This is a genomic window from Pseudomonas mosselii, from assembly GCF_003205295.1.
GTDB lineage: Bacteria > Pseudomonadota > Gammaproteobacteria > Pseudomonadales > Pseudomonadaceae > Aquipseudomonas > Aquipseudomonas mosselii_B.
In genome coordinates, this window is the sequence record NZ_QJRP01000013.1 from 56,472 (window position 1) to 139,477 (window position 83,006).

74 protein-coding genes, 4 tRNA genes and 1 pseudogene (1 of these 79 only partly in view) are annotated in these 83,006 nt (G+C 65.1%); 35 read left to right on the top strand and 44 right to left on the bottom strand.

What is annotated here, in order from left to right; genetic code table 11:
- From DMX06_RS14345 to DMX06_RS14365, 5 genes are all read right to left on the bottom strand, one after another.
- Positions 1-337, bottom strand: partial view of an HPP family protein gene (locus DMX06_RS14345; RefSeq protein ID WP_110738096.1) — the beginning only. 821 nt of this gene lie to the left of the window's left edge; the window shows 337 of its 1,158 coding nt (coding positions 1-337); it begins with the start codon at positions 335-337; the stop codon falls past the left edge of the window.
- Positions 338-756: 419 nt separating this feature from the next.
- A complete protein-coding gene (locus tag DMX06_RS14350; protein WP_110738097.1) occupies positions 757-2,076 on the bottom strand; it encodes a sensor histidine kinase in 1,320 nt (439 codons plus the stop codon).
- On the bottom strand, positions 2,073-2,741 hold the full coding sequence (locus DMX06_RS14355; RefSeq protein ID WP_110738098.1) for a response regulator transcription factor: 669 nt from the start codon (positions 2,739-2,741) through the stop codon (positions 2,073-2,075). Before DMX06_RS14355 ends, DMX06_RS14350 begins: the two co-directional genes overlap by 4 nt.
- A complete protein-coding gene (locus DMX06_RS14360; protein ID WP_050705080.1) occupies positions 2,742-3,056 on the bottom strand; it encodes a PepSY domain-containing protein in 315 nt (104 codons plus the stop codon).
- Positions 3,056-3,364: a PepSY domain-containing protein gene (locus DMX06_RS14365; RefSeq protein ID WP_110738099.1), complete on the bottom strand. Its 309-nt coding sequence runs from the start codon at positions 3,362-3,364 to the stop codon at positions 3,056-3,058. Before DMX06_RS14365 ends, DMX06_RS14360 begins: the two co-directional genes overlap by 1 nt.
- Positions 3,365-3,698: 334 nt before the next feature.
- On the opposite strand from DMX06_RS14365, the gene DMX06_RS14375 reads away from it, so the two are divergent.
- Both DMX06_RS14375 and queD read left to right on the top strand, forming a co-directional pair.
- Positions 3,699-4,778 carry a patatin-like phospholipase family protein gene (locus DMX06_RS14375; protein WP_110738101.1) on the top strand — a complete coding sequence of 360 codons (1,080 nt, stop codon included), beginning with the start codon at positions 3,699-3,701 and terminating at the stop codon, positions 4,776-4,778.
- A 53-nt stretch (positions 4,779-4,831) separates the two neighbouring features.
- On the top strand, positions 4,832-5,188 hold the full coding sequence (gene queD / locus DMX06_RS14380; RefSeq protein ID WP_011533154.1) for a 6-carboxytetrahydropterin synthase QueD: 357 nt from the start codon (positions 4,832-4,834) through the stop codon (positions 5,186-5,188).
- Positions 5,189-5,310: 122 nt separating this feature from the next.
- Here queD and DMX06_RS14385 read toward each other — a convergent pair whose 3' ends face one another.
- On the bottom strand, positions 5,311-5,790 hold the full coding sequence (locus tag DMX06_RS14385) for a DUF1289 domain-containing protein (RefSeq protein ID WP_110738102.1): 480 nt from the start codon (positions 5,788-5,790) through the stop codon (positions 5,311-5,313).
- 408 nt (positions 5,791-6,198) lie between these two features.
- Between DMX06_RS14385 and acnB the strand changes: the two genes are divergently transcribed.
- The gene (gene acnB, locus DMX06_RS14390; protein ID WP_110738103.1) at positions 6,199-8,808 is read left to right on the top strand and encodes a bifunctional aconitate hydratase 2/2-methylisocitrate dehydratase; all 2,610 of its coding nucleotides are present in this window, start codon (positions 6,199-6,201) and stop codon (positions 8,806-8,808) included.
- Positions 8,809-8,951: 143 nt separating this feature from the next.
- Here the strand turns inward: acnB and prpD are convergent, their stop codons facing one another.
- From prpD to DMX06_RS14425, 6 genes are all read right to left on the bottom strand, one after another.
- Complete coding sequence (gene prpD, locus DMX06_RS14395; RefSeq protein WP_110738104.1) at positions 8,952-10,436, bottom strand: 2-methylcitrate dehydratase; 1,485 nt, start codon at positions 10,434-10,436, stop codon at positions 8,952-8,954.
- A gap of 117 nt (positions 10,437-10,553) precedes the next feature.
- Positions 10,554-11,744: a 2-methylaconitate cis-trans isomerase PrpF gene (prpF, locus tag DMX06_RS14400; protein ID WP_110738105.1), complete on the bottom strand. Its 1,191-nt coding sequence runs from the start codon at positions 11,742-11,744 to the stop codon at positions 10,554-10,556.
- A 154-nt stretch (positions 11,745-11,898) separates the two neighbouring features.
- Positions 11,899-14,487 (bottom strand): Fe/S-dependent 2-methylisocitrate dehydratase AcnD, encoded by a 2,589-nt coding sequence (gene acnD, locus DMX06_RS14405; protein ID WP_110738106.1) that lies wholly within the window; start codon positions 14,485-14,487, stop codon positions 11,899-11,901.
- Positions 14,488-14,652: 165 nt separating this feature from the next.
- Positions 14,653-15,780 carry a bifunctional 2-methylcitrate synthase/citrate synthase gene (gene prpC, locus DMX06_RS14410; protein WP_028692605.1) on the bottom strand — a complete coding sequence of 376 codons (1,128 nt, stop codon included), beginning with the start codon at positions 15,778-15,780 and terminating at the stop codon, positions 14,653-14,655.
- Between the two features lie 161 nt (positions 15,781-15,941).
- On the bottom strand, positions 15,942-16,832 hold the full coding sequence (gene prpB / locus DMX06_RS14420; RefSeq protein WP_011533147.1) for a methylisocitrate lyase: 891 nt from the start codon (positions 16,830-16,832) through the stop codon (positions 15,942-15,944).
- On the bottom strand, positions 16,829-17,545 hold the full coding sequence (locus tag DMX06_RS14425; protein ID WP_028692607.1) for a GntR family transcriptional regulator: 717 nt from the start codon (positions 17,543-17,545) through the stop codon (positions 16,829-16,831). The genes prpB and DMX06_RS14425 overlap by 4 nt, the downstream gene beginning before the upstream one ends.
- Positions 17,546-17,830: 285 nt before the next feature.
- Here DMX06_RS14425 and rloA point away from each other — a divergent pair, with 285 nt between their 5' ends.
- The 5 genes from rloA to DMX06_RS14450 all read left to right on the top strand — a co-directional run bounded on the left by rloA (position 17,831) and on the right by DMX06_RS14450 (position 23,338).
- Entirely contained in the window at positions 17,831-18,367 is a 537-nt protein-coding gene (gene rloA / locus DMX06_RS14430; RefSeq protein WP_110738108.1) for a retropepsin-like aspartic peptidase RloA, read from the top strand.
- Between the two features lie 5 nt (positions 18,368-18,372).
- Complete coding sequence (gene rloB / locus DMX06_RS14435) at positions 18,373-19,908, top strand: osmotic stress tolerance membrane protein RloB (RefSeq protein WP_110738109.1); 1,536 nt, start codon at positions 18,373-18,375, stop codon at positions 19,906-19,908.
- The gene (locus tag DMX06_RS14440; RefSeq protein WP_110738110.1) at positions 19,908-20,888 is read left to right on the top strand and encodes an alpha-L-glutamate ligase-like protein; all 981 of its coding nucleotides are present in this window, start codon (positions 19,908-19,910) and stop codon (positions 20,886-20,888) included. Before rloB ends, DMX06_RS14440 begins: the two co-directional genes overlap by 1 nt.
- Positions 20,889-21,148: 260 nt before the next feature.
- Positions 21,149-22,492, top strand: coding sequence for an aminodeoxychorismate synthase component I (gene pabB / locus DMX06_RS14445; protein WP_110738111.1), 1,344 nt, complete (start codon positions 21,149-21,151; stop codon positions 22,490-22,492).
- A gap of 111 nt (positions 22,493-22,603) precedes the next feature.
- Positions 22,604-23,338, top strand: a complete 735-nt coding sequence (locus DMX06_RS14450; RefSeq protein ID WP_110738112.1) for a phosphoadenylyl-sulfate reductase — start codon at positions 22,604-22,606, stop codon at positions 23,336-23,338.
- 222 nt (positions 23,339-23,560) lie between these two features.
- Here DMX06_RS14450 and cysB read toward each other — a convergent pair whose 3' ends face one another.
- The 3 genes from cysB to DMX06_RS14465 form a co-directional block, all read right to left on the bottom strand.
- Positions 23,561-24,535 carry an HTH-type transcriptional regulator CysB gene (gene cysB, locus DMX06_RS14455; protein WP_011533140.1) on the bottom strand — a complete coding sequence of 325 codons (975 nt, stop codon included), beginning with the start codon at positions 24,533-24,535 and terminating at the stop codon, positions 23,561-23,563.
- A 127-nt stretch (positions 24,536-24,662) separates the two neighbouring features.
- The gene (locus DMX06_RS14460) at positions 24,663-25,160 is read right to left on the bottom strand and encodes a universal stress protein (protein WP_110738113.1); all 498 of its coding nucleotides are present in this window, start codon (positions 25,158-25,160) and stop codon (positions 24,663-24,665) included.
- A gap of 95 nt (positions 25,161-25,255) precedes the next feature.
- Positions 25,256-26,218: a putative 2-dehydropantoate 2-reductase gene (locus DMX06_RS14465; protein ID WP_110738114.1), complete on the bottom strand. Its 963-nt coding sequence runs from the start codon at positions 26,216-26,218 to the stop codon at positions 25,256-25,258.
- Between the two features lie 260 nt (positions 26,219-26,478).
- On the opposite strand from DMX06_RS14465, the gene DMX06_RS14470 reads away from it, so the two are divergent.
- The gene (locus tag DMX06_RS14470; protein WP_028692615.1) at positions 26,479-27,555 is read left to right on the top strand and encodes a 3-deoxy-7-phosphoheptulonate synthase; all 1,077 of its coding nucleotides are present in this window, start codon (positions 26,479-26,481) and stop codon (positions 27,553-27,555) included.
- Between the two features lie 54 nt (positions 27,556-27,609).
- Here DMX06_RS14470 and DMX06_RS14475 read toward each other — a convergent pair whose 3' ends face one another.
- Positions 27,610-27,891, bottom strand: a complete 282-nt coding sequence (locus tag DMX06_RS14475) for a GNAT family N-acetyltransferase (RefSeq protein ID WP_110738115.1) — start codon at positions 27,889-27,891, stop codon at positions 27,610-27,612.
- Positions 27,892-28,527: 636 nt separating this feature from the next.
- Here DMX06_RS14475 and oprI point away from each other — a divergent pair.
- Positions 28,528-28,779, top strand: coding sequence for an outer membrane lipoprotei OprI (gene oprI, locus DMX06_RS14480; protein WP_003259780.1), 252 nt, complete (start codon positions 28,528-28,530; stop codon positions 28,777-28,779).
- Between the two features lie 230 nt (positions 28,780-29,009).
- Here the strand turns inward: oprI and DMX06_RS14485 are convergent, their stop codons facing one another.
- The 3 genes from DMX06_RS14485 to DMX06_RS14495 all read right to left on the bottom strand — a co-directional run bounded on the left by DMX06_RS14485 (position 29,010) and on the right by DMX06_RS14495 (position 31,024).
- Positions 29,010-29,984 (bottom strand): L,D-transpeptidase family protein, encoded by a 975-nt coding sequence (locus DMX06_RS14485; RefSeq protein WP_110738116.1) that lies wholly within the window; start codon positions 29,982-29,984, stop codon positions 29,010-29,012.
- A gap of 94 nt (positions 29,985-30,078) precedes the next feature.
- A complete protein-coding gene (locus DMX06_RS14490; RefSeq protein WP_028692618.1) occupies positions 30,079-30,360 on the bottom strand; it encodes a hypothetical protein in 282 nt (93 codons plus the stop codon).
- A gap of 58 nt (positions 30,361-30,418) precedes the next feature.
- Complete coding sequence (locus DMX06_RS14495; protein ID WP_181427831.1) at positions 30,419-31,024, bottom strand: arylesterase; 606 nt, start codon at positions 31,022-31,024, stop codon at positions 30,419-30,421.
- 10 nt (positions 31,025-31,034) lie between these two features.
- Here DMX06_RS14495 and DMX06_RS14500 point away from each other — a divergent pair, with 10 nt between their 5' ends.
- Together DMX06_RS14500 and DMX06_RS14505 are read left to right on the top strand one after the other, a co-directional pair.
- Complete coding sequence (locus DMX06_RS14500; RefSeq protein ID WP_110738118.1) at positions 31,035-31,718, top strand: ABC transporter ATP-binding protein; 684 nt, start codon at positions 31,035-31,037, stop codon at positions 31,716-31,718.
- On the top strand, positions 31,718-34,225 hold the full coding sequence (locus tag DMX06_RS14505; RefSeq protein ID WP_110738119.1) for an ABC transporter permease: 2,508 nt from the start codon (positions 31,718-31,720) through the stop codon (positions 34,223-34,225). Before DMX06_RS14500 ends, DMX06_RS14505 begins: the two co-directional genes overlap by 1 nt.
- Before the next feature lie 9 nt (positions 34,226-34,234).
- Here DMX06_RS14505 and DMX06_RS14510 read toward each other — a convergent pair whose 3' ends face one another.
- A complete protein-coding gene (locus tag DMX06_RS14510) occupies positions 34,235-35,437 on the bottom strand; it encodes an MFS transporter (RefSeq protein ID WP_181427832.1) in 1,203 nt (400 codons plus the stop codon).
- 222 nt (positions 35,438-35,659) lie between these two features.
- Between DMX06_RS14510 and pdxR the strand changes: the two genes are divergently transcribed.
- Complete coding sequence (gene pdxR / locus DMX06_RS14520; protein ID WP_181427833.1) at positions 35,660-37,120, top strand: MocR-like pyridoxine biosynthesis transcription factor PdxR; 1,461 nt, start codon at positions 35,660-35,662, stop codon at positions 37,118-37,120.
- On the opposite strand, the gene greB is transcribed toward pdxR, so the two are convergent.
- The 4 genes from greB to DMX06_RS14540 all read right to left on the bottom strand — a co-directional run bounded on the left by greB (position 37,096) and on the right by DMX06_RS14540 (position 40,178).
- Positions 37,096-37,581 (bottom strand): transcription elongation factor GreB, encoded by a 486-nt coding sequence (gene greB / locus DMX06_RS14525; protein WP_110738122.1) that lies wholly within the window; start codon positions 37,579-37,581, stop codon positions 37,096-37,098. The two genes, pdxR and greB, sit on opposite strands and share 25 nt — an antisense overlap.
- An 89-nt stretch (positions 37,582-37,670) precedes the next feature.
- Complete coding sequence (locus DMX06_RS14530; RefSeq protein ID WP_050705060.1) at positions 37,671-37,979, bottom strand: hypothetical protein; 309 nt, start codon at positions 37,977-37,979, stop codon at positions 37,671-37,673.
- 246 nt (positions 37,980-38,225) lie between these two features.
- Complete coding sequence (locus DMX06_RS14535; RefSeq protein ID WP_110738123.1) at positions 38,226-38,660, bottom strand: DoxX family protein; 435 nt, start codon at positions 38,658-38,660, stop codon at positions 38,226-38,228.
- A gap of 111 nt (positions 38,661-38,771) precedes the next feature.
- Positions 38,772-40,178 carry a transglycosylase SLT domain-containing protein gene (locus tag DMX06_RS14540; RefSeq protein WP_110738124.1) on the bottom strand — a complete coding sequence of 469 codons (1,407 nt, stop codon included), beginning with the start codon at positions 40,176-40,178 and terminating at the stop codon, positions 38,772-38,774.
- A 159-nt stretch (positions 40,179-40,337) separates the two neighbouring features.
- Between DMX06_RS14540 and DMX06_RS14545 the strand changes: the two genes are divergently transcribed.
- The 3 genes from DMX06_RS14545 to DMX06_RS14555 all read left to right on the top strand — a co-directional run bounded on the left by DMX06_RS14545 (position 40,338) and on the right by DMX06_RS14555 (position 43,169).
- A complete protein-coding gene (locus DMX06_RS14545; RefSeq protein WP_110738125.1) occupies positions 40,338-41,144 on the top strand; it encodes a TatD family hydrolase in 807 nt (268 codons plus the stop codon).
- Between the two features lie 86 nt (positions 41,145-41,230).
- Positions 41,231-42,709 carry a methyl-accepting chemotaxis protein gene (locus tag DMX06_RS14550; RefSeq protein ID WP_110738126.1) on the top strand — a complete coding sequence of 493 codons (1,479 nt, stop codon included), beginning with the start codon at positions 41,231-41,233 and terminating at the stop codon, positions 42,707-42,709.
- A 91-nt stretch (positions 42,710-42,800) separates the two neighbouring features.
- Positions 42,801-43,169 carry an Mpo1-like protein gene (locus tag DMX06_RS14555; protein ID WP_110738127.1) on the top strand — a complete coding sequence of 123 codons (369 nt, stop codon included), beginning with the start codon at positions 42,801-42,803 and terminating at the stop codon, positions 43,167-43,169.
- A gap of 148 nt (positions 43,170-43,317) precedes the next feature.
- On the opposite strand, the gene DMX06_RS14560 is transcribed toward DMX06_RS14555, so the two are convergent.
- The 3 genes from DMX06_RS14560 to DMX06_RS14570 form a co-directional block, all read right to left on the bottom strand.
- On the bottom strand, positions 43,318-44,115 hold the full coding sequence (locus DMX06_RS14560) for an acyl-CoA thioesterase (protein WP_110738128.1): 798 nt from the start codon (positions 44,113-44,115) through the stop codon (positions 43,318-43,320).
- 83 nt (positions 44,116-44,198) lie between these two features.
- Positions 44,199-44,966, bottom strand: a complete 768-nt coding sequence (locus DMX06_RS14565; protein WP_110738129.1) for a CHAD domain-containing protein — start codon at positions 44,964-44,966, stop codon at positions 44,199-44,201.
- Between the two features lie 14 nt (positions 44,967-44,980).
- The gene (locus DMX06_RS14570) at positions 44,981-45,259 is read right to left on the bottom strand and encodes a hypothetical protein (RefSeq protein ID WP_028692631.1); all 279 of its coding nucleotides are present in this window, start codon (positions 45,257-45,259) and stop codon (positions 44,981-44,983) included.
- A gap of 158 nt (positions 45,260-45,417) precedes the next feature.
- On the opposite strand from DMX06_RS14570, the gene DMX06_RS14575 reads away from it, so the two are divergent.
- The gene (locus tag DMX06_RS14575; protein WP_110738130.1) at positions 45,418-46,458 is read left to right on the top strand and encodes a patatin-like phospholipase family protein; all 1,041 of its coding nucleotides are present in this window, start codon (positions 45,418-45,420) and stop codon (positions 46,456-46,458) included.
- Between the two features lie 221 nt (positions 46,459-46,679).
- Here DMX06_RS14575 and DMX06_RS14580 read toward each other — a convergent pair whose 3' ends face one another.
- The 11 genes from DMX06_RS14580 to DMX06_RS14630 form a co-directional block, all read right to left on the bottom strand.
- Entirely contained in the window at positions 46,680-48,539 is a 1,860-nt protein-coding gene (locus tag DMX06_RS14580) for a SurA N-terminal domain-containing protein (protein WP_110738131.1), read from the bottom strand.
- 180 nt (positions 48,540-48,719) lie between these two features.
- Positions 48,720-48,992, bottom strand: coding sequence for an HU family DNA-binding protein (locus DMX06_RS14585; RefSeq protein WP_003259401.1), 273 nt, complete (start codon positions 48,990-48,992; stop codon positions 48,720-48,722).
- 153 nt (positions 48,993-49,145) lie between these two features.
- A complete protein-coding gene (gene lon / locus DMX06_RS14590) occupies positions 49,146-51,542 on the bottom strand; it encodes an endopeptidase La (RefSeq protein WP_050705050.1) in 2,397 nt (798 codons plus the stop codon).
- Positions 51,543-51,697: 155 nt separating this feature from the next.
- Positions 51,698-52,981, bottom strand: coding sequence for an ATP-dependent Clp protease ATP-binding subunit ClpX (gene clpX / locus DMX06_RS14595; protein WP_028692635.1), 1,284 nt, complete (start codon positions 52,979-52,981; stop codon positions 51,698-51,700).
- Between the two features lie 108 nt (positions 52,982-53,089).
- Positions 53,090-53,731, bottom strand: coding sequence for an ATP-dependent Clp endopeptidase proteolytic subunit ClpP (gene clpP, locus DMX06_RS14600; protein ID WP_110738132.1), 642 nt, complete (start codon positions 53,729-53,731; stop codon positions 53,090-53,092).
- Between the two features lie 91 nt (positions 53,732-53,822).
- Positions 53,823-55,136 (bottom strand): trigger factor, encoded by a 1,314-nt coding sequence (gene tig, locus DMX06_RS14605; protein ID WP_110738133.1) that lies wholly within the window; start codon positions 55,134-55,136, stop codon positions 53,823-53,825.
- A 248-nt stretch (positions 55,137-55,384) separates the two neighbouring features.
- A complete protein-coding gene (locus DMX06_RS14610; RefSeq protein ID WP_110738134.1) occupies positions 55,385-55,684 on the bottom strand; it encodes a DUF6388 family protein in 300 nt (99 codons plus the stop codon).
- Positions 55,685-55,834: 150 nt separating this feature from the next.
- Positions 55,835-55,910: transfer RNA gene (locus tag DMX06_RS14615), tRNA-His, on the bottom strand.
- Positions 55,911-55,946: 36 nt separating this feature from the next.
- Positions 55,947-56,031 (bottom strand) — tRNA-Leu (locus DMX06_RS14620).
- A gap of 56 nt (positions 56,032-56,087) precedes the next feature.
- Positions 56,088-56,163 (bottom strand) — tRNA-His (locus DMX06_RS14625).
- A gap of 35 nt (positions 56,164-56,198) precedes the next feature.
- Positions 56,199-56,275: transfer RNA gene (locus DMX06_RS14630), tRNA-Arg, on the bottom strand.
- Between the two features lie 255 nt (positions 56,276-56,530).
- On the opposite strand from DMX06_RS14630, the gene folD reads away from it, so the two are divergent.
- From folD to DMX06_RS14680, 9 genes are all read left to right on the top strand, one after another.
- Entirely contained in the window at positions 56,531-57,385 is an 855-nt protein-coding gene (gene folD / locus DMX06_RS14635) for a bifunctional methylenetetrahydrofolate dehydrogenase/methenyltetrahydrofolate cyclohydrolase FolD (protein WP_181427834.1), read from the top strand.
- A 200-nt stretch (positions 57,386-57,585) separates the two neighbouring features.
- The gene (gene ctlX / locus DMX06_RS14640) at positions 57,586-58,503 is read left to right on the top strand and encodes a citrulline utilization hydrolase CtlX (protein WP_110738136.1); all 918 of its coding nucleotides are present in this window, start codon (positions 57,586-57,588) and stop codon (positions 58,501-58,503) included.
- Between the two features lie 19 nt (positions 58,504-58,522).
- Positions 58,523-59,569: an ornithine cyclodeaminase gene (locus DMX06_RS14645; RefSeq protein ID WP_110738137.1), complete on the top strand. Its 1,047-nt coding sequence runs from the start codon at positions 58,523-58,525 to the stop codon at positions 59,567-59,569.
- A 412-nt stretch (positions 59,570-59,981) separates the two neighbouring features.
- Positions 59,982-60,764 (top strand): ABC transporter substrate-binding protein, encoded by a 783-nt coding sequence (locus tag DMX06_RS14655; protein WP_110738139.1) that lies wholly within the window; start codon positions 59,982-59,984, stop codon positions 60,762-60,764.
- Positions 60,765-60,861: 97 nt separating this feature from the next.
- Positions 60,862-61,569 (top strand): ABC transporter permease, encoded by a 708-nt coding sequence (locus DMX06_RS14660; RefSeq protein WP_110738140.1) that lies wholly within the window; start codon positions 60,862-60,864, stop codon positions 61,567-61,569.
- Complete coding sequence (locus tag DMX06_RS14665) at positions 61,566-62,279, top strand: ABC transporter permease (protein WP_110738141.1); 714 nt, start codon at positions 61,566-61,568, stop codon at positions 62,277-62,279. The genes DMX06_RS14660 and DMX06_RS14665 overlap by 4 nt, the downstream gene beginning before the upstream one ends.
- 4 nt (positions 62,280-62,283) lie before the next feature.
- Positions 62,284-63,102, top strand: coding sequence for an ABC transporter ATP-binding protein (locus DMX06_RS14670; RefSeq protein ID WP_258378861.1), 819 nt, complete (start codon positions 62,284-62,286; stop codon positions 63,100-63,102).
- 13 nt (positions 63,103-63,115) lie between these two features.
- A complete protein-coding gene (locus DMX06_RS14675) occupies positions 63,116-63,607 on the top strand; it encodes an Lrp/AsnC family transcriptional regulator (protein WP_110738142.1) in 492 nt (163 codons plus the stop codon).
- Between the two features lie 93 nt (positions 63,608-63,700).
- Positions 63,701-68,548: a dermonecrotic toxin domain-containing protein gene (locus DMX06_RS14680; RefSeq protein ID WP_110738143.1), complete on the top strand. Its 4,848-nt coding sequence runs from the start codon at positions 63,701-63,703 to the stop codon at positions 68,546-68,548.
- A gap of 6 nt (positions 68,549-68,554) precedes the next feature.
- Here DMX06_RS14680 and DMX06_RS14685 read toward each other — a convergent pair whose 3' ends face one another.
- The 3 genes and pseudogenes from DMX06_RS14685 to DMX06_RS26835 all read right to left on the bottom strand — a co-directional run.
- Positions 68,555-70,243 (bottom strand): putative bifunctional diguanylate cyclase/phosphodiesterase, encoded by a 1,689-nt coding sequence (locus DMX06_RS14685; RefSeq protein WP_110738144.1) that lies wholly within the window; start codon positions 70,241-70,243, stop codon positions 68,555-68,557.
- Between the two features lie 12 nt (positions 70,244-70,255).
- Complete coding sequence (locus DMX06_RS14690; protein ID WP_375538098.1) at positions 70,256-71,518, bottom strand: methyl-accepting chemotaxis protein; 1,263 nt, start codon at positions 71,516-71,518, stop codon at positions 70,256-70,258.
- Positions 71,492-71,821: pseudogene (locus DMX06_RS26835) on the bottom strand (PAS domain-containing protein); the annotation flags it as partial. The gene DMX06_RS14690 and the pseudogene DMX06_RS26835, both read right to left, overlap by 27 nt.
- 276 nt (positions 71,822-72,097) lie before the next feature.
- Between DMX06_RS26835 and DMX06_RS14695 the strand changes: the two are divergent.
- The 4 genes from DMX06_RS14695 (at position 72,098) to DMX06_RS14710 (ending at position 75,404) form a co-directional block, all read left to right on the top strand.
- A complete protein-coding gene (locus DMX06_RS14695) occupies positions 72,098-72,412 on the top strand; it encodes a helix-turn-helix domain-containing protein (protein ID WP_110738146.1) in 315 nt (104 codons plus the stop codon).
- Between the two features lie 209 nt (positions 72,413-72,621).
- Positions 72,622-73,932 carry a C4-dicarboxylate transporter DctA gene (locus DMX06_RS14700; RefSeq protein ID WP_110738147.1) on the top strand — a complete coding sequence of 437 codons (1,311 nt, stop codon included), beginning with the start codon at positions 72,622-72,624 and terminating at the stop codon, positions 73,930-73,932.
- Positions 73,933-74,002: 70 nt separating this feature from the next.
- A complete protein-coding gene (locus DMX06_RS14705; protein ID WP_110738148.1) occupies positions 74,003-74,704 on the top strand; it encodes a FadR/GntR family transcriptional regulator in 702 nt (233 codons plus the stop codon).
- Between the two features lie 19 nt (positions 74,705-74,723).
- Positions 74,724-75,404, top strand: coding sequence for a GntR family transcriptional regulator (locus DMX06_RS14710; RefSeq protein WP_110738149.1), 681 nt, complete (start codon positions 74,724-74,726; stop codon positions 75,402-75,404).
- A gap of 60 nt (positions 75,405-75,464) precedes the next feature.
- Here DMX06_RS14710 and DMX06_RS14715 read toward each other — a convergent pair whose 3' ends face one another.
- The gene (locus DMX06_RS14715) at positions 75,465-76,427 is read right to left on the bottom strand and encodes a GlxA family transcriptional regulator (RefSeq protein ID WP_110738150.1); all 963 of its coding nucleotides are present in this window, start codon (positions 76,425-76,427) and stop codon (positions 75,465-75,467) included.
- Between the two features lie 146 nt (positions 76,428-76,573).
- Between DMX06_RS14715 and DMX06_RS14720 the strand changes: the two genes are divergently transcribed.
- Positions 76,574-77,215: an HD domain-containing protein gene (locus DMX06_RS14720; RefSeq protein ID WP_110738151.1), complete on the top strand. Its 642-nt coding sequence runs from the start codon at positions 76,574-76,576 to the stop codon at positions 77,213-77,215.
- On the opposite strand, the gene DMX06_RS14725 is transcribed toward DMX06_RS14720, so the two are convergent.
- A complete protein-coding gene (locus DMX06_RS14725) occupies positions 77,187-77,768 on the bottom strand; it encodes an isochorismatase family protein (protein ID WP_110738152.1) in 582 nt (193 codons plus the stop codon). The two genes, DMX06_RS14720 and DMX06_RS14725, sit on opposite strands and share 29 nt — an antisense overlap.
- Before the next feature lie 99 nt (positions 77,769-77,867).
- Between DMX06_RS14725 and DMX06_RS14730 the strand changes: the two genes are divergently transcribed.
- Positions 77,868-78,311, top strand: a complete 444-nt coding sequence (locus DMX06_RS14730; protein ID WP_110738153.1) for a GNAT family N-acetyltransferase — start codon at positions 77,868-77,870, stop codon at positions 78,309-78,311.
- Positions 78,312-78,501: 190 nt separating this feature from the next.
- On the top strand, positions 78,502-79,506 hold the full coding sequence (locus tag DMX06_RS14735; protein WP_110738154.1) for a hypothetical protein: 1,005 nt from the start codon (positions 78,502-78,504) through the stop codon (positions 79,504-79,506).
- A 16-nt stretch (positions 79,507-79,522) separates the two neighbouring features.
- Here the strand turns inward: DMX06_RS14735 and DMX06_RS14740 are convergent, their stop codons facing one another.
- Positions 79,523-79,951 (bottom strand): PACE efflux transporter, encoded by a 429-nt coding sequence (locus DMX06_RS14740; protein WP_110738155.1) that lies wholly within the window; start codon positions 79,949-79,951, stop codon positions 79,523-79,525.
- Positions 79,952-80,051: 100 nt separating this feature from the next.
- Between DMX06_RS14740 and DMX06_RS14745 the strand changes: the two genes are divergently transcribed.
- A complete protein-coding gene (locus DMX06_RS14745) occupies positions 80,052-80,930 on the top strand; it encodes a LysR family transcriptional regulator (RefSeq protein WP_110738156.1) in 879 nt (292 codons plus the stop codon).
- A gap of 150 nt (positions 80,931-81,080) precedes the next feature.
- Positions 81,081-82,967 carry a methyl-accepting chemotaxis protein McpA gene (gene mcpA / locus DMX06_RS26985; protein ID WP_110738157.1) on the top strand — a complete coding sequence of 629 codons (1,887 nt, stop codon included), beginning with the start codon at positions 81,081-81,083 and terminating at the stop codon, positions 82,965-82,967.
- Positions 82,968-83,006: the final 39 nt, after the last annotated feature.

Below are 83,006 nucleotides of genomic sequence, written 5' to 3' on the forward strand. Positions count from 1 at the left end.
TGGCGATGCCCAACGCCGCCGCCGCGACCCACAAGCCATCGCCAAAGGCGTGGCGCATAGCCAGGCCTACGACAGCCGCCAGCGCATAGCTGCCCAGCACGGGCCAGGGTTGGGCCAACGGACCGGAGTGCACGGCGAACACCAGCACCGCCGAGGCTGCGAGCGGGCCCAGCAGATGCAGGGCGATCGATGGCCCATAGGCCAGGCTGCACAGGTAGCCGGCGAGAAACAGGCCGAGCAGCGCGCCAAGACCTGCACGCAACCATTCTCGGGGAGGGATGTTCAACGGCGCCGGGAGCAGGCGCTGCAAGCGGGATTCGGGACGCGAGGCAGGCATCGAGGTGACTTGATCGTGTTCTTCTGATTGTAAAAAGAAAGCCCAGCGCGACCGGCCTGGGCCCTGTGTTGCGCAATGCAATGGCGCAAGGGGGCTCCGTCCATGGAGAGATGGAAACCGCAGGGTTTCGTGGGGAGGGATTGTGCCGGGTGTGGGCTATGACGGGCCAATTCAAAAAACTGCGGCTGTACTGCAATTTTTTTGCACGGTTGATCCGCTCCTCCTCAGGGCATGCACCATCCCTGCGGGAGCGGCCTTGCCGAGGCGTCGGACCGGTCGGAAAGGGGCGCGTAGCGGCCTCAGGATCTCTACATCAAGCAAAATCGCCGGGGCTGCTGCGCAGCCCTTTCGCGACGCAAGGCCGCTCCCACAGGGAATCGCATATGCCGATGTAAAGGATGTCTGCGGCCGTACGCCGATCAACGTCCTTTGCGCGGCAGTTCGATACTGACCCGCAGCCCACCCTGCGGGCTTTCCAGCAGCGCGATCTGCCCGCCCCAGGCCTCGACGATGTCGCGTACGATGCCCAGCCCCAGGCCATGGCCATCGACCTGCTCATCCAGCCGCGAGCCACGTTCGAGCACCTGCAGGCGCTGCGCCTCGGGAATCCCCGGGCCATCATCGTCTACCCACAGCCGATAACCCTCGGCGGTCGGCGCGATGCCCAGGCGCACCTCGCTGTCGGCCCATTTGCAGGCGTTGTCCAGCAGGTTGCCGAGCAGTTCCAGCAGGTCTTCGCGGTCCCAGGGCAGCAAAAGCCCGGGCGCTACATCGCGTTCAAGCAGCAAGCCTTCGCCATGGATCATGCCCAGCGTCGCCAGCAGCCCCGGCAACTCGGCGTCGCAGTCGAACTGCGCGCCCGGCAGCGCGTCGCCGGCCAGGCGCGCGCGGTTGAGCTCGCGGGCCAGGCGCTGCTGGATCTGCTCCAGCTGCTCGCGCATCTGCGCACGCACCTCGGGCAGCGCCTGCAGGCGCTCGCTGGCGGCCAGGCTGAGCAGCACTGCCAGCGGCGTCTTCAAGGCATGACCGAGGTTGCCCAGCGCAGTGCGCGAACGGCGCAGACTGTCCTCGGTATGAACCAGCAGGTGGTTGATCTGATCCACCAAGGGCTGCAGCTCGCTGGGCACCTCGGCATCCAGCTGCGAACGCTGGCCCTGCTGCAGCTGGGCGATCTGCCGGCGCGCCCGTTCCAGCGGGCGCAGCGAGCGGGTCACGGTGATGCGCTGCAACACCAGCACCAGCAGCAGCGCCACCAGGCCCAGGCCCAGGCCGATCTGCTGCATGCGCCGGAAACCCTCGCGCACCGGCGAATAGTCCTGGGCCACGCTGATCGAGATGTCCTGCCCCAGGCGTCGGTAATCGCCGCGATAGGCCAGCAGTTGCTGGCCCTCGGGGCCCAGTTCGTGGCCATCATCCAGCCCGGGCTTGCCGGGCTTGGGCATGTCCAGGTCCCACAGCGAACGCGAGCGCCAGGTACCCTGGTCGAAATCGATGCGGAAGTAGTAGCCTGAGAAGGGCTGCTGGTAGGCCGCCGACAGCCGCCGCTCGTCCAACTGCAAGCCGGACGGACCACGCACCAGCGCCACCAGCAGGTTCTCGCTTTCCTTGCGCAAGCCGGCTTCCAGGTAGCGTTGCAGGCCGGCCTCGAACAGCCACAGGGTCAACTGCGCCAGGGCCAACCCCACCACCACCAGCACCGCCACCAGGCCCAGGCTCAGGCGCGCCTGGATCGACTTCACGCGGTGCTCCCGGCGTATACGTAGCCCTGGCCGCGACGGGTCTCGATCACGCTGCGGCCGAGCTTGCGCCGCAGGTGGTTGACGTGCACTTCCAGCACGTTGGAGTCGCGCTCGGTTTCGCCGTCATACAGGTGCTCGGCCAGATGGCTCTTGGACAGCACCTGCCCCGGGTGCAGCATGAAGTAGCGCAGCAGGCGGAACTCGGCGGCGGTGAGCTGGACATCGACACCCTCGCGGCTCACGCACTGGCGCGATTCGTCCAGGTGCAGGCCGGCTGCTTCCAGCTTCGGCTGGTTGGCCAGCCCCTTGGCCCGGCGCAGCAGGGCCTGGATGCGCAGTTGCAGTTCCTCGGGGTGGAAGGGTTTGCTCAGGTAGTCGTCGGCGCCGGCCTTGAGCCCTTCGATCCGCTCGGCCCAGGAACCTCGGGCAGTAAGAATCAGCACTGGGGTCGCCAGGCTCGCCGCGCGCCATTGCGTCAGAACCTCCAGGCCCGGCAGACCGGGCAGGCCGAGATCGAGGATGATCAGGTCGTAGGGTTCGCTCTGGCCCTGGTACACCGCGTCGCGGCCATCGGCCAGCCAGTCCACGGCGTAGCCCTGGCGTTGCAGGGCGGCGGTCAGTTCGTCGGCCAAGGGGACATTGTCCTCGACAAGCAGCAGGCGCATTCAGTCGTCTTCCTCGTCTTTGAGCAACTCGCCGGTGCGGGCGTCGAGCTTGATCTCGCGCACCACGCCGGCCGGGGTCAGCAGTTCGACCTCGTACTCGTAGCGCTCGTGCTTCTCTTCCAGCTCCGCTTCCAGCAGCCGCGCCCCGGGGTAACGCCCCAGGGCGGACTCGAGCAGTTGCTCCAGCGGCAGGATGATGCCCTTTTGCCGAAGCGCCAGGGCTTCATCCTGATCCAGGTCGCGCGCGGCGGCCAGCGAACACACGACCATCAGGGCCAAGGCCAGGTAGCGTGCCGTTCGCGGTAGTGCAGGCATCAGTTGTCTCGCTCGTCCTTCAGGACTTCACCGGTCTTGGCGTCCAGGTCCACGTCCCATTCGACGTTCTGGGCATCGCGCAGGTCGACCTTGTAGATGTAGCGGCCATACTCGTTCTCGAGTTCCGAGTCGGTCACGGTGGCGCCGGGGTGCTTGGCGACGGCGGCGGCCTTGAGCTCCTCCAGCGACTTGATGGTCTTGGCGTTCACCAGCTTGACCACTTCGTCGGGCTGCACGTCCTTGGCGAAGGCGGCGTTGGCACCGAAAGCGAGGGCAGCGGCGGTGAACAGGGCAGTCAACGTTTTCATGAGGTTCTCTCCAGCGAGATATGTAATTTGTCTACGGGGTTAAGATTAACCACCGGTCCTTAACTCAACCTGAAAACAGCTGGCCGCATGATAGCGCAGCTCATATGAGCCCGTACGCAGTCCCTTGTAGGAGCGGCCTTGCCGAGGCGTCGGACCGGTCGGAAAGGGCTGCGCAGCGGCCCCAGGATTTCAGCGTTGATGCAAAGATCGCTGGGGCTGCTTTGCAGCCCATTCGCGACACAAGGCCGCTCCTACAGGGGACGTGTATGTCCGGCACCTCGGCAAGGCCGGCAAAACCTCTATACTGCCCGCCTGCCCCACCCGAGACCCCGCCATGAGCGCCATCCACATCAAGTACCCCGCCCTGACCTTCAAGGCCGGCCAGCGTGCCCTGCGGCAGATCCGCGAACGCGGCCTGCGGGCCGAAGATGTCGGTGTGCTACCAGGCGCCGCCGGTGGCCCCAAACCGCTGGGGATCCAGGGCCTGGACCTGGCGTTGTTCGGTGAGTGGCTGCCCACCGCGCCGCGCCAGCGCGCGCTGATCGGCGCCTCGATCGGCGCCTGGCGCTTCGCCAGCGCCTGCCTTGACGACCCGGTCGCCGGCATCCGCCGCCTGGGCGAGCTGTACACCGAGCAGGATTTCGCCAAGGGCGTGACGCCGAAAGCGATCAGCCAGAGCTGCCAGCGCATGCTCGACGACCTGTTGCAGGGCCGCGACGGGCAGGTCCTCGCCAACCCGCACTACCGCCTGAACATCCTGGTGGTGAAAAGCCATGGCCAGCTCGCCCACGACCACCGCGGCCGCCTGGGCATGGGCCTGTCCTCGGTGATCGCCAGCAACCTGCTGGGGCGCGCGCGCCTGGGCCGACACTTCGAGCGGGTGATCCTGCATGACGGGCGCGCCGCGCCGCCACTGGAGCCACTGACCGACTTCCCGTCGCGCTGCCTGCCGCTGGACCTGGCCAACCTGCGCCACGCCCTGCTCGCCTCGGGCTCGATCCCCATGGTCATGGAAGGCGTGCGCGACATCCCCGGCGCCGGGACCGGCACCTACCGCGACGGCGGCCTGCTCGACTACCACCTGGACCTGCCCTACCAGGGCGACGACCTGGTGCTTTACCCGCACTTCACCGACAAGGTGGTGCCCGGCTGGTTCGACAAGGCCTTGCCCTGGCGCAAGGGCGACGCCACGCGCCTGCACAACGTGCTGCTGATGACCCCGTCGCCGCAGTACCTGGCCGCCCTGCCCTACGGCAAGCTGCCGGACCGCAACGATTTCAAGCGTTTCATGGGCGATGCGCCGGGTCGCAGGCGCTACTGGTACCAGGCCATCGCCGAAAGCCGGCGCCTGGGCGATGAATTGCTGGAGCTGATCGCCACCGGGCGGTTGCAGGATCGGTTGCAAGCCTTGTAGCGGGCATGCTGGTAGACTGCGCGCATCGTTGATTCACACAGAGTTATGCCAGCGTGGAAATTTTCAAAGAGTTCACATTCGAATCGGCCCACCGCCTGCCCAACGTCCCTGCCGGGCACAAGTGCGGCCGCCTGCATGGCCACTCGTTCAAGGTCGCCCTGCACCTGACCGGTCCGCTCGATCCGCACACCGGCTGGATCCGTGACTTCTCCGAGATCAAGGCGATCTTCAAGCCGATCTACGAGCAACTGGACCACAACTACCTGAACGACATTCCAGGCCTGGAAAACCCTACCAGCGAAGTGATCGCCAAGTGGATCTGGGAGCAGGTCAAGCCGCTGCTGCCGGAGTTGTCGAAGGTGCGGATCCATGAGACCTGCACCAGCGGGTGCGAGTACACCGGGGACTGATCTGCACCGGCCTCTTCGCGGGTGAACCCGCTCCCACAGGTACGCCACAGCTTTTGAAATCTGTGCCGATCCTGTGGGAGCGGGCTTGCCCGCGAAGAGGCCAGCACGATCACCCCAGGGCTTCAGCCCTGCCCGCGATCCAGGGCATCTCGCAAAAAGCTCGGCGCGATATAGCGCTGGTAATGCGCCTCCGACAGCAGGAAGAACTCCCGGTCGATGGCATCACGCAGTTGCGGCAGGTCCCAATCGCGGAACTCCGGCAACAGCGCCATCCCGTACGCCTCCAGATCGCGGATCATCCGCGCCCCGCGGGCGATCAACTGATACGCCCAGCAATACTCCGACTGCTGCGCCACGAAGCGGATCGAGCGCTGCTCCAGCTGCTGGCGCAGCAGCTCTTTGTCGAACACTTCCAGCTTGGCCATCATCACCTGCACCAGCAGTTGCTCCAGGCGCAGCCACACGGCGCGCTTCTGCTCGTCGTCATAGCCGTTCCAGTGGATCACTTCGTGGTGAAAGCGCTTGCAGCCACGGCACACCAGGTCGCCGTAGACCGTGGAGCACAGGCCGACGCAAGGGGTCTTGATGGATTGGTTGGACATGTAGAAACAACAGCTTGGCGGTGGAACACCGGTTCATGTTAGCCCTTTGTCTAACCAGGGTCACCCGTTAAAGTCATCTACGCCGCCTTACTTTCGGCTTATTTTTGCCGTAGAATCACTCCGCCTTTTCAAGGCAACAATGTCCGTTGGAAGCTGTTTTCAAAGCGTCACGAGCACAGTTCATCCGGTAGAACGGCGTTGGCCCTGTCCATGCAAGCGCGCATGGCCATGGCCAACCCCTCATCAGCCTTCCGTTCTACAGGCGTAAAACTTTGAAAGCAGCTTCTGTAAGGATTCTCTGCGACCCTGGCTTGCCGGCCCAAAAAGCCGTCTTGAGCGCATGGGTGCATGGAATGCTGGATGAGCGTCCCGGACTCCCTTTAGGGACCACTGATGAGGGTAATAACTGTGCTTGAAGCCTACCGCAAACACATCGAAGAGCGTGCCGCTCTGGGTATCGTGCCCCAGCCGCTGAACGCCGAACAAACTGCAGGCCTGGTCGAGCTGCTGAAAAACCCGCCGGCCGGCGAAGAAGCCTTCCTCGTAGACCTGATCACCAACCGCGTTCCGCCAGGAGTCGACGAAGCCGCCTACGTCAAGGCCGCTTTCCTCTCCGCTATCGCCAAGGGTGAAGCCAAGTCCCCGCTGATCGACCGCAAGCACGCCACCGAGCTGCTCGGCACCATGCAGGGCGGCTACAACATCGAGACGCTGGTCGCGCTGCTGGACGACGCCGAACTGGGCGCCGTCGCGGCCGAACAGCTCAAGCACACCCTGCTGATGTTCGATGCCTTCCACGATGTGGCCGAAAAAGCCAAGGCTGGCAACGCCCACGCCAAGGCCGTGCTGGAATCCTGGGCTGCCGGCGAGTGGTTCACCAGCCGTCCGGCGATCGCCGACAAGTACACCCTGACCGTGTTCAAGGTGCCTGGCGAAACCAACACCGACGACCTGTCCCCTGCTCCGGATGCCTGGTCGCGCCCTGACATCCCGCTGCACGCCCTGGCCATGCTGAAGATGGCCCGCGACGGCATCGAGCCTTCGCAGCCAGGTTCGGTCGGCCCGCTGGCCCAGATCGAAGCCGTTAAAGCCAAAGGCTTCCCGGTTGCCTACGTCGGTGACGTGGTCGGTACCGGTTCCTCGCGTAAATCCGCCACCAACTCGGTGCTGTGGTTCTTCGGCGACGACATCCCGTTTGTTCCGAACAAGCGCGCCGGTGGTTTCTGCTTCGGCACCAAGATCGCCCCGATCTTCTACAACACCATGGAAGACGCCGGCGCCCTGCCGATCGAATTCGACTGCACCAACCTGGCCATGGGCGACGTCATCGACGTCTACCCGTTCAAGGGCGAAGTGCGCCGTCACGGCAGCGACGAACTGGTCACCAGCTTCGAACTGAAGACCGAAGTACTGCTGGATGAAGTCCGCGCCGGTGGCCGTATCCCGCTGATCGTCGGCCGTGGCCTGACCGAGAAAGCCCGTGCCGAACTCGGCCTGGGTGCTTCGGACCTGTTCAAGAAACCCGAGCAGCCAGCCGCTTCGACCAAGGGCTTCACCCTGGCACAGAAGATGGTCGGTCGCGCCTGCGGCCTGCCGGAAGGCCAGGGCGTGCGTCCAGGCGCCTACTGCGAGCCGAAGATGACCACCGTCGGCTCCCAGGACACCACTGGCCCGATGACCCGCGACGAGCTGAAAGACCTGGCGTGCCTGGGCTTCTCCGCCGACCTGGTGATGCAGTCGTTCTGCCACACCGCGGCCTATCCGAAGCCGATCGACGTCACCACCCACCACACCCTGCCAGACTTCATCCGCACCCGTGGCGGCGTGTCGCTGCGTCCAGGCGACGGCATCATCCACAGCTGGCTGAACCGCATGCTGATGCCTGACACCGTCGGCACCGGTGGCGACTCGCACACCCGCTTCCCGATCGGCATCTCGTTCCCGGCCGGCTCCGGCCTTGTGGCCTTCGCCGCCGCCACCGGCGTCATGCCGCTGGACATGCCGGAGTCGATCCTGGTCCGCTTCAAGGGCAAGCTGCAGCCTGGCATCACCCTGCGTGACCTGGTCCATGCCATCCCTTACTACGCGATCCAGAAAGGCCTGCTGACCGTCGAGAAGAAAGGCAAGAAAAACGCCTTCTCCGGCCGCATCCTGGAGATCGAAGGCCTGAACGACCTGACCGTCGAGCAAGCCTTCGAGCTGTCCGACGCCTCGGCCGAACGTTCCGCCGCCGGCTGCACCATCAAGCTGCCGGAAAAGGCCATCGCCGAGTACCTGCAGTCCAACATCACCCTGCTGCGCTGGATGATCGGCGAAGGCTACGGCGATGCCCGCACCCTGGAGCGCCGCGCCCAGGCCATGGAAGCCTGGCTGGCCAAGCCTGAGCTGCTGTCGGCCGACGCCGATGCCGAATACGCCGAGATCATCGAGATCGACCTGGCCGACGTCAAGGAGCCTGTGCTCTGCGCGCCGAACGACCCGGACGATGCCCGCCTGCTGTCCTCGGTACAGGGCGAGAAGATCGACGAAGTGTTCATCGGTTCGTGCATGACCAACATCGGTCACTTCCGCGCCGCCGGCAAGCTGCTGGACAAGGTCAAGGGCGGTATCCCGACCCGTCTGTGGCTGGCCCCTCCAACCAAGATGGACGCCCACCAGCTGACCGAGGAAGGCTACTACGGCATCTACGGCAAGGCTGGCGCGCGCATGGAAATGCCAGGTTGCTCGCTGTGCATGGGTAACCAGGCACGTGTGCAGACCGGTTCGACCGTGGTATCCACCTCGACCCGTAACTTCCCGAACCGTCTGGGCGACGCCACCAACGTGTACCTGGCCTCGGCCGAGCTGGCTGCGGTCGCTTCGATCATCGGCAAGCTGCCGACCGTCGAGGAGTACATGCAGTACGCGAAAGACATCGACAGCATGGCTGCCGACGTCTACCGCTACCTGAGCTTCGACCAGATCGCTGAGTTCCGCGAAGCGGCGGCCAACGCCAAGATCCCGGTGGTTCAGGCGTAAGCTGAGCAGTACGTTGTAAGCGAAAGCCCCGGTAGCGATACCGGGGCTTTTTTGTTGGTTTTGTGGCCCTGTCGCGGGGCAAGCCCGCTCCCACGCCAGGATGAGCTCCCCCACGTGGGAGCGGGCTTGACCCGCGATTGTCGTCAGATCACGAACAGGTCAACGAACCTGTGCACCGGCATGGACTCCAGCGCCTGCTGATCCTTGCACACGTCCAGGATCGCCTCACAGCGCTGCCGCGCGAACCGCGTCGCCAGGTTTTCCCTGAACTTGGCCTCGAGCAACGGCATCCCCTCCTCCCGCCGGCGCCGATGCCCGATCGGGTACTCCACCACCACCTGCGGGGTGTGCGAACCGTCCTTGAAGAACACCTGCACGCCATTGGCGATAGAGCGCTTGTCGGCCTCCAGGTACTCGCGGCTGAAACGCGGCTCCTCGACGATCACCATCTTCTCGCGCAGTCGGTCGATGCTCGGGTGCGCGGCGTGGAAGGCATCCTCGTAGTGCTCGGCCACCAGGTCGCCGAAGATCAGCGGCACGGCGGTCATGTACTGCAGGCAGTGGTCGCGGTCCGCAGCGTTGGCCAGCGGCCCCTCCTTGGAAATGATACGAATCGCCGACTCATGGGTGGTGATGACGATCCGGTCGATCTCGTGCAGCCGGTTGCGCACCTGCGGGTGCAGGGTCACCGCGGCTTCGCAGGCGGTCTGGGCGTGGAACTCGGCAGGGAAGCTGATCTTGAACAGCACGTTCTCCATCACGTAGCTGCCCAGCGGCTGCGGCAGGCGCAGTTCACGCAGCGGCTCGGGCTTGAGCGCCAGGTCCTTGTTGGCATGGCTGAACGACACATCGTAGAAGCCCCACTGCCTGGCGGTCAGCGCACCGGGCACGCCCATCTCGCCACGCAGGGCGATATCGGCCAGGCGCACGCCGCGGCTGGAAGCATCCCCCGCCGCCCATGACTTGCGCGAGCCGGCATTGGGCGCGTGGCGGTAGGTGCGCAGGGCCTGGCCATCGACGAAGGCGTGGGACAGCGCCGACAGCAGTTGCTCGCGATTGGCGCCCATGAGCCTGGCGCAGACCGCCGTGGAGGCGACCTTGACCAGCAGCACATGGTCCAGGCCGACCCGGTTGAACGAGTTCTCCAGCGCCAGCACGCCCTGGATCTCGTGGGCCATGACCATGGCATCGAGCACCTCGCGCATGACCAGGGGCGCCTCGCCGTTGGCCACGCGCTTTTGCGACAGGTGATCGGTGACCGCCAGGATGCCGCCGAGGTTGTCCGAGGGGTGGCCCCACTCCGCCGCCAGCCAGGTGTCGTTGTAGTCCAGCCAGCGGACGATGCAGCCGATGTCCCAGGCGGCCTTGACCGGGTCGAGACGGTAGCTGGTGCCGGGCACGCGGGCGCCATGGGGAACGATGGTGCCCTCGACCAGCGGGCCGAGATGCTTGGTGCATTCGGGGAAGCGCAGGGCCAGCAGGCCGCAGCCCAGGGTGTCCATCAGGCAATGGCGGGCGGTGTTCAGGGCTTCGGGGGAATCGACGCGGTAGCCGAGCACGTAGTCGGCGAGGGTCTGCAGGACCTGGTCGTAGTCGGGGCGGGTGTTGAGGTCTACGTTTGCGCTCATTCGTGGCTCCTTGAAAAAGGGCTGCTTTGCAGCCCATCGCGGGGCAAGTCGCATCGGCGGTGCGCCGATGCGACTTGCCCCGCGATGGGCCAGATAAGCCGAGCGCTGATGGTGCGCTTAGAAGCTATCACCGGGCACGCGCACCCAGCCCTCCATCAGCACCCGAGCGCTTCGGCTCATGATTGCCTTGGTCACGGTCCAATGGCCGTCCACCTGACGCGCCTCGGCACCGACCCGCAGCGTTCCGGACGGATGGCCGAAACGCACGGCACTTCGTTCGCCGCCACCGGCGGCGAGGTTGACCAGCGTCCCCGGGATCGCCGCGGCGGTGCCGATGGCGACCGCCGCGGTGCCCATCATCGCGTGGTGCAGCTTGCCCATCGACAGCGCACGCACCAGCAGGTCGACGTCCTCGGCGGCGACAACCTTGCCACTGGAGGAGGTATAGCTTGTCGGCGACGCGACGAACGCCACCTTCGGCGTGTGCTGGCGTCCGGCGGCCTGGTTGACGTGCTCGATCAGCCCCATGCGCACCGCGCCATGGGCACGGATGCTCTCGAAACGCTGCAACGCGGCGATATCGCCATTGATGGCGTCCTGCAGCTCGGTACCGGTATAGCCGATATCGGCGGCATTGACGAAGATGGTCGGGATGCCGGCGTTGATCAGGGTCGCCTTGAAGGTGCCGACGCCCGGCACCTCGAGGTCGTCGACCAGGTTGCCGGTGGGGAACATCGCCCCGCCTTCGCCGTCCTCGTCAGCGGCCGGTTCGAGGAATTCCAGCTGCACCTCGGCGGCCGGGAAGGTCACGCCGTCGAGCTCGAAATCGCCGGTTTCCTGCACCTCGCCGTCGGTGATCGGCACATGGGCGATGATGGTCTTGCCGATGTTGGCCTGCCAGATCCGCACAGTGGCGATGCCATTGCGCGGAATGCGGCTGGCATCGACCAGCCCGCCACTGATGGCGAACGAGCCGACCGCGGCGGACAGGTTGCCGCAATTGCCGCTCCAGTCGACGAAGGCCTTGTCGATGGACACCTGGCCAAACAGGTAGTCGACATCATGGTCGGCCTTGATGCTTTTCGACAGGATCACCGTCTTGCTGGTGCTGGAGGTGGCGCCGCCCATGCCGTCGATCTGCTTGCCGTACGGGTCGGGGCTGCCGATCACCCGCAGCAGCAGGGCGTCACGGGCCGGGCCTGGGACCTGGGCCTGCTCGGGCAGGTCCTGGAGGCGGAAGAACACGCCTTTGCTGGTGCCGCCGCGAATATAGGTGGCGGGGATTTTTACTTGAGGTACATGGGCCATTGCAGTTTTTCCTGATCTTTTCGTTTCGGCGAAAATCCCTGGGGCTGCTTTGCAGCCCTTTCGCGACACAAGGCCGCTCCTACAGGAGGTCGCGGTCGCCTGTAGGAGCGGCCTTGTGTCGCGAAAGGGCCGCATAGCGGCCCCCGTTTCATGCTCAGGCCGTGCCTTCCAGGAAGTCCTGGGCAAAGCGCTGCAACACCCCACCCGCCTCGTAGATCGACACCTCTTCGGCGGTATCCAGGCGGCAGGTCACCGGCACCTCGACGCGCTCGCCGTTGCGCCGCGTCACCACCAGGGTCAGCGTCGCCCGTGGCGTGCGCTCGCCGAGCACATCGTAGGTCTCGCTGCCATCCAGGCCCAGGGTCTTGCGGTCGGTGCCCGGCTTGAACTCCAGCGGCAGCACGCCCATGCCCACCAGGTTGGTGCGGTGGATACGCTCGAAGCCTTCGGCGACGATGGCCTCGACACCGGCCAGGCGCACGCCCTTGGCTGCCCAGTCACGGGACGAGCCCTGGCCGTAGTCGGCACCGGCAACGATGATCAGCGGCTGCTTGCGCTCCATGTAGGTCTCGATGGCCTCCCACATGCGGGTCACCTTGCCTTCCGGCTCAAGGCGCGCCAGCGAACCCTGCTTCACGCTGCCGTCGTCCTTGCGCACCATTTCGTTGAACAGCTTGGGGTTGGCGAAAGTGGCGCGCTGGGCGGTCAGGTGGTCACCGCGGTGGGTGGCATAGGAGTTGAAGTCCTCCTCTGGCAGGCCCATCTTCGCCAGGTACTCACCCGCGGCGCTGTCGAGCATGATGGCATTGGACGGCGACAGGTGATCGGTGGTGATGTTGTCCGGCAGCACCGCCAGCGGGCGCATGCCACGCAGGGTGCGTTCGCCGGCCAGGGCGCCTTCCCAATACGGCGGACGGCGGATGTAGGTGCTCATCGGCCGCCAGTCGTACAGCGGCGCGACCTTCGGCCCCTTGTCTTCCTCGATGGTGAACATCGGGATGTACACCTGGCGGAACTGCTCGGGCTTGACCGAGGCGCGCACCACGGCGTCGATCTCTTCATCGCTCGGCCAGATGTCCTTCAGGCGAATCTCCTTGCCGTCGACCACGCCCAGCACATCCTTCTCGATATCGAAGCGAATGGTGCCGGCGATCGCGTAGGCCACTACCAGCGGTGGCGAAGCGAGGAAGGCCTGCTTGGCGTACGGGTGGATGCGCCCGTCGAAGTTGCGGTTGCCCGAAAGCACGGCGGTGGCGTACAGGTCGCGGTCGATGATCTCCTGCTGGATCACCGGGTCCAGCGCGCCGGACATGCCGTTGCAGGTGGTGCAGGCGAAGGCGACGATACCAAAGCCCAGTTGCTCCAGTTCCTGCTCCAGCCCTGCTTCCTTGAGGTACAGCTGCACGGCCTTGGAGCCCGGCGCCAGCGACGACTTGACCCACGGCTTGCGGACCAGGCCGAGCTTGTTGGCGTTACGCGCCAGCAGGCCGGCGGCGATCACGTTGCGCGGGTTGCTGGTGTTGGTGCAACTGGTGATGGCGGCGATGATCACCGCGCCATCGGGCATCTGCCCCGGCACTTCTTGCCACTGGCCGGCGATGCCCTTGGCCGCCAGGTCGCTGGTGGCCACGCGGGCGTGCGGGTTGGACGGGCCGGCCATGTTGCGCACCACGCTCGACAGGTCGAAGCTCAGGGTGCGCTCGTACTCGGCCTTGGCCAGGCTGTCGGCCCACAGGCCGGTGGCCTTGGCGTAGGTCTCCACCAGTTGCACCTGCTGGTCGTCGCGGCCAGTGAGCTTGAGGTAGTCGATGGTCTGCTGGTCGATGGCGAACATCGCCGCGGTGGCGCCGTATTCCGGGGCCATGTTGGAGATGGTGGCGCGGTCGCCCAGGGTCAGCGCGCTGGCGCCGGCACCGTGGAACTCCAGGTAGGCGCCGACCACTTTCTGCTTGCGCAGGAACTCGGTGAGCGCCAGCACCAGGTCGGTGGCGGTGATGTTCGGCGCCAGGCGACCGGTCAGCTCGACACCGACGATCTCCGGCAGGCGCATCCACGAGGCGCGGCCGAGCATCACGTTCTCCGCCTCCAGGCCGCCGACGCCGATGGCGATCACGCCCAGGGCATCCACGTGCGGGGTGTGGCTGTCGGTGCCGACGCAGGTGTCCGGGTAGGCCACGCCGCGATCGTTGTGGATCACCGGCGACATCTTCTCCAGGTTGATCTGGTGCATGATGCCGTTGCCCGGCTGGATCACGTCGACGTTCTTGAACGCCTGCTTGGTCCAGTTGATGAAGTGGAAACGGTCTTCGTTGCGGCGGTCCTCGATGGCGCGGTTCTTCTCGAACGCCTGCGGGTCGAAGCCGCCGCACTCCACGGCCAGCGAGTGGTCGACGATCAGCTGCACCGGCACCACCGGGTTGACCTGGGCCGGATCGCCGCCCTTGTCGGCGATGGCGTCGCGCAGGCCGGCCAGGTCGACCAGGGCGGTCTGGCCGAGGATGTCGTGGCAGACCACGCGGGCGGGGAACCAGGGGAAGTCGAGGTCGCGCTTGCGCTCGATCAGCTGTTCCAGCGAGGCGTTGAGGGTGGCCGGATCACAGCGGCGCACCAGGTTCTCGGCCAGCACGCGGGAGGTGTACGGCAGGCCGTCGTAGGCGCCGGGCTTGATCGCCTCGACCGCGGCACGGGCGTCGAAGTAGTCCAGGGCGGTGCCTGGCAGGTTCTTGCGGAATGCGGTGTTCATATCGTTATCGGGCTCGGTCACGGTAATCGTTATGCAGGTCTGGCCATTGGGGCCGCTGCGCGCCCCTTTCGCGACACAAGGCCGCTCCCACAAGTGCAACCCAGTTCCTGTGGGAGCGGCCTTGTGTCGCGAAAGGGCTGCGCAGCAGCCCCGGCAGTCGACAATTCAACGCTGCTCGATCGGCACGAACTGGCGCTGCTCGACGCCGACATACTCGGCGCTCGGGCGGATGATGCGGTTGTTGGCGCGCTGTTCGAACACGTGCGCGGCCCAGCCGGTCAGGCGCGAGCAGACGAAGATCGGGGTGAACAGCTTGGTCGGGATGCCCATGAAGTGGTACGCCGAGGCATGGTAGAAGTCGGCGTTGGGGAACAGGCGCTTCTGCTCCCACATGGTCTTGTCGATGGCCTCGGAAACCGGGTACAGGACCTTGTCACCCACTTCGTCGGCGAGTTGCTTGGCCCAGCCCTTGATCACCTCGTTGCGCGGATCGGACTCTTTATAGATGGCGTGGCCGAAGCCCATGATCTTGTCCTTGCGCTCGAGCATGCGCAGCAGCTCGGCAGTGGCTTCCTGCGGAGTCTGGAAGCGTTCGATCAGCTCCATCGCCGCTTCGTTGGCGCCGCCGTGCAGCGGGCCGCGCAGCGAGCCGATGGCCGCGGTCACGCAGGAGTACAGGTCGGACAGGGTCGAGGCGCAGACCCGGGCGGTGAAGGTCGAGGCGTTGAACTCGTGCTCGGCGTAGAGGATCAGCGAGACGTTCATCACCTTGACGTGCAGCGCGCTCGGCTTCTTGCCGTGCAGCAGGTGCAGGAAGTGGCCACCGAGGGTGTCCTCGTCGCTGGTGCAGTCGATGCGCACGCCGTGGTGGGTGAAGCGGTACCAGTAGCACATCACCGCCGGGAACAGCGCCAGCAGGCGGTCGGTCTTCTCGCGCTGGGCGTCGAAGGTCAGTTCCGGCTCCAGGGTGCCGAGCACCGAGCAGCCGGTGCGCATCACGTCCATCGGGTGGGCGTCACGCGGGATGCGCTCGAGCACTTCCTTCAGTGCTTGCGGCAGGTCGCGCAGGCCCTTGAGCTTGCGCTTGTAGTCGGCAAGCTCGGCCTTGCTCGGCAGCTCGCCGTACAGCAGCAGGTAGGCTACTTCCTCGAACTCGGCGCCGGCGGCCAGGTCGCGCACGTCATAGCCGCGGTAGGTCAGGCCGGCCCCGGCCTGGCCGACGGTCGACAGCGCGGTCTGGCCGGCCACCTGGCCACGCAGGCCCGCGCCACTGAGTACTTTTGCTTCGGCCATGGTGTTTCTCCTTTCTTGAATTTGTTATCGAAGTCTTTTCTGGCTAATCGGTTTGCCTGTGCCGGCCTCTTCGCGGGTAAACCCGCTCCCACAGGTTTGGCGCAATCTCTGAAACCTGTGGGAGCGGGTTTACCCGCGAAGAGGCCGGCACAGCTATTCATTTACCCTTTTTTCTGCGCGAACAACGCATCGAGGCTCTGCTCGAAGGCGTGGTAGCCGATGGCATCGTAGAGCTCCATGCGGGTCTGCATGGTGTCGATCACGTTCTTCTGGGTGCCGTCGCGGCGCAGCGCGGTGTAGACGTTCTCGGCCGCCTTGTTCATGGCGCGGAAGGCCGACAGCGGGTACAGCACCAGCGACACGTCGACCGAGGCCAATTCCTCGGTGGTATATAGCGGCGTGGCACCGAACTCGGTGATGTTGGCCAGGATCGGCGCCTTCACCCGGTCGGCGAAGGTCTTGTACATCGAAAGCTCGGTAATGGCTTCCGGGAAGATCATGTCGGCGCCGGCCTCGACACAGGCGGCAGCGCGGTCCAGGGCGGCGTTCAGGCCCTCGACGGCCAGGGCGTCGGTGCGCGCCATGATCACGAAGCTGTCATCGCTGCGGGCATCGACGGCGGCCTTGATGCGGTCGACCATCTCCTGCTGCGAGACGATCTCCTTGTTCGGCCGGTGGCCGCAACGCTTGGCGCCGACCTGGTCCTCGATGTGGATGGCCGCGGCGCCGAACTTGCTCATCGACTTGACGGTGCGGGCAACGTTGAAGGCCGAGGCGCCAAAGCCGGTGTCGACATCCACCAGCAGCGGCAGGTCGCAGACGTCGGTGATGCGCCGCACGTCGGTGAGCACGTCGTCCAGACCGCTGATGCCCAGGTCCGGCAGGCCCAGGGAGCCGGCGGCGACACCGCCGCCGGACAGGTAGATGGCCTTGAAGCCGGCGCGCTTGGCCAGCAGGGCGTGGTTGGCGTTGATGGTCCCGACCACCTGCAGCGGATGTTCGGCGGCGACCGCGTCACGGAAACGCTGGCCGGGCGTGCTCTTCACTGTCATGACTCACCTCGTGGGCTATTGTTGTCGGCACCTTGGTAGTGGCGCTCGATATTGCGTTTGGATGCGCCGATGTGGCGACGCATCAGGAGTTCTGCCAGTTCGCCGTCGCGGGCTTCGATGGCATCGAGAATGCGGTGGTGCTCGGCGAAGGCCTGGCGCGGACGGTTGGGCGTGCTGGAGAACTGGATGCGGTACATGCGCACCAGCTGGTACAGCTCGCCGCAGAGCATCTTGTACAGGGTCTGGTTGCCGCTGCCCTGGATGATCCGGTAGTGGAAGTCGTAGTCGCCTTCCTGCTGGTAGTAGCCCTGCCCGGCCTGGAACGCGGCGTCGCGCTCGTGGGTGTCGAGCACGTGGCGCAGCTCGTCGATGGCCGCCTGGCTCATGCGCTCGGCGGCCAGTCGGCAGGCCATGCCTTCAAGGGATTCGCGGATTTCATACAGTTCGATCAGCTCGGCATGACTGAGCGACACCACCCGGGCGCCTACATGGGGCACGCGCACCAGCAGGCGCTGGCCCTCCAGGCGGTGGATCGCCTCGCGCAGCGGGCCGCGGCTGATGCCGTAGGTGCGCGCCAGCTCCGGCTCGGAGATCTTGCTGCCAGGGGCGATCTCGCCCTTGACGATGGCGGCCTGGATGCGCCGGAAGACGTGCTCCGAAAGGGTCTCGGTCTCGTCCTGGGGCAGCGTGGTAGCCGGGGCTGTGTCCAGCATGATTGTCGACACCTTCAAAATCAGTGACGCCAAAACTAGCCAAGTAGAGCAATGGAGTCAAAGACAAAAAGAATATTGTCGACAATCGTCTAATAACGAACTTACCCCGTACTGATGCGGTCAGATCGCGGGCGCGCTGGCGTCAACACACCGGCGTGATAGAATGCCGCGCTCCTTCGGGAGCATGGATAGTGTGTCTGTCATCATTTCATGTTGTTGACAGATCAATGAGGACGCTTGGCCAGTCGCCTTGCCCTGAAACCTGCACAGCACCGCGCCAGGATTATGAGACTCAAACCCGCTTTATTGCTGCTCTGCCTGACCCTGCTGCCGGCGCTCGCGCCCGCGGCCGAGAAGACCGTGTACGGCCTGAACGAATACGCCCGCCTGGGCGACCTTGACCTGGAAGTGGCGGCCAAGCTCGACACCGGCGCCAAGACCGCCTCGCTCAGCGCCCGCGACATCAAGCGTTTCAAGCGCAACGGCGAGAGCTGGGTGCGCTTCTACCTGGCCATCGACGCCGCGCACAAGCACCCCATCGAACGCCCCCTGGCCCGTGTCAGCAAGATCAAGCGCCGCGCCGGGGACTATGATGCCGACTCGGGCAAGGCCTACACTGCCCGCCCGGTCATCGAACTCGACATCTGCATGGGCCAGACACGACGCACCATCGAGGTCAACCTCACCGACCGCAGCGCCTTCCAGTTCCCGTTGCTGATCGGTTCCGAGGCCCTCAAGCACTTCGGTGCGCTGGTCGACCCAAGCCTTAAATACGCGGCCGGCAAACCTGCCTGCGCCACCGAAGCTCCCAAAGCAGAGTAATTCCGATGCGCTCTCTTACCCTCCATCTGAAAGTCCTGATCACCGTCCTGGTGCTGCTGGGCATCGCGATCACGGCCTACCAGATCTTCGCCCTCGGCATCCCGGTGACCGAGGACGAGACCGACGACCTGTGGAACATCGACGCCAAGGTCGAGTTCGTCGCCAGCGCCAAGGATCCGGTCAAGGTGCAGATGTTCGTGCCCCCGCTGAACCGTGACTACGTGAGCCTCAACGAGAGCTTCATCTCCAACAACTACGGGGTCAGCGTCAACCGCGCCGACGGCAACCGCAAGGTGACCTGGTCGGCCCGTCGCGCCAGCGGCAACCAGACCCTCTACTACCGCCTGGTGCTGACCAAGCGCTACAGCAACGAAAAGACCAAGATCAAGGGCCCGACCTTCCGCGACAGCCTGGCCGTCGAGGGCCCGGAGAAGATCGCCGCCGAAGCGCTGATGGCACCGATCCGCCAGCACTCGGCCGACGTCGAGACCTTCGTCAGCGAGACCATCAAGCGTGTCAACAATGTCAACGACGACAACGCCAAGCTGCTACTGGCCGGCGACAACTCGCCGCTGAAGAAGGCCCAGGTCATCGACCTGCTGCTGTCCATCGCCCATGTGCCGCTGGAGAAGGTTCACACCATCCGCCTGGTGGCCGACACCCCGCAGAGCCCCGAACTGTGGCTGCGCAGCTTCAACGGCAACGACTGGCTGTACTTCAACCCGGAGACCGGCGAGCAGGGCCTGCCCAGCGACCGCCTGCTGTGGTGGACCGGTGACGACAACCTGATCACCGTCGATGGCGGCAAGAAGGCCACCGTCACCTTCAGCATGAACAACAGCGAGATGAACGCCATCCGCTTGGCCAAGCTGACCGACGAGAACACCGACGCCGACTTCCTCGAATACTCGCTGTACGGCCTGCCGCTGCAGACCCAGCAGACCTTCATGATCATGGTGATGATCCCGATCGGCGTGCTGGTGATCCTGGTGCTGCGCAACCTGATCGGCATCCAGACCCTGGGCACCTTCACCCCGGTGCTGATCGCCCTGGCCTTCCGCGAGACCCAGCTGGGCTTCGGCATCATCCTGTTCACGGTGATCACCGCCCTGGGCCTGTCGCTGCGCTCGTATCTGGAGCACCTGAAGCTGCAGATGCTGCCGCGCCTGTCGGTGGTACTGACCTTCGTCGTGGTGCTGATCGCCGCCATCAGCCTGTTCAGCCACAAGCTGGGCCTGGAGCGCGGGCTGTCGGTGGCACTGTTCCCGATGGTGATCCTGACCATGACCATCGAGCGCCTGTCGATCACCTGGGAAGAGCGTGGCGGCGGCCATGCCATGAAAGTGGCCATCGGCACCCTGTTCGCCGCCTCCATCGCGCACCTGCTGATGACCGTGCCGGAAGCGGTGTACTTCGTCTTCACCTTCCCGGCGGTGCTGCTGATCCTGGTGGGCTTCATGCTGGCGATGGGTCGCTACCGCGGCTACCGCCTGACCGAGCTCGTGCGCTTCAAGGCATTCCTGAAGAAGGCTGACGCCTGATGTTTGGCCTGATCAAGACGTGGAAAGCCCTGGAGGCCCGGGGCATCATGGGTATCAACCGGCGCAACGCGGACTACGTGTTGAAGTACAACAAGCGCCACCTGTACCCGATCGTCGACGACAAGATCATCACCAAGGAGCGCGCCCTGGCGGCCGGCATCCATGTGCCGGAGATGTACGGCATCATCGAGACCGAGAAGCAGATCGATAAACTCGACGAGATCATCGGCGGGCGCAGCGACTTCGTCATCAAGCCGGCGCAGGGTGCCGGCGGTGACGGCATCCTGGTGATCGCCGACCGCTTCGAGGACCGCTACCGCACGGTCTCGGGCAAGATCATCAGCCATGAGGAAATCGAGCACCAGATCTCCAGCATCCTCACCGGCCTGTACTCGCTGGGCGGGCACCGCGACCGCGCGCTGATCGAGTACCGGGTCACCCCGGACCAGATCTTCAAGAGCATCAGCTACGAAGGCGTGCCGGACATCCGCATCATCGTGCTGATGGGCTACCCGGTGATGGCCATGCTGCGCCTGCCGACCCGCCAGTCCGGCGGCAAGGCCAACCTGCACCAGGGCGCCATCGGCGTGGGTGTGGACCTGGCCACCGGCCTGACCCTGCGCGGCACCTGGCTGAACAAGATCATCAGCAAGCACCCGGACACCACCAACGCGGTGGACGGCGTGCAGCTGCCGAACTGGGACGGTTTCATGAAGCTCGCTGCCAGCTGCTACGAGCTGTGCGGCCTGGGCTATATCGGCGTGGACATGGTCCTGGACCAGGACAAGGGCCCGCTGATTCTCGAACTCAACGCCCGTCCGGGCCTGAACATCCAGATCGCCAACGACTGCGGCCTGACCCAGCGCACCCACGCCATCGAGGCGCACCTGGAGATGCTGGCCAAGGAAGGTCGCAGCGAGGATGCCGAGCAACGCGTGAAGGTCTCGCAGGGCTTGTTCGGGCACGTCAATCCGCTTTAACCCCTCGGCCCTGCGCCCCTCCCCTGTGGGAGCGGCCTTGCGTCGCGAAAGGGCCGCAAAGCGGCCCCAGCAATCTCTGCATCAACGCTGAAATCCTGGGGCTGCTTTGCAGCCCTTTCGCGACGCAAGGCCGCTCCCACAGGGGGGATGCGCAAGTCCAGATGATCAAGCAGACACGTGAATGTCGCTGCCAGCGCTAGGCGCATTTCCCCCACAGGTCTACAATCGCCCACCTCGCTTGTTCATCGCCGTCCATCCTGATGCCGACCTGTACGCTCCACCCCCTGCCCTACCAGCCCGACCCCGCCTTCTACTTCGAACGCCTGCGCCGCGCGCCCGGTGCGATCCTGCTCGACAGCGCCCGCCCAGGCGCCGAACGTGGCCGCTACGACCTGCTCAGCGCCTGGCCGCTGCAGCAGTTGCAGGCACACCCCGAGGAAGACGGTCGCGACTACCTGCAGCGCCTACGCCAGGCCCTGGCCGACCTGGGCACGGCACAACTGCCCGAGGGCATCGAGCTGCCGTTCGCCGGCGGCCTGATCGGCTACCTGAGCTACGACTTCGGCCGACGCCTGGAGCAGTTGCCGACGCATGCGGTCGACGACCTCGGCCTGCCCGATGCCCGGCTGGGGCTGTATGCCTGGGCACTGGTGTCTGACCATCGGCTGTGCAGCAGCCAGCTAGTGTTCCACCCGAGCCAGCCCGAGGCCGAGCAACAACGGCTCATCGCGTTGTTCGAGGCCAGCCCCCTGGACGATAGCGGTGACTTCCACCTGCTCGCGCCCATGACCGGCGATCTTCGCCCCGAGCAATACCAGGCAGCGTTCGACCAGGTACAGCGCTACATCCAGGCCGGCGACTGCTACCAGATCAATCTCACCCAGCGCTTTCGCGCCCCCTGCCAGGGCGACCCGTGGCGCGCCTACCAGGCCCTGCGCGCCGCCTGCCCGACGCCGTTCTCCGGCTTCCAGCAGCTGGATGAAGACACGGCGCTGCTGAGCTTCTCCCCCGAGCGTTTCATCCGTGTCAGCCAGGGCGAAGTCGAGACCCGGCCGATCAAGGGCACCCGCCCGCGCGCCGCCGACCCGGCCGAGGACGCGCGCAACGCCGCCGAACTGCTGGCCAGCCCCAAGGACCGCTCGGAAAACCTGATGATCGTCGACCTGCTGCGCAACGACATCGGCCGCACCTGCCAGACCGGCTCGGTGAAGGTGCCGGAGCTGTTCAGCCTGGAGAGCTACCCCAACGTTCATCACCTGGTCAGCAGCGTGGTCGGCCGCCTGGCCGCCGACAAGGACGCCCTGGACCTGATCGCCGGCAGCTTCCCCGGCGGCTCGATCACCGGCGCCCCGAAGATCCGCGCCATGCAGATCATCGACGAGCTGGAGCCGGCGCGCCGGGCGCTGTACTGCGGCTCGCTGCTGTATGTCGATGTGCGCGGCGAAATGGACAGCTCCATTGCCATCCGCAGCCTGCTGGTCAAGGATGGCCAGGTCAGTTGCTGGGGCGGCGGCGCGGTGGTGGCCGATTCGGACTGGCAGGCCGAGTACGAGGAATCGATCGCCAAGGTACGAGTGCTGATGGAGACATTGCAGGCGCTGTGAGCACGTGGGAGCGGGCTTGCCCCGCGATCACCAGGCGTCTGCCCCGCCATTTTTTGTTACCATCTGACCACTACGAGCGCACAGCGCCACTCAACCGATGGAAACCGCCTGATGAGCCAACCCTTCGACGTCGCCGCCCTGGCCGCGACCTACGCCAGCAAGTCTCCGCAGGAGATCCTCAAGCTCGCCTTCGAACACTTCGGCGACGATCTGTGGATCTCTTTCAGCGGCGCCGAGGATGTGGTGCTGGTGGACATGGCCTGGAAACTGAACAAGCAGGTCAAGGTGTTCAGCCTCGACACCGGCCGCCTGCACCCGGAGACCTACCGGTTCATCGACCAGGTGCGCGAGCAGTACAAGCTGCCCATCGAGATCCTCAGCCCGGACCGCGACAAGCTCGACCCGTTCGTCAAGGAAAAAGGCCTGTTCAGCTTCTACAAGGACGGCCACGGCGAGTGCTGCGGCATCCGCAAGATCGAGCCGCTGCGCCGAAAGCTGGCCACCGTCAGCGCCTGGGCCACCGGCCAGCGCCGCGACCAGAGCCCCGGCACCCGCAGCCAGGTGGCGGCGCTGGAGATCGACAGCGCCTTCTCCACCCCGGAACGCACCCTGTACAAGTTCAACCCGCTGGCACAGATGACCAGCGAGGAAGTCTGGGGCTACATCCGCATGCTCGAGCTGCCCTACAACAGCCTGCATGAGCGCGGTTTCATCAGCATCGGCTGCGAGCCGTGCACCCGCCCGGTGCTGCCAAACCAGCACGAGCGCGAAGGGCGTTGGTGGTGGGAAGAGTCGACGCAGAAGGAATGCGGGTTGCACGCCGGCAACCTGATCAGCAAGGCCTGAAATAGCGGGGGCCTGTGGGAGCGGCCTTGCGTCGCGAAAGGGGCGCGCAGCGCCCCCAGATTCCGAGCCACCATCAAAATTGCTGGGGCTGCTGCGCAGCCCATTCGCGACGCAAGGCCGCTCCCACAGGGCTAGGCGATCCCCTACAGGGAAACGTAATCCCCCTTGTAGGAGCGGCCTTGTGCCGCGAAAGGGCCGCAAAGCGGCCCCTACGATCTCGAATCAGTGCACCGGCAGCTCAACGCCCTCGAACAGCTCTTCGAGCTCCTGCTTGTTATGGCACTGAATCGCCTTGGCCATCACTTCACGGGTCAGGTGCGGCGCGAACTTCTCGATGAAGTCGCACATGAAGCCTCGCAGGAAGGTGCCGCGACGGAAGCCGATCTTGGTGATGCTGGCCTCGAACAACTCGCTGGCGTCCAGGCACACCAAGTCGCTGTCGAGCTTCGGGTCCACCGCCATCTTGGCCACGATACCCACACCCAGCCCCAGGCGCACATAGGTCTTGATCACGTCGGCATCGGCGGCGGTGAACACCACCTTCGGCGTCAGACCACGGTGATTGAACGCCTCGTCGAGCTTGGAACGACCGGTGAAGCCGAACACGTAGGTGACGATCGGATACTCGGCCACCGCTTCCAGGGTCAGCTTCGGCAGCTTGGTCAGCGGATGGCCCTGGGGCACCACCACGCAGCGGTTCCACTTGTAGCACGGCATCATGATCAGGTCGCCGAACAGCTCCAGCGCCTCGGTGGCGATGGCGAAGTCGACGGTACCGTCGGCCGCCATCTCGGCGATCTGCATCGGCGACCCCTGGTGCATGTGCAGGGCGACTTCCGGGTACTGCTTGATGAAGTTGCTGATCACCGGCGGCAGTGCGTAGCGCGCCTGGGTGTGGGTGGTGGCGATCGACAGGGTGCCCTTCTTCTCGTTGGAGAACTCCTGGGCGATCTGCTTGATGCTCTCGACCTTGCGCAGGATTTCGCCTGCGGTATTGATGATGCGCTCGCCCGCCGGGGTGACGCGGGTCAGGTGCTTGCCGCTGCGGGCGAAGACCTCGACGCCCAGCTCGTCCTCGAGCAGGCGGATCTGCTTGCTGATGCCCGGCTGGGAGGTGTACAGGCTCTGCGCCGTCGCGGAAACGTTGAGGTCATGGTGCGCCACTTCCCAGATGTAGCGCAGTTGCTGAAGCTTCATAGATATCCCTCAAAGGCGGTAGGTCACCGGCGCGCCGGCAGCGACGAGTTATAACTATATTAGTGGCTAGAGAAATAAATCTAGAACTATTTTGTTACGTTCGCTGGAAAAAGTCCTACCGCTAGGCTCACGATTTCCTACGCCCAAGATGGTGAGCCAACGGCACCATGTACACCGGTACCGGTGACAGCTGCAGCAGCCGCACCGCCGTGCGGCCGATCGGCACATCCACTCCCGCGCCGGCACTGTGGCTGCCGAAGATCAGCAGGTCGACCGACAACCGCTGGGCCTGCTCGAGGATCACCTGGGCCGGGTCGCCCTGGCGCACCCGCACCGCGCGGATCAATGCCAGGTCGGCCGGCTCGGTCATCTCGTCACGAAAGTTCTCCAGCACCCGCTGCTCGATATTGGCCATGACCGTGTTGACGCCCTCGCTGTGCAGCGCATCGAGGGTCTGCTCATCGAGGTAGCTCTGCAGCAATGATTCGGCGAACTGGCCCATGGGCTCCACGGCGTGGATCACATACAGCTCTGCGTTGAAGGTCCGCGCCAGGGCCAGGGCGTGCTGCATGATGAAGGGCGCATAGACACCGAGGTCGGTGGCAAACAACATGGAACGGATCATTCGACCTCCTCGACTGCCGAGACGGCAGAGCAAGCTTGAGCTTAGCAGCGCCATCGGCGGTCGCCTGGCCGTCCGGCGCACAGCCGCCGCGGGCTTCAGGCCTGCCGGCTGCGCCGGTCGATGAACGCCAGGGCCTGGTACAACGCCTCCATGCGCGGCAGCGCGCAACCGGCCGCGCGGGCCCGGGCCAGGGGCTCGGCATAGATCGCCTGCAGCTCCAGCGGCCGCTGCTGGAGATGGTCGTGGTACATGCTCGGCCAGTAGTCCGGCATCTTCTCGGTAACGCGCAACAGGTGCTCGGCGTAGCCCGCCGGCAGCTCGCGGCCACAGGCCTTGGCACCCGCCACCACCTCCGCCATCAGCGCCTGGATCAGCGCGCGGCTGTCGGCATCGCCCATCAAGGGTGTGGTGCTGGCCTGCAGCAACACCGAGAGGCCGTTGTACGGCACGTTCCACACCAGCTTCTGCCAACGCGCCTGCTCGAGGTCGGCCATGGCCTGGGAGTCGATGCCCGCGGCCCGGAACAGCTCGGCACCCTCCTCTACCACGGCGGCCCCGCCGTCTTCTGCCGGCCCACTGTGATAGCCCAGGTTCACCGCGCCCAGCGACTGGTGGCGAATCTCGCCGAGCCCCTCGCGATTGACACAGATGAAGCACAGGCCGCCGAGCAGGTGCAGGTCCGGGCGCAAGGCCGGGCGCAGTTGCTCCTCGACCCCAAGGCCGTTCTGCAGCAACACCACCCGGGCGTCAGGGGCCGCGGCCTGCACGATCAAGGGCGCAAGTTCCACGTTGCTGGTGGCCTTCGCACCCACCAGCAGCCAGTCGCAGGGCGGCATGTCGGCGGCAGAGGCGTAGGCCTGCACCGGCATGTGCACCTGGCCGTGCACAGCACTGTCGAGGCGCAGCCCCTGCTCGCGCACGACCTCATATTCGCTGCGCAGCAGGAAATGCACGTCAAAACCGGCGCGGACCAGCATCAGGCCGTAGAAGCCACCGATTGCGCCGCTGCCGATAATGCCGATGCAGGGATTGCCAATGCGAGGTTCGAGGGACGCCATGCCGTGCTCCTGAGCGAGAGTCATTGTTGTGGGTCAGCCACTATACCCGCGTGTCGGCCATAGCGACCAAATCCTCCCAGCCGACATCGAACCGCCCGCAAACGCCGCCTCATGGGCAAAAACCCCGTATCGACGGGCCCCAGCCCATTGTCGCGCCCCCGCTAACGCGCTAAGGTTCGGCCTCCCCGCTGCGAATAATCTGCTGCTGGGCCGCACGGGGAACGCTGGCGGCCGGCACCCGTGACCTGACGAGTAACACGATGGCTGATTTACCGATCGATGACCTTAACGTTGCCTCCAACGAGACCTTGATCACCCCCGATCAGCTCAAGAAGGAAATCCCCCTCAGCGCCAAGGCCCTGCAGACCGTGACTGCAGGCCGCGAAGTGGTGCGCAACATCCTCGACGGCAAGGACCATCGCCTGTTCGTGGTGGTCGGCCCCTGCTCGATCCACGACATCAAGGCCGCCCACGAGTATGCCGAGCGCCTGAAGGTGCTGGCCGAGGAAGTCTCCGACACCCTGTACCTGGTCATGCGTGTGTACTTCGAGAAGCCGCGGACCACCGTCGGCTGGAAAGGCCTGATCAACGACCCGTATCTGGATGACTCGTTCAAGATCCAGGACGGCCTGCACATCGGTCGCCAGCTGCTGCTGGACCTGGCCGAGAAAGGCCTGCCCACCGCCACCGAAGCACTCGACCCGATCTCCCCGCAGTACCTGCAGGACCTGATCAGCTGGTCGGCCATCGGCGCCCGCACCACCGAATCCCAGACCCACCGCGAGATGGCCTCGGGCCTGTCCTCGGCGGTCGGCTTCAAGAACGGCACCGATGGCGGCCTGACCGTGGCCATCAACGCCTTGCAGTCGGTGTCCAAGCCGCACCGTTTCCTGGGCATCAACCAGGAAGGCGGCGTGTCCATCGTCACCACCAAGGGCAACGCCTACGGCCATGTGGTGCTGCGCGGCGGCAACGGCAAGCCCAACTACGATTCGGTCAGCGTCGCCCTGTGCGAGCAGGACCTGGTCAAGGCCAAGATCAAGCCCAACATCATGGTCGACTGCAGCCACGCCAACTCCAACAAGGACCCGGCCCTGCAGCCGCTGGTCATGGAGAACGTCGCCAACCAGATCCTCGAAGGCAACCAGTCGATCATCGGCCTGATGGTCGAGAGCCACCTGAACTGGGGCTGCCAGGCCATTCCGAAGAACCTCGACGAACTGCAGTACGGTGTGTCCGTCACCGATGCCTGCATTGACTGGGCGGCCACCGAGAAGACCCTGCGCAGCATGCATGCCAAGCTCAAGGATGTGCTGCCCAAGCGCCAGCGCGGCTAAAAGACGTGCAAACGAAAACGCCGGGCAATGCCCGGCGTTTTCATGTGTGCTGTATCAGGCCTTGCTTGAATGGCGCTGCTGGCGCTCCATGTAGCGCTCGACGTAGGAGCACGACGGAATCACCGTGTAGCCCATCTGCTCGGCATAGGCCAGGGCCTGCTCGGTGAGCGCCGCAGCGATCCCGCGACCGCGCAGGGCATTGGGGACGAAGGTGCGATAGATGTCCAGCGTCTGCTTGCCCAGGTCCATGTACGTCAGGTAGGCCCGGTGACCGTCCACGGTGGTCTCGAACTGATGACCGGCCTGGTCATGGTGGATGGTCAGCGTTTCGCTCATCACTACTCCTCGCAGGTCTTGTCGGCAGACCCTTACCTTACCGATATGGTTTATCCGGCGGAGGAACCTCTAGGCTTTGCGCGAAAAGTGCCTGCGCGACGATCATACTGCGTTGAAAACAGGCTCGGATGCTCATTGACAACCACAGTCAACTGCGCTTCCTCGCCTGTTTTCGCCTTGCCTGATCGCCGCTCGGCGACTTTTCGCACAAAGCCTACGCCACCTGTTGCCCCTTCGACAGCAGCGCGACCGGGATCGTTCTGCATCGATGGCCCCCTCAAATAGTAGGCGGCACCAGCGAGAATGCTCAAGCTGCGCAGAATGAAAATGCTGACAGCCACCCGCCCGAGGCCCGGCAACAGCAACCGGATGCTCTTGGGCTATGACGCCCTCGGACAGTTAAAGTCACCCTTAGTTCAACAAAAAAGTTCCTGTACTACAATCGCTTGCGCAAGCTGCCCGGGATTTTCACACTTTGTTTACAAACCCCGTCGCCGGAGGCCTGCGTAGCATTTTTTTTGCAGTTCTTGCGCTCAGTCAGTTTACTTACTACAAGTAATGGGTACTATGTACGCCGGCCAGTTTCTCTTTTCCGAGAGATGGCTATTTAATAGAAAGTCCTTGAAGGGGAACACGATGAACAACGTTCTGAAATTCTCTGCTCTGGCTCTGGCCGCAGTTCTGGCTACCGGTTGCAGCAGCGTATCCAAAGAAACCGAAGCTCGCCTGACTGCTACCGAAGACGCAGCAGCTCGCGCCCAGGCTCGTGCAGACGAAGCCTACCGCAAAGCTGACGACGCTCTGGCAGCTGCTCAGAAGGCTCAGCAGACCGCTGACGAAGCCAACGAGCGCGCTCTGCGTATGCTGGACAAAGCCAGCCGCAAGTAATAATCCTCACGGATTGTTATGGAGCCGACCCACTTGTGGGTCGGCTTTTTTATTGCCTGCAAAAAAGCCAGGTGATGCCGCCCAAACAACTGGGGCCGCCTGGCGGCCCATCCCGGGACAAGCTTGCGCCTAAAGGCATGGCGTTCGCCGTACCTGTAGGAGCGGGCTTGTCCCGCGATGGGCCGCAAGGCGGCCCCAAAGTGTCCCGCTAGTTGCCAGCGGGCAATCGCTTACTGCAATTCTGGCGGAATGCTCGACACCATCGGCGCACTCGCGCCATTGACCGGCACGGCGATCTCGACCGGCATGCCGTCTTCGGCGGCCACCACATCGCGAACCATGTCCCAGTTCATGCGCAAGTTGTTGGCCAGGTCTTCACGCTTGAGCAAGGCATTGATGACCGCAGTGTGCTTGTCGACCACCGACGGATTGCCGTGGTCGTCCAGCGGTGTATGCGCCTCGAGATAGACCTTGCCGGCACTGATGCCGAACTTGTACGGCTCGTTGATGATGCGCACCGGGGTACCCACCGGGACCATCTTCGACAATGTCAGCACGTTGTTGTTGAGCATGCGGAAGCAACCGTGGCTGGTGCGCATGCCGATGCCGAACTTCTTGTTCGAGCCATGGATCAGGTAACCCGGCACCCCCAGGGTGAACTTGAACGGCCCCAGCGGGTTGTCCGGCCCGGCCGGCACCACCGTCGGCAGGATGTCGCCATCGGCGGCGTGCTCGGCACGGATCGAGGCCGGTGGCGTCCAGGTCGGGTTCGGCGTCTTGGCGGTGATCTTCGTGTTCGCGATCGGCGAACCCCAGCCTTCGCGGCCGATGCCCAACGGGAAGGTGTGCACCACGTTCTGCCCTTTCGGGTAGTAGTACAGGCGGTACTCGGCCAGGTTGATGACGATGCCCTCACGCGGGCCCGGCGGCAGGATGTAGCGGGTCGGCAGGACGATCTCGGTACCGGCGCCCGGCAGCCAGGGGTCGACGCCCGGATTGGCGGCGATCATCTCGAGGTAGCCAAGGTCGTTGGCGGTGCCGATGTCGGCGAAGGTGTCCTCGTACTTGGCCTTGATGGTGTGGACCTGGCCGACGACGTCCTCACCGGGAGGTGGCAACGGCAGTTCCAGCGCAACAGCGGGGCCTGTCGCCAGCATGGCGGCCAGGGTCAGGCTACGGGTGACGGCGGGAAAGCGCGGCAACATCCGGGAAATCCTTCGAAAGATCAGTCAAGACAACGATTGTACACCCGCGCCGAAACAAGCGGGAGGCGCAAGCATCTCAGATGATGAAAGGCGCTCAGAGTTCCGGCCACACCGGCCGCATGCCGCGCCGCTGAGCATCGAGGATCGCCCGGCACAGCGGGCACAGGCGCTCGTCGCGGTAGATCGCCCGCTCCACCCCCGACCAGCGCGGCTGCGCCGGCAGCAGGCCACCGCACAAGGTACGGTCGACCGGCACGCCCAGCTCGAGCTGGCGGGCGGCCAGGTGGATGCGCACTTCCTGGCAGGCAAACAGGTCAAGCTGCTCATCGGGCTCGATCAGTTGGTAGGCGTACAGGGACCAGGCGGGGCGCGGCATCGGGGGCACTCGAAACGGGGGGCGCAACATTAGCCGAAAGCGGCCCCCGATAAAAGCGTCACAGCAAGGGTTTTATCGCCGGCCAGGCATTTTCCAGCAGGCGCTGCTGAGCGGTCGCAGCCGGGTGGATGCCATCAGCCTGCATCAGCTCCGGCACCCCGCCCACGCCCTCGAGGAAGAACGGCACCAGCGGCACCTTTTTATCGACAGCCAGCTGCTCGTAGACCTGGGCGAACGCCGCGGTGTAGCGCACGCCGTAGTTCGGCGGCAGGCGCATGCCCAGCAGCAGTACCTTGGCACCGGCCTGGCGGGACTGGTCGATCATCGCGGCAAGATTCTGTTGCAATTGTTGCGGCGGCTGACCGCGCAGGCCATCGTTGCCCCCAAGCTCCAGCACAACCAGGTCCGGCTTGTGCGCCGCAAGCAGCGCCGGCAGCCGCGCCTGGCCGCCTGCGCTGGTATCGCCGCTGATCGAGGCGTTGACCACCTGATCGTCAAAACCTTCCTTCTTCAACTGCTGTTGCAGCAGGTTGACCCACCCCTGGCGGGTATCCAGGCCAAAACCGGCGCTGATACTATCGCCGACGACCAGCAGCGTTCCCGCTGCCGCGCCCTGGGCCAGGCAACACAGGGCCAGGCCGGCACTCAACCACCACATTCGCATCGGATTCTCCATGGGCCCCAGCATTCTCGTTGCGCAGAACCTTAGCAAAGTGGTCCCCAGCGCGGAAGGCGACCTGACCATCCTTCACGCCCTCTCCCTCGACCTCGCCCAAGGCGACAGCCTGGCCATCGTCGGCGCCTCCGGTTCCGGCAAGTCCACGCTGCTGGGCCTGCTCGCCGGGCTCGACCGCCCCAGCGCCGGCAAGGTTATCCTCGCCGGCAACGACCTCGGCCCCCTGGACGAGGACCAGCGCGCCCGGGTCCGCGCCGAGCACGTGGGCTTCGTGTTCCAGTCCTTCCAGTTGCTCGACAGCCTTGACGCCCTGGAGAACGTCATGCTGCCACTGGAGCTGGACGGTCGGCGCGATGCCCGCGAACACGCCCGCGACCTGCTCGAGCGGGTCGGCCTGGGCAAGCGCCTGAGCCACACCCCACGCCAGCTCTCCGGCGGCGAGCAACAGCGGGTGGCGATCGCCCGCGCCTTCGCCGCGCAGCCGGCGGTGCTGTTCGCCGACGAGCCCACCGGCAACCTCGACAGCCACACTGGCGAGCGTATCAGCGACCTTTTGTTCGAACTGAACCAGGAGCGCGGCACCACGCTGGTGCTGGTGACCCACGACGAGCGCCTGGCCAAGCGCTGCCGTCGCCTGATCCGTCTGGATGCCGGTCGCCTGGTGGCGCCCCTGGAGCCGTGATGACCCGCCTATCGTTCCCGCGACTGTGTGTCCTGGCCCTGCGCCAGTTGCTGCGCGATGCCCGCGCCAGCGAAGTGCGCGTGCTGTTCTTCGCCTTGCTGGTGGCGGTGGCGGCCAGTACCGCCATCGGCTACTTCGGCGCCCGCCTCAATGGTGCCATGCAGTTGCGCGCCAGCGAGTTTCTCGGTGCCGACCTGGTCCTGCAGGGCAGCGCCCCGCCCAGCGCACAACAAATCACCGAAGGCACGGCGCTGGGCCTGGGCCATGCGCGGGTGGTGGAGTTCACCAGCGTGGTCGGCGCCGACAACGGCATCCAGCTTTCCAGCATCAAGGCCGCCGACCCCGCCTATCCCCTGCGTGGCCAACTGCGCAGCGCAGCAGCGCCCTACGCCGAGGAAACGCCCGGCGGCGGCCCGGCGCCGGGCGAGGCCTGGGTCGAGCCGCGCCTGCTCGCGGCGCTGGGCCTGGCCATCGGCGACAGCATCGACGTGGGCATGAAGACCCTGCGCATGAGCCGCGTGCTGACCTACGAGCCCGACCGCGCCAACAATTTCTACAGCCTGACGCCACGGGTGCTGATGAACCTCGCCGACCTCGACGCCACGGGGGTGATCCAGCCCGGCAGCCGGGTCAGCTACCGTGACCTGTGGCGCGGCGACATCGATGCCCTGCAGCAGTACCGGCAAATGGCGCAAGCGAGCCTGGCCGCCAACCAGCGCCTGCTCGACACCCGCGACGGCAACCGGCAGATCGGCGGCGCCCTGGGCAAGGCCGAACGCTACCTGAACATGGCCAGCCTGGTGGCGGTGCTGCTGGCCGGCGTCGCCGTGGCCCTGTCGGCCAGTCGCTACGCCGCGCGGCGCCTGGACGCCAGCGCCCTGTTGCGTTGCCTGGGGCTGTCCAGGCACCAGGCTCTTGGCCTCTACAGCCTGCAGCTGGCCATGCTCGGCGTCGTCGCCGCGCTGGTCGGCGCCCTGCTCGGCTGGCTGGCGCAGCTGGGGCTGTTCCGCCTGCTCGAGGGCCTGCTGCCCAGCCAGGTACCGCCCGGCGGCCTCACCCCGGCGCTGGCCGGCATCGGCACCGGGCTGGTGGCATTGGCCGGCTTCGCCCTGCCGCCACTGGCGGCCCTTGGCCGCGTGCCGCCATTGCGGGTCCTGCGCCGCGACCTGCTGCCCGTGCCTCCAAGCAGCTGGCTGGTGTATGGCGCCGCCCTGCTCGCCCTGGGCCTGATCATGTGGCGCCTGAGCCTGGACCTGCTGCTGACCTTCGCCCTGCTCGGCGGCGGACTGATCGCCGCCTTGCTGCTGGGTGGGTTGCTGTTGCTCGGCCTGCGCAGCCTGCGGCGGTTGCTGGCCGGCGCGCCGCTGGCCTGGCGCCTGGGGCTCGGACAATTGCTGCGCCACCCGCTGGCCGCCGCCGGCCAAGCCCTGGCCTTCGGCCTGATCCTCCTGGCGATGGGCCTGGTCGCCCTGCTGCGGGCGGAACTACTCGATACCTGGCAGGCGCAGTTGCCCAAGGACGCGCCCAATCATTTCGCCCTGAACATCCTGCCCGATGAGCGCCAGCCGTTCGCCGAGCGCCTGGCCCAGATCAACGCCACGGCCGCGCCACTGTACCCGGTGATCCCGGGTCGCCTGACCCATATCAACGAGCAACCGGTGCGCCAGCTGGTCAGCAAGGAGTCCACCGGCGAGCGCGCCATCCAGCGCGACCTCAGCCTGACCTGGGCCGCCGAGCTGCCCCAGGGCAATGCCCTGAGCGCCGGCCAATGGTGGCAACAGGCGCCCGCCAGCGATGACGTGCCTGGGGTTTCCGTGGAGGCGGAGCTGGCGCAGAGCCTGCACCTGAAACTGGGCGACCTGCTGACCTTCGACATCGGTGGCCAGCAACGCCAAGCCCGGGTCAGCAGCCTGCGCAGCGTGCACTGGGACAGTTTCCAGCCCAACTTCTACATGATCTTCCAGCCAGGCACCCTGCAAGGCCTGCCCACCACCTACCTCACCAGCTTCTATCTGGCGCCGGGCCACGACCAGGAGATCGTCGCGCTGTCCCGCGCGTTCCCGGCGGTGACCGTGCTGCAGGTCGACGCCCTCCTTGCGCAACTTCGCAGCATCCTCGCCCAGGTGACCCTGGCAGTGGAGTATGTGCTGCTGTTCGTGCTGGCAGCAGGGCTGGCGGTGCTGTTCGCCGGCCTGCAGGCAACCCTCGACGAACGCATCCGCCAGGGCGCCCTGCTACGGGCGCTGGGAGCGGCGCGCCCGCTGCTGGTCAAGGCACGGCGCATCGAGTTCGGCCTGCTCGGTGCCGCCAGCGGCCTGCTCGCGGCACTGGGCTGCGAGCTGATCACCTTCGGTCTGTACCGCCATGCCTTCGACCTGGCCTGGGCACCGCACCCGTCTTTGCTACTCCTGCCGCTGCTGGGCGCGCTGCTGATCGGCGCCGCCGGTGGCTATGGCACCCGGCGGGCACTGAACAGCAGCCCGCTGGCCGTGTTACGCGAGGGCTGAACCCTGGACTCAGGGCTGGCTTGCCTGCACACGGTCGAGCAGGCGCAGCCTGCCCACTACCGCGGCCATGAGCACCACCGGGGCACCGACGGCGATCGCCAGGTGGTTCAGGTCCAGCGGCGGCATAAAGCTGAGGAACAGTGAGTACAGGGCGCCGGCCATCATCTGCAGAAAGAAGAACTGCCCCGACGACAGGCCGACGTCCTGGCTGACGCAACGCAACAATCCCGCCTGCGTGATCGGAATGACCATGCCGGTACAGACCAGCAGCGCGATCATCGGCAGCAGGAACACCAGCGTCCCCGGGCCCACCAGCAGCAGCCCCAGGAACAGACCGATGCAACCACGCGACCCGATCATCGCGGCAAGCGCCAGCAACGCGTCCAGGTCGTGGGTTTGGCTCAGGCGCCGTGCGGTGGTGCTGCCCGCCACATAGCCGCAGGCACAGGCGCCGATCAGCGCGCCATACTCCAGCTCACTGAAGCCCAGTACCTGCTGGAAGGCATGGGACGACGACGACAGCAGCGCAAAGTAGCTCATCCACACCAGGCTGATGCAGGCCGCATTTCGCCGATAGTCAGGGTTGCCCATGTTGCGCCGGTACACGCGCCAGATGGCGCCGAGCGAGCCGATCGGCTGCCCGCCACTCCCCATCGGCCGGGTCAGGCCGACAAATACCAGCAACACCAGCAGGTTGAAGGCGCCGGCACACAGCAACACCCCGCGCCACCCCAGCTCCGGCAAGGCTGCGCCAGCCAGCAGTGGCACCACGCAAGGCGTGACGGCAATGGCCGAGGCCAGGATGCTGAGGATCGGCAGACGTTGCGCTTCGGGGTAGACCTCCCTGACAACCAGGCGCGTGGTCACGGTGCTGACGCAACCGCCGAGCGACTGTAGCAGACGACCCAGAATAAACAGGTTGAAGCCCTCGGCACTGGTCGCCAGCACGGCGCCGACCATCGCCAGCGCCAGGCCGCCCAACTGCACCGCCCTGGGGCCAAACCGGTCGGAAAGCAGCCCGGCCATGATCACCGAAACGGCATAGCCGACCATGTACACCACGAGCGTGTTCTGCACACTCGCCACCCCCACGTGAAGGTCCTGGGCCAGCCGCGCCGTCGCCGGCACCATTACCCCCAGCCCCACCTGCGGCACCATGGCCGCGCTCAGCAGCGCCAGGGTCAACCAGGGCCTTGTGCTCGGCGTACTCATGCCAGCTTCACCTGTTCGTAGTTGGGTACCCACTGCAGAACCGTCATGACGCATTGACTCCTTCAAAGAATGAATACCGCTTCCGTCAATGCCCGAAACGCGCGCACAACGGAACCGGGCGCGCTTCTTTGCGCATCGCAACAAATTGTTACGTGCGTTGAGCTTAGGGACTGCGCTGGATACCATGAAGGTCCATTAAGCCTTCCTGCATGTGGACCACTTATGGCCAGAGGCAAACAACCCCTTGCCCTTGACCTTGCCCTGCCGTTCGAGCTGTCCGCCAAACCGTCGGCCCGCAAGCATCAACTGTTGTATGCCTTCCTGCAGGAGTTGCTCGCCTGCGGCCATCTGGCGCCCGGTACACGACTGCCCTCCACCCGTACCCTTGCCCAGCGCTGGGGGGTGGCACGGGGCACCGTCGAACTGGTCTTCGAGCAACTCGCCCTGGAAGGTTGCATCCTGCGTCGACAAGGCGCGGGCTCGGTGGTCGCGCCGCTGCGGCCCGACGCGTTGATCGCGGCCAACGACCAGACCCTGGCCACGCTACCGTGTCCCCGTGAGCCCGTACCCTGCGCCAGCCCTGCCCCCACGCCCGAAGTCCGGCTGCAGACCGGCGTGCCCTTCATCGCCCGGCTGGCCGACCCGACGCTGCTCGAACAGCGCCACCTGCAACTGACCACCGACACCCTTGCCACAATCACCGAGAGCGTGCCGCACGCTGGCGACGAGTCGCTCAGACAGGCCATTGCGACACACATCCGCCTCTATCGGGGCATCGAGTGCGACGCCGACGACATCGTCGTGACCCAGGGCATCCGCCACACGCTGCATTTCATCAGCCAATGGCTGGAAAGGGACGACGCCATCGCCCTGGAAGACCCTGGCTACTCCTGGGCCGCACGCCTGTTCGAACAGACCGGCAGGCGTGTGATCTGCGTCGCCGTGGACCAGGCAGGCCTGGACGTCGAGCAACTGGCCAGGCACGACAAGGTCCGCGCAGTGCACACCACTCCCGCGCACCAGGCTCCGCTGGGCGTCTGCATGAGCGTCCAGCGACGCCAGGCGCTGCTGGCCTGGGCACAGGCCCGCGATGCCTACATCGTCGAGGATGACTACGACAGCGAATACAACTACGCCTGCGCGCCACTGCCGGCGATCAAGGCGCTCGACCAGCATGACCGGGTGCTGTTCTGCGGTAGCTTCAACAAGACCTTGTTCAGCGGGCTGAGGCTGGGTTTCGCGGTTGTGCCGCGAGCCTTGCGCACACGCTTCATCGACTGGCTGGCGGCAGCGGGACAGACGCCGGGGGTCATCGCCCAGCGAACGGTGCGCCAGTACCTGGTGCGCGGCCACTATGAACGGCACCTGCGCATTGCAAGGCAGACCTACCAGCGCCGCCGGGACCTGCTGCTCGAACGTCTCGCCGCAATGCCAGGCATGACCATCAGCGGCGAGCAATCCGGCCTGCACTTCGTCCTCTGGTTGCCTGAAGGCGTCAGTGAACAGGTCTTTTGCGACCGGGCCCGGCAACGCGGGCTGGTGTTGCAGCCGATCGGCCTGTTCTGCCGCAGGCACACCTGGCCGGCCGGCGTCCTGATCGGTTATGCGGCGCTCACCGATGAACAGATCGAGACGGCGGCACAGGCGCTGGTCGAGGTCTACCGGGCATCGTTGTCCGAATAGCTGATGCGGTTGATGTACCAGGTCGCCTCACCCGTGGGTGTGTGCACCACCACTTCGTCGCCCTCCTCCTTCTTGAGCAGGGCCCGGGCCATGGGCGAGTCGATGGAGATGTAGTCGTTGCGCCCATGAATCTCGTCATAACCGACGATGCGAAAGCGCAGCTGCTCGCCGTCGTCGTTCTCGATCTCCACCCAGGCGCCGAAGAACACCTTGCCCTCCTGCTGGGGCGAGTACTCGACCACCTTGACGTCTTCCAGGCGCTTGCGCAGGTAGCGCACGCGGCGGTCGATCTCGCGCAGCAGCTTCTTGTTGTACTGGTAGTCGGCGTTCTCGCTGCGATCACCCAGCGAGGCCGCCCAGGTGACCTTCTGGGTGATTTCCGGGCGATAGACCCGCCACAGGTGGTCAAGCTCCTGCTTCAGCGCAGCATGGCCTTCGATGGTGATGATGTTGGTGCTCAACGACTGTCTCCTCAGTGCATCCGCAGCGGGCGACAGGCGCCCACCGGGAGACCGAGCTTAGCGAAAAAAGGCTGGACGCGACACGCCGCTCAACGGCGGGTGATCAACCCCTGGCGGGCGATGCGGGTGAGCTGGCCGATGACCTCGGCGGCCTCTTCTGCCGCGGGCGCCTGGATCACAGCCAGGTCGAAGCGGTCGTTGCCGTACTGGTCGAGCTGTTCACAGCTGTCGGAGAACTGGATGAGGAAGGCACAGGCCTGGCCCTTGCGTCGGGAAAAGCCGTCGAGATTGCGCAAAAGCGTGGGTTGATGCTGGCCGCCGAGCAGGATGCGCGGGGTACGGGAAGCCTGGTTCTTGGCCAGGGGGGTCAAGCAGACACTGGTACGTGGGCAACTCATGGAGTCTCTCTCCGCCTCGCTGTTCCCGCTGGGCAGCGGTGGGAGGCGTCACCGAACCAGCGCTTTAGCGGTATTTCGGATGACCCGTCGAGGCCTCTCCTGCGCCCCGCAAGTAGCTGTTTAAATCGGCGCAATCGGTATGCTAGAGGCAGACGCTTGAAGTTACAAGCGCTTGTGCAAAAGCAATCGCGGGGCCAGCCCGCTCCCACGCTGATTGTGGGAGCGGGCTGGCCCCGCGAGCGATGATCAGCGTGCGATCAGACGGTCCAGCGACAGCCGGCCCGCGCCCTCGATCAGCACCGCCACGGTGCCGGCCATCAGCGCCAGGGCGAACTCATAACCGTTGTTGGACATGAACAGCCCGTTGCCGATGTGCACCGAGAAGATCGCCACCACCAGGGTCACGCTCAGCGCCAGCGCCGCCGGGCGGGCCAGCAGGCCGACCACCAGGGCCAGGCCGCCGAAGAACTCGGCGCTGCCGGACAGCAAGGCCATCAGGTAGCCCGGGGCCAGGCCGATGCTTTCCATCCACTGGCCGGTGCCTTCCAGGCCGTAGCCCCCGAACAGGCCGAACAGTTTCTGCGCGCCGTGGGCCATGAAGATGACGCCGACCAGGATACGCACGACGCTCAGGCCATAACCGGCGCGGGTGGCGAACAGGGCTTTGAGGGAGTTGTTCATGTTTGCTTCCTTGTTTGAGCAGGTGTGTGTTGGATGAGCGCCATCTTAATCAAATCATCGAATAAGAAAATCGCAATAATCGCGTAAAACCTATCGAATAATTCGATTTATCTAGCGCTTCGCCACACGCTCCAGGGAAGCCCGCTCACGGTTGAACGCGAGGAAGTACTTGTTGACGCTGTTGACGAAGTTGACCGGCCCCATGCCCACCTGCTCCATGGCGATGCGCTCGGTCTGGAAGAACCACTGGTTGCCATTGAGCCCACGCCGCCGGGCCTCGGCACGCATGGCCTGGACCCGCTCCGGCCCGAGGTTGTAGGCGGCCAGGATGAACGCCATGCGCTCACGCTCGTTGAGCTGGGGGCTGGCGAAGAACTTGCGGCGGATCAGCGCCAGGTAGCGGGCGCTGGCCTGGACATTGCCATCCACCGTGGCGGTGTTGCTCACTCCCACCCGCTGGGCCGCCGACGGGGTGATCTGCATCAGCCCGTGGGCGCCACCGGTGCCTCGCGCCTTGGGGTCGAGGGTCGACTCCTTGAATGCCAGGGCGGCCAGGTTGAGCCAGTCGAACTGCTGGGCGCCGCCGTGCTTCTGCAGCACCGGGCGCACCGACTCCAGGCGCTGGCGGTCCTGTCGAGCCAGCGGGTTGTGCACCCGATACTGGCGCCGGTAGATGCGCTCGAAGGCCGCGTCCTGGTTGTCCGGCGCGCGGTAGGTGGCGAGGAAGCGATCCACCGCCGCCTGAAGCATCGCCGCGTCCTGGCGCACATACCAGCGCATGGCCTGAGGCGGGGCCAACTGCAGTTTGCTGTCCACCCGCAGGCGCGGCATCACCCGCGCCCAGCGCAGGGCGATCGGCCGCTCCACCACGGTCAATGGGTAGATGCCGGCCTGGACCATCTCCAGCACATCCTCCACCGCCAGCGTCGGGTCAACCCATTCCACCTTGATCGGCGCCCGCTTGCGCAAGGCCAACTGCTGGTTGATCGCCTGGATCGCCGCGCCCGCGGCACTGGCGGTGGTCAGGGCGACGGTACGCCCGGACAACTGCTCGGGGCGGCTGTAGCCACGCTCACCCTTGCGCCCGACCAGTTGCAGCGGCACCTGGTCGACCACCGGGGCACTGACGCCGACACCGCGCACCACGCTCGGGTCGAGCAGCTCGCCGGGGGCGGCAAGATCGCCCTCACCCCGCTGCAATGCCGCGAGCAGTTGCTCCTTGGCGCGGGGGATGATCTTCAGGGTGATTTCCTGGCCGTCGGCAACACGGGCATTGAGGGCGTGCTCCAGGGCGCGCAAGCGGTAGTACTCGACGCCCACCGGCTCGCCCTTGACCTCGCCGGAGCTGTTGCGACTCTGGTTGACCAGCACCCGCAGCACCTTGCTCGAGCGGATCTGCGCCAGGTCGCGCGCCTGGCTGGCCGGCACATGCTGCTGCGGCCCGGCTTCGCCGGCAGCGACCGGCCCGGCGGCCAGCAGCCCGGACAGCGACAGGATCGTCAACAGGGTTCGCAACATGAGGGAAAGGGTCCGAGAGCGGTTGGCAGGCACCATGTGCTGTGATCGATCCGTGACAAATGACCGCAACAGACCACGGCAAACGTTTGAAGTTCTTGGTTTTTTCTCGATATCCCGGTTTTTGCTATGCTGGCCGCCCCGCGGCACTGAGGTAGCACCATGCAACTGATCGATATCGGCGTCAACCTGACCAACAGCAGTTTCCACGACCAGCAAGCCGCCATCGTCGAGCGCGCTGTGGAAGCCGGCGTGGCGCAAATGGTCCTCACTGGTACCAGCCTGGACGTCAGCGCCGAAGCCCTGGAACTGTGCCAGCGCCTGGACGAACCCGGCCAGCGCCTGTTCAGCACCGCCGGCGTGCACCCCCACGACGCCAGCCACTGGAGCAGCGGCAGCGAACGCCAGCTGCGCGAACTGCTCGCCCAGCCACGGGTGGTGGCCGTGGGCGAATGCGGCCTGGACTTCAATCGCGACTTCTCCCCGCGCCCGGCCCAGGAAAAGGCCCTGGAAGCGCAGTTGGCGCTGGCGGTCGAGCTGCGCCTGCCGGTGTTCCTCCACGAGCGCGAGGCCAGCGAACGCCTGCTGGCGATCCTCAAGGGCTATCGCGACCAGTTGCCCGCCGCCGTGGTGCACTGCTTCACCGGCGAGCGCCAGGCACTGTTCGCCTACCTCGACCTGGACCTGCACATCGGCATCACCGGCTGGATCTGCGACGAGCGCCGCGGCACCCACCTGCACCCCCTGGTCGGCAATATCCCCGAGGGCCGCCTGATGCTCGAGAGCGACGCGCCCTACCTGCTGCCCCGCAGCCTGCGGCCCAAACCGAAGAACGGCCGCAACGAGCCGGCCTTCCTGCCCGAGGTGCTGCGCGAGGTGGCCCTGCATCGCCATGAAACCGTGGCGCGCACCGCCGCCCACACCAGCGCCTGCGCCCGCGCGTTCTTTGGCCTGCCTGAGGTTTCTTGACGCATATCAACAAGGCCCCTGGCCTTGGCGGGCACAATGATGGCACCTTGCCAATAATGTTCCCGCCAACTCAGAGAAGACCTACCATGGGTGCCTGGCTTAGCAACGTTTCCCTCAAATACAAGTTCTGGGCCGTCAATGCAGTGGCCTTCGTCACTACCCTGATGCTGGTGCTCTACGCGGTGTACCTGGAGCAGCAGGCCCGTGCCTCCGGCGCCCAGGCGCAAGCCCAGGCCCAAGCCGAACTGCTGGCGGCCTGGCCCGCCGGCCAGGCGCTTCCCGTCCAGGCCAACCTGATCACCTGGCGCAATGGCCAGACGCCGCAGTTTGCCGGCGAACCCCTCGAAGCCCTGCGCGACGGCCAGGGCTGGGTCGATCTGCCCGGCGCCTGGATCCTCGGCGACAACCCGCTGCGCGGCGCCCAGGTACTGCGTCGGGGCGACCAGCAGCTTGCGCTGATCGCCCAGTCGCCAAGCCTGCGCCAGGTCTATTTCGACCGTTTCAGCAACTACGCCGTGTGCGTGCTGATCCTGATGCTGGCCATGCTCTGCGCCTCGCAGTTGCTGATCCGCTTCCTGCTCAGCCAGCTCAACACCCTCAAGGACGTGATGCTGCACGTGGAGAAGACCGGCGACCTCTCGGCCCGGGTGCCGCTGGCCTGCGGCGACGAGGTCGGGCAGATGGCCGGCGCCTTCAACGCCATGCAGACCACCTACCACCGCGTGGTCAGCACCGTGGCGCGCACCGCCGCCCAGCTGGACTCGGGCGCTGCGCGCCTGGCCGGCAGCATGGACGAGGTGCGTCACGGCATGATCGGCCAGCAGAGTGAGACCGACCAGGCCGCCACCGCCATCAACGAGATGACCGCCACCGTCCACCATATCGCCCAGCATGCCGGCGCCACCCGCGACCTGTCGCAGACCGCCGACACCCTGGCCGGCAGTGGCCAGGCCGTGGTCAGCCGCGTGCAGGATTCGATTGCCGGGCTTTCCAGCGGCGTGCAGCAGACCGCCGAGATGATCCGCCAGCTGGCCGACGACAGCCAGAAGATCAACGGCGTGGTCGGGGTCATTCACAGCATCGCCGAACAGACCAACCTGCTCGCCCTCAATGCCGCCATCGAGGCGGCCCGGGCCGGGGACCTGGGCCGCGGCTTCGCCGTGGTCGCCGACGAGGTGCGCAACCTGGCCAAGCGCGTGCAGACCTCCACCGACGAGATCACCACCATGGTCGCCGACCTGCAGGCCGGCACCCGCGACGCAGTGGATTTCATGCAGGAAAGCTCGTACAAGGCCGACGATTGCGTCAAGCAGGCCCGCGAGGCCGGCGAGGCCCTGGCCGAGATCACCAGCGCCGTGGCGCAGATGCGCGAAAGCAACACCCAGATCGCCGTGGCCGCAGAGCAGCAGAGCCAGGTGGCCGAGGAGATGAACCGCGCCGTCGTCAGCATCCGCGACGTGACCGAGGAGACCGTGCAGCAGACCGTGGGCTCGGCCACCACCAGCAGCGAACTGGCGACCCTCGCCGGCGAGCTGAACAAGGCGATCGGCCAGCTCAAGCTGTGACCCTCGCTGGCTATGGCCACCATAGCCAGCCTCGATTGGCCCCCGCCCGGGGGCCGCACTAAGCTTTGGACAGGCCCCAGAGGATCCGTCCATGAGCAAACGACTGCCCAACCTGCCCGCCTGGCAATGGCGCGGCTACCACCACAACCATCGCCACCCCGCCAACCTGGTGCTGCACCTGATCGCCGTGCCGCTGTTCATCCTGGGCGCGCTGCTGGTGCTGTCGGGGCTGTTCGCGCTGGACCTGTCGCAGATCGCCGTGGGCATCATCGCCCTGGTGGCCGGGTTGGGCCTGCAACGCCAGGGGCATCGCCTGGAAGCCGAGCAGCCCGAGCCGTTCAGCGGGCGCAAGGACGCCGTGCAGCGTCTGCTCACCGAGCAGTTCATCACCTTCCCGCGCTTCGTGCTGAGCGGTGCCTGGTGGCGGGCCTGGCGCGAGCGGCACAAGCACCGCCACTGAGTGGAAACATCGCGGGGCAAGCCCGCTCCCACGCTGGAACTCTGTTCCCTGCGCGTCAGCGTGGCCCGAAGGGCTGCGCGATCTCCCACAAGCGCCATTGCGAGGCGTGGGAGCGGGCTTGCCCCGCGATTGGCTCGATGAAGATGGCTCAGGCGAACACGGTCACCGTCTGCCGGCTCAACGCCAGCAACTCACCCTCTGCCGTCCACAACGCCGCAGCCGCATGCCCGTAGCCATCACGGGCATACTCGGTCTCGACCACATAGCGGCACCAGTCGAGGGTCGAAAGCTGCGGCGTGGGTTGCACGAACTCGATGGTCCAGGTCAGCGTGCTGCCCGCGGCGGGCTGCTTGAGATACGGCAGCAGGCTGGGCGGCCAGGCATCCACCAGCGCCAGCAGGTGCGCCACCCCGACCGGCTCCTCGGCGACATCGCGCAGGCGCACCCAACCGCCCATATGGCGCGAGTCGTTGCCACTGAACGGCAGGCCGCCCACCGCCCAGCGAAACGCCACGTGCTGCATGAATTCCGGTGTAATGCCCTTGATAAAGGGCAACTCCGGCGCCGCCTCCTGCAGCGGCTTCATCGGCATCGCCGCGGGCGCGTCAACCGCCACCACGGAAGGGCGACCGGCACCGAAGCTGCCCTGCACCAGGGTCACCACCTGGCCATCCTGCACGGCGCGTCCGAGCAAGGTGCTGACCGCCTTGCCCTCGCGCAGCACCTCCACCTCCAGGCTGATCGGCACATCCGGCGCCGCCGGGCCGACGAAAGTAATGGCCAGCGAACGTACCGGGCGGTCGTCGCCCAGCTTCTGGCGCATCGCTTCGTGCACCATCGCCGCCATCAGGCCGCCGAATACCGCCCGCCCCTGGGCCCAGCCGGCGGGTACGCTGATCGCCTCAGGGTGCGCGCGAGCGGCTGTCAACAATTCTGTGAAGTTCATGTGCCTGGGCTCCTGGGCAAAAAGAACCGATAGTACCCAGCGATCACGCCAGCCACAGCCCGCATATCGGTCATTCGCCGGGATTAACGGCGCGCCAGCGCCTTTTGCAGCGCTTCCAGGGTGAGGTCGGAACGCGCCTCGGCGGCATGCAACTCATGCTCCCAGGCCACCTTGCAGCCGAGCAGGTCGCTGTGCTCGCGCACCTGCAGCAACCACTGTACTCGGTCGTGCCAGTCGCCCAGGTCGCCCTGGGCTGCCTTGAGCAGGCGCTGCAGCTTGCTGCCGGCGTGTTCGAGCTGTGGGTAGGCCTGGTCGCCATAGCGCACCCGCTTGATCAGCAGGCGCAGGCGGTGGCGGTCGTGGGCAGGGTCCGCCAGGGCCGCCTGCAACTTGTGCCATTGCTTGTTCAGGCGCTTGTCGATGCGCTGCCCCAGCTTCGCCGCCAGCCCTTCACGGCCGGCGGCACGCAGGAACATCGGGAACGCATCGAGAATCGCCAGCACGCGGTTGAGCTGGGCGCTGGCCGCGACACTGGCATAGGTGCGCGCCCTGCCCTCCTGGCGACGCTCGCCTGCCTGCACGTGTCCACGGCCGATCAGCTGCGCCGCCAGCACCTCGCGGTCACGCAGCGGTGTGGTCAGCGCTCCCAGCGCCCCGGCCGCCTGCTCGAGCTGTTCGACGCCCGGCAAGCCACGCAACGGCCGCAGCAGGCTGCGCAGACGCCTCAAGGTGATGCGCAGGTCGTGCAACGCCTCGCGGTCGGTGTCGGCGGCCAGGCGTTCGCGGCAGGCCAGCAGGCGCACCTGCAGCGCCAGGATCTGGCCGACCACATGATCGAGCATGGCGGACATGGGCAGCTCCTCGGTCAACGCCCGGCGCGGGATTCACGGATGTAGAAACGGGCCTTCTCGGCCTTGTGGGTACAGCCTTCGAAGCCTTCGAACTGCTGCTGGGTCTTGGCACCGGTCAACAGCGACAGCGCCTTGGAATAACTCACAGTGCCGGCAAAGCCTTCGGCCTTGGCCAGGTCCAGTTCCTTCCAGGCGGCATCGAGCTGGGTCGCGCAACTGTCGCGATAGGCCGTCTTGCCCGCGCAGCCGACCAGGGCCAGGGCAATCAGAGGAAGGGTGATCCAGGCTTTCATCGGTAATACCTCGAGGGTCGATAACTAAGATGGCCGTTCGACGGCAAAGCAAACGAAAAGTGCCCTGCTCAGCGTAGCCCAGCGCGGACTACATTGAAGCACAGGTGGCAATGGGTGCATTGTTGGACCATGGTGGCACAGCTGCGGGGGAAACGGTCATGGGCAAACGCGTGGCATTGGTGCTGGGCTCCGGTGGTGCCCGGGGGTACGCGCACATCGGCGTGATCGAGGAAATCGAACGGCGCGGCTACGAGATCGGCTGCATCGCGGGCTGTTCGATGGGCGCAGTGATCGGCGGCATCTACGCCGCCGGCAAGCTCGATGAATATCGCAGCTGGATCGAGAGCCTGGACTACCTCGACGTGCTGCGCCTGGTGGATGTCAGTTTCCGCCTGGGGGCAATCCGTGGCGACAAGGTGTTCGGGCAGATCCGCAAGATCGTTGGCGAAATCAACATCGAGCAGTTGCGTATTCCCTACACGGCGGTTGCCACCGACCTGACCAACCAGCAGGAGATCTGGTTCCAGGAGGGCTGCCTGCACCAGGCCATGCGCGCCTCGGCGGCCATTCCCAGCCTGTTCACCCCGGTGGTGCAAGGCAACCGCATGCTGGTCGATGGCGGCATCCTCAACCCGCTGCCGATCGTGCCGGTGGTGTCCAGCCACTGTGACCTGATCATCGCCGTCAACCTCAACGCCACCAACCAGAAGCAGTACCAACTGCCGGTGATCGAGCGCCCGGCGGCGTTCAAGATGCGCTTCGACGCCTTGATCAGCTCGCTCGGCTCGCGCCTGCCGTTTCGCCGCAAACCGGCCGAGCAACTGATCCGCCTGGAGCAGGAAATCACTGCCGAGGGGCTGGCCAGCCCCAACCCCTGGCTAGGTGAAAGTGCCGCCCCCGAGGGCCAGCAGCCGGCGGCGGCGCCGCAGAGCGAAGGGGCACCGAAGTCGGCCACCGGCTCGTTCATCGTCGACAACGTCGGCCCTGCGTCCCTGCTCGACCTGATCAACCAGAGTTTCGAAGTGATGCAGACGTCACTGGCCCAGTACAAGATCGCCGGCTACCCGCCGGACGTGCTGATCAACGTGCCCAAGCGCGTATGCCGGTTCTTCGAGTTCTACAAGGCACCGGAGCTGATCGCCCTGGGGCGGGAAATTGCACGGGATACGCTGGACAATCATGAGGGGGTTCGGCGGTAGTTGCCTCTTCAAGCCGCTTGCAATCCCTGTGGGAGCGGCCTTGTGTCGCGATAGGGCTGCGTAGCAGCCCCAGGATTTCAGCATTGATGCAGCAATCGCCGGGGCTGCTACGCAGCCCTTTCGCGACACAAGGCCGCTCCCACAGGGGGATATGCGTAGGTCTTGATCATCAGAAACGAAACAGGCCGCATACGCGGCCTGTTTCATGATCAGCGCACCACTCAGTAGCGCGTGATGTCGGCACTGCCTTCAAGCAGCTTGCGATAGGCCGCAAAGTCCTGCGAACCGGCACGCGAAGCGAGGTAGCGACGGATCTGCGCCTTCTCTTCGTCGGTGGCGGCGGCGCCTTCGTTGACGCCCTTGAGCTGCAGGACCACCAGGCTACCGTCGCCCAGGACCACGCTGCCGTAGACCGGCTTGTCCTTGGCCGCGGGTTTGCCGAGGCGGAACACCGCCTGCAGCTCGGCCGGGTCGATACCGTCCTGGCCGCGGGTGACCGCTTCGTGGACTCTCCAGCCCTGGCCCTCGGCCTTGGCCGAACCATCGCGCAAGCCGGCGATCAGCTTGTCAGCCTTGGTCTTGAGCTCGGCAATCGCCTTCTCCTTGGCCAGGTGCTGGCTGATGTTCTTGGCCACGGCCTCCAGCGGCAGTTGCTCAGGCTTGCGGTGCTCCTTGACGCGCAGCACCACCACGGTCTCCGGATCCAGCTCGATGGCGTTGCTGTTGGCACCCTCTTCCAGCACCTGCTCGCCGAACGCGGCCTGGATCACCGCGCGGTTGGCGGTGATGCCTTCGCCACCCTCGCGACCGAAGGCCGCCGAGGTGTGTACCTTCAGGCCCAGGTCCTGGGCCGGCTGGGCCAGGTCGGAGGCTTCGAAGGCGGTGTCCTCGAGCTGCTTGGTGGCCTCGACGAAGCGCTGCTCCACCTGCTGGGTCTTCAGCTCGTGGGTCAGCTTGTCCTTCAGGCTGGCGAAACTCGGGACATCCGGAGCCTGCACACCCAATAGCTTGATCAGGTGATAGCCGAACTCGGTGCGTACCGGTGCGGACACCTGGTCCTTGTTCAACTTGTACAGCGCGTCCTCGAAAGCCGGGTCGTACACGCCAGGGCCGGCGAAGCCGAGGTCGCCGCCAGTGTTGGCCGAACCCGGATCCTGGGAAAATTCCTTGGCCAGCTTGGCGAAGTCCTCACCCTTGTCCAGGCGCTGCTGGATCTCTTCGATGCGGGCCTTGGCCTTGGCATCGTCGGTCTTGTCGTTGACCTCGATCAGGATGTGCGCGGCATGGCGCTGCTCGCCCAGGTTGGCGATCTCCTTCTCGTACAGGGCCTTGAGCTCGCCGTCGTCGACCTTGACCTGGTCGAAGAAGGCCGACTTCTTCAGCTCGAGGTAGTCGATGACCACCTGATCCGGGGTCATGAATTCCTTGGCGTGCTGGTCGTAGTGCGCCTTGACCTCGTCATCGCTCACCTTGACCGCGGCCGGGTCGGCCTTGAAGGTCTGCGAAGCGAAATCGCGGGTCTGCTTCTCGAGGCGGGCGAAGGCCTCGACCTGCTTGTCGGTGACGAAGCTGCTGCCGGCAAGGCCGGTGCGCAGCTGGCCGATCAGCATTTCCTGGGCGAGCATCTCGCGGAACTGCATGCGGCCGTAGCCCATCTGGCGGATGACCGAGTCGAAGCGCTCGGCGCTGAACTTGCCATCGACCTGGAATTCAGGCGTCTGCAGGATCAGCTGATCCAGCGCGGCCTCGGAAAAAGCGAACTTGGCGTCTTCGGCACCCTGCAACAGCAGCTTGCGATCGATCAGCCCCTTGAGCGCGGCTTCGCGCAGCATTTTCTCGTCCAGCAGCGCAGGGTCGAAATCCTTGCCCAACTGTTGCATCAGCTGGCGGCGCTGCATGTCCACGGCCTGGCTCAGCTCGTTCTGGCTGATGGTCTGGCCGTTCACCTTGGCGGCGTCCTGGCTATGGCTGGCGGCCTGGAAAATGGCCTCGAAGCCGGTCAACGCCATCAACACGACGATAAGGCCGATGATGGTCTTGGCAATCCAACCTTGTGAATTGTCCCTGATATTCTGCAGCATGCGTCCCCCAGAAACGGCTGTACCACTGCGTCGACAACCGCGGAGCGTGGGTAGAATCCTGATAGAAGAAAGGCGCATCCAGTGGATGCGCCTTTTCGAAGCGAGCGTGCCAGCGGGAACGTTTGCGACCCGCCGTCACGCGGTCGGCCCTGACGATGCCCGGGCCGGCTGAAAGACGACTTAGTTGACGGCGTCTTTCAGGCCCTTGCCAGCCTTGAAGCCCGGAACCTTGGCGGCAGCGATCTTGATCGCGTTGCCGGTTTGCGGGTTGCGGCCGGTGCGCTCGGCGCGCTCCTTGACCGAGAAGGTACCGAAACCAACCAGTACCACATCGTCACCTTGCTTCAGGGCGCCGGTGACGGATTCGATGACTGCGTCCAGCGCACGGCCGGCTACAGCTTTCGGGATGTCAGCAGATGCGGCGATAGCGTCAATCAGTTCCGACTTGTTCACTCTAAGTCCCCTTATTTCTCTATTGAGTTTGTTTCTAAGTATGTAATGAAAAGCTTATGAAACGAGCGCTGGGTGGCCTGTTGACACTGGCGTGCCGTTTTATAGCAAGGGCCGGAAAATACTGTCAACCAACGCCCCCCAGCGAAATACGTACTAGTGCGTGCTGATTCTTTCCTTAGCATCGCCGTCGCGCTTCTCATCTTTCGCGACAATCTCCGGAGCCACATCTGGCAAGGGCTCCGGGGCGTATTGCAGCGCAATTTGGAGGACTTCGTCAATCCATTTGACCGGTTTGATCTGAAGATCCTGTTTGATATTTTCCGGAATCTCCTTCAGATCGCGAACATTCTCCTCGGGAATGATCACCGTCTTGATCCCGCCGCGGTGTGCCGCCAGCAGTTTTTCCTTGAGGCCACCGATGGCCAGGACCTGGCCGCGCAGGGTGATCTCACCGGTCATCGCAACGTCCGCGCGCACCGGGATCTGGGTCAGGGCCGACACCAGCGCGGTGCACATGCCGATACCGGCGCTCGGGCCATCCTTGGGCGTGGCGCCTTCGGGCATATGGATGTGAACGTCGCGCTTTTCATGGAAGTCTGCAGCGATCCCCAGGCTCTGGGCACGGCTGCGCACCACCGTCTGCGCGGCGGTGATCGACTCGACCATGACGTCGCCGAGCGAACCGGTCTTGATCAATTGGCCCTTGCCTGGGATCACCACGGCCTCGATGGTCAGCAGTTCACCGCCGACCTGGGTCCAGGCAAGGCCGGTGACCTGGCCGATCTGATCCTGCTGTTCGGCCAGGCCATAACGGAACTTGCGCACGCCCAGCAGTTGCTCGAGCTGCTCGCCGCTAACCTTGACCTTCACCTGTTTGGCCCCGGTGTGCTCCTTGACCACCTTGCGGCAGACCTTGGCGATCTGGCGCTCCAGGCCACGAACGCCAGCTTCGCGGGTGTAGTAACGGATGATGTCGCGGATGGCCGACACCTCGACCTCCAGCTCGTCCTTCTTCAGGCCGTTGGCCTTGACCTGCTTGGGCACCAGGTACTTGACCGCGATGTTGATCTTCTCGTCCTCGGTGTAACCCGGCAGGCGGATGACTTCCATGCGGTCGAGCAGCGCCGGCGGAATGTTCATCGAGTTCGAGGTGCACAGGAACATCACGTCCGAGAGGTCGTAGTCGACTTCAAGGTAGTGGTCGTTGAAGTTGTGGTTCTGTTCGGGGTCGAGTACCTCGAGCAGCGCCGAGGCCGGATCGCCACGCATGTCGCTGCCCATCTTGTCGATCTCGTCGAGCAGGAACAGCGGATTGCGCACACCGACCTTGGTCATTTTCTGAATCAGACGACCGGGCATCGAACCGATGTAGGTGCGCCGGTGACCGCGGATCTCTGCCTCGTCACGCACGCCGCCCAGCGCCATGCGCACGAACTTGCGATTGGTGGCGGCGGCGATCGACTCGGCCAGCGAGGTCTTGCCCACGCCGGGCGGACCGACCAGGCACAGCACCGGACCACGGATCTTCTTCACGCGTTTCTGTACGGCGAGGTACTCGAGGATACGTTCCTTGACCTCTTCCAGGCCATAGTGGTCGGCATCGAGGATTTCCTCGGCCTTGGCCAGGTCCAGGCGCACTTTGCTCTGGGCCTTCCACGGCACCTGCACCAGCCAGTCGAGGTACGAACGCACCACGGTGGCCTCGGCCGACATCGGCGACATCTGCTTGAGCTTGTTCAGCTCGGCCTGGGCCTTGGCCAGGGCGTCTTTCGGCAGGCCGGCGGCATCGATGCGCTTTTTCAGCTCTTCAACTTCGTTGTGGCCTTCGTCGCCATCGCCGAGCTCCTTCTGAATGGCCTTCATCTGCTCATTCAGGTAGTACTCGCGTTGGCTGCGCTCCATCTGCTTCTTGACCCGGCCACGGATGCGCTTCTCGACCTGCAGCAGGTCGATCTCGGCGTCCAGCAGCGCCAGCACGTGCTCGACGCGGGCCTGCAGGTCGACGATCTCGAGGATCTCCTGCTTCTGCTCGATCTTCAGCGCCATGTGCGCGGCCATGGTGTCGACCAGACGGCCCGGCTCTTCGATGCTGTTGAGCGAGGACAGCACTTCGGCCGGAACCTTCTTGCCCAGTTGCACGTACTGCTCGAACTGCGACAGCAAGGTACGCACGAACACTTCGGACTCGCGCTCGGCGGTCTCGGCTTCGTCGATCAGGCTGACTTCGGCGCGGATATGGCCGTCGACTTCGTTGAAACGCTCCACGGCGCCGCGCTGCTCACCCTCGACCAGCACCTTGACGGTGCCATCGGGCAGCTTGAGCAGTTGCAGCACGGTGGCGACGGTGCCGACACGGTACAGGGCGTCTTCGCCCGGATCATCGTCGGCCGGATTCTTCTGGGCCAGCAGGAGGATCTGCTTCTCGCCCGTCATCGCCGCCTCGAGGGCTTCGATGGACTTCTCACGCCCCACGAACAGTGGGATGACCATGTGCGGATAGACGACAACGTCGCGCAATGGCAAAAGAGGCAAGTCGAGGGTGGTCTTCATGATTTCGCCTCTACAGCGGCCTTGGTGGCCGGAAACCGTTGGAAATGGTGCTTGGAGCTAATGTGGGGGCAGGCCTGGCAAATTACAAGCGCCCAGGCCATGAAATGCAAAAAGGGGCCAAAAAGGCCCCTTCGCGCGTGCTGCCCCTTGCCCGATCAGGCGTCGGGAGCGGCCTTGGCTTGCGGCTCGCTGTTCTCGTAGATGAGCAGCGGCTGCGACGAGCCCTCAATGACGCTTTCGTCGATCACCACCTTGCTGACATCCTTCTGCGAAGGAATCTCGTACATGGTGTCGAGCAGCACGCCTTCAAGGATCGAACGCAGGCCACGGGCGCCGGTCTTGCGCTCCAGGGCCTTGCGTGCCACCGCCTTGAGTGCATCGCTGCGGAACTCGAGATCGACGTCTTCCATCTCGAACAGCTTGGCGTACTGCTTGGTCAGCGCGTTCTTCGGCTCGGTGAGGATCTGCATCAGCGCAGCCTCGTCCAGCTCGTCCAGGGTCGCCAGTACCGGCAGACGGCCGACGAACTCCGGAATCAGGCCGAACTTGACCAGATCGTCCGGCTCGACCTCACGCAGCGATTCGCCGACCTTCTTGCCCTCTTCCTTGCTGCGCACTTCGGCACTGAAACCGATGCCGCCTTTGGTCGAGCGGTTCTGGATGACCTTTTCCAGGCCCGAGAAGGCGCCACCGCAGATGAACAGGATGTTGCGGGTATCAACCTGCAGGAACTCCTGTTGCGGGTGCTTGCGGCCCCCTTGCGGCGGCACGGAGGCCACGGTGCCTTCGATCAGCTTCAGCAGCGCCTGCTGCACGCCCTCGCCCGAGACGTCACGGGTGATGGACGGGTTGTCCGACTTGCGCGAGATCTTGTCGATCTCGTCGATGTAGACAATGCCCATCTGGGCCTTTTCCACGTCGTAGTCGCACTTCTGCAGCAGCTTCTGAATGATGTTCTCGACGTCCTCACCGACATAACCGGCTTCGGTCAGGGTGGTGGCGTCGGCAATGGTGAACGGCACGTTCAACAGGCGCGCGAGCGTCTCGGCGAGCAGCGTCTTGCCCGAGCCGGTCGGCCCGATCAGCAGGATGTTGCTTTTGCCCAGTTCGACTTCGTCGCCTTTCTTGTCACGCTGGTTCAGGCGCTTGTAGTGGTTGTACACCGCTACTGCCAGCACCTTTTTCGCGCGCTCCTGACCAATGACGTACTGGTCCAGGATTCCGCTGATTTCTTTCGGCGAGGGTAACTTGTGCGCGTTGCTCTCGGCCTGGGCTTCCTGCACCTCCTCACGGATGATGTCATTGCACAGGTCGACGCACTCGTCGCAGATAAATACCGAGGGGCCGGCAATCAATTTACGCACTTCATGCTGGCTTTTGCCGCAGAAGGAGCAGTAGAGCAATTTGCCGTTGTCCTCGCCGTTACGGGTGTCAGTCATTCGATCGATCCAATCCGGTAGGCTTGAAACACAAGATGAAGGCAATCGCTGGCTTTTTCAAGTCCGCGCTCGGGCGCAATCCGCGCCCGAGCGCTCTGGCGTATTGCTTCAGGATGCCAGTTGCCGCTTGTCGTAGACCGAGTCGATCAGGCCGTACTCGGCCGCGCGCGCAGCGCTCATGAAGTTGTCGCGCTCGGTGTCGCGCTTGATGGTCTCGAGGTCCTGGCCGGTGTGGTGGGCCAGCAGCTCGTTCAGGCGCGCCTTGATGTTGAGGATTTCCTGGGCGTGGATCTCGATGTCGGTCGCCTGGCCCTGGAAGCCGCCCAGCGGCTGGTGAATCATCACCCGCGAGTTTGGCAGGCAGTGGCGCTTGCCGGCGGCACCTGCCGCGAGCAGGAAGGCGCCCATGCTGCAGGCCTGGCCGATACAGATGGTCGAGACGTCCGGCTTGATGAACTGCATGGTGTCGTAGATCGACATGCCAGCAGTTACCGAGCCGCCCGGGGAGTTGATATAGAGATGGATATCCTTGTCCGGGTTTTCCGCCTCAAGGAACAGCAACTGCGCCACCACCAGGTTGGCCATGTAGTCTTCTACGGGGCCGACCAGGAAGATCACGCGCTCCTTCAGGAGGCGCGAATAGATGTCGTAGGCACGTTCGCCACGGGCGGACTGCTCGATAACCATCGGGACCAGGCCGCCTGCGGCCTGGATGTCAGAGCTTTGCTGAATAAAAGAATTGCGGGACATGTCCTGCACTCGCTCCCAAATAGTCATGGCTTGAATACGCACAAGCCAGCGCGAAGGCTGGCTTGTGGGGGTTTCCTACGAGAGTAGCCTGTTACTCAGCGTCGGCAGCAGCCTGTGCTGGTTTGACAGCTTCTTCGTACGAGACCGATTTGTCAGTCACAGTCGCTTTCTGCAGGACAGTATCTACAACTTGCTCTTCCAGCACAACCGAACGGACTTCGTTCAGTTGCTGGTCGTTCTTGTAGTACCAGGCGATGACCTGCTCAGGCTCCTGGTAGGCCGAGGCCATCTCTTCGATGACTTCGCGAACCTTGGCTTCGTCCGGCTTCAGGTCGAACTGCTTGACCACTTCGGCGACGATCAGGCCCAGCACGACACGGCGCTTGGCTTGCTCTTCGAACAGCTCGGCCGGCAGCTGGTCAGGCTTGATGTTGCCACCGAACTGCTGGACGGCCTGCACGCGCAGACGGTTGACTTCGTTTTCCAGCAGGGCTTTCGGCACGTCGACCGGGTTGGCGGCCAGCAGACCGTCCATGACCTGGTTCTTGACCTTGGCCTTGATGGCCTGGCGCAGTTCACGCTCCATGTTCTTGCGAACTTCGGCGCGGAAGCCTTCCAGGGTCGATTCCTTGATGCCGAACTGGGCGAAGAAGGCTTCGTTCAGCTCAGGCAGCACAGGGGCAGAAACGCTGTTGACGGTAATGGTGAACTCGGCGGCTTTGCCGGCCAGATCCAGGTTCTGGTAGTCCTCTGGGAAGGTCACGTTGACCACGCGCTCTTCACCGGCCTTGGCACCGACCAGGCCTTCTTCGAAGCCCGGGATCATGCGGCCGGAACCCAGCACCAGCTGGGTGCCCTTGGCCGAACCACCGGCGAAGGCTTCACCGTCGATCTTGCCGACGAAGTCGATGTTGACCTGGTCGTCATTGGCAGCAGCGCGCTCGACGGCCTCGAAACGGGTGTTCTGCTTGCGCAGGACTTCCAGCATGTTGTCCAGGTCGGCGTCAGCCACTTCGGCGCTCAGGCGCTCGACGGCGATCGACTCGAAACCGGCAACGGTGAATTCAGGGAAGACTTCGAAGATGGCGACGAACTCGAGGTCCTTGCCCTTCTCGAACGACTTCGGCTCGACGGCAGGCGCGCCAGCCGGGTTCAGCTTCTGCTCGACGATGGCTTCGTAGAAGGAAGCCTGGACCAGGTCACCGAAAGCCTCTTGGCGGGCATCGGCTTCGAAACGCTGGCGGATCACGCTCATTGGCACCTTGCCCGGACGGAAGCCGGCAACCTTGGCGCGCTTGGCAGTCTGCTGCAGACGCTTGTTGACTTCGTTCTCGACGCGCTCGGCCGGAACGGCGATGGTCATGCGGCGCTCGAGAGCGGAAGTGTTTTCAACAGAAACTTGCATGGATATTCCTCGTTGCACAGACGTTAGCCGGCGATAGCCCGACTCCAGAATCAAGGGCAAACATTCTAGTGACTCATCAAGCAGAAGTCACCCCACCCGGATTGTCGGCGGGCCGCGCCGGTCGATTTCCTTGAAAGGCCCGCCCGCCTTGGCGTCGAGCCTGTTTCATTCACGGCCGCGCAAGGCCTTGTGGCGCGCGCGGTTGTAAAACCTTGTCAAACAAACAACAGCCAGAAAGATCGCCCGCCTTACTGCGGATCGAGGTCGTTGAACTGGCAGTATTCTTCCCAGGTCATGCCCAGCGCCTCGGCCACCTCACGATGAGTCTCCAGGCGCATGGCCTGCAGTTGCTCCGGCGACTCGGCGATCAGTTGCAAGGCGTACTCCCAGGGCTCGACGCCCCGCTCCTGCGCCGCGTCCTCGAACGCCCACTCGATCTGCTGGGCCTGCTCGCGGGCATCCAGCTCGCGGATCTCCTCGAGCAATTGCGGATTGGCCTCGGCGAAACGTTGCAGCGCCAGGGCCTGGCGCGCTTCTTTTGCAATCATCTGCGCTATTCCTCTGCCGGCACTTCGGCCAGCCCTTCAACCGGCTGAAATCTATCAGCTTTTATTGCTCCGCCACCAGTAGCCACGAGGGCCGTACGGCAGAAACGAAAAAGGCGCCCGATCATCCGATCCGGGCGCCTTCTTCAAATATGGGGTGGACGATGGGAATCGAACCCACGACAACCGGAATCACAATCCGGCGCTCTACCAACTGAGCTACGCCCACCATAATGCAGTGTTGCGGTACAGCCTTACAGAAACATGGTGCGGACGAAGAGACTCGAACTCTTACAGCTTGCGCCGCTGGAACCTAAATCCAGTGTGTCTACCAATTTCACCACGTCCGCATGAAACTCAAAAACAAAGGCGCCGGATCATTCAATCGAGGCGCCCCTGCAGAATCTGGGGTGGACGATGGGAATCGAACCCACGACAACCGGAATCACAATCCGGCGCTCTACCAACTGAGCTACGCCCACCATATTGCGGTACTGCTTACTTGCCCAGGCCTTAATGGCGCACCCGGCAGGACTCGAACCTGCGACCATCCGCTTAGAAGGCGGATGCTCTATCCAGCTGAGCTACGGGCGCTTAAGCTTACAGTCCAGCCGAACAAACGAACCGCTTATTCTGCCCGACTTTGCCAACCCGTGCCAGGCAGTGCCCGACAAGTGCGGCGAATCTTATAGGCGACCCTGCAGGTCGTCAACACCTTTCGAAAAAAAATTTAAATTATTGAAGGGGTTAGGGGATTTGCCCGACCACTCGCCTTTGCCCTTGGGCCGTGTCGTGCGAGAATGCGCGCTTCTTATATATGTTCCCTTCTCGATGGTTAATCACGCGTCTATGACTGCACACCTAATCGATGGCAAGGCGATCGCCGCCAACCTGCGCCAGCAGATCGCCCAACGTGTCGCCGAGCGCCGCCAGCAGGGCCTGCGCACGCCTGGCCTGGCGGTGATCCTGGTCGGTACCGACCCGGCCTCCCAAGTCTATGTCTCGCACAAGCGCAAGGACTGCGAAGAGGTCGGTTTCATTTCCCAGGCGTTCGACCTGCCCAGCGAGACCACGCAGCAAGCCCTGACCGACCTGATCGATCGCCTCAACAATGACCCGGCCGTCGACGGTATCCTGCTGCAGCTGCCGCTGCCCGAGCACCTGGACGCCTCCCTGCTGCTCGAGCGCATCCGCCCGGACAAGGACGTGGACGGTTTCCACCCCTACAACATCGGCCGCCTGGCCCAGCGCATCCCGCTGCTGCGCCCGTGCACGCCGAAGGGCATCATGACCTTGCTGCACAGCACCGGCCAGGACCTGTACGGCATGAACGCGGTGATCGTCGGCGCCTCCAACATCGTTGGCCGGCCGATGGCCATGGAACTGCTGCTGGCCGGCTGCACCGTCACCGTCTGCCACCGCTTTACCAAGGACCTGGCCGGCCACGTCGGCCGCGCCGACCTGGTGGTGGTCGCCGCAGGCAAGCCGGGCCTGGTCAAGGGTGAGTGGGTCAAGGAAGGCGCCATCGTCATCGACGTCGGCATCAACCGCCAGGACGACGGCAAGCTGGTCGGCGACGTGGTCTACGAGACCGCCCTGCCCCGCGCCGGCTGGATTACCCCGGTGCCGGGCGGCGTAGGCCCGATGACCCGCGCCTGCCTGCTGGAAAACACCCTGTACGCGGCTGAAGAGCTGCACAAGTAGGTTGTTCGGGCAATGACGCAACGGCGCCTCTCGAGGCGCCGTTTTCATTTGTGCACTTCATCCTCATGGGATATCAGCCGATTCCGCTGCCAAGCTAGCCATTTCAGCTGGACCGGCTGCGCACCCTCCACGCTTCAGCCGGGATTGTCTCGCGATCCCTCCGACAATGGTCACACAGCCCACCCGTGGATGCGTGCCCAATGCAAACAACAAATACCGTCCTCATGATTCGCCCGGCGCGGTTCGCCTTCAACCCCGACACCGCCGCCAACAACCGCTTCCAGCAGGCGCCGCTGGACCCTGAGGCCGCCAGCGAAAAGGCCCTGGAAGAATTCGACGGCTACGTCGACACCCTGCGCCAGCACGGCGTCGATGTGCTGGTGGTGCAGGACACCCCCGAACCCCATACGCCTGACTCGATCTTCCCCAACAACTGGTGGAGCAGCCATGCCGACGGCAGTCTGGTGCTGTACCCGATGGAGGGTGAGAACCGCCGCCTTGAGCGCAGCAAGGGCGTACTGGGCGTGCTGCAGGAGCGCTTCGCCATCCAGCGCACCATCGACCTGAGCCCGTTGGAACAGCAGAATCTGTTCCTCGAAGGCACCGGCAGCATGGTCCTGGACCGCGAACACCGCATCAGCTACGCCTGCCACTCCGGGCGCACCCATGAACACGCCCTGCGCCAGTTCGCCGAGCGCCTGGACTACCGCCTGTGCCTGTTCCACGCCGTCGACCGCCGCCAGGCGCCGATCTACCACAGCAACGTGATGATGAACGTCGGCCGCCAACTCGCCGCGGCCTGCCTCGACGCCCTGCCCCGCCACGATGAACGCCGCGCCCTGGAGCATTCGTTGCGCGATACCGGCAAGCAGGTGCTGGCGCTGAACTTCGACCAGCTGGAGAACTTCGCCGGCAACATGCTCGAAGTCCACGACCGTGACGGCCGCTCCCTGCTGGTCATGTCGCGCAGCGCCTGGAATGCGCTCGACGCCAGCCAGCGCCGCCAGGTCGAACGGCACAGCCACCCGCTGGTGGTGAACATCGACCATATCGAACGAATCGGTGGCGGCAGCGCGCGCTGCATGCTCGCCGAAGTCCACCTGCCCTCGCGCCACTGACTCGACAAGGAGAATCATCATGACCCGCTACATCGACGTGCACGACCTCGCCCACCTGGTCAACCGCAAGGGCCTGCCCATCTGCCTGGCCGAGATGGCCGAGTACATCCGCCAGGACTACCTGCGCTGGCACGACTTCGAGAAATGCCCGCGCCTGGCCAACCACTCGGCGGACGGGGTAATCGAGCTGATGCCGGTCTCCGACGCCAACCTGTACGCCTTCAAGTACGTCAACGGCCACCCGAAGAACACCCATGACGGCCTGCTCACGGTCATGGCCTTCGGCGCCCTGGGCGATGTCGATACCGGCGCGCCGGTGCTGCTCAGCGAGATGACCCTGACCACCGCCATCCGCACCGCCGCCACCTCTGCCCTGGCCGCCCGCTACCTGGCGCGCCCGGACAGCAAACGCATGGCGCTGATCGGCAACGGCTCGCAGAGCGAGTTCCAGGCCATCGCCTTCCATACCTTGCTCGGCATCGAGGAGATCCGCCTGTTCGACATCGACCGCAAGGCCTCGGAGAAACTGGCGGCCAACCTGGCCGGTTTCCCACAGCTTAAGCTGATGATTGCCGACAGCGTGGCCGAGGCCGTGCGCGGTACCGACATTGTCACCACGGTCACCGCCGACAAAGCGTACGCCACCATCCTCACCCCGCAGATGATCGAGCCGGGCATGCACCTCAATGCCGTGGGCGGCGACTGCCCGGGCAAGACCGAGTTGCACCGCGACATCGTCGAGCGGGCGCGGGTGATCGTCGAGTACGAACCGCAGAGCCGGATCGAGGGCGAGATCCAGCAGATGCCGGCGAATTCGCCGACCACCGAGTTCTGGCAGGTGGTCGAAGGGATCGCCGCCGGGCGCGAGAACGCCGCGCAGGTGACGCTGTTCGACTCGGTCGGCTTTGCCCTGGAGGACTACTCGGCGCTGCGCTATGTGCTGGATGTGGCCAGGGCGCTGGACATCGGCCGCGACATCGCGCTGGTGCCGCAGCTGGAGAATCCGAAGGATCTGTTTGCCCTGCTACAGCCGAAAGCAGCGGCACGTAAGGTCAGCGCCGCCTGACCGGCTATACGCCCCCCCTGTGGGAGCGGCCTTGTGTCGCGAAAGGGCTGCGAGGCGGCCCCAGGATTTCAGCTACGCCGCCAATATTGCCGGGGCCGCTGCGCGGCCCTTTCGCGACACAAGGCCGCTCCCACAGGGGACCGTGTATACGGCGACCGACAAGCAAGACAATCGCTCGACTTGGACAGCGGCCATGACAGAAACCGCTGTCGCACTTCCATAAATCTTTGTCGGTACAGCCGATTCGGCTGCAAGAAGAAACTTTACAGCCGAATCCGGCAGCCCACGCGCAGGCAAACGACACAAAAAACCTGTCTATCTCGCGCATCCTGAGCCCGACCCATGAGTCACCGACGGACCTACACGCGCTAATCGCCCTACTACCAATAACAACACCCAGGGACCCAAGACCATGCCCTCCATGCGAAAACGCCTCGGCGTGCTGCTGTTCTCGTTGTGCGCCACCACCCTCACCCAGGCCAAGGAGTGGACCGAAATCCGCTTCGGCGTCTTCCCTGAATACCCACCATTCGAATCCGTCGCCGCCGATGGCAGCTTGCAAGGCTTCGACATCGACCTGGGCAATGCCATCTGCGCCAAGCTGCAGGTCAAGTGCACCTGGGTGCACAATGAATTCGACGGCATGATCCCCGCACTGCGCGCCCGCAAGTTCGACGCCATCATGTCGTCCATGGCCGTCACGCCGGCACGCCTGAAGCAGATCGACTTCAGCAACCGCCTGTTCCTCAGCCCCACCTCGGTGATCGTGCGCAAGTCGGCCGACTTCGGCGACACCGCCGAATCACTCAAAGGCAAGCAGGTCGGCGTGCTCCAGGGCTCGCTGCAGGAAGCCTACGCCCGCGCCGTGCTGGCGCCGCTGGGTGCGCAGGTAAAGGCCTACCAAGGCCAGGACCAGAACTACGCCGACCTGCTCAACGGCCGCCTCGACGCCACCGTCACCGACAAGCTCGAAGCCCAGCTGAACTTCCTCTCCAAGCCCGAGGGCGCCGATTTCAGGAGTGGCCCGGCGATCAAGGACCCGACCCTGCCGCTGGACATCGCCATGGGCCTGCGCAAGACCGACCCCGAGCTCAAGGCCCTGCTCGACAAGGGCATCGCCATGATCCACGCCGACGGCACCTATGCCGAGATCCAGAAGAAATACGTCGGCGACGTGGATATCTACAACGAGTGACCCACAGCGCCAATCGCGGGGCAAGCCCGCTCCCACGGGCTCACCACTGTGTGGGAGCGGGCCGGCCCCGCGATAGCCTCCCCGCGAGATTCCTCCCATGCACGACTTCCTCACAAGCGGCCTGCAAGGCTTCGGCCCGCTGCTGGCCCAGGGCACCTGGATGACCGTCAAGCTGGCCCTGCTGTCGCTGGCGCTGAGCCTCGCGCTCGGCCTGATCGGCGCCAGCGCCAAGCTGTCGCGATCCCGGCTGCTGCGCCTCCCGGCCACCCTGTACACCACGCTGATCCGCAGCGTTCCTGACCTGGTGCTGATCCTGCTGATCTTCTACAGCATGCAGATCTGGCTCAACGACCTGACCGAGGCGCTGGGCTGGGACTACATCGAGATCGACCCGTTCGGCGCCGGGGTCATCACCCTGGGCTTCATCTACGGCGCGTATTTCACCGAGAACTTGCGCGGCGCCATCCTCAGCGTGCCCGCCGGCCAGCTGGAGGCCGCCACCGCCTACGGCCTGAGCCGGGCACAGCGGTTTCGGCTGGTGCTGTTTCCGCAACTGATGCGCTTCGCCCTGCCGGGGCTGAGCAACAACTGGCTGGTGCTGCTCAAGTCCACCGCGCTGGTGTCGATCATCGGCCTGGCCGACCTGGTCAAGGCCGCGCAGAACGCCGGCAAGAGCACCAACGACGTGTTGTTCTTCCTGTGCCTGGCGGGCCTGGTGTACCTGGTCATCACCACCCTGTCCAACCGTCTGCTCAAGCACCTGGAGCGGCGCTACAACATCGGCATCAAGGAGCTGGCGCGATGATCGAACTCCTTCAGGAATACGGCCTGGCCTACCTGTACCACGACGGCAGCGGCCTCTCGGGCCTGGCCATGACCCTCTGGCTGTTCCTGGCCAGCATGGTGCTGGGTTTCGCCCTGTCGCTGCCCCTGGCCCTGGCACGCACCTCGCGCCACGCCTGGCTGCGCCTGCCGGTGCAACTGTACACCTTCGTGTTCCGCGGCACACCGCTCTATATCCAGCTGCTGATCTGCTACACCGGGCTCTACGGCCTGCAGGTGGTGCGCGACCACGCCCTGCTCGACCAGTTTTTCCGCAACGCGCTCAACTGCACCCTGCTGGCCTTCGTGCTCAACACCTGCGCCTACACCGTGGAGATCTTCGCCGGGGCCATCCGCAACCTGCCCGCCGGCGAACTGGAAGCGGCCCAGGCCTATGGCCTGCGTGGCTGGAGGCTCAACCTGTTCCTGGTGTTGCCAGCGGCCCTGCGTCGCTCGCTGCCGGCCTACAGCAACGAGTTGATCCTGATGCTGCACGCCACCTCGCTGGCCTTCACCGCCACCGTCGCCGATATCCTCAAGGTGGCCCGCGACGCCAACGCCGCGACCTTCCTGACCTTCCAGGCCTTCGGCGTGGCCGCCCTGCTGTACATGCTGCTGTCCTTCGCCCTGGTCGGCCTGTTCCGCGTGGCCGAACGGCGCTGGATGCGCTTCCTTGACCCTGTACGAGGCTGAACCCATGACCGCTACCGCACTGCCACTCACTACCTTCGAACAGGCCCCCAAGGCGCGCGCCCATGCCGGCGCCATCAAACTCAGCGTCGAGGGGCTGCACAAGCACTACGGCGAGCACCAGGTGCTCAAGGGCGTCTCGCTGCAGGCGCACAAGGGCGACGTGATCAGCCTGATCGGCGCCAGCGGCTCGGGCAAGAGCACCTTCCTGCGCTGCATCAACTTCCTCGAGCAGCCCAACGCCGGCAGCATCACCCTCGACGGCCAGACCCTGCAGATCCACCCCGGCACCCGCACCCCGCCGCCGGCCCAGCTGCAGAACCTGCGCACGCGCCTGGCCATGGTGTTCCAGCACTTCAACCTGTGGAGCCACCTGACGGTGCTGGAGAACATCTGCCTGGCACCGCGCAAGGTGCTGGGGGTCAGCGCCGGCGAAGCCGAGGCGCGGGCGCGCAAGTACCTGGACAAGGTCGGCCTGCCGGCCCGCGCCGCCGACCAGTACCCGGCGTTTCTGTCCGGCGGCCAGCAGCAGCGCGTGGCCATCGCCCGGGCGCTGGCGATGGAGCCTGAGATCATCCTGTTCGACGAGCCCACCTCGGCGCTGGACCCCGAGCTGGTCGGCGAAGTGCTCAAGGTGATACAGACGCTCGCCGAGGAAGGACGTACCATGCTCATGGTCACCCATGAAATGGGGTTCGCCCGCCAGGTGTCGAGCCAGGTGCTGTTCCTGCACCAGGGCCTGGTCGAGGAAAGCGGCAACGCCGAGATCCTCGACCGGCCACAGAGCGAGCGCCTGCGGCAGTTCCTCTCCAATCGTCTGAAGTGAAGTCACGCCGCATATGGATACCAAGGCCATCACCCCCGTCGCCGCACCACTGGATCGCATCGACGAAGCGATCATCGACGTGCTGCGACACCAAGGAAGGATCACCTACGAGAAGCTCTCCACCCTCGTGCACCTGACCCCCAGGCCCTGCCTGGAACGGGTGCGCAAGCTGGAGCGGCGCGGGGTGATCCGCGGTTACGGGGCAATCATCGACCTGCAGCAGGTCTCCCCCGGATTGTCGTTGCTGGTGCTGGTGGCCTTGTCCAACCAGAGCGGGCGCTCGGCGCAACGGGCCTTCGAGGCCACCGTGCGCGCCTGCCCGCAGGTCTACGAGTGCCAGCTGATCAGCGGGCACTTCGACTACAGCCTGCGCATGCGTTGCCGCGACATGGAGCACTACCGGGTGCTGACCGAAACCTGGATGAACAACGACGAGCTGCATATCGACAAGCTGGTGGCGCACCCGGAACTGGCGGCGGTGAAGAGCACGCCCCCTCAGGCCTGAACCATTCCAGCGGGCGCCGGGTGGCAATTATGCGACTCGGTAGCACGCCCCGCGGACATTAGCCTCGCTGCTCCTTTTCACAGAGCAGCCATCATGACCATTGTCTCGCCCCCTCCACACCTGGCCTTCGTGCATAAACGGCTACCCGCCTGGCTGGCCAAAGCGACACCTGGCCAGCGCAACAGACTCAAGAAACTCATCCTGCGCAGCCATGCCACCTCCCGCCGCGTCGCCGACGCGCTGGCACCGGTCCAGGATATCGAAGCCTACTGCCGCCCCTTGCTCGAACAGGCGCTGAGCCGCTGGTACCCGGATACGGTACTACCCCGCGTCGACCAGGGACGCGTGCGCCAACAGCAGCGAGACATGTCCTGGCTCGAGGCGGCCATGCAGAACTTCGCCGCCAACGCCACACCCAGGCTTTTCGAGCGCTCCGACAGCCTCCAGCCCTGCAGCCTGGACGTTCACACCTTCGTCAGCGGTGTGCGCCAGCTCGACCTTGGTCGGCGCTACCGCTACCACCTGGGTGATCACATCGACACCGACCGCTTCCGCGAGCTGCTGCGCGAGCAGGACCGCGCCGCGTTCGCCGCCACCCTGGCCATGGCAGCCCTGCAGGGCCATGTCGACAATCATGGGCTGGCCATGGGCGAAACCGTGGTCTCGGGCTTGGCCCCCCAGGCCAGGCACATGCTGCGCTGCCACTTCCTCAGCGTGTTCAACTTGCCGCTCAATGGTCCGCTGCTCATCCATCTGGAGGGATCGCACGGCTCAGGCAACTGCTTGCTGTACCTGCCGGATCACCCCACCCAGCCACTGCGCCAGTACACCAGCGAACAGGCCGCTGGCAGTGCCCTGACCCAACTGCTGTGGACGCAAGACGGGCGAACGTTCTTCACGCGCTTCGTCAACCTCGCGGACCAGCCGACCTTCGCCGCACGGTTGCGCGCGACCCTCTATCCGCGCTACCCCTACGCCACCTTGCACCCCGCACCACCGGCCTTGGAAAAGGGCCAGTCCTTCAACTGGATCAAGCGCGTGTTCCCCGCACCGACCGACATCTGGCAGGAAACCCTCGACAAGAACGCCCGCCTGCCCCTGGTCGCCACCCGCTGGAAGCAGGATGTCTTCGTCGAACGCGCCCGCACCCACGTCGAGCGCAAGCTGCAAGACGCAGCGACCCTGGCGGTACCCGTGTCGCAGCGCGACGCCACCGCGCAATTGGCACGCATCGAGCACTGGCTCGGCATTGGTCTGAACCTGCTTAACGTCGCCGCCCTGTTCGTACCCGGCCTGGGCGAGATAATGATGGTGATCGGCGGCGGGCAGCTGGTCGATGAGTTTCTCGACGGCGTGCACAGTGCCAACGAAGGCGATGGCGCCGCCGCGATCGGCGCGCTGTTCGATGTGTTCGGCAACCTGGCGCTGATGGCCGCCCTCGGCACGACTTCGCACTTCAGCGAGACACCTGGCACGCTGGAGCAATGGCACCAGGTCGGCGAGCCGGGCAACGAGCACTGGTGGCACGGCGAGCTCGCACCGTTTTCACGACCTCGACCCTGGTCGAAGACACACACGGTGGATGCCCAAGGCCTGTTCCAGTGGCAAGGGCAGAGCTGGCTGGAGCGCGACGGCCTGGCCCTGCCCTTGGAGCGTGCCGCCGAAGGCACGCAACGCCTGGCTCCAGCCCGGGGTGTACGTCACCAGCCCAGGTTGGTGGGCAATGGCCAAGGCACCTGGTTGCTCGAACACGATCGACCACTGGCCTGGGAGCAGACCCAGCTGCTCGAACACCTGGGCGCGGCCGCCAGCGGGCTGGATCTGCCATCGCTCGAACGCGCCCTGCGCTGCAGCGGTTACGATGCCAACGTACTGCGCAAGGTATTGCAAGACCATCAAGCACTGCCTGCGCTGCTGCTCGACTGTCTCGAGCTGTCTGGCGGCAACCGGCGCACCACGCTATCCGAGTCCACTGAGACAGCGGCCCTGGCGCGTGCATTTCCCTCGCTCAGCCCAGCAGCGCGCCTGGAAATCCTGACACAGGCCAGACCACCCGACATCCTGCAATTGCGGCGAACCGGTCGGCTGCCATTGCGCATGGCCGAAACGGCTCGCCTGTACATTCGCGAAAGCCGGATCAGCAAAGCCCTGGCGCGGTTCCATTCGGCGGGCGCGGGTGCGAACGACCGTGACGCGCTGGCGCTGGGCGTACTGCAGCGGCTACCAGGCTGGTCCGGCAACATGCGTATCGAGCTAAGGGAGGGTCGCCTCGCTGGCCACCTGCTTGGCGAAACCGGCAACACCAGCATGCCCGGCAAGACCTTGGTGCGAATCGCCGACACCTACCAACCCTTCGATGAACACGGTAACTCGCTGGCCAATGCAAGCGATCTGTTCGATGCCATTTTGCATGCACTGCCCGACAGCGAACGCAGGACCATGAACCTGAACATCGGCGAGGCGCCGGCACTGCGCGAGAAGCTCTTCGAGAAGGCCGCCGGCAATCGTCGCCAGGCCGCCAGGGACTTGGGCATGGCGCCGGTGCGCCCGATGTACCGACTGCCCTCCCGCCTGCCTGGTGACAGCCGCATCGGCTATCGCCTCAGCGGCAACGCCCAAGGCTGGCTGAGCGAGGACCAGATGTTCGACCAGCTGTACCCGGCCACGCCAACCGACGATCGGCAAATGCTGCGCCTGCGCCTGCGCTTCCAGGCAGGTCAGCAGTCCGGTGCCTTCCGTCGCCTGTTGACCCGTTTGTGGGAAGAGTATCTGCACCTCGACCTTGCCCTGCAACGCTGGGTGCATGACCCGCAAGGGATCGCCGTTGTCGGCCTCGAGCAGCGCAGCGCCAGCCGCGAGGCGCTGGCCCAGCGGATTCGCGCGGCCTGGCGCCGCGAGCCCGGCGAAGACCCGGCCAGCAGCATCGACCATGTGCCTCTGTTGCTCGAGGTGCACCAAGCGGGGTCGCTGCCCAGGCTACCGGTCAACATGCCCTACGTCAGGCGCGTGACCATCAATGGCCTGACCGACCCGCATGCCAGCAACCTGAATGAAGTACTCGGCGCGTTCCCAGGCGTGCGCCACCTGGACATCGCCGGCAACGCGCTGAACCGTCTGCCGCCAGTGCTGGGCCAGTTGAGCGAGCTGCAGTCGCTGGACCTGGCGGAAAACAACATCGACTTGCTCGACGAGGCCAGCCTCGCGGTGTTCGACCTGCTTCCTCACCTGTCAAACCTGAACCTGACCGAGGCGCTACAGACACTATCGGTGGAGGCCCTCGATCGCCTGGCACGCTTGCCGGCGCTGCAATGGTTCCAGGCCGACCTGAACGAGCTGTCGCTGACCGCGGCGCATTTCCAGGCCCTGCAACGCTGGCCTTCCCTGCGCGGCCTGAGCCTGGGCCGCAATGCGATCGTGCTGGATGAATCGAGCCGGGCGGCCCTGGCCGGCCTGAACCGACTGGAACTGCTTTTCCTGTACGAAAACCCATTGTCCTTGGCGCCGGACTTCTCTGGCTGGAACGCCCTGCAAAACATCGATCTGCAAGACTGCGGTATCAGCCAATGGCCCGACGGGCTGCTGGACCTGATGAATAGACAACCGCTCACCCTGCGCCAGATCGACCTGAGCGACAATGCGCTGACACAAATACCCGAACTGCGCGACCTGGCCTACACCCAGGCGATACGTGAGCATCAGGCGCAATTCGCCTATTCGTTCGACAACAACCCATTCGACGATACTGCGCGAACCCGCCTGAGCGAAGCCGGTCTCCAGGTGCACGACTCGGTACGCTCATCCGGTGACTGGGCCATCGGCGAATCGCCGGAACTGTTGGCGCAATTGGCCGGCACCGCGCAAGACCCGCAATGGCGCGCCTTGCACGATCTATTCTTGCGTCTCTCCGGCAGCGCCGACTACCAGCACAACCCCGAGGCCATGCTGCAGCGGATGCGCCACGTACTGCGCGTGCTGGTAGTCGGTGAGCAGGACGAGGCCGCTTCCGGCTGGGGACGCGCGCAGCTCAAGCAACAGATCGACGACCTGCTGGAAGATGCCGGGCAACAGTGCGTCGACCAGGCCAGCCTGTTGTTCCAGCAAGTCGAGACCAATGTGCAAGTCTGGCAGGCGGTAAACCACGCCAGCCCCGACATGGCCGACCAGCAGGTCGCGGCCAGCATCGTGGGTTGCCTTTTCCGCCAAAACCTGCTCGATGCGCAAATAGGTGAACTGTACAACGCCCGTGTCAGCCGGCGCCGCGCGCTGGCCGCCGCACGCGACGAAACCGAGCGCCAGGCGGCACCGCCGACCGATGGCGATGACGACATCAGCGATGCAGCGCTGACAGAACCCGACTATCTGCTCGACGAGCTGGAAATGGCCCTGTACGCGCGCCTGCGCCTGCGCACGCAACTGAATCTGCCGCCGCAACCCCAGGAGATCCGTTTCGGCTACCTGGCGCGGCTGAGCGACGTCACGCTGCATCGCCTGGGTGCGCGGGTGAACGCCGGCGCCACTGCGACCAGGCTGGTCAATTGGGCCGCCGGCCAATCATTCTGGCAAGCCTGGGTGCGACGGCTGACCCCACAGCCTTTCGCCGCGCTCGCCCGCGCATGGGAGGGCGCATCGGAGTACTACGATGCGCTGTCCACCATCGGTGGCACGCCGGGGGACTATACCGGCCCACCGGTGCCTGATGCCTTCATCCAGGCCCTGGAGAACGAAACCCGCGATGTGCCCGGCCTGACCTGGCGTCGCAACGGCAAGCTCCAGCGCCTCGATCTCCAGGCCCCGCGCTTCGCCGCCTTGCAACCCAGCCTGCACGATCGTGTCGGCGGTATCCTGCTACACGCCAGGCAAGCCGCCGAAATGCATCTGTCGCGCACGCAGACCGACCAGCTGATCAACGCACACCTCCCCCCCGCGACCCCTTCACGGTAAACGGGATCATCTCATTTTCCATTCGGGTGGCTGGGCATAGCCCGCCACCCAACCCGCCACCTCATCCGCCGGCATCGGCCGAGCGATGCCATACCCCTGGGCCAGCTCACAACCCAGCTCCATCAGCACCCGCCCATGCTCGATGGTCTCCACGCCTTCAGCCACCACTTCCCGCCCGAATGCCCGCGCAAGGCCGATCACCGCGCCGGTCAGGGCCAGATCGTCATGGTCATGGAGGATGTCGCGCACAAAGGACTTGTCGATCTTGATGGTCTGCGCCGGCAGGCGCTTGAGGTAGCTCAGCGAGGAGTAGCCGGTGCCGAAGTCATCCAACGAGAAGCGCACGCCCAACGCCCGGCTGGCATCCAGGCAACGGCCGACCCGTGGCAGGTTGTCGATTGCCACCGACTCGACGATCTCCAGGTCCAGGTGCCCTGGCGACACCCCGGGATGGCGCTTGAGCAAGCGCTCCAGGCGCTGGGCAAAGTCGCCGCGCTGCAACTGGCGGGCAGCGATGTTGACGCTCAGTGACCAGTCGCGACCGGACAGCTGCCACTGCTGCAGCTGGGTCAAAGCCTGGTCGATGACCCATTCGCCCAGCTCGACGATCAGGTCGGTCTGCTCCACGAAGGGCAGGAACTCCCCCGGCGGCACCGGCCCCTTGGAGGGGTGCATCCAGCGCAGCAAGGCCTCGAAACCAATCACCTGACCGCTGCGCATGTTCACCTTCGGCTGATAGTACAGGCACAGCTCGCCCTGGCGCAGGGCCTGGCGTACCCGCGCCACGGTCTGGTGGGTGGCCTTGAGCTCGAGCTCCTGGGACACGTCGAACAGGTGGTAGCGGTTGCGCCCTTGCTGCTTGGCCACATACATGGCCTGGTCGGCGTGGCGCACCAGGGTGTCGGCATCCTCGTCGTCCTGCGGGAACAGGGTGACACCGATGCTCGCGCTCAGGCTCAACGGGTGCTCGCGTACCGTGTAAGGTGCGGCCAGCGCCTGGAGGATGCGGCGTAACGCGGCGTCGAGCTGCTGGGGACCTTCGATATGCCGCAAGATCAACACGAACTCGTCGCCCGACAACCGCGCCACCGCATCACCGCCACGCAGAATGTTCTGCAGGCGTTGGGCGACCTCCACCAACAGCAGGTCGCCGGTGGCATGGCCGTAGCCATCGTTGACTGCCTTGAAGCCATCGAGGTCGAGCATGCACACCGCCAGCGGCATGCTCTCCCGGCGGGAGAACGCCAGGGCCTGATTGAGCAGGTCGGAAAGGTAGGCGCGGTTCGGCAGACCGGTCAGCACGTCATGTCCCACCCGCCACTGCAGGGTGTGCAGCAACTGGCGCTTCTCGGTGACGTCGAAGCGGATCGACACGTACTTGCGCACCTGGCCGGTGTGCGGGTCGATCAGCGGTACCATGGTGCTGTCCACCCAGTACAGCGAGCCGTCCTTGGCGCGATTGCAGATCTCGCCCTTCCACACCCGGCCAGCAGCCAGGGCGCGCCACATCTCGAGGAAGAAGGTCGGTTCGTGCAGCCCTGAATTGAGGATGCGGTGATTGGCCCCCAGCAGTTCCTCGCGGCTGTAGCCGGAGATGCTGCAGAACTGCTGGTTGACGTAGGTGATGCAACCGCGCAGGTCGGTTTCGGAAAAGATCGCGGCCGCATCGACGGCCGCGCGATAATTGTCGTCCATAAGCCTCGCAACCTAGCGGTTGAAGCGCTCCACCAAGGCGCGCAGCCCGGCGCACACCTGCTCCAGTTCCGCGCCGCGCACGGCGGCGGCATTGGCATGGCGGGCGCTCTGCTGAACCGTGCCGGCCACGCCGTTGATCTGCCGCGAGACATCCTCGGCCACGCTGGACTGCTCTTGCGAGGCCGCTGCCATCTGCTGGCTCATGTCGCTGATACGCTGCACCGCGTGCTGGATGCCCTGCAGGGCCTCCTGGGTCAAGGCAACCTGGGTCACGCCCTGCCGTGCGCCTTCGAGGCCATGACTGGCGATGCTCACCGCCTGCTCGGCGCCGCCGCGCAGGCTGTCGATGATCGACTGGATATGCAGGGTCGACTGGCGGGTCTTGTCGGCCAGGGCACGCACCTCGTCGGCGACCACCGCAAAGCCACGCCCCTGCTCGCCAGCGCGGGCCGCCTCGATGGCGGCGTTGAGCGCCAGCAGGTTGGTCTGCTCGGCAATGGCGCGGATCATCCCCGCCGCCTCGGCGATGGCACTGGTCTGACCCGCCAGTTCGTTGACCGCCTGGTTGATCTGCCCGACCGTGCCGGCCAGATTCTGGATTGCCGCCCCGGTGGCGTCGGCCACCTGGCTGCCCTGCCCGGCCAGCAGGTGCGCGGTGTGCGCCTGCTCGGCGGTCAGCTGCACGTGACCGGCGACCTCGCCGATGGAGGCGGCCATCTCGGTCATGGCGGTGGCGGTCAGGTCAGTCTCGGCACGCTGCTCGAGCAGCGCCGTCTCGGTGCTGCGCGACAGCCGCCCGGCATCCTGGGCAGCACCGGCCATCTGCGCGGCGAGGTCGCTCAGGCGGGTGAGCGCGGTCTTCAGGCGCGCTTCCTCGCTGACCAGGATCAGTTCCAGCTGCCCGGCGGCACCTGGCAGGTCGCTATAGGTCAAGGCCGCGATCGGGTCGCTGAAGGTGTTGTCGGCCACCTGCACCACGCGCCGCAGGTGACGGCCCATGCGGCTTTGCGCCCACAGGCCGACGCCGGCGAACAGCGCCAGGGTCAGGCCCTGGGCGGGCAGTTGCGGCAACACCTGATTGGCGCCAATGGCCACGGCCCCCGCCAGCAGCGGCAGCGCCAGGGCCCGGCCCAACAGGGCCAGGCGCCGGGCCGGCGACAGCGCGGCCTTGCCTTCGCGCAGCCGGGCATACAAGGCCTCGGCGCGGGCCACCTGTTCACGGGTCGGACACACGCGCACCGACTCGTAGCCGACCACCCGGCCGTTTTCGAGCATCGGCGTGACGTAGGCGTTGACCCAATAGAAGTTGCCGTTGCGACAGCGGTTCTTGACGATGCCCATCCAGCTGCGGCCGGCCTTGAGGTACTGCCACATCAGCTCGAACACCGCCTCGGGCATGTCCGGATGGCGCACCAGGTTGTGCGGGCTGCCGATCAGCTCGTCCTGGCTGTAGCCGCTGATGGCGGCAAACTCGGCGTTGCAGTAGGTGATCAGGCTGGCCGTGTCGGTCGCCGAAATCAGCCGCTGGTGCTCGGGAAAGCTTTGCTCGACCGGATTGACCGGCAGGTTCTGACGCACGATGAGACTCCATTCTTACACGGCCCGACGCATGGCCTGACAGGAGGCCAGGGGCGCCGGAACCGTTCATCCTGGATCAGTTCCAATGTCCGACAACGCTTGCACACGGGCCGGCAGACGGCCGGATCGCCCTGGACAACTACTTGAATGACTGATCAATCAAAGCGGCGAATTCTACGAATTCCATCACATTTTGCAAATAAAGGTGACGAATCATGGCGTTGCGCCATATCGACATATATCGTTAAGTGCTTGATTCTAAATGGGAATTGAGCGATGACGAGAACAGGTCTAGGTCCAGCCCTGCGCCGCTACCGCAAACTGGCGGGCTTCACTCAGGCGCAACTGGGCGAGCGAACCGGCTTCGACCCCAAGACCATCAGCCGTTTCGAAACCGGCACCTACACCCCCAGCGTCGAGTCGCTTGTGAGCTTCGCCGAGGCCCTGGGGGTCAAGCCGAAAGTGTTCTTCAGCGACCCCGACGATGAAGACGAACAACGCGCCTACCTTTTCGGCGTGATCCACAACGCCCCTCCCAAGGACCTTGGCAAGCTGATCGCCGCCGTCGATCAGGTGCTGGCCAAACCGTGAAATTCCCCCGCGCACCACGCTAGAGCAGAAGCAGCGTTCTTGCACTTCAACTGGTCAGACCGGTAAGGCCAAAATCGCTTGCAATGTAGGAAGTTTCGGAGTTTTATGGCCCGGCAGTGAACAAACCGGTAAGACCACAATAATTAAGTCCTGCGCTCTTTCGCTCCGTGTGGCTTGGGGGGCAAGGACACCGACCAGAGACTCCTCCCATGCTCAAATGGTGTTCGCGTTCGATCTTCCTCCAGGTTGTGCTCGGCCTTGCCCTTGGCATTGTCTGCGGCCTGAGCTTCCCCGACCTGTCCCTGCAACTCAAACCCCTGGGCGACGGCTTCATCAAGCTGATCAAGATGCTCATCGGCCTGATCGTGTTCTGCGTGGTGGTCAGCGGCATTTCCGGCGCCGGCGACCTGAAGAAGGTCGGGCGCATCGGCCTGAAGTCGGTGATCTACTTCGAAGTGCTGACCACCCTGGCCCTGGTGATCGGCCTGGTGTTCGCCTTCTCCACCGGCATCGGCAGCGGCGCCAACATCCACCTCGACCAGCTGTCCAGTGCCGACGCCGGCGCCCTGGCCGAGCGCGGTGCGCACATCCACGGCACCACCACCTTCCTCATGGACCTGATCCCCACTTCGGTGGTGGGCGCCTTCGCCGACAACAACATCCTCCAGGTGCTGCTGTTCTCGGTGCTGTTCGGCAGCGCGCTGAACCTGGTGGGCGAGTCGGCCTCGGGCATTTCGCGGTTGATCAACGAACTCAGCCACGTGATCTTCCGCATCATGGGCATGATCGTGCGCCTGGCCCCGATCGGCGTGTTCGGCGCCATCGCCTTCACCACCAGCAAGTACGGCCTGAGCTCGCTGCAGCACCTGGGCGGTCTGGTGGCGCTCTTCTACCTGACCTGCGCCGGCTTCGTGCTGATCATCCTCGGCACGGTGATGCGCCTGTCGGGCCTGAGACTGCTGCCGCTCATCAAGTACCTGCGCGAGGAGCTGTCCATTGTCCTCGGCACCGCCTCCTCCGACGCCGTGTTGCCCCAGGTGATGCGCAAGCTCGAGCACCTCGGCATCGGCAGCTCCACCGTCGGCCTGGTGATCCCCACCGGCTACTCGTTCAACCTCGATGGCTTCTCCATCTACCTGACCCTGGCCATCGTGTTCATCGCCAACGCCACCGGCACGCCACTGGCGATGACCGACCTGCTGACCATTCTTCTGGTGTCGCTGGTGACTTCCAAGGGTGCCCACGGCATCCCAGGCTCGGCCCTGGTCATCCTCGCCGCCACCCTCACCGCCGTACCGGCGATCCCGGTGGTGGGCCTGGTGCTGGTACTGGCCGTGGACTGGTTCATGGGCATCGGCCGGGCGCTGACCAACCTGATCGGCAACTGCGTCGCCACCGTGGCCATCGCCCGCTGGGAGAAGGACATCGACCTGGAACGCGCCCACAACGTGCTGGCCAACAAGCCTGGCTTCGCCCCGATCACCCGCAAGCAGGGCCAACCCCATCAACAGGAATTCTAAGCCCAAGGCCGCCGGCGCCCAGCGCCGGCCGGCCAAGCGCAAAGATGCCGCGTCAACCAAGGAGCGAACCGTGATCAGCTCTTCGACCGTAGTCAATTCAGTGGTGGAGAAACTCCGCCAGGCACTGGCCCGCGGCCAGTGGCGCAGCGGCGACATGCTGCCCGGCCAGCGCGAGCTGGCCGAACAACTGGGTATCAGTCGACCCAGCCTGCGCGAGGCGGTGATTGTCCTGGAAACCCTGGGCCTGGTGCGTTCGATGCCCGGCAAGGGCGTGCTGGTGCTCGAGGCTGACGCCGCCCAGGCGCAGGAGCCGGATAGCGTCGCCGAGGCCAGCCTGGCCGACGTGCTCGAACTGCGCTACACCCTCGAACCCTTCATCGCCGGGCTGGTGGCGCAATCGGCCGGCAGCCAGGACATCGGCCAGCTGCGCCTGACCCTGATGGACATGCGCGAAGCCCTCGAGGCCGGTGACAGCGAGGCCGGCATCAACGCCTACATCACCTTCCACGAGGCGCTGTTCGCCCTGACCACCAACCCGATCTTCCAGAGCGTGGTGCAGCAGACCGGCAATGCCCTCAAGCAGAGCGCCGACATGCTGCGCAACTCGCCCGAGCACCTGGCCGCGCGCCTGAGCGAAAACGAGGCGGTGGTGCGTGCGATCCGCGAGCGCAACAGCGCCAAGGCCAGCCAGCAGATGCGCCAGCACATCCTCGCCGAGGGCCAGCGCATGGGCATTGCCCTGAACATCCCGGACGACCAACCAGGCACCTGAACAAAGAAGGAGAGCGATCATGACCGCCTGCGCCCAAGCCGCCCCTCGCCTGCCTGCCCTGCTCGGTGCCGGCGAGACCCGCCTGTCGGCGGAACAGATCTACCCCCGGCTGTTCGACGCCATCCTCGAACAGCGCCTGCCGCCCGGTAGCGCCCTCCCCGAGCAGGCGCTGGGCAATGCCTTCGGTGTCAGCCGCACGGTGATCCGCCGGGTACTCGGGCGCCTGTCTGACCAGCAGGTGGTGGTGCAGCGCCCCAGCCATACCGCGCACCTGGCCGCACCCGACCCCGAGCAGGCGCGCCAGGTGCTCAGCGCCCGGCGTCTGGCCGAGACCACCTTGATCGGCCTGGCCACCCAGCGCGCCCGACCGGCGCAGATCCGCCAACTGCGCCAGCTGGTCGAGCGCGAGCGCCAGCACCATGAACGCGGCGAACGCTGCACGGCGATCCGCCTGGGCGGCGAGTTCCACATGAAGCTGGCGCAGATGGCCGCCAACGCGCCGCTGGCGCGCTTTCTCAACGGCCTGGTGCCGATGACCTCGTTGATCATCGCCCGCTATGAGTCACCGTGCTGCGAGCATTGCGCGTGGCAGGAGCACGCGGCGATCATCGATGCGGTGGAAAGCGGCGACGGCCAGAGTGCGTTGAACCTGATGCACGAACACCTGGACCGCCTGGAGGCCAAGCTGGATCTGGATTGATCCGAGCGGAAACTGTCTGGACGGCAGACTCGCACCAACCAGAATCCTGACCTGACCAGGTCAAAGCGGCTGCGCGTAGCGCTTGCGGTACTCGGCGGGAGTTACGCCGAAATGCCGTATGAAAGCCCGGCGCAAGGTGTCGGCATTGGCGAAGCCGCACGATGCCGCCACCTGCTTGGGCGGCTCCAGCCCGCTCTCCAGGCGCTCGCGCGCGGCGTTGACCCGCGCCAGTTCCACCCAGGCCGCCGGGGTCATGCCCACGTCAGCCTGGAACAGCCGGGCGAAGTGCCGCGGGCTCAGGCCGACCCGCGCCGCCAGTCGGGCGATGCCATGATCCTGCGCCGGATGGGCTGCCACATAGCGCTGCAACCCCTGCAACGCGGAACGCCCTGCCGATGACGAGGCCCCCTGGCGACTGAACTGCAATTGCCCACCCGGGCGCTTGAAGTACATCACCAACTGACCTGCCACCTGCTTGGCGATGTCGCGGCCAAGATCTTCCTCCACCAGCGCCAGGGCCAGATCGAGCCCGGCGGTGACACCCGCGGCGGTGCGCACCTTGCCGTCGTGCACCTGGATCGCGTCAGTCTCCACCGTGACCTGCGGATAACGCTCTGCCAACTCCTCGGCCACCGCCCAATGGGTGGTGATGCGTCGCTCATCAAGCAACCCGGCGGCGGCCAGGGCAAAGGCCCCCGTGCATACCGAGCCATAGCGCCGACTGCACGCGGAGTGCTGGCGCAACCAGTCGAGGATACCGCTGCGCAGGTGCTGCTCGGCAGCCCGGGGCGTGCCGGCGATCAACAGGGTATCGAAGGGGCCGAGGGTTTCGCCGATCCAACCATCGGGGAGCAGCCTGGCCCCCGACGAGCTGACCAGCGGCCCAGGCTCGCAGGCCAGCAATGACAAGCGATAGGCGTCGCGCCCGGCCTGGCGGTTGGCCTCGGCAAAGACGTCGAGCGGGCCGCAAGCGTCCAGCAACTGGACACCAGGCATGGCGAGAATGGCAAGGTTGATAGGCATGACCGGCTCTGCGTGGCGGCGCACATTCCACTGAAGGATCGCGTCTTTGTCGGACGGACAATGGCAGTATCTGACGTATTACGTCAATTGAGGACATTCGTTACCCCGCGCACACTGGACACCTCACCCACCGAGGAGCCCTCCCCATGACTACCGCCATCGCCGGCATCCACCTCCCCGACAGCGCCATGGCCCGCGAGATCACCGAACTGGTGCGCGATACCGCTTCGCCATTGCTGTTCCATCACTCCAGCCGTGTGTACTACTTCGCCGCCCTCGCCGGCCGGCGCCTGGGCCTGAAGTTCGACAGCGAACTGCTGTACTGCGGCTGCATGTTCCACGACCTGGGCCTGACCCATCAGCACAGCAGCGACTGCTGCCGCTTCGAGGTCGATGGGGCCAACGCCGCCCGTGACTTTCTCCAGCGACACCGCATAGCCGAACGCGACATCGAGCGGGTCTGGACGGCCATCGCCCTGCACACCACCCCCGGCATCCCCGAACACATGCACCCGCTGATCGCGTTGGTCACCGCCGGGGTCGAGACAGATGTGCTCGGCCTGCACCACCAGGACCTCACTGCCGAGGACCGGGATGCCGTGGTTCAGGCCCACCCCCGAGGCGAAAGGTTCAAGGAAGCGATCATCCAGGCTTTCTACGACGGCATCCGGCACAAACCGCAGAGCACCTTCGGCAACGTCAAGGCCGATGTGATCGCCGACAAAGACGCCACGTTCCATCCCGGCAATTTCTGCAGCATCATCCGCCAGTCGTGCTGGCCGAGCTGAACACCAGTGCATCGACACCCGCCAGGATCCGCACTTCGTCTCCCAGCGACCATTCCGCCGCCCGCGCCGCCAGGGCAGCGGGCACACCCGGGGAGCCGCCCGGGCCAGGCGGCACATCGTAGGTGGCATGGGCGTCGTGCGCCAGCAACACCTCGAAACCCCGTTGCAGCGCGGCGCGGGCGGTGGCGGCCAGGCACATTTCAGAGAGCAGGCCGCACAGGGCCAGGCACTGGACACCCAACTCATCCAGCAAGGCCTGCAGCCCGGTTTCGACAAAGCCGTCGTCCTCGGTCTTGAACAGCACGTGCTCGCCCCGGCCCGCCGGGAAGTACAATTGCCAGCCGGCCGTGTGCGGGGCGTCCGGGGTGTCGGGCGCGCCGTCGTTCTGCAGGAAGATCACCGGCACGCCGGCCTGCCGCGCCCGCGCCAGCAAGCGGGCGATGCTCGTCTGCAGGGCGAGGTGATCGGGGACAGCCTCGGCCCCTTCCATGAACGCGCATTGCACGTCCACCAGCAACAGGGCTTCGGCCCGGGGGATCGGTTCAGCGGACATGCGACGCTCCGGGGCGCGAGATGAAACACCGAGCATAGCGCAACCCCGGGGCGCGCCGTACCATGACCGCCGATTCATAACAGTGCCTTGGAGGCCAACATGAAGCACGCTATCGCGCCAGTGGGCGCGGCACATTTCGATCGGCTGGCCGATCTGTGGGAAGCCTCGGTACGGGCGACCCACGACTTTCTTCCCGACGGTTACATCGAACGTTTGCGGCCACTGGTGCGCGAGCAGTACCTGGGTTTTGTCGAACTGCGCGCCTGGCGCGACAGCGACGGCCACATCCAGGGGTTTGCCGGGGTCCATGACGGCAAGCTGGAAATGCTCTTCATCGACCCCGCCTGCCGCGGCCAGGGCATCGGCAAGGCGCTGCTGGCCACTGTGGTCGAGGAATTGGGCGTGCGTGAGGTGGACGTCAATGAACAGAACCCGCAAGCGGTGGGGTTCTACCTTAAACAGGGGTTCGTCCAGGTCGGCCGTTCCGAGATGGATGGCCAGGGTGATCCGTATCCGTTGCTGCACTTGAAGCTGGAGGCCTGAACATGCCGTCCAAGCCTGCAAAGGGGGCCGCTCTGCGGCCCATCGCGGGACGAGCCCGCTCCTACAGGTATTGCGCAGTACTTGTAGGAGCGGGCTTGCCCCGCGATGAGGCCCGCAAGACAAACCTATACTTCGGATAACCACCCAGCCTCTCGTCAAGGGGGCAATCCGCGTGAAATCAATCCTCGTGATGTTTGCGCTCTGCCTCCTGCTGGCCCTCGCCGGCTGCGCCGGCAAACGCCCCACGACCCCACCGCCACCGCAAAACCTGCCCACCGCCGTCTGGCAACGCATCGACCAGGACATCATCGAAGCCTCGGTCGGTGCCGCAGGCTCGGCCAACGACTACGCCCGACGCTCCATGCGCGTGTGGAAGGAACAGGTGCAACAACGCACCGAGAACGACTTCATCCCCTGGTTCACCGGCTACTGGACCCAGCAATGGCTCACGCTCAAGGTGGCCTGGTACACGATGAACAGCGGCAACGGCAACGAGCCGCCAGAGAAGCGCCTGGGCCTGTATCTGCAGGCGCAATACCGCGAACGGGTGATCGACCCGGTGGCCGAGCAGATCAACCCCGAGGGCATCCGCGACCGCGCCAGCGAGCTGTACCTGCAACTGCTCGGCCAACAGCTGCCGGCGATCATCCAGCGCTACAACGCGCCGCCCGAGCAGTTCAGCCAACGCCTGAACCGCATCCCGATCATCGCCCTGGGGCCGCCGGATGCACGCAACGCCTCGCTCTACCAATTGCTGCGGGCCAAGTCGCTGGACCAGCAACCGGCCTGGCAGTCGCTGCGCCAGCACCTGCACCAGCAGGCCGCCAAGGCCCCGGGGCAGACCGATGCCGGGCTGTCATCGGTGGCCACCCAGGCCAGCGAGAAACTCGGCGCCACCCTGGCCCCGCGCGGCGCCGCCAGCGCAATCGCGGCGGCGGTAGGCAAGGCGGCGGGGGCGCTGATCTCGGTGGCGGCAACCGGCTACGGCATCATCACCCATGACCGCGAGCAGCCGCAGATGGTCGAGCAACTGCGGGTGATCCTCAATGTGGCGCTCAACCAGGAATGGCAGGAGCTGATGGAAAACCGCCAGAGCGGGGCCATGGCCGGGGTGTACTACCTGTCGGGGCAGGTGGAGGACAGCTTGCTCGGGAGCCGGTCGCAGGAGCCTTTATTGATACGCCTGCCGCCCTGATCCCACGCCAGCAGGTTCAGGCCGGCGCCAACGCCGAGGTCGGCAGGCCGAAGATCCGGTCGAACGCCCAGTTGTAGACGAACGTGTAGCACGGCACCAGGATGATGAACGCCAGGTCCACCAACAACGCCTCCAGCAGGGTCATGTCCAGCCACCAGGCGATCAGCGGTATCAGGTACACCACCAGGGTCAGCTGGAAGCCGATGGCATGCGCCACCCGCCGGCCCAGGCTGCGGCCGCGCTTGGCCTGGCGGCTCTCCCAACGCTCGAACAAGGTGTTGTAGATGAGGTTCCAGACCATGGCGATGGTGGTGATCATCACCGCCAGGGGGCCGGTATGCGAGGCCTGGGTGTCGGACAGGTAGGCCAGGCCCAGGGTCGACATGCACAGGCCGATCAGTTCATAGAAGGTCACGTAGACCAGTTTGCGTTTGATTCCTTGCACAAAGTTACCTTGCTGCGGGTATGACGAAGGCGCCCAGGATGAATCAATAAACTTGACAGAAAAAGTCGGCAGCTTTCAGATTTACTGAAAGGAGACTGCCATGAACTTTTCCAGCGACACCATCCTGTTGTTTCTCGCCGTACTCGACCGCGGCTCGTTTTCCGCTGCCGCGCGAGCCCTTGGGCGCGTGCCCTCGGCGGTGAGCATGGCCATCGGCAACCTCGAGGCGGAACTCGGCTACCCGTTGTTCGAGCGCGGCTCGCGCGAGGCGCGCCCGACTGCCCAGGCCCAGGCTCTGGAACCCCATGCCCGGCTGATCGCCGAACAGCTCGGGCTACTGGAAGTGCACGCGCTGGAGCTGTCGCGCGGGCTGGAGAGCAGCCTGGCCATCGCCGTGGTCCCGGATATCGACCAGCGTCCCTTGCTCGAAGCCATTACCCGCCTTGGCGAGCGCCATCCGCTGCTGGACATTGAACTGCTCGCCGCGCCCCAGGAGGAGGCCCTGCAGTTGCTCGACAGCGGTCGCGCCGGCCTGTGCCTGGCCTTCGCCGGGTTGCAGGTGGACCCGCGGCGCAGCTTCCAGCACATCGCCATGGAGTCGCTGGTGGCCACGCTGTCGCCGCACCATCCCGCCCTGCGCGAGGGGCGTATCCGCCACCTTGAAGACCTGGTCAACCTGCGCCAGATCCTGGTGCGCAGCCGCGACCTGCCGCTGTCCGACCCGCGCTCGCTGATCGGCACCTCGCACTGGCGCACCGACAGCCTGGATCTTGCCGTGCAGATGGTCGAGGCGGGCCTGGGCTGGGGCGATTTGCCCCTGTCGCGGGTTGCGCCGCTGATCGACGCCGGGCGCCTGGTACGCCTGGAATTCCACAACACCCGCAACGAACTGCAACTGCCGGTAAATGCGTTCTGGCTCAAGCAGCAACCCCTCGGCCAGGCGGCCAGGGCTTTGGTGAGCCTGTTGGCTTCGAAATGATATGTCACCCTGTCATGGCAATTGCGCCAAGCACTGCGACATTTAGTCTTTCAACATTTTTCAGAATCGGCCGATAGCGTTGCAACAGGCTCCGCCATTCGTGCCACAAGCACGCGGCGCCCTCCTTTCACCGGCTCAAGGTCTCGAAACATGAACCTGAAATTCCGCCACAAGATCCTGCTCAGTGCCTGCGCCGTCGTCGTACTGGCCTTCGCGCTGTTCACCCTCTACAACGACTACCTGCAACGCAACACCATCCGCCAGAACATCGAGTCCTCGGTGCGCCAGGCCGGCGCGCAGACCGCCAGCAGCGTGCAGAACTGGATGAGCGGGCGCATCCTGGTACTGGAGAACCTGGCCCAGGACATCGCCCAACAAGGTGCCGGCAGCAACGTGCCGGGCCTGGTCGACCAGCCGTCGTACACCAGCAACTTCCAGTTCACCTATTTCGGCCAGAACACCGGCCTGTTCACCCAGCGCCCCGACGCCAAGATGCCCGATGGCTACGACCCGCGTCAGCGCCCCTGGTACACCCAGGCCGTGGCCGCCAACCAGACCATGCTGACCCCGCCCTACATGGCGGCGGTAGGTGGCCTGGTGGTGACCATCGCCATGCCGGTCAAGGCCAAGGGTAGCGGCGAGCTGATCGGTGTGGTCGGCGGTGACCTGAGCCTGAACACCCTGGTCGATATCATCAATGCCGTCGACTTCGGCGGCATCGGCCACGCCTTCCTGGTCGACCGCAATGGCCAGGTGATCGTCAGCCCGGATAAAGATCGGGTGATGAAGAACCTCAAGGACATCTACCCGGGCTCGCCGCTGCGCGTGGAAAGCGGTATCCAGGAAGTGAGCCTCGATGGCAAGGAACGCATCATCTCCTTCGCCCCGGTCGACGGCCTGCCGTCGGCACAGTGGTACATCGGCCTGTCGATCGACAAAGAAAAAGCCTACGCCCCGCTGAGCCAGTTCCGCACCTCGGCCATCATCGCCATGCTCATTGCCGTGGCCGTCATCGCCGGCCTGCTGGGCCTGCTGATCCCGGTGCTGATGAGCCCGCTGACCACCATGGGCCGCGCCATGCAGGACATCGCCGAAGGCGAAGGCGACCTGACCCGCCGCCTGGTCGTGCAGCAGAAGGACGAATTCGGCGAGCTGGCCACCTCGTTCAACCGCTTCGTCGAGCGAATCCACGCCTCGATCAGCGAAGTGTCGTCGGCCACCCGCCTGGTGCATGACCTGTCGGAAAAAGTCGTGGGCGCCTCCAACGCCTCGCTCTCCGGCTCCGAAGAGCAGAGCATGCGCACCAACAGCGTCGCCGCCGCCATCAACGAGCTGGGCGCCGCCACCCAGGAGATTGCCCGCAACGCCGCCGACGCCTCGCAGCATGCCAGCGGCGCCAGCGAACAGGCCAACGGTGGCCGCCAGGTGGTCGAAGAGGCCATCAGCGCCATGACCGCCCTGTCCGAGCGCATCAGCGAGTCCTGCGAACAGATCGAGACCCTAAACGCCAGCACCGACGAGATCGGCAAGATCCTCGACGTGATCAAGGGCATCTCCCAGCAGACCAACCTGCTGGCGCTCAACGCCGCCATCGAGGCCGCCCGTGCCGGTGAGGCCGGCCGTGGCTTCGCCGTGGTCGCCGACGAAGTGCGCAACCTGGCCCACCGCACCCAGGAGTCGGCCGAAGAGATCCACCGCATGATCACCAGCCTGCAAGTTGGCTCGCGCGAGGCGGTGCACACCATGAACACCAGCCAGGTTTCCAGCGAAGAGACCGTGCAAGTGGCCAACGAGGCCGGCGAGCGCCTGGCCAGCGTCACCCAGCGTATCGGCGAGATCGACGGCATGAACCAGTCGGTGGCCACCGCCACCGAAGAGCAGACCGCCGTGGTCGAAAGCCTGAACCTGGACATCACCCAGATCAACGCGCTGAACCAGCAAGGGGTGGAGAACCTCAACGAAACCCTGCGCCACTGCGACGCCCTGAGCCAGCAGGCCGGGCGCCTGAAGCAACTGGTGGGCAGCTTCCGTATCTGACCTGCCGCCCGCTCCCGCATGCTATTGCGGGAGCGGGCT

Bases quoted from the DNA above. Each gene is read 5' to 3' on its own strand.
- DMX06_RS14355 (WP_110738098.1), bottom strand. From the start codon at position 2,741: ATGCGCCTGCTGCTTGTCGAGGACAATGTCCCCTTGGCCGACGAACTG.
- DMX06_RS14360 (WP_050705080.1), bottom strand. From the start codon at position 3,056: ATGCCTGCACTACCGCGAACGGCACGCTACCTGGCCTTGGCCCTGATG.
- DMX06_RS14365 (WP_110738099.1), bottom strand. From the start codon at position 3,364: ATGAAAACGTTGACTGCCCTGTTCACCGCCGCTGCCCTCGCTTTCGGT.
- DMX06_RS14375 (WP_110738101.1), top strand. From the start codon at position 3,699: ATGAGCGCCATCCACATCAAGTACCCCGCCCTGACCTTCAAGGCCGGC.
- DMX06_RS14385 (WP_110738102.1), bottom strand. From the start codon at position 5,790: ATGTCCAACCAATCCATCAAGACCCCTTGCGTCGGCCTGTGCTCCACG.
- prpD (WP_110738104.1), bottom strand. From the start codon at position 10,436: ATGAGCGCAAACGTAGACCTCAACACCCGCCCCGACTACGACCAGGTC.
- prpF (WP_110738105.1), bottom strand. From the start codon at position 11,744: ATGGCCCATGTACCTCAAGTAAAAATCCCCGCCACCTATATTCGCGGC.
- acnD (WP_110738106.1), bottom strand. From the start codon at position 14,487: ATGAACACCGCATTCCGCAAGAACCTGCCAGGCACCGCCCTGGACTAC.
- prpC (WP_028692605.1), bottom strand. From the start codon at position 15,780: ATGGCCGAAGCAAAAGTACTCAGTGGCGCGGGCCTGCGTGGCCAGGTG.
- prpB (WP_011533147.1), bottom strand. From the start codon at position 16,832: ATGACAGTGAAGAGCACGCCCGGCCAGCGTTTCCGTGACGCGGTCGCC.
- DMX06_RS14425 (WP_028692607.1), bottom strand. From the start codon at position 17,545: ATGCTGGACACAGCCCCGGCTACCACGCTGCCCCAGGACGAGACCGAG.
- rloA (WP_110738108.1), top strand. From the start codon at position 17,831: ATGAGACTCAAACCCGCTTTATTGCTGCTCTGCCTGACCCTGCTGCCG.
- rloB (WP_110738109.1), top strand. From the start codon at position 18,373: ATGCGCTCTCTTACCCTCCATCTGAAAGTCCTGATCACCGTCCTGGTG.
- DMX06_RS14440 (WP_110738110.1), top strand. From the start codon at position 19,908: ATGTTTGGCCTGATCAAGACGTGGAAAGCCCTGGAGGCCCGGGGCATC.
- pabB (WP_110738111.1), top strand. From the start codon at position 21,149: ATGCCGACCTGTACGCTCCACCCCCTGCCCTACCAGCCCGACCCCGCC.
- DMX06_RS14450 (WP_110738112.1), top strand. From the start codon at position 22,604: ATGAGCCAACCCTTCGACGTCGCCGCCCTGGCCGCGACCTACGCCAGC.
- cysB (WP_011533140.1), bottom strand. From the start codon at position 24,535: ATGAAGCTTCAGCAACTGCGCTACATCTGGGAAGTGGCGCACCATGAC.
- DMX06_RS14460 (WP_110738113.1), bottom strand. From the start codon at position 25,160: ATGATCCGTTCCATGTTGTTTGCCACCGACCTCGGTGTCTATGCGCCC.
- DMX06_RS14465 (WP_110738114.1), bottom strand. From the start codon at position 26,218: ATGGCGTCCCTCGAACCTCGCATTGGCAATCCCTGCATCGGCATTATC.
- DMX06_RS14470 (WP_028692615.1), top strand. From the start codon at position 26,479: ATGGCTGATTTACCGATCGATGACCTTAACGTTGCCTCCAACGAGACC.
- DMX06_RS14475 (WP_110738115.1), bottom strand. From the start codon at position 27,891: ATGAGCGAAACGCTGACCATCCACCATGACCAGGCCGGTCATCAGTTC.
- oprI (WP_003259780.1), top strand. From the start codon at position 28,528: ATGAACAACGTTCTGAAATTCTCTGCTCTGGCTCTGGCCGCAGTTCTG.
- DMX06_RS14485 (WP_110738116.1), bottom strand. From the start codon at position 29,984: ATGTTGCCGCGCTTTCCCGCCGTCACCCGTAGCCTGACCCTGGCCGCC.
- DMX06_RS14490 (WP_028692618.1), bottom strand. From the start codon at position 30,360: ATGCCGCGCCCCGCCTGGTCCCTGTACGCCTACCAACTGATCGAGCCC.
- DMX06_RS14495 (WP_181427831.1), bottom strand. From the start codon at position 31,024: ATGCGAATGTGGTGGTTGAGTGCCGGCCTGGCCCTGTGTTGCCTGGCC.
- DMX06_RS14500 (WP_110738118.1), top strand. From the start codon at position 31,035: ATGGGCCCCAGCATTCTCGTTGCGCAGAACCTTAGCAAAGTGGTCCCC.
- DMX06_RS14505 (WP_110738119.1), top strand. From the start codon at position 31,718: ATGACCCGCCTATCGTTCCCGCGACTGTGTGTCCTGGCCCTGCGCCAG.
- DMX06_RS14510 (WP_181427832.1), bottom strand. From the start codon at position 35,437: ATGAGTACGCCGAGCACAAGGCCCTGGTTGACCCTGGCGCTGCTGAGC.
- pdxR (WP_181427833.1), top strand. From the start codon at position 35,660: ATGGCCAGAGGCAAACAACCCCTTGCCCTTGACCTTGCCCTGCCGTTC.
- DMX06_RS14530 (WP_050705060.1), bottom strand. From the start codon at position 37,979: ATGAGTTGCCCACGTACCAGTGTCTGCTTGACCCCCCTGGCCAAGAAC.
- DMX06_RS14535 (WP_110738123.1), bottom strand. From the start codon at position 38,660: ATGAACAACTCCCTCAAAGCCCTGTTCGCCACCCGCGCCGGTTATGGC.
- DMX06_RS14540 (WP_110738124.1), bottom strand. From the start codon at position 40,178: ATGTTGCGAACCCTGTTGACGATCCTGTCGCTGTCCGGGCTGCTGGCC.
- DMX06_RS14545 (WP_110738125.1), top strand. From the start codon at position 40,338: ATGCAACTGATCGATATCGGCGTCAACCTGACCAACAGCAGTTTCCAC.
- DMX06_RS14550 (WP_110738126.1), top strand. From the start codon at position 41,231: ATGGGTGCCTGGCTTAGCAACGTTTCCCTCAAATACAAGTTCTGGGCC.
- DMX06_RS14555 (WP_110738127.1), top strand. From the start codon at position 42,801: ATGAGCAAACGACTGCCCAACCTGCCCGCCTGGCAATGGCGCGGCTAC.
- DMX06_RS14560 (WP_110738128.1), bottom strand. From the start codon at position 44,115: ATGAACTTCACAGAATTGTTGACAGCCGCTCGCGCGCACCCTGAGGCG.
- DMX06_RS14565 (WP_110738129.1), bottom strand. From the start codon at position 44,966: ATGTCCGCCATGCTCGATCATGTGGTCGGCCAGATCCTGGCGCTGCAG.
- DMX06_RS14570 (WP_028692631.1), bottom strand. From the start codon at position 45,259: ATGAAAGCCTGGATCACCCTTCCTCTGATTGCCCTGGCCCTGGTCGGC.
- DMX06_RS14575 (WP_110738130.1), top strand. From the start codon at position 45,418: ATGGGCAAACGCGTGGCATTGGTGCTGGGCTCCGGTGGTGCCCGGGGG.
- DMX06_RS14580 (WP_110738131.1), bottom strand. From the start codon at position 48,539: ATGCTGCAGAATATCAGGGACAATTCACAAGGTTGGATTGCCAAGACC.
- lon (WP_050705050.1), bottom strand. From the start codon at position 51,542: ATGAAGACCACCCTCGACTTGCCTCTTTTGCCATTGCGCGACGTTGTC.
- clpX (WP_028692635.1), bottom strand. From the start codon at position 52,981: ATGACTGACACCCGTAACGGCGAGGACAACGGCAAATTGCTCTACTGC.
- clpP (WP_110738132.1), bottom strand. From the start codon at position 53,731: ATGTCCCGCAATTCTTTTATTCAGCAAAGCTCTGACATCCAGGCCGCA.
- tig (WP_110738133.1), bottom strand. From the start codon at position 55,136: ATGCAAGTTTCTGTTGAAAACACTTCCGCTCTCGAGCGCCGCATGACC.
- DMX06_RS14610 (WP_110738134.1), bottom strand. From the start codon at position 55,684: ATGATTGCAAAAGAAGCGCGCCAGGCCCTGGCGCTGCAACGTTTCGCC.
- folD (WP_181427834.1), top strand. From the start codon at position 56,531: ATGACTGCACACCTAATCGATGGCAAGGCGATCGCCGCCAACCTGCGC.
- ctlX (WP_110738136.1), top strand. From the start codon at position 57,586: ATGCAAACAACAAATACCGTCCTCATGATTCGCCCGGCGCGGTTCGCC.
- DMX06_RS14645 (WP_110738137.1), top strand. From the start codon at position 58,523: ATGACCCGCTACATCGACGTGCACGACCTCGCCCACCTGGTCAACCGC.
- DMX06_RS14655 (WP_110738139.1), top strand. From the start codon at position 59,982: ATGCCCTCCATGCGAAAACGCCTCGGCGTGCTGCTGTTCTCGTTGTGC.
- DMX06_RS14660 (WP_110738140.1), top strand. From the start codon at position 60,862: ATGCACGACTTCCTCACAAGCGGCCTGCAAGGCTTCGGCCCGCTGCTG.
- DMX06_RS14665 (WP_110738141.1), top strand. From the start codon at position 61,566: ATGATCGAACTCCTTCAGGAATACGGCCTGGCCTACCTGTACCACGAC.
- DMX06_RS14670 (WP_258378861.1), top strand. From the start codon at position 62,284: ATGACCGCTACCGCACTGCCACTCACTACCTTCGAACAGGCCCCCAAG.
- DMX06_RS14675 (WP_110738142.1), top strand. From the start codon at position 63,116: ATGGATACCAAGGCCATCACCCCCGTCGCCGCACCACTGGATCGCATC.
- DMX06_RS14680 (WP_110738143.1), top strand. From the start codon at position 63,701: ATGACCATTGTCTCGCCCCCTCCACACCTGGCCTTCGTGCATAAACGG.
- DMX06_RS14685 (WP_110738144.1), bottom strand. From the start codon at position 70,243: ATGGACGACAATTATCGCGCGGCCGTCGATGCGGCCGCGATCTTTTCC.
- DMX06_RS14690 (WP_375538098.1), bottom strand. From the start codon at position 71,518: ATGCTCGAAAACGGCCGGGTGGTCGGCTACGAGTCGGTGCGCGTGTGT.
- DMX06_RS14695 (WP_110738146.1), top strand. From the start codon at position 72,098: ATGACGAGAACAGGTCTAGGTCCAGCCCTGCGCCGCTACCGCAAACTG.
- DMX06_RS14700 (WP_110738147.1), top strand. From the start codon at position 72,622: ATGCTCAAATGGTGTTCGCGTTCGATCTTCCTCCAGGTTGTGCTCGGC.
- DMX06_RS14710 (WP_110738149.1), top strand. From the start codon at position 74,724: ATGACCGCCTGCGCCCAAGCCGCCCCTCGCCTGCCTGCCCTGCTCGGT.
- DMX06_RS14715 (WP_110738150.1), bottom strand. From the start codon at position 76,427: ATGCCTATCAACCTTGCCATTCTCGCCATGCCTGGTGTCCAGTTGCTG.
- DMX06_RS14720 (WP_110738151.1), top strand. From the start codon at position 76,574: ATGACTACCGCCATCGCCGGCATCCACCTCCCCGACAGCGCCATGGCC.
- DMX06_RS14725 (WP_110738152.1), bottom strand. From the start codon at position 77,768: ATGTCCGCTGAACCGATCCCCCGGGCCGAAGCCCTGTTGCTGGTGGAC.
- DMX06_RS14730 (WP_110738153.1), top strand. From the start codon at position 77,868: ATGAAGCACGCTATCGCGCCAGTGGGCGCGGCACATTTCGATCGGCTG.
- DMX06_RS14735 (WP_110738154.1), top strand. From the start codon at position 78,502: ATGTTTGCGCTCTGCCTCCTGCTGGCCCTCGCCGGCTGCGCCGGCAAA.
- DMX06_RS14745 (WP_110738156.1), top strand. From the start codon at position 80,052: ATGAACTTTTCCAGCGACACCATCCTGTTGTTTCTCGCCGTACTCGAC.
- mcpA (WP_110738157.1), top strand. From the start codon at position 81,081: ATGAACCTGAAATTCCGCCACAAGATCCTGCTCAGTGCCTGCGCCGTC.